Source organism: Amycolatopsis sp. NPDC004169, assembly GCF_040610315.1.
Lineage (GTDB): Bacteria > Actinomycetota > Actinomycetes > Mycobacteriales > Pseudonocardiaceae > Amycolatopsis.
Genome location: NZ_JBEXMD010000011.1, coordinates 168,249 through 261,841, shown reverse-complemented (window position 1 = coordinate 261,841; position 93,593 = coordinate 168,249). Strand labels below are relative to the sequence as shown.

The window sequence follows — 93,593 nt, the reverse complement described above, 5'->3', positions numbered from 1 at the left end:
CTACTCGCTACGACAAGCTCGCCATCGTCTACCGATCAGCGGTCGTCCTCCATGCCGTGATCACCTGGACCAAGGCATTGTCAGACACGCCCTAGGCCCGCGGTTCGCGGTCCCGGGGGTGCAGAACCCGCACTGCAGCGCGTGGTGCGCGGCGCTGCGGAGATGGTCATCCAGTATCGCGGTTGCGGCCTAGGCCGCGGTGCGCGGGGCGGCGGACCGGCCGAGCCGGGGCCGCGGAGGATCGGTGCTGTCGAGGTGAGCCTCCGGCGCCGGGGTTGTGGGCGGCCCATGATCGGCGGTGTGGCGGACCGGCCGCTGGCCGGCGAGCTGCTCGGACCGGCGGCGGTCGCGAAGCCCGGGGCGGGTGTTCCCGCCCTCAGGCCCGCAGCCGCAGGCCGGAGGGGGTGGCCCGGAAGCCTGCCTCCTGGAGCACCTGGGCCAGCTCCGAGGTCAGTGCCTGCTCGCCGTCCGCGCGTTGGACCGACAGCTGGCCGAGCCAGCCCTCGCGGACCGCTGCCGACAGGGCCTGGGCCGCCTCCGACAACGCCTCGCGCTCCTCGGTGAAACTCAGCAGTGATCGTCCTCCTCTTTCCACGTACAGGGCCGGGACCCCGTCGACCAGCACCGCCAGCGCGCCCGCCTTGCGGGCCGGGCGGTGCTTCGTGTCTCCCGTGGCCGCCGGCCAGGGGAGGGCTGCGCCGTACGGCTGGGCCGGGTCCGCCGCGGCCAGGACCACCGGGCGGCCCGGTGCCGGGCGTCCCGGACCCGACAGCGCCCGCAGGCGGTCCACCGCGCCCTTCGCCGCGAACTGGGCCGCGCCGAGGCCCTCCACCACGTACCCGCGGATCACCTGGCCCGTGTCCTCCATGCCGCGGAGGACCTTGTAGATCCCGGAGAAGCCGCCCGTCACGCGCTCGGTGTCCAGCGCGCCGCGAGTCAGCACCCCGTGGCGCTCCAGGAACGCCTCCGTCCTTGCGTGGGCTCGGCGGGTTGCGTCGGTCTCCCGGGGCGGGGTCAGCGCCCAGCGGCCCGCGACCGTCGGCGGCCCGGACCGCGACGGCATCTGCGGCCTCCCCGCCCGCAGCCGGGCGTAGCGGCCGCGAGGGGCCTGGCGCCGGGGCTTGTGCGCTCCGTGCCCGGCGACCTGAGCCCGGAGCGGGCCCAACGTGTCGCCGGTGACCAGGCCCGCCCAGACCAGGTCCCACAGCGCGGCCACCACCTCCGCGTCGTTCGGGGCCTTGTCCACCAGCACCGTGGCGCGGTCCACCAGCTGGCGGAAGAACAGCGCGCCACCCTCCAAAGTGGACACGATCGCGTCGTGCAGCGGGCCGGTCGGGATGTCCTCGACGACCTCCGGCAGCAACAGGTCCGCGACGTCGGTCGGGGCCAGCGCGATCCAGCCGTCGCCGCCCGACAGCGCGCCGCAGCCCGCCCAGGTGACTTCGCCCGCCGTGGTCAGTTCGTCCAGCAGGGCGGGGGAGTAGCCCGGCAGCCGCCCGGGCAGGATCAGCGACTCCACCGCGCTCGCCGGCAACGGCGCCCCGGCCAGCTGCTCGACCACCGACAGCACGTCGTCCGCCGTCGGGGCGGCCCGGACGCGGCCGCCGAAACCGTGCCACGCCGGCAGGAACCGGCCCAGCGCCGCCGGTTCGACCGGCTCGACCTCGGCGCGCAGCTTCGCCAGCGACGCCCGCCGCAGCCGGCGCAGCACCGCCGCGTCGCAGTACTCGACGCCGACGCCGTGCGTCTCCGGATGGCCGACCGGGCTCAGCTCGCCGCGCACCAGGCGGCCTTCGCCGGTCATCCGGTCGAGCACGCCGGTGACGACCGCCGTGCCGAGGCCGAACCGCGCGGCCGCGTCCGCCGCCGCGAACGGCCCCCGGCCCCTGGCGTACCGCGACAGCAGGTCGCCGAGCGGGTCCGCCACCGGTTCGGTGAACGCCTCGGGCACGCCCACCGGCAGGGCGGTGCCCAGCGCGTCCCGGACGCGGCCGGCGTCTTCGATCGCCAGGAACCGTTCCTCGCCGCCGATCCGCACCCGGATCGCCCGCCGGGCCGCTTCCAGCTCGGTGAGCCACTCCGCCCGGATCCCGCGCTCCGCGGCCTCCTCGACGGTCAGGTCCCCGAGGAACCGCAGCAGGTCGGCCGCGTCCTCGGCCGACCGCGCGTGCCTGTCCGGGTCGAGCCGCTGCAGCGACCGCTCCACCTCGGCGACGGCTTCGGGATCCAGCAGCTCCCGGATCGCCTCGGTGCCCAGCAGCTCGGCCAGCAGCCCGGAATCCAGGGACAGCGCCGCCGCCCGCCGCTCGGCCAGCGGTGCGTCGGTCTCGTACAGGAACATCCCGATGTAGCCGAAGAGCAGGCTGCGCGCGAACGGCGACGCGGCCGGCGTTTCGACCTCGACCAGCCGGACCTTGCGGGCCCGGACGTCGGCCATCAGTTCGCGCAGGCCGCCGACGTCGTAGACGTCCTGCAGGACCTCCCGCATCGCCTCCAGCACGACCGGGAACCGCTCGTACTTCGCCGCCACCGACAGCAGCTGCGACGCGCGTTGCCGTTGCTGCCACAGCGGAGTCCGGCGCCGCGGGTCCCGGCGGGGCAGCAGCAGCGACCGGGCCGCGCACTCCCGGAACCGGGCCGCGAACACGGCCGAACCGCCGACCTCGGCGACGATCAGCTGCTCGACCTCCTCGGGGTCCAGCAGCACGTCGTCCGCGCCGATGGTGACCTCGCCGCCCTCGGAGTCCAGTGCGTCCGGCAGGCGCAGGACGATGCCGTCGTCGGAGTGGGCCACCTGCGCGTCCACCCCGCGGTTTTCCCGCAGCCGCGCGGCGATCGCGAGCGCCCACGGCGCGTTCACCTGCGCGCCGAACGGCGAGTGCACGACGATCCGCCAGTCGCCGAGCTCGTCGCGGTAGCGCTCCAGCAGGATCGTCCGGTCGTTCGGGACGTGCCGGGTGGCGGCCTTCTGCTCGGCCAGGTAGGCGAGCAGGTTGTCGCACGCCCGCTCGTCCAGTCCCGCCGCCTCGGCTCGTTCGCGGGCCTTCACCTCGTCCGAAGTGGACAGTTCGCGGACGAACTTTCCCAGCGCCCGCCCCAGTTCCAGCGGACGGCCCGGAGCGTCGCCCTTCCAGAACGGCATCCGCGCCGGCTCACCCGGCGCCGGCACCACGATCACGCGGTCGTGCGTGATGTCGGTGATCCGCCACGACGACGTGCCCAGCAGGATGGTGTCGCCGACGCGCGACTCGTACACCATCTCCTCGTCGAACTCGCCGACGCGCGAACCGGGCTTGTCGTCCGCACCCGGCGTCATGACGGTGAACAGGCCGCGGTCCGGGATGGTGCCGCCCGAAGTGACGGCCAGCCGCTGCGCGCCGGGCCGCCCGCGCAGCTCGCCGGCGATCCGGTCCCAGGTGATCCGCGCCCGCAGCTCGCCGAACTCCTCGCTCGGGTAGCGGCCGGCCAGCATGTCGAGCACCGCGTGCAGAGCGTCGTCCGGCAACGCGGCGAACGGGGCCGCTCGCCGGACCAGCGACGCCAGGTCCGGCACGGTCCACGGCTCCAGCGCCACCATGGCGACGACGTGCTGGGCCAGGACGTCCAGCGGGTTGCGCGGGTAGCGGACCGCCTCGATCGCGCCGCTCGCCATCCGCTCCGCGACGACCGCGCAGGAGACGAGGTCCCCGCGGAACTTCGGGAACATCACCCCGGACGACACCGCGCCGACCTGGTGCCCGGCCCGGCCGACGCGCTGCAGCCCGGACGCCACCGTCGGCGGCGCCTCGATCTGCACGACCAGGTCGACCGCGCCCATGTCGATGCCCAGCTCCAGCGACGACGTGGCCACCACGCACGGCAGCTGCCCGGACTTGAGCGACTCTTCGACGTGCGTGCGCTGCTCCCGCGACATCGACCCGTGGTGGGCCCTGGCGATCACGGGTGCGGCGCCGGTGCTCACGCCGGACTGCCCGACGGCCTCCGCCGGGAACGCGTCGGCCGGGGTGAGCTCGGTCTGCTCGGCGGCCAGCTCGTTCAGCCGGGCGGTGAGCCGCTCGGTGAGCCGGCGCGAGTTGGCGAAGACGATGGTCGAGCGGTGCGCGCGGATCAGGCTCAGCACCCGCTCCTCGACCGCCGGCCAGATCGACGGCCGCTGCACGGGATTGCCGGCCATCTCCTCCAGCGTGCCCAGGCCGCCCGGCGCGATGTCCCCCGGCGGGAAGGCCTCGGTCAGCGACTCCAGCGACTCCAGCGAACCCAGGGACTCCAGCGCGTCGAGCGGGCTCGGCGCCGGCCCGCGGCGCGGCTCGTCGAGGTTGCTCATGTCCTCGACCGGGACCTCGACGCGGACCTCGATGGTCTTCGCCAGCTTCGGCTGGACCACGCGCACCGGACGGCCGCCGGCCAGGAACGCGCTCACCTCGTCGATCGGGCGGACCGTCGCCGACAGGCCGATCCGCTGCGCGGGCTTCGGGAGCAGCGCGTCCAGCCGCTCCAGCGAGAGCGCGAGGTGGGCGCCGCGCTTGCCGCCGGCGACCGCGTGCACCTCGTCGACGATCACGGTCTCCACGCCGCGCAGCGACTCCCGCGCCGACGACGTGAGGATGAGGAACAGCGACTCCGGCGTGGTGACCAGCACGTCCGGCGGGGTCTTGGCGAAGGTGCGCCGCTCGGCCGCGGTGGTGTCGCCGGTGCGCATGCCCACTTCGATGCCGGGCACCGGCAGCCCGAGGCGGCGGCTGGCCTGAGAGATACCGGCGAGCGGGGCTCGCAGGTTCCGCTGGACGTCGACCGCCAGCGCCTTCAGCGGGGAGACGTAGAGGATCCGGCAGCGTTTCGTCGCTTCCGCCGGCGGCGGCTCCACGGAGAGCCGGTCCAACGCCCAGAGGAACGCGGACAGCGTCTTGCCGGACCCGGTCGGGGCGACGACGAGGGCGTGTTCACCCGCGTGCGCGGCCCGCCAGGCCCCCTCCTGCGCCGCGGTGGGCGCGGCGAAGGCCCCCGCGAACCAGTCCCGGGTCGCGGGCGAGAAGAGGTCGAGCACATCGGTTGCCACGTCATCCATGATGCGCGGCACCACCGACAGTTTCGGACGGTCCGGCCAGGATCACGCTCTGGGCGAACTGCGGGAACGTCACATCGACCCGCGGCTCGTCGGTGATCAGCCGGTACTCGCGGTCGAGCGGCGTCCAGTAGGAAAAAGGGGCCTGGTCCAGCTTGGTGTGGTCGGCCAGCACGTACGCCTCGGCGCCCGCGTGGAGCATTGCGTGCTTGACCACCGACTGTTCCAGTGACGGGCAGCACAGCCCTCGGTCGGCGACCACGCCGTCCGCTCCCAGAAACACCCGGTCGGGTGAGATGTGCCGCAGCTGCGCGAGCACGCTCTCCCCGAGGACCGCTTCGTCGGTGTGCTGCAGCCGGCCGCCGAGGACGATGAGGTCGATCCCGGCGAAGCCCGCGAGCTCGCGGATCGCGGCGACGCCGTTGGTCACCACGGTCAGCCCCTCGCGGTGGGCGAGGTGCCGGGCGAGCCTGCCGGTGGTCGTGCCGGCGTCGAGCAGCACCACCTCGCCGTCCTTGACCAGCGCGGCGGCCTCCCGGGCGATGGCCTCCTTGGCCGCCGCGTTCTCCCGGTCCTTCTCGCGGGGGCTGCGTTCGGTGTCGAGCGCGCCGCCGTAGGTGCGGACGACGTGGCCCGCCCCGGCGAGCGAGGCGAGGTCGCGGCGGATCGTCGACTCGGAGACGCCGAACTCCTCGGCCAGCTCCGCGATGCCGCCGGCGCCCTCGCGGACGGCTTCCAGCAGCATCGCGCGCCGGTCACGGGTGCCTGGTCGCGGCTGGGACATGCGCCGACCCTTCCACAGTCGCGGGTTTCAACCCGAAGAACGCCAGCCCGGCGGCCACGGCGAGGAACGCGGCCAGTACGACGAACCCGGTGGTCGCGGTGCCGGTGACGTCGGTGAGCCAGCCGACCAGGTACGGGCCGGCGAACCCGCCGAGGTTGCCCAGCGCGTTGATCAGGCCCATCGCCACGGCGACGACCTCGATGCCGAGGACCCGGCTGGGGATGGCCCAGAACGGCCCGTACGGCATGTAGACGCCGGTCGCCACGACGCAGAGCAGCAGCAGCTGCACGGCCGCCGGCCAGTGCCCGAGGTTGCCCAGCAGCAGCCCGGCGATCGCGACGAGCAGCGGCACGGTGACCGCGAGCCGCCGGTTGCCGGTGCGGTCGGACCAGTGCGCGCACGCGACCATCCCGGCCAGCGCCAGCACGTACGGCACGGCCGACAGGAAGCCGACGGCGGTGGCCGAGCCGCCGGTCATCGTCTTCACCACCGACGGCAGCCACAGCGAGAAGCCGTAGAAGCCGGTGATCCAGAAGAAGTAGACGCCGACCAGCAGCAGCACTTGGCGGTTCGCCAGCGCTTGCCGGTAGCCCTGCTTCGCGAACGCCGGTTTGGCGTCCTCTTCGGCCTTCAAGGTGGTTTCGAGGTACTCGCGTTCCGCCGCGGAAATCCACCGGGCCCGGGCCGGCCGGTCGGCCACCGCGAACCACCAGACGACCGCCCACACCAGTGGTGGCAGCCCCTGCAGGACGAACACCCAGCGCCAGGACATGTGGTCGAGCATGAACCCGGACAGCGGTGACATGAGGATCGCCGAGATCGGCAGGCACGTCATCCACAGCGCGTTCGCCCGCGCCCGCTCGGCCTGCGGGAACCAGGACGCCAGCAGGATCAGCACGGCCGGCCACACCCCGCCCTCGAACAACCCGAGCAGCAGCCGGGCCAGGTACAGCTGCGTTTCGTTCCGCACCAGCCCGCACAACACCGCCGCGACCGCCCAGGCGACCATCAGGATCAGCACCGTCTTGCGGGCGCTCCACCTGGCGGCCAGCACCGCCGCCGGGATCTGCAGCACGAGGTAGCCGACGAAGAAGATGCCGCTCGCGAGCCCTTTGGCACTGGCGGACAACGGGAAGTCGTCGCCGATGTAGGGCAGGATCACCGCGACGTTCGTGCGGTCGAGGTAGGCCAGCATGTACATGACCACCGCGACCGGGATGACGTACGCCCAGCGCTTGCGGGGGATCACCGGAGGCTCGGCGGGTAGATGACGGGCAGCTTCCGCGCGTACGGCGCCAGGGTGGCCGCCGCCTTGAACGCCGCCCGCATGGTGCCGTGCGACGCCCGGCCGGTGCCGGCGATGTCGAACGCCGTGCCGTGGTCGACCGAGGTGCGCAGGATCGGCAGGCCGACCGTCACCGACACGGTGCCGTCGAAGTCGTACGTCTTCGCCGCGATGTGCCCCTGGTCGTGGTAGAGCGAGAGCACGCCGTCGAACCGGCCCTGTATCCCTTGGTGGAACACGGAATCCGCGGGGATCGGGCCGACCACGTCGAGCCCGGCGACCCGCGCGGCGGCGACCGCCGGGGCGATCGCGATGATCTCCTCGTCGCCGAACTTGCCGTTCTCCCCGCCGTGCGGGTTCAACGCCGCCACCGCCAGCCTCGGTTTCTCGGTGCCGAAGACCTCCAGCGCCGTGTACGCCTCACGGATCGCGTGCTCGATGTTCTCCCGGGTGATCCGGCCGATCGCTTCGCGCAGGGAAAGGTGCCGCGTGGCGAAGAAGATCTTCAGCCCGGAGACCCAGAACATCGTGTTGAACCGGGTCGAACCGGTCAGCTCGCCGAGCATCTCGGTGTGCCCGAGGTGCCGCGAACCCGCCGCCCAGATGGCCTCCTTGTTGATCGGCGCGGTCACGACCGCGCCGACCTCGCCCTTCAGCGCGAGCCCGGTCGCGACCTCGATCGCCCCGACCGCCGCCGCGCCCGCCGTGGCGTTCACCTCGCCCCACGGCAGGTCTTCGGTGACGACGCCGAGGTTGAGCACGTCGATCACGCCGGTGGTGAAGCGCGCGTCGGCGACCGTGGCGATCGGGTTGATCTCCAGGTGCAGGCCCAGGTGCCGGACCAGGCGCTCCAGCACGATCGCGTCACCCACCGCCACGCCGTGCGCCAGCTGGAGGGCCTCGGGCTCGGCGAGGGTCTTCAGCGCGATTTCCGGGCCGATGCCGACGGGGTCGCCGAGGGTGACGGCGAGAACGGGGAGGTCGCTCACGGGTTTTTCCTTCCGGTGGCCAGGACGGGGTCGCGGAGTTCCAGGGGTGTTCGCCTGCCCGGAACACGGTGCTCGACCGCCGGAAGTTCGCCTTCGGCAGCAGTGTGTGACGGCGAGCCGTGCCGGGTACCCGTGATCACCTTGGACCTCCGATCCTGCGCATTCCGGTCAACTCCGATGACCGAACCGTGCAACTATCGTGCACCTTGATCGACGTCCACGTCAAGGAGCAGTGACTTTCCCGGGTCCGCACGCACGGTGACCGCGCGCATGGCAGCATCACGCGGGCGCCGTCGTGGCGTGTTTTCGCGAAGGGGAGTGCTGTGCGGATCCTGTCGGTGGACCTCGGGACGTCCAACACCGTCGCCGTGCTTTCGGCGCACGGCATGCCGCCCCGGGTCGTCGAAGTGGACGGCTCGGCCAACATGCCGTCGGCGGTGTTCGCCACCGAAGAGGGCACGATCATGGTCGGCCGCGACGCCGAGCGGCGCGCCCGGCTCGACCCGACGCGCTTCGAACCGAACCCCAAGCGCCGCATCGACGAGCAGACCCTGCTGCTCGGCACCGACGTCGTCCCGGTGACCGACGCGCTGGCCGCCATCCTGCGCCGGGTGCTCGAAGAGACCTCCCGCCAGCTCGGCGGCGAGCAGCCCGACGAGGTCCGGCTGACCCACCCCGCGCAGTGGGGGCAGACGCGCCGGAACGTGCTGATGTCCGCCGCCCGGCTCGCCGGGATGGGCCCGAACATCCTGCTGGTGCCCGAGCCGGTCGCCGCCGCGGCGCACTTCGCGTCCTTCCCCGGCAAGTCGCTCGCGCCCGGCCAGGCGCTCGCCGTCTACGACCTCGGCGCGGGCACCTTCGACGTCGCGGTCGTCGGCGCCACCCAGAACGGGTTCACCGTGCTCGCCGAGGACGGCCTGCCCGACCTCGGCGGCCTCGACGTCGACCAGGCGCTGATGGTGCACGTCGGGCGCGAGGTCTCGCACTCGGACCCGCAGCGCTGGCAGCGGCTGCTGCGCCCGGAGTCCACCGGCGACCGGCGCACCCGGCGCGCGCTGCAGGAGGACGTCAAGGCGGCCAAGGAGGCGCTGTCGCGGCACCCGCAGACCGAGGTGCCGATGCCCGAGCCGTTCAAGGACGTCCTGGTCACCCGCGGCGAGCTGGAAGGCCTGGTCCGGCCGGCGATGCTGCGCAGCGTCGAGCTGCTTTCGCGGACACTGCGGTCGTCCGGGCTGACCCCGGACCGGCTGGCCGGCATCTACCTCGTCGGCGGGTCGAGCCGGCTGCCGCTGGTCGGCACGATGATCGCGGAGAAGCTCGGCGTCGTGCCGGGCAGTCTCGACCAGCCCGAGACCGCCGTCGCGCTCGGCGCGCAGCACGTGGCCCGCGACGGGCTGTCGGTGCGCACCCAGAACGTCGAAGGGGCGGTGGCCGCGGGTGCACCGCCGCAGTACCCGCAGTACGCGCCGCCGCCTCCGCCGCCGCAGTACCCGGGGTACGCGCCCTCGAACTTCCCGCCGAGCGGCCCGCAGCCGGTGCCGTCGAACTTCCCGGCGTACTCGTCCGCGCCGGAGAAGGCCGCGCCCCGCGGGAAGAAGAAGCTGCTGATCGGGATCGCGGCCGCGGTCGTCGTGGCGCTCGCGGTGGGGCTGACGCTGTTCCTCACGTCGTCGTCCTCGGTGGCGACCTACACCGCGGACCAGTGCCGGACGCCGGGACAGGCCGACGACAAGGGCTTCACGGGGTGCCTGCGCCAGCTCGCCGGCAAGATCGCCGACACCGGCGACTGCAAGCCGGGCATGGGCAACGGCCCGGCAGCGCCGTCGCAGAGCCTCGGGGCCGCTTCGACCTGCTCGGCGCCGGGCCGGGCGGGCACGCAGGTGACCTACGTCCACGGCGACAGCGCCGACGCGCTCAAGCAGTACACCGACGGCCTGCTCACCTCGGCGGGCGGCGACCGCACCGAGGCCGACTGGGGCGGCAACGGGCTCAAGGGCCACTACTCGTCGGCCGCGGGAAAGACGTCGGCGGTGCTCGTGTTCACCGTGTCGGACCGGCCGCTGGCCGGGTTCATCTACCAGCTGAACACGAGCGACCAGGCGGCGGCGACCACGCCCGGTACGCTGGCCGACTACTTCGAGGCCAGCGTCCAGCCGGGTCAGTAGGCGGCCGGTGCGCGCCCGCCGGTTAAAGTGGGTCCGATGCGGATCACGGTTTTCCGGCGGCTGATGGCCGAGGAGTTCGGCCCAGGGCGGGCCCAGGTGCTGGCCAGGGACCACGTCCTGAGCGGGCTCGGCGGGCGCACCGTCGACCAGGCGCTGACCGCCGGGATCCCGGCGAAGGAGATCTGGCGTGAGGTCTGCGACGCCTTCGACGTCCCGGCGGAACGGCGCTGACCTGGGGTTGTCTCAGGAGTGGCGACCCGGGCGGGCGAAAATCCTAGCGCAAGGGTGTGTCGCTGCCGACCTCGAACAGGTGTTCGTCTAAGGTGTTGTCCACATCGGGTCCAGCGATCCACAGATTGGGCGCCGCGCCTGGAATTGTCGGTCCCCGCCGCTAGCGTCGGACCGGACAGCTGAAGAACCGACACAGAGCCCCCGGAAAGCCGGGGCTTCGACCAGCGAGGTGGACTTCCATGCCTGCAGCACCCGACAAGGACAAGGCGCTCGAGCTCGCGCTCGCGCAGATCGACAAGCAGTACGGCAAGGGCTCGGTGATGCGCCTGGGCGAGGACACCCGGCCGCCCATCGCCGTGATCCCCACCGGCTCGATCGCCCTCGACGTCGCCCTCGGCATCGGCGGGCTGCCCCGCGGCCGCGTCGTCGAGATCTACGGCCCGGAATCCTCCGGTAAGACGACGGTCGCCCTGCACGCGGTGGCGAACGCGCAGCGCGCCGGCGGCATCGCGGCGTTCATCGACGCGGAGCACGCGCTCGACCCGGAGTACGCGAAGAACCTCGGCGTCGACACCGACGCGCTGCTCGTCTCCCAGCCGGACACCGGTGAGCAGGCCCTCGAGATCGCGGACATGCTGATCCGCTCCGGCGCGCTCGACATCCTCGTCATCGACTCCGTGGCCGCGCTCGTGCCGCGCGCCGAAATCGAGGGCGAGATGGGTGACTCGCACGTCGGTCTCCAGGCGCGGCTGATGAGCCAGGCGCTGCGGAAGATCACCGGTGCGCTGTCCAACTCCGGCACCACCGCGATCTTCATCAACCAGCTCCGCGAGAAGGTCGGCGTCATGTTCGGCTCCCCGGAGACCACCACCGGTGGTAAGGCGCTGAAGTTCTACGCGTCGGTCCGCCTGGACGTGCGCCGCATCGAGACGATGAAGGACGGCGGCGAGGCGGTCGGCAACCGGACCCGCGTCAAGATCGTCAAGAACAAGGTGGCCCCGCCCTTCAAGCAGGCCGAGTTCGACATCCTGTACGGCCAGGGCATCTCCCGCGAGGGCTCGCTCATCGACATGGGCGTCGACCAGGCCATCCTGCGCAAGTCCGGTGCCTGGTACACCTACGAGGGCGACCAGCTCGGCCAGGGCAAGGAGAACGCGCGCCGGTTCCTGCGCGACAACCCGGACATCGCCAACGAGATCGAGAAGCGGATCAAGGAGAAGCTCGGCATCGGGCCGCAGCTCGACGCGGAAGCCGTCGAGGCGGTTCCGGCGCCGGTCGACTTCTGATCGCCCGGTGCGGGAAGCCCGCCGCGGTCGTGGTCCGCGGTGGGCGTGAAGACGAGGAGTGACTCAGGTGGCCAGGGCGCCCAAGGTGCCGCCGGCCGAGCTTCCTCCTGAGGAGCGGTACAAGAAGGCCAAGGAGATCTGCTTCGATCTCCTGGCCGCTCGGCCGCGGACCCAGGAGGAGCTGCGGCAGGCGTTGCACCGCAAGGGGTTCGACGAACAGACCTGCGAAACCCTGCTCGGCAAGCTCGACCGGGCGGGGCTGGTCAACGACGCGGAGTTCGCGGAGCTGTGGGTGAAATCCCGGCACGCGAACCAGGGCCTGTCCCGCACCGCGCTGGTGGCCGAGCTGCGGCGCAAAGGTGTCGATGGCGAGGTCGCGGCGCAGGCGGCCGGTGAGGTCGACCGCGAGTCCGAGGAGCAGATGGCCAGGGAACTGGTCCGCAAGCGCCTCGGCTCGCTCGGCAACGTCGACGAACAGACCGCCCTGCGGCGGCTGCTCGGCTTCCTCGCACGGAAGGGCTACCCGCAGGGGCTCGCCTACACCGTGATCAGGGAGGAGCTCCGCGCGTACGGCGCGGAGTCCACCCTGCTCGACGACGCCGTCATCGACTGACCGGTGCCCGGCGCCGGCTGAGGGGCCGGAGCCTGCCGCCGACCTGGTACCGCCGGAGGCGGGCCGGGCCCGCGGGTGAGCGGAGGCTTTTCCGACCTGGTGCCGGGGTGGCTGTGCGCATCGGTGGGTCAGGAGCGGGCCTCGCCCACCTGGCTCCCGGGGCGGAGCTCCGGGCCGGCGGCCAGGATGCTCGGGCCGGCTTGGCCGGGGCGGGCGATCGGCATGCGGCGGTCCGGAGGGAGTCGGGCCGAGGCCTTACCGAACTGGTGCTGGGATGGCTGTGCGCATCGGTGGGTCAGGAGCGGGCCTCGCCCATCTGGCTCGGGGCGCGGAGTTCCGGGCCGGCAGCCGGGGTGCTCGGACTGGCGGCCTGGGTGCTCGGGCCGGCCTGGCCGGGTCGCCGCGCGATTGGCACTCGACGGTCCGAGCGGTGCTTGCGGACCGCCAGCAGCAACACCGCCAGCAAGCCCATGGCGACGCACGTCACCACGGCCGTCAGGACCAAGAACTCGTTCAGCTGCCCGGCCGCCAGGTACGCGCCCAGGGCCACCGCCACCAGGGCGCACACCGCCCTGTCCACAATGGACTCCATGGACAGGAGCGTCGCCCGGTAGCGGGAGTCCGGGATCGAGTCGTTCAGCAGCTGCTTCTGGACCGGGAACGCGATGCCCGTCGCCACCGCGAACACGCACAGCAGCACCACCGCCGGGAAGGAGCCCACGAACACGATCACCCCGAGGCACAGGGCCATCACGATCGTCAGGGTGAACACCGAACCCACCGGGCCGATCGCGCGGCGGAGCCGGTGGGGGCGGGTCGCGCCGAGGGCCTCGAAGACCGTCATCGCGGCCAGGACCGCGCCGTACCAGTTCACCGACAGCGACTTCGACTCCAGGATCGGCTGGAACAGGTTCACCTGGCAGATCCGCACCAGCGTGAACATCGCGACGCCCTGCACCATCAGCAGCACCAGCCAGCGGGACGACCGCAGCGCCGACAGTGCGCCGCCGACGCCCGCGAGGAGCGAGGCCGTCTTGCCGGTCACGCGGCGGCCGCCGGGGATCGGCGGGAGCTTGGCCGCGAAGACCAGCGCGATGGCCGCGTTGATCGCCGTCAGCCAGTACGGAGAAGGGAGGCTCCAGGACATCAGCAAGCCGATCACCGGCCAGAACAGGATCTTGCCGACCAGGCTGTACGCGCGGCCGACCCCCTCCACGCGGAGGTAGTGTTCCCCCGCGCCGGAGGCGTGCAGGTACTCGTACAGGTACGCGCTCTGCGCGCCGGACACCAGCGAGCGGGCCATGGCGATCAGGACGAAGTGCACCAGGAACCCGGTGTACGAGCCCAGGAACACCGGCACCAGGTTCGCCGCCACCAGCACGCCGGCGCCCGCCGTCAGCGAGGTGCGGTAGTCGAAGCGGTCGGCGATCATCCCGGTCGGGATCTCGAGCAGGCAGAACACGATGTAGTAGATGCTCTGGATGCCGAAGATCTCGCCGTCGGAGAGCCCGATGAGCTTCTGGTACGAGTAGAAGATCGGCACCCACAGCAGCAGGCCGAAGAAGAACTGGAAGCCGTAGGTCAGCCGGACGGCGCGCTGAACGGCGGGTGGCGCGGGCAGGCGAAGGCCCAGCATGGTCGTTTCTCCCGGGAAGGTCAGGCCGAATAGGGGCGCAGCTGCACGAGGTGGAGGTGCTCGCCGTCGGCGAGCCACTCGACGTCCACCGGTGTGTCGAACGTGTAGTCGGGCGAGAAGTGGCCCTGCAGCAGGCGACCGGCGATCGCCAGCCGCTGCAGCTGGTCGTGGGCCCGCGCGTCGAGGTCCGCGGGTGCGTCGCCCAGTGACAGCGTGCGGCCGCCGCCCTCGACCGTCGAATACAGGTACTGCATCGGCAGGGCCGTGCCGTCGACGACGTCCGTCACGCGCGGCGACACGTTGACGTACACCGTGCGGAAGTCCGCGCGGTTCATCGGGTTCGTCGTCACCAGCACCCCGCCGAAGTCCGCCGCGACCTGCTCCTGGATCACCACGCCCATGTAGCACTCGTCGAGGGAGATCCCGGCCTGCTGCCGCAGCCGGACGCTGCGCACGGACACCAGCGACGCCCAGACCTCCTTGACACTGGCGAAGATCCGCTCGGCCGTCGTGACGTGGTTGTGCGACTCGTAGATCCCGGCGGCCGAGAACCCGGCGAGGTCCTCGGCGTTCGACGAGCTGCGCACCACGAACGCCCGCACCCCCGCCAGCTGAGACACCAGCGCCGAGTCGATCTCGCCGGCGAGCGCGCCCGGCAGGCGCGCCGACCGGATCAGGCCCTGCAGCTCGACGCACAGCGGCTCGATCTCACGCGCATCCAGCTCCAGCGCCATCTTCAGCTTGCCGATGGCCTGCTGGATCCGCGGCGACGACTCCAGGAACCGCCGTTGCAGCGAGAACGGCAGCGCGATGCCGCGCGGGACGCGGACGTGCTCGTCGAGCAGGCGGCGGCCGCCGCACCGAGGTCGGCGCCGGGCGGGACGTCCAGCAGCCGGGCCAGGTACGGCAGCAGGCTGTCCCGCGGCGGCCGCGGCACCTGGTAGAAGCCCAGCAGCCGCTGCGACCCGTGCGCCAGCACGTGGTGCAGTTCGCCGAGGTTGGCCGCCTTGGTGCCGTAGCGGTGGCGGTCGGCCGCGCGCAGCCGGGCGAGGTTCACGATCGGGCTGTGGTCGGCCTCCGGCTGCTCCAGGGTGACGCGCTGGGCGTACCACGACGGCGGCGCCGCGTCGGCCGGCTCGTCGACCTCACGCAGGGACAGCGCCTGGGCGTCCACTGTGTACTCGACCCACTTGCCGTCGAGCCCGCGGCGCTCGATCTCGGCCGGCGCACCGAGCTGGACGGCGTTGGGGATCTGCCAGCCGGTGGCGAGGACGTTGGTGTGCGACAACGGTGTCGTGTGCCGGGCGTTGATGATCCCGGCCAGCCGCGGGATGTCGTCGGGCACCCGGTCCATCACGATGATGTCGGACCAGTCCAGCTTCGCGGCGCGGTACTCGGCCTCGGTGCGGAACAGGCGCAGCCGTCCGACGGCCGTGCCCGGGTTCAGCGGCACGAACGGCGCCGTGGAGAACAGCTCGTGCGCGAAGACGCGCGGCAGCCCGCTCGCCGGGATCTCCCGGACGATCCGCTCCTGCAGCTGGTTGGCCGGCTTGAACAGCAGCGGCAGGGACGGGTCCACGTACTGGGTGACGAAGGCGTGGAACTCCCGGATCAGCTCGGCCGGCATGGTGTCGACCTCGACCGTCTCCAGTGAAAGCATCTGCGGGTGCAGAGCGAGAATGCCGAGCAGGAACCGGCGGCCGGGCGCGTGATAGAACGCCTCGTTGTACGAGTCGATCTCGGCGCGCACGCGTTCTTCCGCGACGCCGAGGATCTCTTCGCCGATATAGATCGCGTGAAAGGAATGCCGCGCGTTGTTCAGGAAGTGGATCTTCGCCTGCTCGCGGTCGACCACGACCTTGACGAAGGAATAGCCGCCGAGAGTGCCGCCGAGCTGCTGGAGTGCGGACACCGAAAGGCGTTCGCCGACGAGAGCGGCGACGGTCTCGGGGGCAGGACTGGGCGCGACCACGCTGGTCAGTGACACGGATTCTCCTCGCTGGAAATAGCGAGGGGAAACGATAACAGGCCGGTAAATCACCCACCTGCTCGGTGAATGCGCCATTCAGCGGGATGGATGACCGGCGCCACACCCGCTCGGAGCACCGTTCCAGCGCGCTGGAACGGTGCTCCCGGGATGCGGACGCTCATTCGGCCGTCCGGGTGCTGCGACGACGCGGGGTGATCTCCGCTACAGCGCGGCCGCTTCCGCGGCCAGCTTCTCGATCGTGGCGGGGTCGAGCGAGGCCGTCAGCCACGAACCGCCGATGCAGCCGACGTTCGGCAGCGCCAGGTAGGACGGCGCCGAGGCCACCGTGATCCCGCCGGTGGGGCAGAAGCGCAGGGACGGCAACGGACCCGCGATCGCCTTCAGGTACGCGACGCCGCCGGACGCCTCCGCCGGGAAGAACTTCAACGCCGTCAGCCCGCGCTCGGCCAGCCGCATCGCCTCCGACACCGTGCTCGCGCCGGGCAGGAACGGCAGCCCGGACTCGAAGCACGCGTCGACGACCGAGTCCGTGCACCCGGGCGTCACGAGGAACTTCGCGCCCGCGTCGGCCGCCTGCTTCGCGTGTTCGGGCGCGGTGACGGTGCCGGCGCCGATGACGATCTCCGGCACCTCCGCGGCGACGCGCTCGATCGCGGACAACGCGGCCGGGGTGCGCAGGGTCAGCTCGATGACCCCGATCCCGCCGGCGAGCAGGGCCCGGGCCGTGGGCACCGCGTCGGCGGCGTCTTCGATCACCACCACGGGCATCACGGGGGACAGCTCGAGCAGGTCCTGACCGGTGGTCACTGACCGACCTCCTGTGTTGTGAAAGCGGGCGTTCCGAAGTGCTCCGGGGTCAAGCCGCCGAACACCGAAGCGCCCTGGTCAGCGGGGCCGACCGCCCGGCGCAACGCGGCGAACAGCTCTCGGCCGGTGCCGGTCCAGGATGCTTCGGACGGCGGCGAGTCCACAAGCTCGCGGCGGGCGAGTTCTTCGTCACCGACGAGCACGTCGAGCGAGCCCGAAGTGGCGTCGAGGCGGATGACGTCGCCGTCGGCGATGCGGGCGATCGGGCCGCCCGCGGCCGCTTCCGGCGTCACCTGGATCGCCGCCGGGATCTTGCCCGACGCGCCCGACATCCGGCCGTCGGTGAGCAACGCCACCGCGTACCCGCGGTCCATCAGCACGCCGAGAGCCGGCGTCAGGCCGTGCAGCTCCGGCATGCCGTTGGCCCGCGGGCCCTGCTGCCGGAGCACCACGACGACATCCCGGTTCAGCTCGCCCGCGTCGAACGCCGCCTTGAAGCCCTCCTGCGTGGTGAACACCCGGGCCGGCGCCTGGACGACGCGGTGCTCGGGCGCCACCGCGGACACCTTGACCACCCCGCGGCCGAGGTTGCCCTCGACCATCCGCAACCCGCCGTCCGCGGCGAACGGCCGCCAGACCGGGCGCAGCACCTCTTCGTCGAGGCTGCGCGTGGGCACGTCCCGCCAGACCAGCTCGCCGTCGGACAGGATCGGCTCGGCGCGGTAGCGGTGCAGCCCGAACCCGGCCACCGTGTGCACGTCCTCGTGCAGCAGCCCGGCGTCGAGCAGCGTGCCGACCAGGAACTGGATGCCGCCGGCGGCGTGGAAGTGGTTGATGTCGGCGCTGCCGTTCGGGTAGACCCGGGCCAGCAGCGGCACGACGGCCGACAGGTCCGAAAAGTCGTCCCAGGTCAGCTGGATGCCCGCGGCCGCGGCGATGGCGACCAGGTGCATCGTGTGGTTGGTCGACCCGCCGGTGGCGAGCAGCGCGATGACGCCGTTGACGAACGCCTTCTCGTCGAGGATCCGCGAGACCGGCGTGTACTCCTCGCCGCGCGAGATCGCCACGACCCGCCGCCCGGCCTCCTCGGTCAGCGCCTGACGCAAGGACGAGCCCGGCTGGACGAAGCTGGCGCCCGGCAGGTGCAGGCCCATCACCTCGACGACCATCTGGTTGGAGTTGGCCGTGCCGTAGAAGGTGCACGTGCCGGCCGAGTGGTACGACGCGGCTTCGGCGTCGAGGAGGTCTTCGCGGGTCGCGAGTCCTTCGGCGTACAGCTGCCGGACGCGCGCCTTCTCCTTGTTCGGCAGCCCGGAGTTCATCGGGCCCGCCGGAACGAGCAGGGCAGGCAGGTGACCGAAGGACAGCGCCCCGATCAGCAGGCCGGGCACGATCTTGTCGCAGACGCCCAGCAGCAGGCATGCGTCGAACATGTCGTGGGAGAGCGCGATCGCCGTCGACATCGCGATGACCTCGCGGCTGAACAGCGACAGCTCCATGCCCGCGCGGCCCTGCGTGATCCCGTCGCACATCGCGGGCACGCCGCCGGCGAACTGGGCGACCCCGCCGGCCGAGCGCACCGACTTCTTCAGCCACGCCGGGTACTCCTGCATCGGCTGGTGCGCCGACAGCAGGTCGTTGTAGGAGGACACGATCGCGACGCCGGGAGCGCGCGCGGCCCGCAGCGCCTCCTTGTCGACGCCGTCCATCGCGGCGAAACCGTGGGCGAGGTTGCTGCACGCGAGGCCGCGGCGAACGGGGCCGTCGGCGTACGCGGCGGCCGTGCGGTCGAGGTAGGCGGTGCGGGTCGCGGCACTCCGCGCGGCGATCCGCGCGGTGACTTCGGCGACGATGTCGTTCACGGGACGCAGCGGGGTGGGGGTGGGGCTCATGTCCGGCTCCGGATCACTGGTGTGGGGTGGTCCGCGGGACGGCAGCGCTGACGCCTCTGGGTCGTGACCCTGGCCACACTACCTCGCCGAAACGCCGAATCAAAATCGATTCAGAAGATCGATTTGCGTGACCCCGATCACCTTCGGAACCGTTAGTGTGCTAGTTGTCACACTGCACGACGCGAGGCAGAGCCTTAGCCGGTTCCCTGCCAGCCCCACCACCACGGGAGGCATGATGTCCACCTCCGAGATCGCCGAGCTGCGGCGAACCATCGGCCAGCTCCGGCAGTGCGTCGGCGCACTGCGCTCTCGCTACGGCGACGCGTCGGCGGTGCGCCGGCTCGCCAACGACGTCGAGCGCCTCGACATCGACATCGCGGACCTCGACGGCGTGCCCCTCGCGGTGCCCGCGCAGGCGAAGGCGGCGGAACGCGTCCCCGTCCCCGACACCCCTTACGACCCGGCGCTGTGGCACGGCGCCGATGACGAAGGCGTCGGCGGCTACAAGCGCGACCAGCGGTGAGCGCACCCGCTGACAACGGCGTCGGCACCGGCGTCCGGGCTCCCAAGCGGGCCCGGATCGCCGAGCGCACCCTCCGCACGGACCGGTGGTGGCTGCAGCCGCTGCTGACCGTGCTCGGACTGTCGGCGTTCATCATCTACGCGACGGTCCGGTCGTTCGTGCGCACCGCGTACTGGGTGCCCGAGTACCACTACCTGACCCCGTTCTACTCGCCCTGCCTGTCCACCTCCTGCGTCGAGGGTTCGAGCCACTTCGGCCACTGGTTCGGCGACCTGCCCGGCTGGATCCCGCTCGGGTTCGTCGTGCTGCCGTTCCTGCTCGGCTTCCGGCTGACCTGCTACTACTACCGCAAGGCCTACTACCGGTCGGTGTGGTTCTCCCCGCCCGCCTGCGCCGTCGCCGAGCCGCACGCCAAGTACACCGGCGAGACGCGGCTGCCGCTGATCATCCAGAACGTCCACCGCTACTTCTTCTACGTGGCGCTGCTCGTCTCGCTGGTCAACACCTACGACGCGATCACGGCGTTCCACGGGAAGACCGGCGGCTTCGGCTTCGGGCTGGGCAACGTCATCCTGCTCGCCAACGTGGTGCTGCTCTGGGCGTACACGCTGTCCTGCCACTCCTGCCGGCACGTGACCGGCGGCCGGCTGAAGCACTTCTCCAAGCACCCGGTGCGCTACTGGATCTGGACGCAGGTCACGAAGCTCAACACCCGCCACATGACGCTGGCCTGGACGACGCTCGGCACGCTGGTGCTGACCGACCTCTACGTCATGCTCGTGGCCAGCAACGCGATCTCGGACCTGAGATTCGTCAACTAACGCACTCCTCTCCCAGCAACGAAGTCCCCCAGTTCCGAGGTGGAATCCCTACATGACCGAGGTCGAACGGCACAGCTACGACGTGGTGGTGATCGGTGCCGGTGGCGCCGGTCTGCGCGCCGTGATCGAAGCCCGTGAACGCGGCTTCCGCGTCGCCGTCGTGTGCAAGTCCCTGTTCGGCAAGGCGCACACGGTGATGGCCGAGGGCGGGTGCGCGGCCTCGATGGGCAACGCGAACTCGAACGACAACTGGCAGGTCCACTTCCGCGACACCATGCGCGGCGGCAAGTTCCTCAACAACTGGCGGATGGCCGAGCTGCACGCCAAGGAGGCGCCGGACCGCGTCTGGGAGCTCGAGACCTACGGCGCGCTCTTCGACCGCACCGCCGACGGCCGGATCAGCCAGCGCAACTTCGGCGGGCACACGTACCCGCGGCTCGCGCACGTCGGCGACCGCACCGGGCTCGAGCTGATCCGCACGATGCAGCAGAAGATCGTTTCGCTGCAGCAGGAGGACTTCGCCGAGACCGGGGACTACGAGGCGAAGATCAAGGTCTTCGCCGAGTGCACGGTCACCGAGCTGCTCACCACCGACGGCCGGATCGCCGGCGCGTTCGGCTACTGGCGCGAGAGCGGGCGGTTCATCCTCTTCGAGGCGCCCGCGGTCGTGCTCGCCACCGGCGGCATCGGCAAGTCGTTCAAGGTGACGTCGAACTCGTGGGAGTACACCGGCGACGGCCACGCGCTGGCCCTGCGGGCGGGCGCGAAGCTGATCAACATGGAGTTCGTCCAGTTCCACCCGACCGGGATGGTCTGGCCGCCGAGCGTCAAGGGCATCCTCGTCACCGAGGGCGTGCGCGGTGACGGCGGGGTGCTCAAGAACTCCGACGACAAGCGGTTCATGTTCGAGTACGTGCCCGAGGTGTTCAAGGGCCAGTACGCGGAAAGCGAAGAGGAAGCCGACCGCTGGTACACCGACGCGGACAACAACCGGCGCACGCCGGACCTGCTGCCCCGCGACGAAGTGGCCCGCGCGATCAACTCCGAGGTCAAGGAGGGCCGTGGCTCCCCGCACGGCGGCGTCTTCCTCGACATCGCCAGCCGGCTGCCGGCCGAGGAGATCCGCAAGCGGCTGCCGTCGATGTACCACCAGTTCAAGGAACTGGCGGACGTCGACATCACCGCGGAGCCGATGGAGGTCGGCCCGACCTGCCACTACGTGATGGGCGGCATCGAGGTCGACCCGGACACGGCGGCGGCGAGCGTGCCCGGCCTGTTCGCGGCCGGCGAGTGCTCGGGCGGCATGCACGGCTCCAACCGGCTCGGCGGCAACTCGCTGTCCGACCTGCTGGTGTTCGGCCGCCGCGCGGGTCTGGGCGCGGCCGAGTACGTGTCCGGTCTCGAGGGCAGGCCCGCGCTCAGCGAGTCCGATGTGGACGCCGCGGCGAAGATGGCGCTCGCGCCGTTCGACCCGCCCGCCGGTGCCTCGGCCGAGAACCCGTACACGCTGCACACCGAGCTGCAGCAGTCGATGAACGACCTGGTCGGCATCATCCGCAAGGCCGGCGAGATCGAGCAGGCGCTGGTGAAGCTGGCCGAGCTGCGGGAGCGCATCCTCCACGTGACCGTGGAGGGCCACCGGCAGTTCAACCCCGGCTGGCACCTGGCGATCGACCTGCGCAACATGCTGATGGTCAGCGAGTGCGTCGCCAAGGCGGCGCTGACGCGCACCGAAAGCCGCGGCGGGCACACGCGCGACGACTTCCCGGGCATGGAACCGGACTGGCGCAACAAGCTCCTCGTGTGTTCGGCGGCTCCGGGCGACAACCCGGTGGTGCCGGACATCGCCGTCGAGGTGAAGGAGCAGGTGCCGCTGCGGCAGGACCTGCTGGAGCTGTTCGAGTTCGGTGAACTCGGGAAGTACTACACCGATGCGGAGCTCGAAACGCACCCCGGGAGCAAAGCATGAGCTATAAGGCGAGTTTCCGGGTCTGGCGCGGCGACGCCGACGGCGGCGGGCTGCAGGACTTCACGGTGGAGGTGAACGAGGGCGAGGTCGTCCTCGACATCATCCACCGGCTGCAGGCCACGCAGGCCGCGGACCTCGCCGTCCGCTGGAACTGCAAGGCGGGCAAGTGCGGCTCGTGCTCGGCGGAGATCAACGGCCGCCCGCGCCTGCTGTGCATGACGCGGATGTCGACGTTCACCGAGGACGAGGTGATCACGGTGACGCCGATGCGGACGTTCCCGGTGATCCGCGATCTCGTCACCGACGTGTCGTTCAACTACACGAAGGCGCGCGAGATCCCGTCGTTCACCCCGCCGGCGGACCTGAAGCCGGGCGAGTACCGGATGCAGCAGGTCGACGTCGAGCGGTCGCAGGAGTTCCGCAAGTGCATCGAGTGCTTCCTGTGCCAGAACACCTGCCACGTGGTGCGTGACCACGAGGAGAACAAGGAAGCCTTCGCCGGGCCGCGGTACCTGATGCGCATTGCGGAGCTGGAGATGCACCCGCTGGACGTCGCCGACCGCCGCGACGCGGCGCAGGACGAGCACGGGCTCGGGTACTGCAACATCACGAAGTGCTGTTCGGAGGTGTGCCCGGAGGGGATCCACATCACGGACAACGCGCTGATCCCGATGAAGGAGCGCGTCGCGGACCGGAAGTACGACCCGATCGTGTGGCTGGGCAACAAGCTCTTCCGCCGGGACAAGTAGGGCTTTCTCCCTCGACGCTCGCGAACCGTGCCTCGGGCCGGTTCGCGAGCGTCTTTTTACTATGCCTCGGGCGGCACGATCTTTGCTTCCATGCCTGCGTGCTCGGTCAAGAGGTAAAGCAGGTTCGAGCCGTCGATGAGCTCGAGCGGCTTGCCGGCGGCGAAGTCGTAGCTCGCCGGGCCGTAACCGGATGTGGTCACCAGGATGCCCTTGGACGCACCCTCGTTCTGCATCGTTCCGAAAAGGTCGCGGACAGCCGACACGTCGACGGTATTGCGGTACCGCTTGGCCTGGATGACCACCTTCCCGCCGAAGATGGGACGCGGATCGAACGCGACGCAGTCGACGCCGCCGTCACGCGATGGGCGGGTTTGCTTGGTGTCGAGGCCCATTTTGCTGAACAAGTTCTGGATGAGGGCTTCGAACTCGCTGGGAGTCAGCTCCATGAGGTTCGGTCGCTGGTCGAGGCCCGAGAGGACATCTGTTTCTTCGATGAACCGCTTGTCCACCATGTCGAACTCCAGCACCGGACGGACCGGGGCGAGGTCGCTCGGTCGCTTGGACACCGACGCGTTCAACCGTTCCAGACAGGCGAGGGGCTCGACTAGGGCCAGATCGAGGTCGGCGAAAACCTCACGGGTGGTGCGGACGGTGACGAGGCAGGGGCGCACCTCCTTCCCGGTCCCGGGGTCGGTCGTGGTGACCATGCCGTTGAAGACGACGGTATCGACGAGCCCGGTCCGGTCTGCCTCGAAGATCTCGTGAAGGGTCCGGAGGGCGATCTGGGCGACGACGGAGCCGTACAGAGCCTTGATGTCCCGTGCCGGTCTAGTGGTGGAACTCACCTCGTCCTTCGACTTGACGTACTTGTATTCGCGCACAGCCGGAACACAGGTGAGGTCCGGTAGTTCGTACTCCACGACGAGCTGGGTGGATTCGGGGATATAGGCCAGCCGGTACTGCTGGGGGAACTTGTCCGGGTAATCGGAGTTGGCGAGGACCAGGGTGAAGTACTCGAGAACTGCCTGAGGCTCACGGCGGGCGAAGGCAGCCGCCAGGGCGGCCACGTCGGCGTTGTGCGCTGAGACTTCGCGTTCCCGCTCCGCGCATTGCTCGTCGTAAGCCGCCTTGGCCTTCTTCAATGCCTCACCACGCATTAGCTCGGCCTGGTGGTGTTTACGCGCTGCAGCTGCATTGCGCTGCTGCAGTGCGCCGAGCTCCTGTTGCCAGGCAGCGTGAGCCTGAGAGAACCTTTGCTGGGCCGCGAGGACGTCCCGCTCGTACTTGCCCTTGCCGAAGACCTTGGCCATTCCGGTCGGCGGAGGCGGGGTGAATTGGCCGAACGACGGTTCTGGAGGCGCGTTCTCGAGCCGTGGTGGTGGGGTGGGGCGCCCGATGGCTCCCGGTTCGAACGGTGGGTGCTCAACGGTGCGCTTCAGCGATTCAAGGTCGATGAAGTCGTCGACTTCGAGTGTCGCGGAGAGGAGCTGTTCCAGCTCTGCCACCTCGGCTTCGAGGTCGGCGTTCTGACTGGCCACCCGCGCCTGCTGGAGTTCGAGGTGGGCTTGCTTCTGCTGCTTGATGGCGTCGGCCCGCGCTCGGGCGTCGGCCTTCGCATGCTGTTCTGCCAATCGCAAAGCCACTGCTTGGGTGCGGAGAGCTTCCCGTTCCGCCCGTTGTGCGTCCCGCTGCGCCTGCGCTTGCTGGCGTGCATAGGTTGCCGCCGCTCGCTGCCTCTCCCGCTGGCGACGAGCTGCGTCCCGCTGCATCTGAACGAGAATCCCGGTACGCCGTGCCATCGGTGCTTCGCCCCCTCCAGGTCGCTGATCAATCGGCATGAACCGGCTTCGGACATGGCTGAATGCACAGTGCGCCGACGTGGTTGTTGATCGCTGACCGAAGAACAACTGATACGCCTTGTGATCGTTCCGTTATGGCGGTCGCCTGTTTTGCCTTGGTGCCGTGGACGGCAGTATGGCGGTATGGAGATCGCAATACTGCCGCCGTCGGCGGACCGGGCCGTGATCGAACGGGTCACGGCGTTGGTCAACCACGTCTACGCCGAGTCCGAGAAGGGGCTCTGGCGGGAGAACACCGACCGGACCTCCGCCGAGGAGGTCGCGGGGTTCGTGGCGGCCGGGGAGATCGCCGCCGCCTTCGTGGACGGGGAGCTTGCCGGGTCGGTGCGGGTGCAGCGGCTCGATGAGGCGACCGGTGAGTTCGGCATGCTCGCCGCCGATCCGGCTCGGCGCGGACTCGGTGTCGGGCGGGAGCTGGTGCGGTTCGCCGAGCAGGCGAGCCGGGCCGCCGGGTGCCGGGAGATGCAGCTCGAACTGCTCGTGCCGCGGGACTGGACGCACCCGTCGAAGCAGTTCCTCGCCGAGTGGTACGGCCGGCTCGGGTACCGCGTGACCCACCGCGCCGGCCTCGCCGAGGACTACCCGCACCTTGCGCCTTCGCTGGCCACGCCGTGCGATTTCCTCGTCTACCGCAAGGATCTTGCGTGACGGTGCTCGCCGGTGCGCTGGTGTTCGACCCCGACACCGGGGAGCGCACCCGTGCGGATGTGCGGCTGGACGGCTCGCGCATCGCCGAGGTGGGTCTGGGGCTCGACGGCCAGCGCGTCGACTGCTCCGGGGGCCTGCTGATCCCCGGGCTCATCGACTGCCACGTGCACGTGGCTTTCCCGCGGCCCGAGCCGTTGCCGCGCTGTGCGCGGATCCTCGAAGCCGTGCCGGTGCTGCGGGGTCTGCTGGCGCGGGGGATCACCACCGTCCGGGACGCCTGGGGTGCCGACGCCGGGCTCAAGCACGCCCTGCGCGAAGGCTGGATCGCCGGGCCCGACCTGCTGGTCAGCCTGCGTCAGCTGGGCCCGACGGGCGGCCTCGGCGACAGCTGGGAACCGCCCGCCGGGGCCGTCGACCGCTTCGGGGACCCCTCGCTGCCCGACCCGCTCTTCGACGGGCCGGACGCGGCGCGCGCGGCCGTCCGGCGGATGGTGCGGGCGGGCGCCGACTGGATCAAAGTCGGCGCGAGCGGTGCCATGCGAGCGGTCCGCGACGGTACCGACGTCCGGCCGACCGACGATGAGCTCGCCGCGCTGGTCGACGAAGCCCGCCGCTGCGGCCGGGACGTGCTGGCCCACGCGCACACGTCCGCCGCCGTCGTCTCGGCCGCCCGAGCCGGGGCGCGCAGCATCGAGCACGGCACCTTCCTCGACGACGACGCCGTAGCCGCACTCGGGAACGGGTGGTACGTGCCGACGCTTTCGCCGATCAGCGACAGCGAGTTCGCCGAGACGCACCGCCGCTCGCTTCGGCTCGCGGTGGAAGCAGGTGTGCGCGTTGCCGCCGGTTCGGACCTCGCGCCGCGTCCCCATGTCGACTTGACGACCGAGCTGCGGCTGCTGGCCGCGGTGCTCGGCGAGGCGGCTGCCCTGAAGGCGGCCACCTCCGAGGCCGCGCGCCTGCTCCGCCTCGACGACGACCGCGGCCGCGTCGAACCGGGGCTACGGGCCGACCTGGTGCTGCTGGACGGCACGGACCTCGACGTGACCGACCTGCCCGGGCGGACCCGCGCGGTCTGGCACGACGGGGAACGCCTCAGCGCAGGGAGCTGAGCAGGGCGTTCCACGCGGGGTGGGGGACCGCCAGGTGCCCGGCGGCGGGCGCCTTCGAGTCGCGGACCGCGGTGATCCGGGTATCGAGGGCGACTTCCACGCAGGTGCTGTGCTCGGTGTCCGCATCGCTGTGACTGCTCTTGAACCACATCAGTTCGCGGCCCGCCATCGGTCACTCCTTCATGCGCTCGAACTCGTCCGCCAGCCGGATGAGCAACTCCCTCGATTGTCCCTCGGACAGCGCCGCTTGTTCCAGCCTTGTCGCCAGGATGTAGAACGCCTCGACCGCGACCCGGTCGTCGATGAACAGGCCCGCCGCGAAGGTTTCCTCGTAGACCACCGGCGGGTGTTCGGGGAATTCCATGATGGTGAAGCGGCTGCCGACCAGGTGGTAGGGGAGTGCGGATTCCGGCAGCACCCGGATGGTGCAGTGCGGCAGGTTGGTCGACAGCACCAGGTACTGCAGCTGCTCGTGCATCAGCGCCGGGTCGCGGACGATGGTCCGGAGGGTGCGTTCGTAGACGAAGTACAGGCAACGCGGCGGATTCCGGCGCTGCAGGAGCTGCTGCCGGTCGATCCGGGCCTGCACGAGGAGCTTGAGGCGGTCCGCGGTGTAGCGCCCGGTCAGTTCGTGGAGTTCCTTGACGTAGTCCTCGGTCTGCAGCATGCCCGGGATGGCGGTGGGGCTGTGCGAGATGATCCTGTCGGCGAGGTTCTCCTGGATGATGAGGGACTTCATCGGGTCGACGAGCTTGTCGAAGTACGGCCGCACCCAGTAGAGGTCGCTGGGCGGCTTCGCCAGCTCGAGCAGGCGCGCGCGTTCGGCGGCCTTGGTCCCGCAGTGGGCGAGGTAGATGGCGGCGTCGATCGGCGAGATGCGGCGGCCGTTTTCCCAGGCCGACACCTTCGACGCCGACCAGTCCGCGCGGCGGGCCAGCTCACGCAGGGTCATCCGGTTCAGCTCGCGCTGGCCCTTGAGTTCGCAAGCCATTTCCCGGGTGCGCACTGTGCTCTTTTCGGTCATGCCACGGACGGTAGAGGGGGCCTCCGACAAAACGGCACGCGCCGCGCGCGGATTCACCGCAAGGAGATCGGTGTTTCGCCTGTGTGACACTGGAATCCGCTCGCGAAGCGCCGCGAAGCTGCTTCGCGCGCGAAGCAGCTTCGCGCTTTCTTAAACGGTATCCGGTAACGGATTGAATGGGTATCCGGCCGTAGGGAAAGGGGCTCGGGTTAGCGAATTCTTCGCGGAACGGCCGGTCCCGGCGGTCCTCCGGGGAGCGCGTGACCGGCCGGGGAGTGGTTGACTTCCCCCATGGCTGAACCGAAACCGCGGGACCTGGCCGCTCTGCTGCTGGCGCTGACCGTCGTCACCGGGGTCGTCGACGCGGTCAGCTTCCTCGGGCTGGGCCGGGTCTTCGTCGCCAACATGACCGGGAACGTCGTCTTCTTCGGGTTCGCCGCGGCCGGGGAGACGACGCTGTCGGTGCTCGCCTCGCTGACCGCCGTGCTCGCCTTCCTGGCCGGCGCGCTCGCCGGCGGACGGCTGGCCCGGCGCGACGACGACCACGACGCCCTGCGCCAGGCGACCGCCGTGCAGGCGGGGCTGATCGCGGTGGCCGTCGTGCTGTCCGCCACCCTCGGTGCCGGGACGCGGCTGGGTGCCGAACTGCTGATCATCGTGCTCGGGCTGGCGATGGGGCTGCAGAACGCGGCGGTGCGCCGGATCGGGGCGCCCGACCTGACGACCACGGTGCTGACGATGACCCTCACCGGCTTCGCCGCCGACTCGAAGGCCGCCGGCGGGCCGGGGGCGCACCCGCTGCGGAAGGTCGCCGCCGTCGGGGCGATGCTCGCCGGGGCCTTCGCCGGCGGGCTGCTGCAGCTGCACGTCGCGATGTGGGTTGCGCTGGCGCTGGCTCTCGTGCTGGTCGTGGGGGTGCTCGGCGTGCTGCAGCGGGCCACGCGGAAAGCCGCGCGGTGAACGGAACGGTCCACCGCGCAGCATCATCCACAGAGGACGGTCAGGAGCCGGTGACCTTGAGCTCGACCAGCGTGGCCGGGTCCTGGCCCGCGCCTTCGCCGAAGCCGGTCCAGCCGTGCGTGTCCACGTTGACCGTGGTCGGCGCGCCCTTGATGGTGACCGTCGCCTTGACGTTGTGGGCGTCCTGGTCGTCGCCCTTGGCCTGGAACGCGTACGGGATGCTGAGCTTGAGGTAGCCGGACGGCCCGGTCACCTGGAAGCAGTAGTGGCCGGGGTCGGTGCCGTGGTCGGCCGGGTTGTTCGTCGAGTAGACCTCGATCACGCCGGTGTGGCCGGCGCAGTCCACCAGCACGATGTGCCCGTCGCCGCTGACCAGCGTGATGCCGCGGTCGCGCAGGATCTTGTCCGCGCCGGGGTAGCTGTAGTCCTCGACCAGGCCGGGCGGGTTGTCGTCCGAGGCCGTGCCGGCGGACGCGGCGCCGGCGATCGCCGCCGTGCCGGTGACCACCGCGGCGCCGGCAAGGGCGGTCGCGGCGATCAGCTTGGTGCGGATACGCATGTCGGGTTGCACTCCTTGTGGTCGGCGGGGCTGGGCGCGCGTCGCCGGACAGAGTGCTGCGTCCTCGACCCGACATGGCCCCCCATGCGAGAACAGACCGGACCGTATCCTCCGCCCGGCCGTTCGGTCAACGGCGATCCGCGTTACTTGGTTGGAGGCTTTCCCCCGGACCGGATCTGCGCTTAAGGTACCTCTCGGCTGACACCGGGGGGACCGCGTGCGCGGGGCAGCCGACGGCTGCCTGCCGTCATCCCCTGCGGATCTCACGAGGGGGCAGCGGGGCACATGGGCATCCGACACCTACGGGCCGCACTGACGGCGACGACGGCGTTCGCGCTGTTCGCCGGCATCGTGGCGACACCGGCCGCGGCCGCGGACACGCCGCAGCCGACGGAACGCCAGCAGGTGCTGGCACTGATGCGCGACGGCAGCCAGGTCATCTCCCGTGCGGCCGAGGCCGCGCTGTGCGGCACCGACGACGACGTGCACACCTTCCTGGCGTCCGGGCTGGCCCGGGTCCAGGAAATTTCCGACCGCGTCGCGGTGCAGCAGATGATCACCACCGGCGGCCCCGCGACCCAGCACGCCGCCAACGCCGCGCTCGGCGGCGGTATCGCCGACGTGCGCGCGTTCCTCGCGAACGGGTGGCGGCAGCCATGGCAGACCGACCTGCGCGTGCAGGTCTCGCGGTTGCAGTCGGCCGCCACCGGGCCCGCCGTGAAGAGCGCGGCCAACACTGCTCTCAACGGCACCTCCGACGACCAGCTGGCCTTCCTCGGCCAGGGCTACCAGCGCGCCCAGGTCACCGACGACCGGATCGCCGTGCAGCGGCTGATCAACACCGCCGGGCCCGAGGTCAAGAAGGTCGGCAACTGGGCGTTGTCGTCCAGCGCGGACGACGTGCGCTGGTTCCTCCAGAGCGGCTACCTGGTCGCGCTGCAGCGTGACCAGGAGACCGCGACGGTCGCGCAGCTCGCCGACCTCGCGAAGAGCTCGCAGGCCCGCGCGACGGAGCAGACGCAGGCGGCGAAGGACGCGGCCGACCAGGCCGCCACCGCCGCCGCGGCCGCGAAGGCCGACGCGCAGATCGCCGCCGACGAGACGCGCAAGGCGCAGGGCTCGGCGGAGCAGGCCGCGCAGGCCGCGGCGCGGGCGGCCGACGCCGCCAACCGCGCGGCGCGCGCCGCGCAGACGGCGATCAACGCGGCCAACGCGGCGAACAACGCGGCCCGCGAGGCCGCGGCCGCCGCCAGCCAGGCCGCCTGGGCCGCCTCCATGGCCGGCCGGGCCGCCTCGAACGCCCGCAACGCGGCCGCCGCCGCGGCGACCGACCGGGGCCAGGCCGACCGGGCGACGCAAGCCGCGAAGGACGCCCGGGACGCCGCCAACGGCGCGCAGAGCGCCGCCGACGCGCTGACCCACGCCATCGACGCCGTGCACGCCGTCGCCGTGACCGTCCAGGCGGCCGCGGCCGCCGCGAACGACGCCGCCGCGGCCGCCGCGGCCTCGTCGGAAGCCGGTGGCTACGCGCAGCAGGCCGGGGCCAGCGCCGCCGAGGCGAAGAACGCCGCCGCCCGGGCGCAGCGCAACGCCAACGAAGCCAGCCGGGCGGCCGCCGCCGCGTTGTCGCTGGCCAACGACGCCGCCGCGTGGGCCGGCCAGGCGCGGCAGGCCGCGCTGGACGCCGTCGCGCACGCCAACGCCGCGGCCGCCGCGGCCGACGACGCTGCCCTGCACGCCGGGGAGGCGGCCGGGGCCGCGCAGCGCGCGAAGGACGCCTCGATCGAGGCGAAGAACGCCGCCGATGCCGCGCAGGCGGCCGCCGACCAGGCCGAGAACACCGCGAGCCTGGCCCGCCGCGCGGACGCGGAGCGGCTGGCCGAGCAGCAGTCCCAGGCGACCCGCGACGCGCAGGACGCCAAGCAGGCCGAGGACTCCCGGACGGTGGCCGCGCACTGGACCGCCGGCCAGCCGGAGCAGCTGAGCCAGCAGGCGGCGACCCTGCTGGTCGCGGCCAAGGACCCGGCGGCCACACCGGCGGCGGCGATCGCCAGCGGCCGCAAGCTGGCCGCCGAACTGATGCACACCGGCGGCCCGAAGCTGTTCGCCGCGGCCGGTGCCGCGCTCGCCGGCACGGACGCCGAGCTGACCGCGTTCGTCCAGAGTGGACTGAACGCGGCGCTGGAGCAGGACGACCGGCTCAGCCTGGGCATCGTGGGCGGTGCCTCCCTGGTGCCGGCCCAGCGCGCCGCGGCGGGCACCGCCGCCGCGGGCGGCCACGACCAGGTCAAGCAGTTCCTGACCACCCGCGATTACCAGGGCAAGGTCACCAACGACCGGCTCGAGGCGCAGCGCATCTCCTCACTCGGCGGGCCGGCCACCAAGGACGCGGCCAACCGCGCGCTCTCCGGGACCCCGGAAGACGTCGCCGCGTTCCTGAAGACCGGGCAGTTCACCGCGGCCAAGAACGACGACCGGATCGCCGTCCAGAAGATCCTCGACAAGGGCGGCCCGGAAGTGAAGGCCGCGGCCAACGCCGCGCTGTCGGGTCCGTGGACCTACGTCCGCCAGTTCCTGCAGACCGGGCAGTACAGCGCCGCGTGGCGGGACGCCGACGCCGCGCAGCACGTCGCCCAGGTCAACGGCTACGTCGCCAACGCGAAGGAAGCCGCGGCCCTGGCCCACCAGCAGGCCGCACTGGCCGCCGAATACGCGGCCAACGCCGCCGGTTCGGCCGCCGAAGCCGCTGCGGCGGCCCAGGCGGCGAAGGACTCCGCGGCCGAGGCGCAGCAGCACGCCGAAGCCGCGAAGGCCTCCGCCGACCAGGCCGAGAAGTCCGCCGCCCAGGCGGCGCAGTCGGCCGAAACCGCCCGCTGGGCGGCGTCGAACGCCCAGGCGGCGGCGCAGGCCGCGCAGCGCTCGGCGGCTCAGGCGGCGCAGTCGGCCGCACTGGCCAACGAGTACGCCGCGGAGGCCCGCGAGGCGGCGGCCCGGGCACAGGCCGACGCGGACGCGGCGGGCAAGGACGTCGTCGAAGCCAGCAAGGCGGCCGCCGACGCGTACAACGCGGTCAGCGTCAAGCAGTCCGAGGAGAACGCCAAGCAGCAGGTCATGGACATGCGGGGCACCGTCCAGCAGGTCCGGGACGCGGTGGCGCAGGTCATCCAGGACCACCCGGAGCTGCAGGGGCTCCTGGACACGGCGAACCAGCTGCTGTCCATGATCGACACGATGGCCGGCGCCACCCTCGACTACGTGCGCGACCACGCGGGCGAGCTGCTCGCGCTGATCCAGCACCTGGCCGAGGTGGCGGGCGGCGTCGGCGCCGCACTCGGTGGCGCGTCGGTCGCGGGTGGCGCGATCGCGGCGTGTGCCGAAGAAGTCGGTGCGGGTGCGGCGATCGGTGCCGGTGGCGGTGCCGCGTTCGCCGGCATCGGTGCGGTGCCCGGCGGCATCGGCGGCGCGCTCGTCGGGGCCATCGCGTGCGTGTTCACCTCGGGGCCGGCGGTCTACGCCGGTGTGGCCGAGATGATCGGCGGCCTGGCCATGGCCATGCACGGCATGGAGGGCATGGCCGACGACATCAAGAACCTCGCCGAGAACCCGGGCAACAAGATCGGCGACGCGCGCGAGGTGAAGGTCTCGGAGATCGTCGGCGGCCGTCGCACCAAGGAGCTCACCAACGACGGCCAGGACTTCACGATCGTGCAGCCGGGCGTCGGCAAGACCGGCGTGGACGTGTTCGGGCCGAACGGCGAGTACATCGCGGTCGGCGGGCCGGGCAAGGCGCTGGACACCACCAAGCTGGGCAGCCAGATGAAGGTCCTCAAGTGGGGCGCCGACCAAGCGGGGGTGCGAGCCCTCGCGTACTTTGAGGAGGGCACGCCGCAAGCGGCGCTGGACCTCGCCAAGAAGTGGCTCGGCGACGGCAACGTCATCCTTTTCCCGAAGTAGGCACCGAATGTCCGACGGATTCGTCCGGCTGTACCGGCGCGACTGGTCACCCGAGCAGGCGCGCCGGCGGGTCGATTCGCTGGCGGCGGCGGGGATGGTGCTGAGCCATCCCCGCACCGGCCGGATCACCGCGATCAGCGGCGAGTGGGAGACCATCGGCGAGCAGGTCGAGATGGACCGCGAGGGCCTGCTCGCCGCCATGGCCGCGCTGCCGGAGGGAGAGCAGTTCACCTTCCAGTACTGGATGGCCGACGACGAAGACGCCGACGTCGTCTGCACGCTGACGCGGCTCTCCGCCGACGTGGTCGTCGAGGACTACGACCTCGACGGATTCGGCGGGGGGATCGCGCGGACCGGGCAGGACACGGTGATCCGCCCGTTGCTGGCCGAGTTCCGGGCGACCGGGCCGGCCGCGGTCGGCCTGGTCGTCGACCGCTGGGGTCCGTCGCTGGACACCGACCTCGACGACATCGTGACCGGCGGCCCGACTCCGGTGACCGTGACGCCGGAGCTGCTGGTGCTGCGGCCCGAGGTCGCCGCCCGGCACCCGGAGCTGCGGTACCTGGTCCCGTTCGACGGCTTCCTCGCGCGTGACACGGACGGGATCCTGGCCCTGGCCGGGAGTTAGCCGAGCGAGCGGCCGCCGTCGACCAGGAGGCGTTGCCCGGTGATGAAGCCGGCTTCGTCCGAGGCGAAGAAGCTGACGGCGGCCGCCACCTCCTCCGGCGTGCCCAGCCGCCCCGCGGGGACCGAGGCCCGGTACTCCTCGCGCTCGCCTTCCGGGACCTCCGCGTGCCGCTCCACCGGGATGAACCCGGGCGCCACCGTGTTGACCGTGATGCCGTCCGGGGCCAGCTCACGCGCCCACGCCCGGGCCAGGCCGATCTGGGCGCTCTTGGCCGTCGCGTACGCCGAGCGGCCGGGTGGCGGGCGGTCCGCCACCTCCGAGTCGACGTGCACGATGCGGCCGTGGCCGCGGGCGCGCATGCCCGGCAGCACGGCGTGGCCCAGCAGCACCGGCGACCGCACGAAGAAATCCAGCTGGGCCAGGTGGTCCGGCCAGTCGACGCCCGCCACCGGCGCCTCCGGCTGCGGGCCGGTGGCGTTGAGCACCAGCACCCCGATCGGGCCCAGCAGGGCCGTGACGGCGTCGACCAGCTCGCCGACCTGGCGCCGGTCCGTCACGTCCGCGGCGAACGCCCCCGCCCGGCCGCCTTCGGCGAGGATGCTCTCCGCGGCCGTCTTGAGGTCCGCGTTGTCGTGACGGCCGTTGAGCGCGACGGCGAACCCGTCTCTGGCCAGCCGGCGAGCGATCACGCGGCCGAGACCCCGGGAACTGCCGGTCACCAGTGCGACACCCATGCGCCCGACGCTAGGCGACACACCGGGGGCACGACAAGGCCCCCGGGACGTGTCCCGGGGGCCTCGAACGGGTGACTCGGACGAGCCGGCTCAGACCGACGAGCCCACCAGATTTTCGGTGACGGGCGGCGGTGCCGCCACGACCTTCTTGTTGCGGCGGTTGCGCCGCTCCAGGTACGTCGCCAGCGCCGTCAGCAGCAGGCACATCACGACGTAGATGGCGGTCGCCACGATCGTCGACGGCACGATCGGCCGCCCGAACGTGCCCTGCGAGCCGATGTAGCGCGCGTAGTACAGCAGCTCCTGGTAGGTGATGATGAAGCCGAGCGCGGTGTCCTTCAGCAGCACGACCAGCTGGCTGATGATCGTCGGCAGCATCGCCCGGATCGCCTGCGGCAGCAGGACCAGGAACATCACCTGCGTCTTGCGCATGCCCAGCGCGTACGCGGCTTCGCTCTGGCCCTTCGGCAGCGACTGGATGCCGGCGCGGAAGACCTCCGCGAGCACCGAGCCGTTGTACAGCGTCAGGCCGAACACCACGCCGAGGAACGGCGTCATCGGCACGCCCAGCGTCGGCAGGCCGAAGTAGAACAGGAACATCAGGATCAGCGCCGGGATGGCGCGGAAGAACTCGACGACGAACCCGGAGATCCGGCGGATCCACCCGTGGTCGGACAGCCGGCCCGCCGCGAAGATCGCGCCGAAGATCACCGCGAGCACCGCGGCGGCGGCGAACGCCTCGACCGTCGCGAGCACCGCGTCGGCCAGGTCGCGCTGCACCTGCGCGTACTGCAGCCACTCCCACTTGCGGGCGGTGAACTGGCCGCTGTCGTAGAACCGCCAGCCGATGTACCCGACGAAGGCGAGGACCACGAGCGTGCCGATCACCGCGTACGTGCGGTACCGGAGCCGGGCCTTCGGCCCCGGGACGTCGAACAGGACGTTGCTCATGCGCACACCTCGCTGACGCTCGGTGCGGCCTGAGCCGCAAGCGCAGTGTTGAATGATTCGGTCGCAAGCTCCCTCATCGGGCGACGCTCCAGCGCTTCTCCAGGCTGCGTTGGACGAACGACAGCACGGCGACCAGGATGATAAAGCCGAGCGCGACCCACAGCAGGCCGACCAGCTGGTTCTCCCCGCGTTCGGACAGGTACTGGCGGATCGCGCCGGCCTCGGCGACGGAGAAACCGGCCGCGATGGTGGTGTTCTTCAGCAGCGCGATCAAGGTGCTGATCAGCGGCGGCACGACCGAGCGCAGCGCCTGCGGCAGCACGACCTGGCCGAGGATCTGGCCGAAGGTCAGTCCCAGCGCCCGGCCCGCCTCGGCCTGGCCGACCGGCACGGTGTTGATGCCCGAGCGCACGACCTCGCAGATGAACGCCGAGGTGTACACGGTCAGCGCCGTCACCGCGGCCGGGAAGTAGTCGAGCTTGACGATGTCGAGCAGCGGGTAGGCGAACACGAAGAACGCGAACACCAGGGTGAGCGGCGTGTTCCGGGCGATCGTCACGTACGCCGCGCCGACGGCGCGGAAGACGGGGACCGGGCTCACCCGCAGCATCGCCAGGATCGTGCCCCAGATCAGGCTGCCGACAGCGGAGAGCACGAACAGTTCGATCGTGCGCAGGAAGAACGGACCGAACAGGTCCAGGTTGTTGAGCAGGACGTCCATGGAGCCTTCCCCGCGTCCGTGGTCAAGGAGTGGATGTGAGAGGGCCGGTGAACCGGGAAACCCGATCCACCGGCCCCGGTGTCACGTCAGTACTTCTCGAGGGTCGGCTTGGTCGCGGTCGAGCCCGACTTGCCGAGGGTGGCGTCGTAGATCTTCTGCCAGGTGCCGTCGTCCAGCGCCTTCTGCAGGATCTCGTTGACCTTGTCGCGCAGCACCTTGTCGTCCTTGTTGAGGCCGATGCCGTACTTCTCGGTCGAGAACGTCTTGCCGACGACCTTCAGGGTGTCCGGCTCCTGAGCCGCGTAGCCCTTGAGGATCGCGTCGTCGGTCGTGACCGCGTCGACGTCCTTCGACTGCAGCTTCTCGACGCACTGCGAGTACTTCTGGAACTCGACGATGTTGCCCGGTTCGGTCAGGTTCTGCTGCCGGACCTTCTGGATCGGGGTCGAGCCGGTGACCGAGCAGACCTTCTTGCCCTTGAGGGTCTCCGGGCCGGTGATCGAGGTGTCGTCCTTGCGGACGAGCAGGTCCTGGCCGGCGACGAAGTACGGGCCGGCGAAGGAGACCAGCGCCTTGCGCTTGTCGGTGATCGAGTAGGTGCCGACGTAGTAGTTCACGTCGCCGTTCGCGATCGTCTGCTCACGCGCACCGGAGTCGACCGTGCGGAAGGTGATCTTCTCCGGGTCGAAGCCGAGGCCGGCCGAGACCAGCTTCGCGATCTCGATGTCGAAGCCGCCGAACTTGCCCGTCGTCGGGTCCTTGAGGCCGAGGCCCGGCTGGTCGTCCTTGGCGCCCACGGTCAGCGCACCCGCCGACTTCATCTTGGCGAACACCGGGGAGCCGGCCAGGTCGACGCCCTGCGCGACCGGGTAGCTCAGCGCCGCGGGGGCGTTCGTGCCGCTCTGGTCACCGGAACCCGGCGTGGCCGGCGTGCCTTCCTTGCCACAGGCGGTCAGCGTGGTCAGCGCCAAGCCGCCGGCGAGCAGTCCCACCGCGAGGGTGCGGATCCTCATGTGAATCTCTCCTGTGTGTCGTCACCCGGACGCCGACGCGCCGCGGAACGTTTGTTCTCAGTGGGTCAGGATCTTGCCGAGGAAGTCCTTCGCGCGCTCGCTCTTCGGCGCGGTGAAGAACTCTTCGGGTGTCGTGTCCTCGACGATCTCGCCGTCGGCCATGAAGATCACCCGATCGGCTGCCCGGCGGGCGAAGCCCATCTCGTGGGTGACGACGAGCATCGTCATGCCGTCCTTGGCCAGGCCCGTCATCACGTCGAGGACCTCCTGGACCATCTCCGGGTCCAGCGCCGAGGTCGGCTCGTCGAACAGCATCACCTTGGGCCGCATCGCCAGCGCCCGCGCGATGGCCACGCGCTGCTGCTGGCCGCCCGACAGCTGGGCCGGGTACTTGTCGGCCTGGTTGGCGATGCCGACGCGCTCCAGCAGCTCCATCGCCGTCTTGCGGGCTTCGGCCTGCGAGGTCTTGCGGACCTTCACCGGCGCGAGCATCACGTTCTCGACGATGGTCTTGTGCGCGAACAGGTTGAACGACTGGAACACCATGCCGACGTCGGCCCGCAGCGCGGCCAGCGCCTTGCCCTCGGCGGGCAGCGGAACGCCGTCGACGGCGATCTCGCCCGAGTTGATCGGCTCCAGCCGGTTGATCGCCCGGCACAGGGTCGACTTGCCCGAGCCCGACGGGCCGAGCACCACGACGACCTGGCCGCGAGGCACCTCGAGCGTGATCTCCCTGAGCACGTGCAGGTCGCCGAAGTACTTGTTCACGGCGGACGCCTTGATCATCGGCGCCGCCACCTCCGCGGTCATCTGGCCTCCCGGGTCGTTCGTGCAATTCGGGCATGGGTCACCACGCGATGGCGAGAACCTACCGTTGCTCTACCGCCTGGCAAGGCCCCTTGAGCAATACTTAGGGTTTCAACTGAGTATCGATGTCCATTTTGGGGGGTGTCCACCTGGGGTCACGGAGTGTGACCGTCCGGGTGGCCGGTGCGGGGCCCGCCCCGACGTCCTAGAGTTCGCCGTACCGGCCGGTGAAGCAGGTCACCATGGGAGGCGGACGGGTGCGGGTGCTGCTGGTGGAGGACGACGACCGGGTCGCGGGTGCGCTCATCCCGGCGCTGACCCGCCGCGGCCTGGCGATCGCCCGGCTGGCCACCGGCGCCGGCGTGCTCGACCGGGTGCACGAGGTCGACGTCGTCCTGCTGGACCTGGGCCTGCCCGACATCGACGGCGTGACGCTGTGCCGCCAGATCCGCGCGGTCAGCGACGTCGCGATCATCGTCGTCTCGGCCCGGGGCGAGGTCGACGACCGGATCCAGGGCCTGCGCGCGGGCGCCGACGACTACCTGGTCAAGCCTTACGACGTCGAGGAGCTGATGGCCAGGGTCGAGGCCGTGCGCCGCCGCCGCGGGGAGCACCCGGCCGCCGAGCCGGTGATCATCCGGGTCGGGGACGTCACGGTCGACGTCTCCCGGCACGAGGTGCTGGTCGACGGCAAGGCGGTCGCCCTGTCCCGCAAGGAGTTCCAGGTGCTGGCGCTGGTGGCGGGCGCGCGCGGGGCGGTCTGCTCGCGGGAGCACGTGCTCACGGAGGTGTGGGGGCACCGCGGCCCGGCGGAAAGCCGGTCGCTGGACGTGCACGTCGCGACGCTGCGGACGAAGCTGGGCCGCCCGGCGCTGATCGAGACCGTCCGCGGGGTCGGGTACCGGCTCGGCGGCCAGGTCGCCCGGAGCTGAGCGTGCGGGTCCGGCTGCAGGGCATCGTGCTGACGCTGGTGGCGTTGCTGGTGTTCGGCCTGGGCATCCCGCTGGCCAGGAGCATCGCGGCCGGCGCGCAGCAGGACCTGTTCCTCGACCGGCTGACCGACACCGCGCGGTTCGCGTCGCTGGCGCAGCGCCCGCTGCTGGACAACAAGCCGGGCCTGATCAACCCCGACCTGATCCGCTACAACGAGGTGTACGGCGTCCAGGTGGCGGTCGTCGACCAGGACGGCAAGCTCTTCGCCTCGTCGCTGGGCCCGGACGCGGCGCGGATCGACCTCAAGGCCGAACGGCTCAGCGGGCCGATCGGCGAGGCGCTCGCCGGCCGCCGCTCGCAGCCGGCGGGCGTGCTGATGCCGTGGGATTCGACGCCGCTGGTGCTCGCCGAACCGGTGCTGGCCGACGGCGAGGTGCACGGCGCGGTGCTGACGGTGTCCGACACCGGCTCCGAGCGGGCGGACGTGCTGTGGTGGTGGCTGCTGCTGGCCGCGGGCGGGATCCTCGCCTTCACGCTCGCGCTGGCCGTGGCGATCCCGGTGGTCCGCTGGATCCTGCGGCCGGTGCACCGGCTCGACGACGCGACGGGCGCGCTGGTGGCCTCGGTGGTCAGCGGCCGCGAGGCCGAGCCGGTGGGGGAGAGCGGCGGGCCGCCGGAGCTGCGCCAGCTCGGCCGGTCGTTCGACCGGATGGCGTCGAGCGTGTCGGGTGCGCTGGCGGCGCAGCGGGCGTTCGTCGCCGACGCGTCCCACCAGCTGCGCAACCCCCTGACGGCGTTGAAGATCCGCCTGGGCAACCTCGAAGGCCACGTGAACGACGAGCCGGCGGCCGCGGACCTCGAGGCGGCGCGGGTCGACGCGGGCCGGCTGCACCAGATCCTGGACGGGCTGCTGTCGATGGCGCGGGCCGAGGCTTCGGGCGATGAGCTGGACCCGGTGGTGCTGGACGAGGCCGTGGCGGATCGGGTCGCCGACTGGTCGGTGGTCGGCGAGGCCCGTGACGTCCGGCTGGTGGTGGAGACGCCGGGTGACGGTGCGCGCGTGTGCATGCCACCGCGGGGCGCGGAGACGATCTTGGACGCGTTGCTGGACAACGCCTTGAAGTTCACCGCATCGGGGACGGAAATCCTGGTCGCGGTCTCCCGGGAAGAGGACCGGGTGCGGTTGTCGGTGCGGGACCACGGGCCGGGGCTGCGGCCGGACGAGCTCGACCGGGCGCTGGACCGGTTCTGGCGGAGCCCGGCGCACCAGAACGTGCCCGGGTCGGGGCTGGGGCTCGCGATCGTCAGCGAGATCGTCGCCCATTCGGACGGGAAACTGGAGCTGGACCTGCCCGAGGGCGGCGGGCTGCGGATCTCGATGCTGTTCCCGGTCGCCTGACACCCGGCCGGAGTTTCGCCGGTAGAGTTGACCGGTGAACGGCAATTTCGAGACGTTCCAACGCGAGCTGGCCGCCAGCGGGTTCCCGCCGCTGGTCAACAAGCTGGCCGGGGCCGGCTTCCGGGCCCGGATCGCCACCCGCGACCTCGGACCGCTGCGGCTGGTCTCCCTCGACACGCCCGAAAGCGCCTGCTTCGGGCGGGAGCGTGACGCCGTCGACGGCGAGAACCTGGCGATCAAGGTGATGGCCCGGGGCCGGACGCGGATCGAGCAGGGGCGCGGCGAGGCCGAACTCGGGCCGTCCGACCTGGTGCTGCTCGATCCCACGCGGGCGGTCCGGTTCGAGAGCACCGCCGGGGCGCACGTCACCGTCGTCGTTCCGCGCCGGGAGCTGCGGATCCGGCCCGCGCAGCTCGACCGGCTCGTCGGCGTCCGCATCGACGGCAGTCGTGGGCCGGGCGCGCTGGTCTCGGTGCTGGCCCGGGAGTCGGCGCGGTCGGCGACCGAGTTCCGCGAGGCGGAGGCACGGCGCTCGGCGGCGGCCGTCGTCGAGCTGATCGCGGTCGCGCTGGAGGCCCGGCTCGGCGACGGGCAACCGGCCCCGGACGAGCGGCTGCGGGACCGGATCACCGGCTACATCGAGGCCCGGCTGGCCGATCCCGGCCTGTCCCCGCCCGGGATCGCCGCCGCCCACCACATCTCGGTACGCCGGCTGCACAAGCTGTTCGAGGACCAGCCGCTCACCGTCGCGGCGCTGATCCGCCGTCGCCGCCTGGAGCGTTGCCGAGCCGAGCTGACCGGAGGCGGCCGTACTGTCACCGCCGTCGCGGCCCGGTGGGGATTCCCCGATCCCACCCACTTCAGCAAGCTGTTCAAGGCGACGTACGGCTACAACGCCCGCGCACTGGTCACCAGCAACCGTGCACCGGCGACCAAGACGCGCGCCGCCGGCCCGGGAAAGGATGGTGGTGACGAAGTCAGGTAATAGAAGGAGAAATCGTGGCGAAGGTGAACATCGTCCGTCCCGGTGAGGGCGAGATCCTGGGCAGCGGGGCACAGCAGATCCGGATACTGGAGAACGGCGAGCACACCGAGCACCGGCTCGGGTTCGCCGAAGTCACCATCCCGCCGGGCACCCCGAGCCCGTTGCAGCACCGCCACGCCCAGCACGACGAGGGTTTCTACGTGCTGAAGGGAACGTTCCGGTTCACCGTCGGCGAGGACCACTACGACGCCGGGCCGGGCACCTGGGTCATCGTGCCGACCGGGGCGCCGCACACGTTCGCCAACATCGGCGACGAGAACGCGGTCATGCTGAACACCTTCACGCCGGACCTGTACGTGCAGTACTTCCGCGACTTCAAGGCCATGATCGATTCCGGGCAGCCGGTGAACGCGGAAACCATGAAACCGCTCTGGAAGAACTACGCCACCGAGATCTCGAACGAATACGCGTCGTGAAGCGCCTCCAATACGACCGCTACGGCGGCCCCGAGGTGATGCGGCTCGCCGAGTTCGAGCCGGCCACGCCCCGGTCGGGTGAGGTGCTCGTCCGCGTCCGGGCGGCGGCATCCAACGCGCTGGACTGGAAGATGCGCAACGGCGAGCTGAAGCTGATGACCGGCCGCTCGTTCCCCCGGGCGATGGGGCACGACTTCGCCGGAGTCGTCGAGGCGGTCGGCGACGGCGTCACCCGGCTGAAGGCCGGCGACGCGGTCCTCGGCGCGGCTCGGTTCCGGCAGGCGGGAGCGTTCGCCGAGATGGTCACGGCCCCGGAGAAGGCGGTCGTCCGCAAACCGGTGGAGCTCTCCTACGAGGAGGCCGCCGCCCTGCCGACCGTGGGCGTGACCGCCTACCAGGCCATCGCGGACGTCCGGCCCGGACAGGCGGTCTTCGTCAACGGGTGCCTGGGCGGGGTGGGCCGAGCCGCCGTCCAGCTCGCCCGGGCGCGGGGAGCCTCGGTGGCCGGCAGCTGCCGTGACACCGCGGCGGACGAGGCCCGCGAGCTCGGCGTCGAACCGGTCGTGGGTTTCGGCTTCGACCCGGCCGCGCTCGCGGGACGGTTCGACCTCGTCCTCGACACGCCCGGTCTGCTTCCGTTCGCCGCGGCCCGGACGCTGCTGAAGCCCGGCGGGAGCATCGTCGACATCGTCCCGACCCCGGCAAAGATGCTCCGGAGCGCACTGCCCGGGCCGTTCCGGGCGATGATGGGCCGGATGGCGCCCGCCGACCTGGAGGAGGTGGCCCGGACCTTGCGTCTGCCCGTCGCCCGCACGGTCCCGTTGGCCGAGGCGATTCCCGCCCTGACGGAGCTGGAGCGCGAGCAGCGCCCGAAAGGCGGCAAACTGGTCATCGCCATGCCCTGAAGCTCGGCCGCCTAGGTCTTCTGGGCCCGGTAGTACCGCAGCGCCCCCGGGTGCAGGGGAATCGGCTGGGTCTCGATGCCCGGGTGGACGTCGATCGACAGGGCCGCCGAGTTGGCCTTCGCCAGCTCGCTGCGGGCGTCGAACAGGCCGCGGACCAGTGCCTCCGCCACGTCGTCCGGCATGGTCTTCGGGACCACCAGGAAGTTCGGCACCACCAGCGTCGTCACGGGCAGGGTCTGGCTGTACGTGCTCGCCGGGATCGTCGCGGTGCTGTAGACCTGGTTGAGCGTCTGGATCTTCGGCAGCACGTCGGCGAGGTCGAGCAGGCGCAGCCGGCCGCGGTTCTCCGGTTCCAGCAGCTTCGGCGTGGGCAGCCCGCCGGACCAGAAGAACGCGTCGATTTCGTGGTTCCGCAGCGCGGCCACAGATTCGTCGAGGCCGCGGGTGGTCGCGCTGACCGAGTCGCGCAGCCCGAGCGCGGTGAGCAGCGACTGGGCGATGAACTCGACGCCGGACTGCGGGGAGCCGATCGCGACCCGGTGACCGCTCAGCTGGGACACCGACCGGATGTCGGAGTCGGCGCGGACGACGATGTGCAGGTAGTCGTCGTGGATCCGGGCGAGGGCGGCCAGCTTGGGGTGCGCCTGGTACCGGTCCGCGGCGACGTCGGCCGCGACGAAGGCGACGTCGGCCGTGCCGGCCAGCACCTTGGCGACGTTGTCCGGCGAGCCCTGCGTCTGCAGCACCTGCGGCCGGTCGATGCCCAGGCCGCCCTGCCAGGCGGTGGCGAGGGTCTGGGCGAGCTTGTAGTAGACGCCGCCCGAGTTGCCGGCGGCGATCCGCAGCTTGAGGTCGCCGAAGCCGCTGGTGCAGGCGGCGAGCACCAGCAGGAGGGCAGCCGCGATCGCGAGCCCGCGCGTCCGCCTGCTGGTCACGGCCTGATCGTGCCAGACTCCGCACCGGATGGGCAGCCGGGCAGGCCTGCGTTACCTCTTCAAGGAGTAACGCGAGTACCCTGCAGGACGTGGGAGACAAGCACGGATTCCGCTTCCACGGCGGACGGCCGTCGGTGAACTTCACGGCCACGGTCGGCGAGCGCTGGCGGGACGGCGGCTTCGAGCGCCTGCCGGACCCGGCGGCGCTGGGCCGGTGGTTCACCGAAGCCGGCCTGACCTCGGCCGACCCGCGTTGCACGGAGGCGGACCTGACGGCGGCGCGCGAGCTGCGCGAGGCCGTCTACCGGCTGATGGTGGGGCAGGTGTCCGAAGAGGACCTGGCCACGGTGAACCGGTGGGCGGGGCAGCCGCCGCCGGTGACCGCCCTGGTGGACACCGCGGAGGGCCTGCGGAGCCGGGTGGTGTCGGCGACGGTGCCGTCGTTGCTGGGGTCGATCGCCGCGGACGCGGTCGCGGTCCTCGGGGGCGAGGACGCCGGCCGGTTGCGGGAGTGCGCGAATCCCGAGTGCTCGCTGCTGTTTCTCGACACTTCGCGCGCAGGGGTGCGGCGGTGGTGCTCGATGAGTTCGTGCGGGAGCCGCGAGAAGATGCAGCGGTACCGAGCCGCCGACCGCTGACGCGGCTACCGGAAACTGGACATTTCCAGGTCACTCCACGACGAACGCTTGTGTTCTGAAAGTTCAGCGTATTCCGCGATTGAAGTGATCGAAAGTGGGCTAGAATCACCTGGTGAGCAGAAACTGAAGCGGAGGGCCGCTTGGGTGATTCGAACGGACCGCGGCGGCTGGCGGAACGCCTCAGTGCCCTGCGTCGGGAGCGTGGGCTGACACAGGAAAAACTGGCGGAACGGGCCAGCATGCTCGATCCGGGCGTAACGGTGTCGGTTGACACGGTGCGCGTGCTGGAGTCCGTGCGCAAAGCACGGCCGCTGCCGGTCCGGCCGCCGGCCAGGGGGAAGTTCGCCCTCGAGCTCATCGCCGCCGCGCTGGGGGTGGAGCTTGCCGAACTGCTCTGGGAGTGCTTCGACGACGAGGAACTGGCCCGGTCTTGTTTCTCGCGGATAGTCGAGCTGAGGAAGAAGCGAGTGGGCAGCTTGCGCGGCGTGCTCGGCAGCGAGTCCCTGGCCGATTTCATCACCTCGCTTCCCGGTGACACTGAAGATCTCCTGCGGCTACCCGGTATCCTGCAGCTCAAGAACGAAAAAGCGTTCGCATACATCTTCGCGCTGGAGAAGAACCTTTCGCGCCTTGAAATGTCGATACTCGCCGAACCTCCGGTGATATTCCTGGATCGTGAAGAAGACCACCGATGGGCTGTCGGAATGGGGCTCAGTGAAGACGACTACGTCACGTTCGTCGAGCATGTCCGATTGTATCGCGAGTATTTTCGGAATCTCGTTTTGACCGGTCGCAAGCGATGTAAAATAGTGTTGATAAAGCGAACTTTCCGGGAATTCCTGGCGAGCAAGTCCGCGGATGCGGCACGAGCCATCGTCGGCAACATGATCGATACTCTGCGTGAGGCGCCGAAGTACGAGCTCGTGATTCTCGACCTTCCGGGAGACGTCGACGAACTGGAGATCATCTCCGCCCATGACGAGATCCCGAGTTCACTCGGGGACACCGTGAGCCTGCTGATCCGCCAGACTTCGATGTCCGCGCGCCAGGTGGAGTACTCGCTCGTGCCGATGCCGCCGACGTTGTCCGGTCTTCAACGGGACATATCCCGAGTGAACCAATACTGGTCGCTCGCACTCGATCAATACCGCACCTTGACGGCAACGCAGCTTCGGACTAGGACGAATAGCGTGACAGTCAGGCTGTTGCAGAATTTGCTCGAACGGCTGGGGTGACCGCTGTTCGCGCGCTGCCCATCGTCGGGTGAATACCGGTTCACTACCGGTTCGCTACCGCTTCCGGCCGGTTCGCCCGTTACTCGCTCCGTGGTCTTCGGGGTCGGCGTGCTGTCTCATGATGGGGGCCGGCCGACCCGCCGGCGCGGTTCCCGGATCGGAGGTGGGGGCATGTCTCCCCTCGTCTTGCTCGCCCTCAGCGGAGCTTTGCCGGTGGCGGTTGCCGGCCCGGTCGTCTACGCGGCCGTGTGGTCGCGACCGGATCGCGCTCGTCGAGCCGTGAAGGTTCTCAAGCTGTTGCTTCGTCATCGACGAGAGCAGCCGAGGCAGCGTTTGCGCAAGAAGATCAAGTGATGGTCAATCCGGCGTCTCGATCACCGGCCCTCCGTCGACTCCCGCGCCTCGACCGCGAACGGGACGTCCCTGTGCGGGCCGTGCCGGATCGCGAACACCGATGATCCGGCTGGGGACGACCGCAGCGGCCCCCACCGGGACGTGGTTCGTGTCCGTCACCCGGCGCCGGCCCTCGTCAGGATTGCCGCACCAGAGCGAGGTCCGAGGCGGGCTCGCTGCACCTGGGGTACCGAGGTGACGATCGGCCCGCGGGCGCAGCCCTTCCGGCTCGCCGCCGGCGAAAAAGCGACGGTGCCGGTCGCCGGCCGGGTGCGCACTGGTGGGTGCTCGTCCCGCGTGGCCGCCCACGGCCGGCTCGCCTACAGCCCCGCCGTCGAAGTCAGGATCGAGTGAATTCGTCGAATTCGCGGTACTGACGCAAAAGATCAGGTTACTGACCGGCGAATTACTCCGGACGCTCCTTGACCCCGATCGGCCCGGCGCTGATCATTCCCGCAGCGATTCCCCGCGCGCTTTCCCGCGCCTTCACAGGAGAACCCCTTGAGCCTCGCGCCCTTGGACCGGCGGACCTTCCTGCGCTGGTCCGCGCTCGTGCCCGCCGTCGCTGCCGTGCCCACCGTGCCCGCCTGGGCGGAGGAGACGGCGGCGTTCGTCGACTCCTACCGCACCAACACCCCGGCCAACCGCACCCCGGAGACCAACGCGGCCGTGCGGATCCTGAGCGGGATGCAGCGGGTCTGGCGCACCGGGTCCACATGGGACAGTGGGGTCGTGCTCGACGCGGCCCTGCTGCGCGCGAACGTCCGGCACTGCGTCGCCGTCACCCGCGCCCGGAGCGACGTCGAAGCCAAGCGGGCGTTCGTCTACGACCGCCAGCACCAGTCCTACGCCGCCATCGGCGGCCTCGGCCCCCTCGCGGACCTCTACCGCAGCGGCGCCAAGGCCGTCACCAGCATCACTTCCGCCCCCGACGGCACGCCGCCGGCGAAGATCGACGACGCCGTCCCGGCGGACGCGCCCGCGGGCTCGGCGCTCGGCGCCGGCTCGCACGACTCGGAGCTCGGCCTGGTGGCCACGCTCGTGGACACCGTCCGCGGCACCTGGGCTTCGGGCAACCCGAGCAAGAACGCCTACCAGTACCCGCGGCCGTGGCGGCTGACCGCGGACAGCCGGGTCGAGGACACCGGCCGGGTCGACGAGCTCGGCTTCCCGGTCTACCGGTCGGACGTGGTCGTCGCGCCGCAGCTGCTGCGGCAGCGCAGCACGACCCCGGCCGAAGACGGCGGCTTCCCCAGCGGCCACACCAACGCGTTCCACCTGGCCTGCCTCGCGCTGGCCTACGCGGTCCCGGAGCGGTTCCAGGAGCTGGTGGCGCGGGCCTACGACCTGGCCGACACGCGGATCGTCGCCGGGATGCACTCGCCGGTCGACGTGATCGGCGGCCGGACGCTGGCCACCGCGCTCGCCGCGGCCGCGCTCGCCGACCCGGAGAACGCCACGCTCAAGGCGGCGGCCCGTGCGCAGGCACTGGAGTACTTCACCGCGAGGACCGGCACGACCCCCGACACGTTGTTCGCCCGCGCGCACACCGGCGCCGACGAATACGGCGACCGCCGGGCGAACGCCGCAATGGTCGCCCGCCGGGCCACCTACGGCCTGCCGGACCGCGCCGCGCGCACCGCGATGCGCGTCCCCAAGGGCGCCGAAGTGCTCCTCGAAACCCGCCTGCCGTACCTCGACGCGACCCAGCGGCGGGAAGTCCTGCGCACGACGGCGTTCCCGGGTGGCAACCCGCTGCTCGACGGCCCCGAACTGTGGGGACGGCCGAACCTCTTCGCCGCGGCCGACGGCTACGGCGCGTTCGACGCGAACGTCCGCGTCACGATGGACGCCGCCCTCGGCGGGTTCAGCGCGAACGACAGCTGGCGCAACGACATCGGCGGCGACGGCGGGCTCGTCAAGGCGGGCACCGGGACGCTGACGCTCGCCGGGACCAACCGCTACCGCGGCGGCACCCGCGTCGAGGCGGGCACCCTGATCGCCGCGACGCCGGGCGCACTGGGCACCGGAGACGTCGAACTCGCCGGGGGCACCCTGCGCGCGTCCGGCCTCCGGATCGGTGGCCACCACCAGACCGGCGGCACGCTGTCGGTCACCGCCGGGCCGGCGCTGGTCGTGCGCGGCGAGGCCACCCTCGAGCGCGGCAGCGTCCTGGAGCTGCGGATCGACGGCTCGTGCCCGTGGCACGAGGTCGACGTGCTGCGCGCGCGGCGGCTGCGCGGCCGGTTCGCCGCCATCCGAGCCGACCGTCCGGGCCACCGGGTGGTGCCGCGGTACACCCCCACCGGTTTGTCCGTCCGAATCCTCCGGGAGTTCTCGTGAGAAAACGCATCGCCGCGTTGGCCCTCGCCGTCACGGTGTCCACTGTGGTCAGTCCGGCCGCCGCCCAGGCGGCCGCCGACGGCGGCAGCTTTTCGGTGCTGGCCTACAACGTCGCCGGCCTGCCCGAGAGCATCTCCAGCGCGCCGACGCCGCGGGACCCCGCGACCACGGCGATCGGGCAGCGGCTCGGCCCGTACGACGTCGTGCACGTCGAGGAGGACTTCAACTACCACGCCAAGCTCTACGCCGCCGACACCCACCCGTACCGCACGCCCACCAGCGGCGGCGCGGGCATCGGCAGCGGGCTGAACACGCTGTCCTCGCTGCCCTACGACGCCGACGACTTCGAGCGCGTCCGCTGGACGTCCTGCCAGCTCGACTCCGGCGACTGCCTGACCCCGAAGGGCTTCACCTTCATGCGGGTACGGCTGGCCGAAGGCGTGTACGTCGACTTCTACAACGCGCACACCAACGCCGGCACGAACGACGGCGACGAGGCTTCGCGCGCGTCGAACCTGGCGCAGCTGACCGCGTTCATCCAGGCGCACTCGGCGGGCAACGCGGTGGTCGTCATGGGCGACACCAACACGCGCTACACCCGCGCGGCCGACACGATCGCCAAGTTCGGCGCGGACAACGGCCTCACCGACGCGTGGGTCAAGCTGGTGCGAGGTGGCGTCGCGCCGGCCCCGGGCAGCCCCGACCTCGTGTGCAACCAGCAGGCACCCACCAACGACTGCGAAGTCGTCGACAAGGTGCTCTACCGCGGCAGCAAGCTCGTGAACCTCGACGCGACCTTCTACAACAACGAGCACGCGAAGTTCCTCTACACCGACGGCAACATGCTGTCCGACCACGACCCGATCACCGTCCGGTTCAGCTGGACCCGCAACCCCGCGCTGCAGCTTTCGGAGCAGTTCGGCGGCCCGCACGGCGACTACTTCACCGACGTCCCCGCGGTGCCCGCGGGCGCCCGGGTGAAGACGTGGTCGCTGCGCGGCGGCAGCCGCCTCGACCAGGTCGGGGTGACCCTGGAGAACGGCACCACGCTGACCCACGGCGGCACCGGCGGCACGGCCGCGTCGCTCACCCTCGGCACCGGCGAGTACGTCACGACGGCGACCCTGTGCCAGGGCAAGTACAACGGCACGACCCGGATCTTCTCGGCCCGGTTCACCACCAGCCTCGGCCGCGTCCTGTCCGGCGGCACGACCACCGGCGACTGCGTGACCCGCACGGCGCCGTCCGGCTGGCAGCTCGCCGGCTTCCACGGGCGGACCGGCGACGAGGTCGACAAGCTCGGGTTCGTCTACACGCAGCGGTAGTCGCCGGCCAGGCCGCGAGGCGCCCCGCGGTCCGGACCCGGTTCCGGGCGGCGGGGCGTCACGCTGTTCAGCAGCTCTTCGGCGACGGCCATGGTGGGCCGGGCGCTGGGATCGGGGTGCAGCAGCGGCAGCACGGCCTCGGTGAGCGGGTGCCGCTGCCCGGTGCCCACTTCACTGCCCACGGCGGCGTAGAGGGTGGCGCCCAGGGAGTACACCTCGGCCGGGAAGTCGGGGAAGCCGCCGTCGAGCACCTCGGGGGCGAGGAAAGCGGGCAGGGGACGCCCGCCGCCGGCGAGCCCGGCCCGGCCCTCGGGCAGGAGGACGACGTGGTCCGGGTCGACGGCGGCGTGCAGGACGCCTTCGTCGTGCGCGGCGGCCAGGTCGGCGGCCAGCTGCGCGCCGAACCGGGCGACGAAATCGGGGGCGAGCGTGCCGTGCTCGCCGAGCAGCTCGGCCAGCGTCCGCGCCCCCGGGTACTCGAGCACCAGGTAGGTGGTGCTGTCTTCGTCGACGACGTCACAGATGGCCGCCCGCGGCGCGGGGATGGCTGGCACCGCGGGCGGCTCGTCGAACAGCGGCTTGACGGCGACGATCCGGCCGAGCCGTTCGTCCTGGGCGTGCCAGAGCACCGCGCCCGGCCCGGCCGGGCCGAGCAGGCGGTACCGGTCGCCGATCAGTGTCCCTTCGCGCGCCACGGCATCGTCCCTCCGTCTGGTCCACCGTCCTCCAGGGAGATACGGCCACCACGCGGATCCGGTTCGCTTGATCGACTCGATTTCCCGTTCGTGACAAAACGACCGCCGGTGGGCGCCGGTTTTTCGCAGGATTGTTCACCCCGCCGGGGTAGCCCGGCCGGGCTCGGTGCCCGGTGCCCGGGATCCGGATCGGAACCCTTGACACCGCGTGGCGCGGGTCACCTACACTACGACGGCTTGTTAGCGCTAACAATCCGTGCCCGCTGCTCGACGACGAGATGGGTGGACGATGATCAGTCGACGTGGACTGATGGCCGGCGCGGCCGGAGCCGCGGTCGCCGGGGTGCTGGGCGGCCATGCCTCGGCGCGGGCCCAGGCCGCCATCGGCGGGTACGTCATGGCGTACTTCACCGAGTCACCGTCCATGACCGGCGCCGACTACGGGCTGCACCTGGCGGTCAGCGCGGACGGCCTCGACTGGGTTCCGCTCAACCAGAACAACCCCGTGGTGACGCCGACCGCGGGCACCGGCGGGCTGCGCGATCCCTTCGTGCTGCGCAAGCAGGACGGCCGGTTCGTGGTGCTGGCCACCGATCTCAAGGGCACCGACTGGTCGCTGCAGAACCAGTACGTGCACGTCTGGGATTCCGCCGACCTGCGCGGGTTCACCGGCTACCGCCGGATCAAGCTGCATTCCATGGCCACGCACAGCTGGGCGCCCGAGGCGTTCAGGGACCCCTCGCGCAGCCAGTACGCCATCATCTACTCCGCGGCTTTCGGCGGCCACGACGTCATCATGGTCAACTACACCACCGACTTCACGACGGTCAGTGCGCCGCAGGTGTTCTTCGACCCCGGGCACGCGACGATCGACGGGACGATGGCCACCATCGGCGGCGTCAACTACCTGTACGTCAAGGACAACACGAACAGCACCCTGGTCGCCCAGCGGTCCGCTTCCCTCGCGCCCGGCAGTTTCACCACCTACCGGACCGGAATCTCACCCGGGCGGGGGGTGGAGGCGCCGCAGATCGTGCCGGCCGCGTCCGGCAACCGCTGGTACCTCTGGGGCGACACGTGGAGCCCCAACGGCCGGTTCTTCTGCTGGGAGACCACGGACGTGGCCACTGGGAACTGGACGCTGCTGAACGACCGCGCCTACACGCAGCCGTTGAACTCCAAGCACCCCGGGATCACGCCGATCACGGCCGCGGAGCGGTCGGCGCTCGTCGAGAAGTGGGGCAGCCCGGTCTGGCGGCGGTTGAAGTCGTACAACTACCCGGACCGGTACGTCCGGCACGCGAACTCCGTGGGCCGCATCGACGCCTACCCGTTCGACCCGTACCAGGACCAGCTCTGGAAGCTCGTCCCCGGCTTGGCCGACCCGGCCGGTGTGTCGTTCGAATCCGTCAACTACCCCGGCCGGTACCTGCGGCACTACAACTACGAACTGCAGCTCGCGGCCGACGACGGCACGGCGGCGTTCAAGGCCGACGCCACCTTCCACCAGACCGCGGGACTCGCCGACGCGAGCTGGTCGTCCTTCCGCTCGCACAACTACCCCGACCGCTACCTCCGGCACCACGACTACGTGCTGCGGATCGATCCGCTGGGCAGCACGTCCTCCACTGTGGACAAGCAGGACGCGACCTTCCGCGTCGGCTACTGACCCCGCTCGCGAAGGAGCCGTCATGCTACGACGACGTGGCACGGTGTTGTCCTTGCTCGTGTTCGCCTCGCTGCTGCTCGGTACGCCGGGCGCGCACGCCGCGCCGGTGACCGTGACCAACGGCAGCCAGTTCACCGACACCGCCGGCGCCCTGGTGCACGCCCACGGCGGCGGGCTGCTCAAGGTGGGCGCTTACTACTACTGGTTCGGCGAGAACCGCAACGCCGACGACACCTTCCGGGCCGTCTCGGCCTACCGCTCGACCGACCTGAAGACGTGGGAATTCCGGGGTGACGTGCTCACGCAGTCGTCGGCTTCGGAGCTGGGCCGGGCGAAGATCGAGCGGCCGAAGGTGATCTACAACCGCGCCACCGGGCAGTACGTGATGTGGATGCACAAGGAGAACGGCGACGACTACGCCGAAGCCCGCGCCGCCGTGGCCACCTCCCCGACGGTCGACGGCGGCTACACCTACCGCGGCAGTTTCCGCCCGCTCGGGGTCCACATGTCGCGGGACATCACGCTGTTCCAGGACGACGACGGCACCGCGTACATGGCTTCCGCGGCCCGCGAGAACGCCGACCTGAACGTGTACCGGCTCTCCACTGACTACACCGGTGTCTCGGCGCTGGTGCAGACGCTGTGGCCCGGCTCGTACCGCGAGGCGCCGGCGCTGTTCAAGCGCAACGGCGTCTACTTCATGGTCACCTCGGCCGCGACCGGCTGGCAGCCGAACCAGCAGAAGTACGCGACGGCCACCAGCATCACGGGCACGTGGAGCGGGTTGGCGAACGTCGGGGACGCCACCGGCTACGGCAGCCAGACCGCGTACGTGCTGCCGGTGCAGGGTTCGCAGGCGACCTCCTACCTGTACCTGGGTGACCGCTGGGCCGGTGCCTGGAGCCGTCCGGTCACCGAGTCGCGGTACGTCTGGCTGCCGCTGGCTTTCCCGAGTGCCACCACGCTGTCGATGAGCTGGTACCCGAAGGTGAGCGTCGACGTGGCGACCGGCGTGGTCGCCGGCGTCGGCTCCGGAAGCGCGTACGAATCCCTGGTGGCGCGGCACAGCGGCAAGTGCGCCGACATCCCGGGGTCGTCCCGCGCCGACGGGACGCAGCTGACGCAGTACAGCTGCAACAACGGCGGCAACCAGCAGTGGAGCGTGCTCGACCTCGGCAACGGCTACGTCAACCTGATCGCCCGGCACAGCGGCCAGTGCCTCGACGTCTCGGGGGCGTCCACCGCGGACGGCGCCGCGGTGGTCCAGTGGCCCTGCGGCGGCGGCGCGAACCAGCAGTGGCAGCTCCAGGCCGCGGACGGCGGGTACGTCCGGATTTCGGCCCGACACAGCGGAAAGTGCCTGGACGTCGTGTCCGCGTCGACCGCCGACGGCGCCGCCGTCAAGCAGTACCCGTGCACCGGCGTGACCAACCAGCAGTGGCAGCAGCGGGCCGCCTGAAGGGCTCCGTTCGGCCCTTGACGACCGGAGGAGGGCTCGCTAGTTTTTTGTGAAACTCCTTCACGTTTGGGGCTGCCTCATGCGCCTGCTCGTGGCTTTGCTCACCGCCGTGGCGATGACGTCCGGCGTCGTCGCGTCCGCCGTCGCCGAAGACGTTCCGGCGCACCGGCTTTCGGTGCGTGGTCCGGCTTTCGTCGACGAGTACGGCCGCGAAGTGGTGTTGCGCGGCTTCAACGTCTCGGGGGAGACGAAGCTCGCGGAAAACGGTTTCCTGCCGTTCGCCTCCGCGGCCGACGCGCGTCGCTCGGCTCAGGCGATACGGGCGCTCACCGGCGCGAACGCCGTGCGGATCCCGATCGCGTGGGCCGGGACGCAGCCGGTGCGCGGGCCGGTCGACACGCGGTACCTGGCCGCGCTGACCGAGCAGCTGAAGGCGTTCCTGGACGAGGGGTTCACCGTCCTGCCGGACTTCCACCAGGACCTGTTCTCCCGCTACCTGTTCAACCGCGGCAGCTGGTACACCGGCGACGGCGCGCCGAAGTGGGTCGTCGACCTCGGCGGCTACCCGGCGGAAAGCTGCGGCATCTGCGCGCACTGGGGCCAGAACATCACGCAGAACGGCGCGGTCCAGGACGCCACGAAGGACTTCTGGCACAACGCCCGCGGTGTGCAGGACGAGTTCGTCGGCATGGCCGTCCAGACGATGTCGTACCTGAAGGGGAACCTGAGCGCCACCCAGTTCGCCGGCATCGCGGGGATGGACCCGTACAACGAGCCGTTCGCCGGGCGGTACGACCAGGGCCAGGACAGCAAGGCGTGGGAGCAGAACGTGTTGTGGCCGTTCTTCCGGCGGTTCCGCGACGCGATGGACGCCGCGGGCTGGCAGGACAAGCCGGCGTTCGTCGAGCCGAACATGTTCTGGAACGCCAACATCTCCTTCCAGCTGCACCCCGGTGGCTTCCAGGACACCGGAGTGCTGGGCCCGCGGTACGTGTTCAACACGCACTTCTACGACCAGCTGGCCCAGTCCGGCGTGTTCATGCCGGGCAAGGCGGGCGACGGCCAGTACAGCGCCGCCTTCGGCACGGTCCGGGACCGGGCGGCCGCGCTCGGGACGACGGCGATCGTCACCGAATTCGGCCACCCGATGACCGGGTACACCTCGGACAAGACCCCGACCGTGGACAAGGCGATGTACCAGGCCCTGGATTCGCGGGTGCCCGGCGCGGACTGGTGGCGCAAGCCGGCGCAGTCGGGCCCGGTGCTGTCGGCGACGCAGTGGCAGTGGGACGTCTACAGCGGCCGCCACCACGAGCTGATGAACGACAACCCGGACAAGGTCAAGACCGACGGCGACGCCTGGAACGGCGAGGACTTCTCGTCGGCCCGGACGGCGGACGACGGGACGGTCCAGCTCCGCCAGGACGCCCGCCTGCTCGACCGCCTCTACCCGGCCGCGGTGGCGGGGCACACGCTGGCGTTCACCTACGAGGACCGCTCGCGTGACGGCAGCCAGGCGCTGACGTGGAACCGGATCCCGTCGACGATGCCGGCCACCGCCGCCCTCGCCGGGGCCGGGCGCTACGGCGTCCTCGTGTGGCAGGGAACGGAAGCGGCCGCGCCGACCGAGCTGCACGTCCCGGCCGGGATGACGCCGACGGTGGTGACGGACCTGGCCTCGGTCACCCGGGTGGGCGACCGCCTGCAGCTGCCGGCCACCCCGGGCCTGCACTACGCGCTGATCACGGAACCGGCGGCGGCCCCGACGGCGGCCCAGCTGGCGGCCGTCCGGGCGGAACTCGCGGCGTGGGCGCCGACGGCGGTCCGCTGACCGAGCACGACCAGCGTCGCCGCTCACGCCGCAACCGGCCCGGCTGCCGGAGTCAGCCCGCCAGCAGGGCGACCATGCTGTGCGGGGCGTCCGCGCCGAACATGATTGCGTAGATGTCCTCGTCGGCCGCTTCCGCCGCGGCGCGCGCGAACATGGCCTGCTCGTACTCGGCCAGCGCGGTCTCCACCTCGCCCGGGTGGGCGGCGAGGGCCTGGCCGAGCTCGGCGCCGTCCAGCATGGCGAGGTTGGCGCCTTCGCCGTTCGGCGGCATCAGGTGGGCGGCGTCGCCGAGCAGGGTCACCCCCGGCACGCGGTCCCAGCGGTGCCCGGCAGGCAGCGTGGCGAGGCGGCGCAGCACCGGCGGCAGGTCGCTTTCGGTGATCAGCGCGGTCAGCTCGGGCGCCCAGCCGGCGAACTCCTCGACGGTCCGGGCCGTCACGGTCGCGGCGTCGGCTCCGGCGAGCCAGTCCTGTGGCCGGTACAGCTGCGCGTAGGTGTGCAGGGTCCCGCCGCTTTCGCGGTGCGCGATGATCCCCTTGCCCGGCGCCAGCGCGTAGAGCGCGCCCGCGCCGACCACCTTCGCGGCGGCCGGGTGCCGGGTGTCGCCGTCGAAGAGGAACGTCTCGACGACCGTCACGCCGACGTACTCCGGGGTGGCGGCCGAGAGTAGCGGGCGGACCTTCGACCAGGCGCCGTCCGCGCCGACCAGCAGGCTCGTGACGAAGGTGCCGCCGCCGGCCAGGCGCACTTCGTGGGTGCCGTCGCCGAGGGCCCGCACCCCGCCGACCTTCTGTCCCCAGTGGACGGTGCCGGGTGGCAGGGAGTCCAGCAGCAGCTGCCGCAGCTCGCCGCGCTGCACTTCGGGGCGTTGGCCGGTGCCGTCGTCGGGCTCGTCGAGCAGCACCGTGCCGTGGCGGTCGACCACGCGGGACGACTCGCGGCCCGGCAGGACGAGCGCCCGGAACTCCTCGGCGAGGCCGGCGGTTTCCAGCGCGAGCCGGCCGTTCCACGGGTGGATGTCGAGCATCCCGCCCTGGCGGCGCGCGGCCGGGGACGCTTCGGCCTCGTACACCTCGGCCCGGATGCCGTGCCGGTGCAGGACGCGGGCCAGGACGAGACCGCCGAGCCCGGCTCCGATGATCGTGACAGTCATGGTTCCCTCCGATTGGATCGTCGTTCCAATCACCACGCTAACACGAGTTTGGATCGCCGTTCCAACCGTGCGATGATCGGCACATGGCGAAACGGGCCCAGCGGCGCACGGACGGGCTGTCGAAGGACGTGATCGTGCAGGCGGCGGCCGCGATCCTGGACGAAGGCGGCGAGGCGGCGCTGACGTTCCGCGCGCTCACCACCCGCCTGTCGACCGGCTACGGCGCGATCTACCACCACGTCGCGAACAAGAGCGACCTCCTCGCGGCGGCGACCGAGGCCGTCATCACCCGCGTGCTGGGCGACGCCGTCGCCGGGGACGACCCGCGGGAAGCGCTGCGGACGGTGTCGCTGGGCCTGTTCGACGCGATCGACGCCCACCCCTGGGTCGGCGCCCAGCTGTCCCGCGAACCGTGGCGGCCCGCGCTCCTGGAGATCTACGAACGGATCGGCGGGCTGCTGGCCGTCCTCGACGTGCCCGAGCGGGAGCTGTTCGACGCGGCCGCCGCGTTGGTCAGCTACGTGCTCGGCGTGGCGGGGCAGAACGCCGCCAACGCCCGCCTCCTCGCCGCAGGCCAGGGGGACCGGTCGGCTTTCCTGGGCGCTGTCGCCGCCCAGTGGGCCGCGCTCGACCCGGAGCGGTACCCGTTCGTCCACCGGGCGGCGGCGCAGCTGCGGGAGCACGACGACCGCGAGCAGTTCCTCGCGGGCGTCGACATCCTCCTGGCCGGGATCGGGGCCCTGCGCTAGCGGCTACGGACGGGCGATGCCCGCGCCGATGCCGTCGAGCAGGAAGCCGAGGCCGATCCGGAACGTCTCGTCGGCGTCGTGGTGGGCGGCGTCGTGGACGACCTTCTCGAGTGCGGGGAAGCGGCCGGTGGCGAACATCCGCACCAGGTAGGGGCCCAGTTCGGCCTGCCACTGCCGCTGGTCCAGCCCGCTGGCGCGTTCGGCGCGCCGTTCGGCGATCTCGCGGCGGACCGCGCCGATCACGTAGGCGTCGACGGCGGTGACCATCGGCATGACGACGTCCACGTCGACGCCGTCCAGCGCGGCCAGCACCGCCTCGCCCCTGGCCAGTGCGTTCGGCCCGAGCTGGGGGCGGCCGCCGATCAGGTCGGCGAACCACTCGTGCCGGTGCACGGCCCGCCGGGTGGCCTCGGCGACCGAGGTGAGCACCTCCCGCCAGCCGTCGCCGGTGGGCCGGATCTCCGCGTGGACGGCGTCGACCATCAGGTCGAGCAGCTCGTCCTTGGTGTCGATGTAGCCGTAGAGCCGCATCGGCCCGACGTCCAGCGCGGCGGCGATCTTGCGCAGCGACACGGCGTCCAGGCCGGCTTGATCGGCCAGCTCGACCGCGGTCCGGACGATCAGGTCGCGGCTCAGCGGCGCCGGCGCCGGTCGGTTCGCCGGCTCCGGCCGTTCCCACACCAACATGGGGGTGACAGTACAACGCCTCCCGCGATACAGTGTATCGAGACGTACGGCGTATCGGAGGGGGAGTTATGAGCATCGCGATCGTGGGAGCCGGCATGGGCGGCCTGGCGCTCGCCCGTGTTCTGCACGTCAACGGCATCGAGTCCGTCGTGTACGAGCGCGACGCGGCGCGGGACGCCCGCAGGCAGGGCGGCATGCTGGACATCCATTCCGGGCAGCGGGCGCTGCGCGAGGCCGGGCTGCTGGAGAAGTTCCTGACGATCGCCCGCGGCGAGGGGCAGGACATGCGCCTCCTGGAACCGGACGGCACCCTGCTGCTGCGGGAGGACACACCGGACGACGCGCCACTCTTGCGGCCGGAGATCGACCGCACGGACCTGCGCGCGTTGTTTCTCGACGCACTGCCCCCGGAAACGGTCCGCTGGGGCCACGCGTTCGACCACGCGGAAGACGGCGTCGTGCACTTCGCGGGCGAGGGCAGCGCCCGGTACGACCTGCTGGTCGGCGCGGACGGCGCGAACTCCCGCGTCCGTGGCCTCCTCACCGACGCCCGCCCGGCGCACCTCGGCCAGAACGCGGTCGAGCTGGCGATTTCCGACATCGACGCCAGGTACCCGGACCTGGCGGCCATGGTGGGCCGCGGAAACTACTGGGTCTTCGGCGAAGGAAAGTCCCTGTCAGCCCAGCGAAACGGCGACGGCTGCGTCCGGATCGGCATCAGTTTCTACAACACCGGAGAGGATTGGTTCGAGGCCACCGGAATCCCGTTCGACAACCCGCCGGCGGCCCGAGCTCGCTTGATGGAGCTCTTGACCGGCTGGGACCCGGGGATCACCCGCCTGATCGAGGTGAGCGACGACACGATCGTCCCCCGGACTTTGACGGCACTCCCGGTCGGCTTGAGGTGGCCATCGAACCCGAAGGTGACCCTGGTCGGCGACGCGGCGCACTTGATGCCCCCGGTGGGCGAGGGGGCGAACATGGCCATGCTGGACGGCGCGGTCCTGGGAGCGGCCTTGGCGGCCCACCCGGACGACTTCGCGACGGCGGTGGCGGAGTACGAGAAGGAGATGTTCGAGCGAACGGAAGCGGCGGCCCGAATGTCGGCGGACATGCAGCAGTTGCTGATGTCCCCGGACGCAAGCCGCCGCCTGCTCGAGTTCTTCCAACCACGATGATCCACCCGCCGGCGGCGTTCTCAGCCACGGCTCGGTGGGAGGAATGAGTTCGAACATGCCGGAACCGTGACCTGTGCCGAGATCGGCTCGCCCCGGCCAGGCCGACCGGATCGGCGTGGCCGAAGCCGTCGACGGCGCGGACCCAGGGCACCGGCCGACCGCAGGCAGCAGCCGGTCTACCCTGGAAGCCGATGACCGAGAAGCAGGCACCCAGGGCGTACCAGATCCGCACCTAGGTCTGTACGAGTTTGCAACTCGCTGGCACCGGACGGTTTCTGCTGATCTGATGGCCAGTGGACGTTGCAAACTCACGTAGTCGGTCTCTGTGCACGAGGTATGCCTCATTGGGGAAGGGCGTCGCCTGTTCCAGGGCAGAGCGGCGGCCCATGCTTGTGGAGCACTGCCTGGGGCGAGCGGCGCGAAGAGAAGAATGATCTTCGCTTGCCCAGGAAGAGCAGAGGCTAACGCGTCGGCTATGGGGCGCAGCACGTGGTGGTCTGACCGTTGACGCCGCTTGATCATGTAACACCGACACCGGGACTTACGAGCTATATGCCGAAGGTCCCTGGGATGAACTGACTCAGGGCTGCGACGTTGTTTGGCCTTGGGTTGGCGGGATCTCAGGAGGAGTCGGCATGGATCCGCTCTACATAGTGGACTTTCACGTCAGCGGGGTGGACAAGGACGTTGTGATGTCCCCCAGCGCAGTCTTCGAGCGCCTCCTCGGCCATGTCGCTGCTTGGCTGAACTGGGATGCTCTCGACACAGTGGACTCTGATTCCTTGGCGGGGCCCGGGCGCATTGAGCAGCGGATACACCGATCCGGGCAAGAGTTAACTCGGCAGATTCTTTGGAGGAGTCGCGGAACAGACGAGATTCAGGTGTTCCAATGCCTGATCAACCAGGATCTGGCAGTGCCAGGGATGGGCAGCTTCATCTGCGAGGTCACGGTGTTTCGAGATCAGAGTTGCGCGGCACTTCGCGTCGAGATGGGGCGCGAGACGGTGCATGGGCTACTCACGCCCACCCCTGTGTCGAGCGTGCGCCGTCCGCGGCTTCTCCCGAGTGTCTTACGTGATGAGGCGCTCACTTGCCGGAGTCAGGGCCAAGTGGTCGACGGCCGGTTTCAGTGGATCAATCCAGGCCAGGTAACACCTCTCGAAGAAGCATTGGCCCACGTGCCTCGTCTCCCTCTCCTACTCATCGACGGTCGGCGCGAGCAAACTCAAAATTTCGCCAAGTACGCCGCCTCTCAGTTGGCAGGCCTCGCACAGGCAACGGTCCTTGACGGTCGCGCGCTGACCATGATCAAGAATCGTTTGGAGGAAATTGATGCGGCGGTCCCGGATCATGGAGCCCGTCTGGTCTGGCCGGCAACCGGATGGCGGAACCCGGTATTCGACGAGCGGCAGCTGCGTGATCGGGATCGTGCAGTCGCAATCCTGCTCAAAATGGTTGCTGCAGCATCGGTCGCCGCGCGGGGTAGAAACCGGTACTTCAGGCGTGCTGTTGACGCCACGCGACAGCGTCGCGAGGAGAAGTTCCAAAAAGACTTGGCTGAGGCTCGGGTAGCGGATGATGCTGTCTCGACAGTTCAGACTCTGAAAGTCCGCGTCGAGGAACTCAAAGGGGAGGCGGAGTTCTGGGAGGGTGAGGCTGAGCGTTTGGAGAGCGAAAATGGACAACTTCGCGCCGCGAAGTCCGAGGTTCAGTACTGGAAAGAACTTGCGCTCACGGCTCAGCAGTCGATGGCCGGTCCCAGCGGTGCCAGTTGGCAGGATGCGCCTACGCTCGAAGCCGGTAGTCTCGACGAACTGGCCAGCTTCCTTACTGCGGTCTCAAGCGGTGCTATCGTCTTCACGGCGGCAGCGGGGCGTAGTTGGAAACAGAGCAGGTATCCGCATGGTGAGCGCATGCGGGAGAGCCTTGTGCTCTTGGCGCAAGCCGCAGTTGAGTGGCGGACGTCGGGTTGTCAGACTGGTGGCATGGTCATTGACGACTGGTTCAAGACCCGCTGGGGTTTGAATATGGCTGGCACCGACAAAGGTTTACGGCAGGTGAAGGGTGAGAAGTTCACCTTTGACGGGCAAGACCTCATACGGGAACCGCATCTTAAGTTAGATGATCATGTAGCGCGAAATGAAGTTGGGCGAGTCTACTTTGGGTTGGACGTCGCGAATCGACGCTTTATTGTTGACCATGTTGGCATAAAGCTCTACTGAAGGCGATAGTGTGAAGTCCGTGTAGTCTCTGACGCAATTCTACTCTTCGGCAGTTTGAAACTTCTTTGGTGAATTCTGAGAGAAAACATTTCCGTTTATTTCGCTTGTCGGGCCGCGACTGCCGTCGTCTGAGGCGAAAAGCGGGAAATCTCGTCTGCCTGTTTCCTCTTTGTTTGGTCTAAGGGTGTTCGTCGGAGCGGAGAAGGCGCCGGGTGGTGCACTGCTCCACGGGGCGGTGCCGCGCGCTCGCTTGGCGGTGTTCTGTTGAGACTTCGCCTGACGTGTCCGGGGCAGCTCTTCGACCGTTCCGGGCCTGGCCGACAGGTAGAGCCGACGAAGTAGGTCGCGATAAATCGCCACCTTCGGCGACCTCGATCTCGACGGTGTGGACGACGGCGACAATGACTACTCCGACCGGCGGGATCGGACAGGTCGGAAGGCGATCTCGCGATCGCGACGATCGCAGCGGCGAGGGGGTTCGTCGCAATCACGATCCGGCTGTGGGCCCTCGCAGCGCTGGAGACGACCGGACCTGGGAGGGGACGCCAAGGCTCAGGTCAGGTGGGGCGGGTTTACCCTGGAAGCCGATGACCGAGAAGCAGGCACCCAGGGCGTACCAGATCCGCACCTTCGGCTGCCAGATGAACGTGCACGACTCCGAGCGCCTCGCCGGGCAGCTCGAGGACGCCGGTTACGTCCCCGCCACCGCCGGGGCCAAGCCGGACCTCATCGTGTTCAACACCTGCGCCGTGCGGGAGAACGCGGACAACAAGCTCTACGGCACCCTCGGGCACCTGCGCCCGGACAAGGTCGCCAATCCCGATCTGCAGATCGCCGTGGGTGGGTGTCTGGCGCAGAAGGACCGCGGCGAGATCGTCAAGCGGGCGCCGTGGGTGGACGTCGTGTTCGGGACCCACAACATCGGGTCGCTGCCCACGCTGCTGGAGCGGGCGCGGCACAACGCCGAGGCCGAGGTCGAGATCCTCGAATCGCTCGAGACCTTCCCCTCCACGCTGCCCGCGCGCCGCGAATCGTCCTACGCGAGCTGGGTGTCCGTTTCGGTCGGCTGCAACAACACCTGCACCTTCTGCATCGTCCCCGCCCTGCGCGGGAAGGAACGCGACCGGCGGCCGGGGGAGATCCTCGCCGAGGTCGAGGCGCTCGTCGCCGAGGGCGTGCTCGAGGTCACCCTGCTCGGGCAGAACGTCAACTCCTACGGCGTCGAATTCGGTGACCGGCAGGCGTTCGGCAAGCTGCTGCGCGCGTGCGGGACCGTCGACGGCCTCGAGCGCGTCCGGTTCACCTCGCCGCACCCGGCCGCGTTCACCTCCGACGTCATCGACGCCATGGCCGCCACCCCGAACGTCTGCCACCAGCTGCACATGCCGCTGCAGTCGGGGTCCGACCGGGTGCTGCGCGAGATGAAGCGGTCCTACCGCTCGGCGCGCTTCCTGAACATCCTCGACGAGGTCCGCGCGGCCATGCCGGACGCGGCGATCACCACCGACATCATCGTCGGCTTCCCCGGCGAGACCGAGGAGGACTTCCAGGCGACCCTGGACGTCGTCGCCCAGGCCCGCTTCTCCAGCGCGTTCACCTTCCAGTACTCGAAGCGCCCCGGCACGCCGGCCGCGACGATGGACGGCCAGCTGCCCAAGGAGGTCGTGCAGGAGCGCTACGACCGCCTGGTCGAGCTGCAGAACGCCATCTCCTGGGACGAGAACAAGAAGATCGTCGGCCGCCGCGTCGAGCTGCTGGTCGCCGCGGGCGAGGGCCGCAAGGACGCCGAAACGCACCGCATGAGCGGCCGTGCCCGTGACGGGCGGCTGGTGCACTTCACGCCGACCGGCGCCCACGTCGACCGCGCGGTCCGCCCCGGTGACGTCGTCGAGACGGTCGTCACCTACGGCGCCCCGCACCACCTGGTCGCCGACGGCGACCTGCTGTCCCACCGGCGCACGCGCGCCGGCGACAACGCCGAGGCCGGGCTGCGGCCGAAGACGAGCGGTGTCACGCTGGGCCTGCCGGGCTTCGGTGCCCCGGCCGCCCGGCCCGAACCGGTGAGTGGGTGTGCGCTGTGACCGAGCCGCGAGGCAACGGCGAGCTGGCCGAACTGGCGGCCGAGATCGACGAAGCGGGCGCGCGGGCGTCCCGCACGGTGGAGCTGGGCCGCCGCGGGTTCACCATCGCGGTGTTCACCTTCGTGCTGCTGATCTGCCTGATCCTGCCCTGGGTCGGCGACCACGCGGGCTGGCGGGTGCTGGCCGGCGAGGGCGGCGGCATCCCGCAGCTGTTCGCGGCGACGTCGACCGGCGTCGGCATCCTGGCCTCGGCGCTGGCCCTGGTGACGCGCCGCTGGTGGCTGGCCTGGGTGTGCGCGGCGGGCGGCTGGTTCGCCTCGGTGGACGGGCTGCTGGCGATCTGGTCCCAGCAGTCGTCCCACGCCCCGGGCGCCGCCGGCGGCGGCCCCGGGATCGGCATGATCATCGCCTGGATCGCGATGATCTGCCTGGCCGTGCAGTGGATGCGGACGGCGTTCTCGCGTTCGTGAGGCCGGTGGGGACCGGGGGTCAGCCGACGCGCAGGGTGAGGGTTCCCGCCGAGTAGGCGGCGGCGTAGAGCGACGTCTCGGGGTGGAAGAGCCGCAGCGAGACGGTGGCGCTCAGGCTGAAGCTGAGGCTCAGGGAGAACCCGCCGTTGGGACGGCAGGTCGTGTCGGCGATGTTCACCCAGGCCCCGGCCTGCAGCTGCTGCACGATGACGGTCTCGACGCTCGCCTCGGAGCGGGCGGTCTCGAGCACCTGGAGGTTGCCCTTGAGGTCGACCTTCTCGCCGACCTTGACGTGGTCCTTGGCGAGCTTCCCGTCGACCTTCACCTTCTTCTTCCCGGCCTCGGTGGCCGAGGAGAGGGGAGCGGCACCCGCCGGGGCGGCGAGCGCCGGGGCGAGCCCGGCGAGAGCGACGGTGACGGCGAGAGCGGCGATGAGCCTGCGGGGTGTCCTGGTCATGAACGGAGTGGAGCACCGGGAACGGCCCGGAGCACGCGGTGACCCCCGGTCGGGGCGTGGGCCGAACCCCTTCGGGTGCTTCCGCTTGCCGATCGCGCCCAAACGCGGCGAAGGCCGCACCCGGGGTGTTCCCGGATGCGGCCTTCTCGCCGCGTCGAAGTGCCCAGATGGGACCAGGGCGCTCAGCGGTCCGCGACCGCCGCCTCCGCGGCCTGCAGCCACTCACGCCACTGCGCCGCCTGCTCGTCGGCCTTCTTGGCCCGCCGCTCGTCCCCGGCCGCGCGCGCCTTCGCCGCCTGCGACTCGAACTGCTCCACCCGCTCCCGGAACTGCGCCGCGCGGGCCTGGGCCTCCGGGTCGGTCCGGCGCCAGCGGCTGTCCTCGGCCGCCTTGACCGCGTCCTGGACCGCCTTCAGCCTGCCGTCCAGCTCGCGGATGCGCTCGCGGGGGACCTTGCCGATCTCGTCCCACTGCTCCTGGATGCGCCGCAGCGCGCTCTTCGCCGCCTCCAGGTTGGCCGACGCGTCGATCTTCTCGGCCTCGACCAGCAGCTCCTCCTTGCGGGCCGCGTTCGCGCCGAACTCGGCGTCGCGCTCGGAGAACACCGCCGACCGGCGGGCGAAGAACTTGTCCTGCGCCGCGCGGAAGCGCTGCCACAGCGCCTCGTCGCTGTCCTTCGGCGCGCGGCCGGCCGCCTTCCACTCGGTCATCAGGTCCTTGTAGCGGCCCGCCGTCTCGCCCCAGTCGTCGGACTCGCTGATGGCCTCGGCCTCGGCGATGAGCTCTTCCTTGCGCTGCTTGGCCGACGCGCGCTGCTTGTCCAGCTCGGCGAAGTGCGAGCCCCGGCGGCGGTTGAACGCCTCGCGGGCCTTCGAGAACCGCTTCCACAGCTCGTCGTCGGTCTTGCGGTCGACGCCCTTGACCGTCTTCCACTCGTCCAGGATCGCCCGCAGCCGGTCGCCCGCCGCCTTCCACTGGGTGGAGTCGGCCGCGATCTTCTCGGCCTCCTCGGCCAGCGCCTGCTTGCGGGCCACCGCCGCGGCCCTGGCCTCCTCGCGCTCCGCCTTCGCACTGGCCAGCGCCTTCTCGGCGTGCGCGATGACGTACTCCAGCCGCGCGGCGAGCGCGGCCAGGTCGCCGACCACGGCCGCCTCGGCGAGGCCGTCCCGGATCTGGGTGGCGCTCGACAGCGCGTGCTTCGGGTCGCCCGCCCCGGAGATCAGCCGGGTTTCCAGCAGCTCGACCTCGGTGCGCACGTCGTCGAAACGGCGCGCGTAGTGCACCAGGCCCTCGTCGGGGCTGCCGGCCTGCCAGACACCGACGGCGCGCTCGCCTTCGGGGGTGACGACGTAGACGGTGCCCTCGTCGTCGATCCGGCCCCAGGACGACGGGGTGGGTTCGGCGGGCGGCACGGGCGGGGCGGCGTGCCCGGCGTGCAGCGCGTGCGGCACCGGGTGCGGGGCCGGGGTACCGGTGGAAGTGTTCTCCTGGGCCATCGCAGGCTCCTTATCGCCTGTACGCCCGCTTGCGCGGGCGCCCCGCCGTTCGGGCGGGGCCGGGTAATGCGGTCGTCACGGGCCGTGCTCGGATGCTACGGCCCCACGCGGCATTCAAGCAGCTCAGCGCGCACCGTGGTACTGGATGGGCCACTCGAAGCTCGTGATCCTACTTCCGGTGGACGCTCTGTGTCGGCCCGCAGGTATCGTCAGCCGCCGTGAACAGCCCCGTCGTCCCGCTCGCGGTGGTCGGGCCGACGGCCACCGGCAAGACCGCGCTCGCCGTGGACCTGGCCCGCGAACTCGGCGGCGAAGTCGTCAACGCGGACGCGATGCAGCTCTACCGGGGCATGGACATCGGCACCGCCAAGGCCACCGAGGCCGAGCGCCGCGGCGTCCCGCACCACCTGCTCGACGTGCTGGACGTGACCGAGACGGCGTCCGTCGCGGCCTACCAGCGGCACGCGCGGGCCGAGATCGAGCGGCTGCTGGCCGCCGGCCGGGTCCCGGTGCTGGCCGGCGGGTCGGGCCTCTACGTCCAGGCCGTGCTCGACGACCTGCGGTTCCCCGGCACCGACCCGGCCGTCCGGGCCCGGCTCGACGCGGAGGCCGAGGAGCTCGGCACACCCGCGTTGTACACCCGGCTGGGTGAATGCGACCCGGCGGCCGCGGCCAAGATCCTGCCGACCAACACCCGCCGGATCGTGCGCGCTCTCGAGGTCATCGAGATCACCGGCGAGCCGTTCTCGGCGAATCTGCCCGAGCCGGGGCCCGCTCGCTACGGCACGGTGGTGATCGGCGTCGACCGCGCGGCCGAGGAGCTCGACGAGCGCGTGAACGAGCGCGTGGAGCGGATGTTCGCGGCCGGGCTGGTCGACGAAGTGCGCGAGCTGGAGAAGCGGGGCCTGCGCGAGGGGAAGACGGCGTCGCGGGCGCTCGGCTACCAGCAGGTGCTCGCCGAACTGGACGGCGAAGGCGACTTCGCGGCGGCCGCCGCGGCAACCGCGCAGGCCACCCGGCGCTTCGTCCGCAAGCAACGGTCCTGGTTCCGGCGCGACCAGCGGATCCGCTGGTTCGACGGCGCCGATCCCGGGCTGGCCGCGCGCGTCCTGGATACCCTGGGCCGGTAATCTGCCCCCATGGGCGGAATCGAGTTCCTCAAGGGGCACGGCACGCAGAACGACTTCGTGCTGCTCCCCGACCCGGCGGGCCGCCTCGAGCTGACCGAAGCCAGGGTGGCGGCGCTGTGCGACCGCAGGCGCGGCCTCGGGGCCGACGGCGTGCTGCGGGTCGTCCGGGCCGCCGCGCTCGGCGTGTCGTCCGCGGGCGAGTGGTTCATGGACTACCGCAACGCCGACGGCTCGATCGCCGAGATGTGCGGCAACGGCGTGCGCGTGTTCGCCCGGTACCTGGTCGACGCGGGCTTGGCCGCGGAAGGCGAGTTCGTCGTCGGCACCCGCGCGGGCGACCGCCCGGTGGTGGTGCACCCGGACCGCTCGGTGACGGTGCAGATGGGCCCGGCGACGATCACCGGGACGTCGGTGACGGTGGTGGCGGGCCGCCCGTTCTCCGGCGTGGCGGTGGACGTCGGCAACCCGCACCTGGTGTCGCTCCTCGACGACGACGTGGCCGGCCTCGACCTGCGCGACCAGCCCGACTTCGACCACGACGTGTTCCCGAACGGCGTGAACCTCGAGTTCATCAACTACGTCAGCGCCGGCGCGCTCCGGATGCGCGTCCACGAGCGCGGCGTGGGCGAAACGCGGGCGTGCGGCACCGGCACGGTCGCCGCGGTGGCGGCCGCGTTCCACCTGGCGGGCACCGACACCGGAGCCTCCACAGTGGACGTCCCGGGCGGCCGCGTCGAGGTGACGGTCTCCCGCGGCGCGTCGACGCTGTCCGGCCCCGCCGAGATCGTGGCCCGCGGCGAGATCGACGAAGCCTGGTGGGCCGCCGCCGGTTCGTGACCGGGGCGGCCCACCGGTGTCAGACCTTCGCTTCGACGGCGAAGTCGCCTTCGCGGGTCGTCACCTCCGCGATCGCGCCCGCGGTGCGGATGTCCGACTCGATCTCCGCGAAGCGCGCCAGCACCTCCGCCGGTCCGGTCACCGTCAGGCTCTCCACCGCCGTGCGCATCGACACCTTCGCGTCGGTCTTCGCCCGCCGGACCGCGGCGATCACCTGGCTTGCCAAAACCAGCGCCTGCGGGTCGCCGTCGGACTCCGTCACCGAAGGCCAGGCGGCCCGGTGCACCGAACCCTCCTGCCACCACGACCAGACCTCCTCGGTCGCGAACGGCAGGAACGGCGCGAACAACCGCAGCAGCGCCGAGAGCGCCGTCACGAGGGCCGCCTGCGCCGACTCCGCTCCCGAAGGGCCGCTGTCGCCGTACGCACGGCCCTTCACCAGCTCGACGTAGTCGTCGCAGAACGTCCAGAAGAACGTCTCGGTCACCTGCAGCGCCCGCGCGTAGTCCAACGCCTCCAGCGCCGCCGTCGCCTGCTCGGTGACGACGGCCAGCGACGCGAGCAGCGCCCGGTCCAGCGGCTCGACGGCTACGGCGGACGACGAAGGCACGCCCAGCCCGAGCACGAACCGGCTCGCGTTGAGCAGCTTCGTCGCCAGCCGGCGGCCGACCTTCATCTGGCCCTCGTCCACCGCCGTGTCGACGCCCGGCCGCGCGCTTCCTGCCCAGTAGCGCACAGCGTCCGAGCCGAAGCGCTCCAGCAGGTCCACCGGGGTGATCACGTTCCCGACCGACTTCGACATCTTCTTGCGGTCCGGGTCCAGCACCCAGCCCGCGATCGCCGCCGCCCGCCACGGCAGCACGCCGTGCTCCAGCTCCGCGCGCACCGCCGTCGAGAACAGCCAGGTGCGGATGATCTCGTGCGCCTGCGGCCGCAGGGCAAAGGGGAACACGCGCTCGAACAGGTCGTCGTCGACGCTCCACCGGCCGACGATCTGCGGCGTCAGCGACGACGTCGCCCAGGTGTCCATCACGTCGGGATCGGCCACGAAGCCACCCGGTACCCCGCGCCGGTCCTCGGTGAACCCCGGCGGGACGTCGCTGCTCGGGTCCACCGGCAGGGTGTCCGGCAGCAGGGGCGCCGTGTAGTCCGGTTCGCCGTCGGAACCGAGCCGGTACCACAGCGGGATCGGCACGCCGAAGAACCGCTGCCTGCTGATCAGCCAGTCGCCGGCCAGGTTCTCCACCCACGACGAGTACCGGACGCGCATGTGCTTCGGCACCCAGTTCAGCTCTTCGCCACGGGCGAGCATCTTCTCCCGGAACGCGGCGTCGTTCCCGCCGTTGCGCAGGTACCACTGCCGGCTGGCGACGATTTCCAGGGGCTTGTCGCCCTTTTCGTAGAACTTCACCGAGTGCGTGATCGGCCGCGGTTCCCCGTGCAGAGCACCGGCTTCGCGCAGCAGCCGCACCATGATCTCGCGTCCGGTGTGGACGGTCTTGCCCACCAGCGGCGCGTAGGCGTCCGGCGACACCCCGGCCGGCGCGTCGGGCAGGAACCGGCCGTCGCGGCCCAGCACCACCCGCGTCGCCAGCCGCAGCTCCCGCCACCACGTGACGTCGGTGGTGTCGCCGAAGGTGCACACCATCGCGATCCCGCGGCCCTTCTCCGGATCCGCGAGGTGGTGCGCCACCACGGGCACCTCGACGCCGAACACCGGCGACCGCACGGACTTCCCGAACAGCGGCTTGAAGCGCTCGTCGTCGGGGTGCGCCACCAGGGCGACGCACGCGGGCAGCAGCTCCGGCCGGGTCGTCGCGATCACCACGTCGCCGTCCGGCCCGGTGAACGCGAGGTCGTGGAAGGCACCGCGGCGTTCGCGGTCCTCCAGCTCGGCCTGGGCGACGGCGGTGCGGAACGACACGTCCCACAGCGTCGGCGCTTCGGCCTGGTAGGCCTCACCGCGTTCGAGGTTGCGCAGGAACGCGCGCTGGGAGATCAGCCGCGCGTCGTGCCCGATCGTCTGGTAGGTCATCGTCCAGTCGACCGAGAGCCCGAGCTGCCGCCACAGCTGCTCGAAGACCTGCTCGTCGGTCACGGTCAGCGCTTCGCACAGCTCGACGAAGTTGCGCCGCGAGATCGCCACCACGTCCTTGCCCGGCTTCTCCGGCGGCCGGAACTGCGGGTCGTAGGGCAGCGACGGTTCGCAGCGGACGCCGAAGTGGTTCTGCACCCGGCGTTCGGTCGGCAGGCCGTTGTCGTCCCACCCCATCGGGTAGAAGACTTCGCGCCCGCGCATCCGCTGGAACCGGGCCAGGATGTCGGTGTGGGTGTAGGAGAAGACGTGCCCGATGTGCAGTGACCCGCTGACCGTCGGCGGGGGAGTGTCGATCGAGTAGATCTCGTCCCGGGTCTTCGTGCGGTCGAAGCGGTAGGCGCCGGTGGTTTCCCATACGGGTACCCACTTGGCCTCCAGACCGTCGACACCGACCTTGTCCGGGACTCGCGGGCGCTCGTAAGGGTTGCTCATGCAGCAACTCTAGGCGGCCGGAGAACCGGTTTTCGCCGCGGTCGGCAGGTCGCGCATCTTCCGCAGCGGGGAGCAGACCACCCACAGCGCGGCCGCCGCCTCCCCGGCCGCCGCGACCCAGATCGCGCCGCGCAGCCCGAGGCCTTCCCCGAGCGCGCCGCCCAGCAGGCCGCCGAGCGGCAGCGTGCCCCAGACGAGGAACCGGACGCTCGCGTTCATCCGGCCCATCAGCCGGTCGGGACAGATCGCCTGCCGGTAGGAGACCTGCGCGACGTTGTAGACGATCACCCCGAACCCGTAGACGACCTCGCCGAACGCGGCGAGCACCAGCCGCCAGTCCGCGCCGGTCCAGGGGAGCAGCAGGTGCGCGGGCCAGGACAGCAGCGGCACCAGCCAGATCGTGCGCGCGTGCCCGATCCGGCGGGTCAGCGCGCCGGAGAAGACCGCGCCGAGGACGCCGCCCGCCCCGCCGACGGCGAGCATCACGCCGACGAGCGAGGGGGACAGCCCGACGGTGCGCGTGAAGAACAGCACCTGGACGGCCACGAACGCGCCGCCGAAGAGGTTCGCCGTCGCGGTGCAGGCGACGCTCGAGCGCAACGGCCGGTCGGAGAAGACGAACCGCAGCCCTTCCGCGATCTGCGGCAGCAGGCGGGTGTGCTCGCCGCGTTCCGGTGCCGGCTCGACCGCGCGGATCCGCAGCAGGCACAGCGCCGACGTCAGGTACCCGACGGCGGTGACGAGCACGGTGGTGGCCGCGCTGAACACCTGGACCAGCACGCCCGCGCCGCTCGGCCCGGCGACCTGGGCGACCGACTGGACCGCCTGCAGCTTGGCGTTGCCCTCCAGGAGGTGCTCCCGGCCGACGAGCGAAGGCAGGTACGACTGGTAGGCGACGTCGAAGAACACCGTCGCGATGCCGACGAACAGCATGGCGATGACCAGCTGCGCGAGCGTCAGCACCCCCGCCCACCAGGCGAGCGGCACGCTCAGCAGCAGCGCGAAGCGGGTGAAGTCGGCGACGAGCATGACCGGGCGGCGCCGCAGCCGGTCCACCCACACCCCGGCGGGCAGGCCGAAGAACAGGAACGCGACCGTCTGGGCCGCGGTCAGCAGGCCCATCTCGAACGGCGTCGCGGCCAGCGTCACCGCCGCGAGCAGCGGGATCGCGGTGTACCCGACCATCGTGCCGAACTGGCTGGCCGTGTCGCCGGCCCAGAGCCGCCGGAAGTCGGCGTGGAAGAACAGGGACCCGCTGCGCATGGCGACGAGTGTGCCGCGAGTGATTGGAAAGTGTCAATCACTGGACGCCCTAGGCTGGGCCCGTGCCCACTGAGCAACGCCGAGCCGCGACCGAAGCCGAGGCCGCCGCGCTGGCTTCCGGAATACGGCTGCGCATCATCCGGTTGACCTTTTCGGAGGCGCTGACGAACAAGGAGCTCGCGCAGCGGCTGGGCCGCGATCCGGCGACGACCCTGCACCACGTGCGGAAGCTCGTCGAGACCGGCTTCCTCGCCGCGCAGCCGCCACGCCGCGGAGCACGGGGCGCCAAGGAAATTCCGTATCTTTCGACGGGGCTTTCGTGGACACTCGACTCATGCGGTGACAAGGGCGTGGAAGAGGCGGTTCTCGAGGCCTATCTGGCCGAGATCGCCGAGACCGGATTCGCGGGCGTGCACCAGTCGCGCCTGGTCGTCCAGGTGGCCCCCGAGGAGCGGGCGGAGCTGGAAACGCGGCTCAACGCCCTGCTCGAGGAGTTCCGCATGCGTCCCCGCCGTCCCGGCGCGGAGCGCACCGCGATCTACCTCGCCACCTATCCCAGCACGTAAAAGTTCGGTTCCCGCGGCGAATCGTGGGAACATGGAGGCACGATGACAGAACTGACACACACCGAAGACCACGACGACGACCTGTACGACCCGTCGACAGGCGAGATGGAGCTCGAAGACCGCGCATCACTGCGGCGCGTCGCGGGGCTGTCCACGGAGCTGGACGACGTCACCGAGGTCGAATACCGGCAACTGCGGCTGGAACGCGTCGTGCTGGTCGGCGTGTGGACCGAGGGCACGGCCCTGCAGTCCGAGGCGTCGCTGGCCGAGCTGGCGCGCCTGGCCGAGACGGCGGGCTCGGAGGTCCTCGAAGGCCTCATCCAGCGGCGGACCAAGCCGGACCCGGCCACCTACATCGGCTCGGGCAAGGTGCGCGAGCTGCGGGACATCGTCGGGTCCACCGGCGCCGACACCGTGATCTGCGACGGCGAGCTCTCGCCGGGCCAGCTGCGGCAGCTCGAGGAGAAGGTCAAGGTCAAGGTGATCGACCGGACCGCCCTGATCCTCGACATCTTCGCCCAGCACGCCCGGTCCAAGGAGGGCAAGGCGCAGGTCGAGCTGGCCCAGCTGCAGTACCTGATCCCGCGGCTGCGCGGGTGGGGTGCCTCGCTGTCCCGGCAGGCCGGTGGCCGGGCCGGCGGCGCGAACGGCGGCGTGGGCCTGCGCGGTCCGGGTGAGACCAAGCTCGAGACCGACCGGCGGCGGATCAACAAGCGCGTGGCGAAGCTGCGCCGCGAGATCGCGGCCATGGACACCATCCGCGAGACCAAGCGCGGGCGGCGGCTGGCCAACGAGGTGCCCAGCGTGGCGATCGTCGGCTACACCAACGCCGGCAAGTCGAGCCTGCTCAACGCGCTGACCGGGGCCGGGGTGCTGGTGGAGGACGCGCTGTTCGCCACCCTCGACCCGACCACGCGGCGCGCGCAGACGCCGGACGGCCGCGGCTACACGCTGACCGACACCGTCGGGTTCGTGCGGCACCTGCCGCACCAGCTGGTGGACGCGTTCCGCTCGACGCTGGAGGAGGCCGCCGACGCGGACCTGCTCGTGCACGTGGTGGACGGGTCCGACCCGGCGCCCGAAGAGCAGGTCAGCGCGGTGCGCGAGGTGCTCGGCGAGATCACGCGCAAGCGCAAGGAGCCGCTCCCGCCGGAGCTGCTGGTGATCAACAAGACCGACTCGTCCGACGAGGTCAGCCTGGCCCGCCTGCGCCACGCGCTGGCCGGGTCGGTCCAGGTCTCGGCCCGGACCGGGGCGGGCATCCCGGAGCTCGTCGAGGTGATCGCCGACCGCCTGCCGCGGCCGGAGGTCACGGTCGAGGTCCTCGTGCCCTACTCGCGCGGCGAGCTGGTCGCGCGGGCGCACGCGGACGGCGAGGTCCTCGAAGAGGAGCACGCCGAGGAGGGCACGCGCCTGCTGGTGCGGGTCCGCCCGGACCTGGCGGCAACCCTGCGCGAGTACGAGACCAACTCGACCAGGGCCTGACACGTCTCCGTAGTGTGCGACTCGAAGGGGTCGCACACTACGGAGGTGGCTGGGTGCGCTGGGTTGTCGCGGTCGCGGCGGTGTTCGTGGGGGTGCTCGGCAGTCCCGTGCCGGCTTCGGCGGCTCCCGCCCCGGAGAAGTTGTGCACGGTGAAGGACTCGCGCATCGGCGAGCTGTCCGGCCTGGTCTCCGACGGCGAGCGGCTGTACGCGATCAACGACGGCGGCAGCAAGGTCCAGGTGTTCGTGCTGGGCCGGGACTGCAAGGTGCAGAAGGTCCTCACGGACAAGACCGACCCGTTCGACGTCGAGGACCTGGCCCGCACGCCCGACGGGACGCTGTGGCTGTCCGACACCGGTGACAACAAGAAGGGCAGGCTGACGGTCGCCCTGCTCGAGCTGAGCCCGCAGGGCAAGCTGACGCTGCACCGGCTCACCTACCCGGACGGCCAGCACGACACCGAAGCGCTGATCGTGGACAAGGCGGGCACGCCGTACCTGATCACCAAGGACATCCTCGGCGAGGCCCGCGTGTACCGGCCTTCGGGGCCGCTGGCCAGCCCGGGACCGACCCCGCTGGAGAAGGTCGGCACGGTCAAGATCGCGACGACGGACACCCAGGGCGGCCCGGTGGGCTCGATCGGCTCGGTCCTGGTGACGGGCGGTGCCTCGATGGCCGACGGCAGCGCGGTTGCGCTGCGGACGTACACGGACGCCTACGTGTACGCGGCTCCGGACGGCGATGTACTGGCGGCGCTGCAGCGCACCCCGGTGCGGATCCCGCTGCCGGGGGAGAAGCAGGGTGAAGCGATCGCGTTCGACCCGGACGGGACGCTGGTCTCGGGCAGCGAAGGCGTCGGCGAGCCCCTCCGCACGGTGCGGGGCGCGGCGGCACTGGCCGCGCAGTCCGGCGCACCGGCGGAGGGAACGACCTCGACCGGGACGAGCACGTCCGCCGGCTCGGCGGGGGACGGGGCCGGGCTCCCCATCCTCCCCGCCGCCGGGATCACGCTCGCGGTGGTCGGCCTCGGCTGGTTCGGCTTCAGCAAGCTGCGCCGCCGAGCCCGCCGCTGACCCCCGGCTCCCCACGGCCGAAGATCATCCGATCCGGTGAATCTCATGCACCTACCTCAGCTGTGCGAAACCTCCGGGCGGCTACGCCCGAGGTGACCGAGGCGGGGGTCCGGGGCTTGCCCCGGGCGGGGTCTGGGGGTTGCACCCACGGAAGACACGGCGGGAGACGCAGGGCGAGCGCTCTCCTCGAGCAGACTCCACCCGCGTCTCACACCCTCACAACCGCCTGAGCACGGCGACGACCTTGCCGAGCACCGTGGCGTCGTCACCGGGGATCGGCTCGTACGCCTCGTTGTGCGGCATCAGCCAGATGTGGCCGCCCTTGCGCTTGAACGTCTTGACCGTGGCCTCGCCGTCGATCATCGCCGCGACGATCTCGCCGTTGTCCGCGTCCGGCTGCTGCCGGACCACGACCCAGTCGCCGTCGGTGATGGCCGCGTCGACCATCGAGTCACCGGTGACCTTCAGCAGGAACAGCTCGCCCTCGCCGACGATCTCCCGCGGCAGCGGGAAGACGTCCTCGATGGCCTGCTCGGCCAGCACCGGGCCACCGGCGGCGATCCGGCCGACCAGCGGCACGTACGCCGCCTTCGGCATCACCGGCTGCTGGTCCATCTCGATGCCCATGGGGTTGTCGTCGGTCGCCGCGAGCACGCCGACCGCGCGCGGCCGGTTCGCGTCCCGGCGCAGGTAGCCCTTGCGCTGCAGCGCGCGCAGCTGGTGCGAGACCGACGACGTCGACGTCAGCCCGACCGCTTCGCCGATTTCGCGGACGCTCGGCGGGTAGCCGAACCGGCTCACCCACGTGCGGATCACGTCGAGCACCTGCTGCTGGCGGACGGTGAGCGTCTCGTCAACGTCGTACACCTCGGGCATGGCGTGCACCTTGCCCGAGTCGCCGGGGGACCCACTGGTCCTGCCCGCCTTGTTCTCCTTCGCCACTGCGTCGCCTCCCAGACGTTCGCTGCACGTATCTGCGCGCCGGCCGCCGCCCGCGGGGTTGCGGGCACGCTCGCCGGCGGCATCTGCCCGGCAGATGCCCTGGTCACCGACGTTAGCCCCCGGGCACGACGATTTCAAACATCTGTTCGATCGACACGCCGTGTCCGCTCGATTTTGTCGGTGGCAGGTGGTAGACCTTCGCACGGGCGTTCGATAGAACGCCTGTTCGACCTTGATCCACGGGCCGCGTCCGGTCCGCGAATCGGGCGGACACCAGGGTTTCGAGGAGGTTCGGATGTCCATTCTGGCCGAACGCGGACACGCGCGCCCGGCGACCCCGGTCCCGGCGCCCCTCCGGCCGGTCCGCGTCCTGCGCGGGCGCCGCGGCGAGGTGCACCGCCCGCCGACCCGCGCGCGGGTCGTGGCGGGCCGCCGCCCGGCGGGCTCGCCGTGCGCGGCGCCCCGGCGGGTGGGGGTGCGGTGGCCGTGGCTGGTCGCGCTCGCGGTGGGCAGCTGCCTCGTGGTCACCGCACTGGGGTTGTCCGGCGGCGGGGCGGCGGAAGCCCCGGTCCCGGTGCGGACGGCGACGGTGTCCGTGGGCCAGGGCGACACGCTCTCGTCGATCGCGGCGCGGTTCGCGCCGGACAGCGACCCGGGTGCGGTCGTCGCCCGGATCGAGGAGCTGAACCGGCTGGACGGCGCGGTGCTGGTGCCGGGGTTGCCGCTGACGGTCCCGGTCGCCGGCGACGTTCCGGCGCCCTGACGGCCGCGGATCGACCGGCTGAAGATCACCCGCTTCGGCGAACTTCGCGTTAGGCCGGACCGGTGAACGCCAGGTCGTCGCGGACAGGCTCGTCCGCAGCTCACCCACGCGAGGTGGAGCAGGGCGGTCCGGCTTGCGCACACCCCCTCCGAGTTCTACGCTCGCCCGCTATATGTAGTAGTTACACCGCTGTAGTTGGTCCACAGGTTGGGGTAGACTGGGCAGCAGTTGTCCACAGCTGGTCGGCTTTTACCCACCGGATGTCCACAAAACGATCACCAGGTGCAGGGGTGCGTGGTGGCCGTCGGATGTCGACCGAGGGCGGCCGGCGCGGAGGGGAAGGTGACTGGCGGATGAGGTGCCCGTTCTGCCGGCATGCGGACTCTCGGGTCGTCGACTCCCGAGAGGTGGATGAAGGCCAGGCGATCCGCAGGCGGCGCTCGTGCGCGTCGTGCGGACGGCGGTTCACGACGTCGGAGACGATGGTGCTCGCCGTCGTCAAGCGGTCCGGGGTCACCGAACAGTTCAGCCGGGACAAGGTGGTGAGCGGCGTCCGCCGCGCCTGCCAGGGCAGGCCGGTCGACGACGACGCGCTGCAGCAGCTCGCGCAGCGCGTGGAGGAGTCGATCCGCTCCGCCGGGCTGGCGGAGATCCCGAGTCACGAGGTCGGCCTGGCCATCCTGGGCCCGCTGCGTGAGCTCGACGGGGTCGCCTACCTCCGGTTCGCCAGTGTCTACCGCTCCTTCTCGTCGGTCGAGGACTTCGAGAAGGAGATCGCCGACCTCCGTGAGGCCATGGCGGGTGCTGCTGCCCAGGAGGACAGCGATCAGCGCGAAGACGGCGACTGAGCCGTCCCGCTGCGGGAGAGGGTTCAACCGATGACGGAAACCGTGGGAACGGGGGCCCGCGCGGCCACCGGCAAGAAGAGCAAGGCCGCCGGCGGGCTGAGCGTGCAGCGCGTCTTCACGACCGAAGGGCAGCACCCGTACGACCAGGTCACCTGGGAGCAGCGGGACGTCGTCATGACCAACTGGCGTGACGGCTCGGTCAACTTCGAACAGCGCGGCGTCGAGTTCCCCGATTTCTGGTCGGTCAACGCCACGAACATCGTCACCAGCAAGTACTTCCGCGGCGCCGTGGGCAGCCCGCAGCGCGAGCGCAGCCTCAAGCAGCTGATCGACCGGGTCGTGCACACCTACGTCAAGGCCGCCCGCGACTTCGGCTACTTCGCCACGCCGCAGGACCTCGAGATCTTCGAGCACGAACTCACCTGGATGCTGCTGCACCAGGTCTTCAGCTTCAACTCGCCGGTCTGGTTCAACGTCGGCACCTCGTCGAAGCAGCAGGTCAGCGCCTGCTTCATCCTCGCCGTCGACGACACCATGGAGTCGATCCTCAACTGGTACCGCGAAGAGGGCCTGATCTTCAAGGGCGGCTCCGGCGCCGGCCTCAACCTCTCCCGCATCCGCTCCTCGAAGGAGCTGCTGACCTCCGGCGGCACCGCGTCCGGCCCGGTCTCGTTCATGCGCGGCGCCGACGCGTCCGCGGGCACCATCAAGTCCGGCGGCGCCACCCGGCGCGCGGCGAAGATGGTCGTGCTCGACGTCGACCACCCGGACATCGAGGAGTTCATCCAGACCAAGGCGCGCGAAGAGGAGAAGATCAAGGTTCTCCGCGACGCCGGGTTCGACATGGACCTCTCCGGCGCGGACATCTCCTCGGTGCAGTACCAGAACGCGAACAACTCGGTCCGCGTGTCCGACGAGTTCATGCACGCGGTCGAGAACGGCACCGACTTCGGCCTGCGCGCCCGGCTCACCGGCGAGGTCATCGACCGCACCGACGCCAAGAAGCTCTTCCGCACGATGGCCCAGGCCGCGTGGGAGTGCGCCGACCCCGGCATCCAGTACGACGGCACGATCAACGACTGGCACACCTGCCCGGAGTCGGGCCGGATCACCGCGTCCAACCCGTGCAGCGAGTACATGCACCTGGACAACTCGAGCTGCAACCTCGCGTCGCTGAACCTGCTGAAGTTCGTCACCCCCGAGGGCACCTTCGACGCGCCGCTGTTCGCCCGCGCCGTCGAGTTCGTCATCACGGCGATGGACGTCTCGATCTGCTTCGCGGACTTCCCGACCGAGCCGATCGCCGACACCACGCGGAAGTTCCGCCAGCTCGGCATCGGCTACGCCAACCTGGGCGCGCTGCTGATGGCGCTCGGCCACGCGTACGACTCCGAAGGCGGCCGCGCGCTCGCGGCGGCGATCACCTCGCTGATGACCGGCGTGTCGTACCGGCGTTCCGCGGAGATGGCCCAGGTCGTCGGCGCGTACGAGGGTTACGCGCGCAACGCCGAAGCGCACCAGCGCGTGATGCGCAAGCACGCGGCGGCGAACGAGCTCGTCCGCACCTACCACTCGAACGACGCCGCGGTCCGCGCGCTGGCGACGGAGGAGTGGCAGAAGGGCATCGAGATCGGCGTGAAGCACGGCTGGCGCAACGCGCAGGCGTCGGTGCTCGCGCCGACCGGCACCATCGGCTTCATGATGGACTGCGACACGACCGGCATCGAGCCGGACTTCTCGCTGGTCAAGTTCAAGAAGCTGGTCGGCGGCGGCTCGATGCAGATCGTCAACCAGACGGTGCCGCGCGCGCTGGAGGCGCTGGGCTACCCGGCCGAGCAGGTCGAGGCGATCGTGGAGTACGTGGCGCAGCACGGCCACGTCGTCGACGCGCCGGGGCTGCGTCCCGAGCACTACGAGGTGTTCGACTGCGCGGTCGGCGAGCGCTCGATCGCGCCGATGGGGCACGTCCGGATGATGGCCGCGGTGCAGCCGTTCCTGTCGGGTGCGATCTCCAAGACGGTCAACATGCCGGAGTCGGCGACGGTCGAAGAGGTCGAGGAGATCTACTTCCAGGGCTGGAAGCTCGGCCTCAAGGCCCTCGCGATCTACCGCGACAACTGCAAGGTCGGCCAGCCGCTGTCCACGGCGAAGAAGACTTCGGAGACCGCCGCCGCCGAGCCGGAGAAGGTCGTCGAGTACCGCCCGGTCCGCAAGCGCCTGCCGAAGAAGCGCCCGAGCCAGACGGTGTCGTTCACGGTCGGCGGCGCGGAGGGCTACCTGACGGCGGGCTCGTACCCGGACGACGGCCTCGGCGAGATCTTCGTCAAGCTCGGCAAGCAGGGCTCGACCCTGGCGGGCGTGATGGACGCGTTCTCGATGTCCATTTCGGTCGGCCTCCAGCACGGCATCCCGCTCGAGTTCTACGTCTCGAAGTTCTCCAACCTCCGCTTCGAGCCGGCGGGCATGACGGACGACCCGGACATCCGGATCGCGACGAGCGTGATGGACTACCTGTTCCGCAGGCTGGCCCTGGACTACCTGCCGTACGAAAAGCGTTCCCAGCTGGGCATCCTCTCGGCAGACGAGCGCTCGGCCGAAGTCGAGGCGGCGTACGGCAACCCGGGTGTGGACCTGGAGGCCCTGCAGTCCACAGTGGACGCCTCACCGGAGCCCCACGCGGAGGAACCGCAGCACCCGCACCGCGAAGCCCAGACGACAACGGAGCTGATGGAGCTCCGCCTCGGCAAGGCCGCGGACGCCCCGCTGTGCATGACATGCGGAACGAAGATGCGCCCGGCAGGCTCGTGCTACGCCTGCGAAGGCTGCGGCGCGACTTCGGGTTGTAGCTGACGTTTCGGCCGGACCGGGCGGAGATCCGCCCGGTCCGGCCGCGGCAATTCGGTGGCCACCCGCGGCCCCCGGCGCCTATCGTGCTCCGGGCGGACACGAAGGGGGACAGCGGATGCAGCTCGGCGGCCGGGAGTGGCGGACGCTGGTCAGCACGGCCCGGCTGGACGGCCGCGACTACCGGGTGATCCGGCCCGCGCGGCCGATCACCCACGCGGCGCTGTACGAACGGCGTGGGGGAGCCCAGCTGTCGGCCGGCAAGGCGGCGACGCTGGATCTGGCGTGCGCGTGGTGGCTGGCGGCCCGATCACCGCACAGCATCGTCCACCTGCCGCTGCGGTCGAGGGAGTCGAGTTGCGGCGGCGAACACGAAGAGCGCCCGCTCGACCTGGTGCTGCTGCACCACAGCCTCGGCTTCCCGGCATCCCGCTGGAAGCGCCTGCGCGCCCGGCTGTCCGCGCCGGCACCGCACAAGGTGACGCTGCCCCCGCGCACTTTCCCGCCCGTGGACTACGCCCGGCGTTGGCACCAGGGGTTTCGCGACCACCTCAACTGGAAGATCACCACGGACACCCTGTTCATCACCGGCAGCCGCCCGGCGTACGAATTCGAGGGCGAAGCAGTGCGGGCCCTCGCCGAAGACTGCCCGGCCCACCTGGCCGAGGAGCCGGGCACCCACTGCTGCGCGGAGATCTCCCTCGGGTCGTGGAGCCCGTACCCCCGCCGCAATCCCATGGCGCAGCTGCACGTCGAGTGCTGCACCCGGCACTGGTGAGCCCCGGCCGGGCATCATCGAATCTTTCAATCCTTTTCGCTCTCGACAGCGAGTGAGCGCTCGGCATTGTCCAGCAGTTCCTTGTACGTGATCACGGTGATCCGGGCGTGCTCGGCGTTGTAGGTACGAAGCGTCTCCATGATCTCCTGCTCGTCGAACTGCGGTTGGAACGCGGGATGCCCGATCACGACGGTGCCGGTCACCCGCCGGGACTCGACGCCGTGCTCGCGGCGTATCGCATGGCGATCCTCGTCGAAAGCGGTGAGGTAGTTCGACACCTGGCTCATGGCTTCGTGCACGCGTCGGTCGACGATCAGGCCGAAGCTGCGGTAGGTGCGGGCCAGCGGCACGTTCGCCCGTTTGAGCTCCACGACGTGGAGGGAGCCGTCGGGGCGCAACAGCGGGATGTCGACCTCGGTTCCGGCGGTGAACCGGCGCCGGTGTGCTTCCCCGACGTAGCTTCCCCCGAAGAGCCAGTAGGAGCCGCGGAGCGCCTGCTGAAGGTGGGCTTCGGTGCTGTTCGGATTTTCGACGACGTCCCGGATCACGGCCAGCCGCTCCCGGCGGAGCTGTAACTGGGCTGCCTCGACCAGGCTCGTCAGTTCGACCTCCGACAGGTCGAGTACTCCGGCTTCATGGTCGAGGTCCGGACGCAACCTTCGGGTCAGGACCTCCGCCAGCCAGACCTGTCTCTCGGTGTCGAGGCGGAGGATCCGGTAGTGGCCCCGTTCGCGGTCTTCGACCACCCTGGTCGACAGCTCACTGAGTTTCTCGAGGTGGTCCACGAGCTCGGCGGCCGTGGCGTCCGGGTGGTCGGCCAGGTACTTCTTGGCTTGGTAGGCGCCCAGCGCATGCGCGTTGGACGTCATGAGGCCCACTGCGTGGAGATTGGTCTCCCGCGCGTCGTAGAGCTGGTACTTGCGGGTCACGTCTTCGGTGAGAAGCCGGCCGGTCGCGTGCCCGATCAGATCGTCCAGGCGACCGGCTGTCGCCGTGTCGCCGGCGGCCAGTGCCTCGCGGTGGGCGAACCCGGCCAGCTCGAGCATCTTCTTCCCGCCGCGGTTCCGGGACCTGGCCAGGTGCTCGCGCAGTTCGGCGACCCCGGCGCGGACGTCCGGGTCCGTCACGTGCTCCTCGATGCAATCGAGAAGCAGCGTCGTGACCTGGTCCGAACGGACCTTCCTGCGCGATCCGTCAGTGTGGGGCATCGAATCTCCCATGAGAGCGCTCGTCAGGGAAGCGACCGAAAAGCCAGCTCGCGCAGCGTCCCGACCAGCCGCTCGGAAGACACCCCACGCGACATCTCGTGCAAAAACAACTCCGGAGCCAGCGGAGCCAGCAGCACATCAGCCAGCACATCCGGATCCGCCGCCCCCGCCGCCTCGGCCAGCACGCGGACGTGCGTCCGCCAAAACCCATACGCCCCCGTCGTGAACCGCGAGTGGCCGACCTCCGCACCCAGCACCAGCGGTGCGTGCCGCGTGAGCAGCTCCACCATCGCCTCGTAAAACGCCGCCAGCCGCGCCGACGGGGGCGCCCCCGGGCCCAGCGGGGGCTCGCCGCGCAGCAGGGACTCCTGCAGACGGCGCTCGTGCTCGTCCAGCAACGCCACCGCGATCGACGCCCGGTCCGGGTACCGGCGGTACAGCGTTCCCCGGCCCACACCCGCCGCCCGGGCGATGTCCTCCATCGTCACCTCCGCCGCGCCGCGGGCGGTGAACAGCTCCTCTGCCGCCGCGAGGATCTTTGCTCGGTTGCGGGCCGCGTCCGCGCGTTCGGGCATGTCCCGCAGCCTAGGGAATATCCGGACGGGACGTCCAGTTAGCGTCAAGTGGACACCGCGTCCACTTGAGGAGGAATCGTGCCCCACCTGCTGCACCTCGACTCCAGCGCCCGCCGCTCGTCGTTCTCGCGGGAGCTCACCGCCCGGTTCGCCGCCGGCTGGACCGGCACCCGGACTTACCGCGACCTCGCCGCCGAGCCCGTCCCCGTCATCGGCGAGGCCTGGACCGAAATCTGCGACGCCCTGCTCGCGAACGAAATCACCGACCCCGCGCACTACGCCGACGTCGTCGAGACGCCGGAGCAGAAGAAGGCATGGGCGATCGTCGAGCCGCTTCTGGCCGAGCTGCTCGAAGCCGACGTCGTCCTGATCGGCGCGCCGATGTACAACTTCTCCATCCCCGCCGCCCTCAAGGCGTGGATCGACCAGGTGACGTTCCCGAAGATGTCCTTGCGGACCAAGAAGTTCGTCATCGCCGGCGCCCGCGGCGGCACCTACGCCGAGGGCACGCCGCGGGCGCGGTTCGACCACCACGAGCGCTACCTGCGGGACTTCATCGCCGGGCACTACGACGTCACCGACGTCCGGTTCGTGCACGCCGAGCTGACCAACGCCCTGGTCGACCCGCGGCTGGCCGAGCGCGACGGCGAACGGAAAGCGTCGCGCGAAGCCGCGCTGAAGGCGCTCTGATGGGCTGGGTGACGCTCGTCTGCGCCGGGCTCGTCGAGATCGCCTGGTCACAGAGCATCAAGCCGACGGAGAACTTCACCCGGCCATGGCCGACGCTCCTGTGCTTCGCGCTCGGCGCCGCCGCGGTCTACCTGCTGTCGCGGGCGATGGACACCGTCCCGGTGGGTACCGCCTACGCGGTGTTCACCGGGATCGGCGCCGTCGGCGCGATCGTGCTCGGCGTCGTCGTGACCAAGGACCCGCTGAGCGTCGGCCGGGTGGCCGCGCTGGCCCTGATCGTCGGCGGCGTCGTGCTCGCGCGGGTCACTTCGTGAGCTGCTCCCACAGGAACTCGAACACCAGCGCCCACTTGAACGCCAGCTGCTCGTTGTCCGCCGCGGCGCCGTGGCCGCCTTCGATGTTCTCGTGATACCGGACGTCGTGCCCCTGCTCACGCATCCGCGCCACCATCTTGCGGGCGTGGGCGGGGTGCACGCGGTCGTCGCGGGTCGAGGTCACGAACAGCGACGGCGGATACGTACGTCCACTGTGGACGTTCTGGTACGGGGAATAGCGGGAGATGTACTCCCACTCCGCGGCCTCGTCCGGGTCGCCGTACTCGGCCATCCAGGACGCGCCGGCCAGCAGCAGGTGGTAGCGGCGCATGTCCAGCAGCGGCACCTGGCTGACGATCGCGCCGAACCGGTCCGGGTAGCGCGTCAGCATCACGCCCATCAGCAGCCCGCCGTTGCTGCCGCCCTGGATCCCCAGCCGCGACGGCGTCGTGATCCCCCGCGACACCAGGTCCGCGGCCACCGCGGCGAAGTCCTCGTACACGCGGTGCCGCTCGGCCTTGATGGCCTGGGTGTGCCAGCCGGGCCCGTACTCGCCGCCGCCGCGGATGTTCGCCACGACGTACGTGCCGCCGCGGGCGAGCCAGCCGCGGCCGACCATCCCGCTGTAGGACGGCGTCAGCGAGACCTCGAAGCCGCCGTAGCCGGTCAGCAGCGTCGGGCCGCCTTCGGCGCCGGACGGCCGCACGACGAAGTACGGGATCTTCGTGCCGTCCTCCGACGTCGCGAAGTACTGCGCCACGCTCATCCCCGAAGCGTCGAAGAACGCCGGAGCCTGCTTCAGCACTTCGACCTCTTCGCCGACGTGCCCGTAGCTGAGCGTCGACGGCTGGAGGAAGCCGCTGGAGTCGATCAGGTACTCGTCGCTGACGTCGGGGTCGGTGTCGAAGATGTCCGCGCTGCCGAACTCCGGGCCGCCGGCCAGCGGCTCGTCGGTCCAGGCGCCGGGGCCGGGTGTCAGCGTGCGCAGTTCGGTGCGGACGTCCCGCAGCGTGCCGAGCAGCAGGTGGTGGCGCGTCCAGGCCCAATAGCTCAGCGAGGTGTGCTCGTCCGGCGTGAACAGCGTGGTGAAGTCCCGGTCGCCGGCCAGGAAGGCGTCGAAGCCGATGGCGATCAGGGAACCGGCCGGGTGTTCGGTGCCGCCGGTGGTCCACGCCGTCCGCGGCCGCACCAGCAGCCATTCGCGGTGCACGGACGCGCTCGCGTCGTCCGGGACGTCGATCTTGACCAGCCCGCCGGGCGTCTTCAGGTGCAGTTCCGAGCGGTAGAAATCGATCGCGCGGCTGACGAAGTCGCGCTCGAAGCCTTCGGTCGGGTCGTGGAACGCACCGATCGAGACGTCGTCGGGCTTGCCCTCGAAGACCGTGACGGCTTCTTCGATCGGAGTGCCGCGGCGCCACTCCTTGGCCAGCCGCGGGTACCCGGAGCTGGTCAGCGACCCCGGGCCGAAGTCCGTGCCGACGTAGACGCGGTCTTCGTCGATCCAGCCGATCCGGGTCTTCGCCTCCGGGAGGGTGAAGCCGTCTTCGACGAATTCGTGCGCGTCGAGGTCGAACTCGCGCACGACCGTGGCGTCGGCGCCGCCGCGGGACAGCTCGACCAGGCCGCGCCGGTAGGCCGGCCGCAGCACGGTCGCGCCCTGCCAGACCCAGTTCTCGCCCTCGGCCTCGGCCAGCGCGTCGACGTCGAGCAGCAGTTCCCACTCGGGCTCGGCCTGCCGGTAGGACTCCAGCGTCGTGCGCCGCCACAGGCCGCGCGGGTGGCTCGCGTCCTGCCAGAAGTTGTAGAGGAACTCGCCGCGGCGGCGCACGTACGGGATCCGGTCGTCGGCGTCGAGCACCTCGCGCAGCTCGTCACGCAGTTCGGCGAACCGGGCGCCGGTGGTCAGCTCGGCCAGCGTCTCGTCGTTGCGCGTGCGCACCCAGCCGAGCGCGTCTTCGCCGGTCACGTCTTCCAGCCACAGATAAGGATCCTCGACACTCATGGGGTTCAGTCTCGCCTGGTCCGGGCCCCGGCGGCTACCGGGTGGCGTTTTCGTTTCGTGATCCCTGCCTCCCGGGGTGTCCGTATGCTGGTGCCACAGAGCAGGGGGAGATCGTGAACGACGCCGAACCGCCGTGGCCGGCTCCGGCCCGGCCGCCGGAACCCGCGTGGGCGCCGGAGCCGAACCCGTGGGCCCCGAGCTGGGCCGCGGCCCCGCCCGTCCCGATCGCGCCGCCGCGCAGCCGGTTCTGGGGCGCGGTCACCGGCGTCCTGATCGTCGTCGTCTCCATCTCCCTGATCGCGGCCACCATCCCGCGCCGGGTGGACGGCCGCGCGTTCGCTGCGGAGGGCGCCGACACCGGCCGGGCGTACGGCGGCACGGGCAAGACGCCGAAGGCGGTGCCCGAGCTGGCCCGCAACCCGCTGCTCGGCGAAGGCATCAGTCCCGGGCCGGCCACCTGCAACCTGCCCGACCTCGGCCGGGCGGCCGAGCAGCTCAAGGCCTACTACGGAGCCCTCGTCGCCTGCCTGGAGCAGTCGTGGCGCCCGGCGCTGGAGAAGGCGAACGAGCCGACGCTGGCCGTCACCGTGTCGGTGACGCTCCCGGAGCACAGCTCGTGCGGTGCGGCGCCGACGGAGAACGAGGCCGTCGCCTACTACTGCGGCGGCGACAAGACGATCTACGCCCCGACCGACTGGATGCTCACCGACGCCGGCCTCAACAAGGCCCGGCACATCGCGACGCTCGCCCACGAGTACGGCCACCACGTGCAGCGCGAGAGCGGCATCCTCTCCGCGGCGGCGGACAAGATGACCTCGCCGAACGAGGACAGCGCGGCCGACAAGGAGGTCGTGCGCCGGATCGAGCTGCAGGCCAACTGCTTCGGCGCGCTGTTCCTGACCGCCGTGGCCGGCAGCGGCTCGATCACCCGGTCGTTGGCGAACGCCGCGGTCGCCGACTACGGCCGGGCCAACGACAGCGACACCCACGGCTCGCGCGAGCACCAGCTGTCCTGGGCGAAGGCGGGCTACGAGGGCAAGGCCACGAAGGCGTGCGACACGTGGAGCGCGCCGGTCGCCGAGGTCAGCTGAGGGACCAGGCGGGGTCGCGGCCGAGGAGGGCGAGGAACCGGTCGAGCTCGCTCGCGCCCGGCGGCACCTCGACGCTGCGGGCGAACGAACCGTTCCGCTCGCGGCCTTCGTCCGGGATCCGCTCGGCCAGCTTCGTGGCGACGTACACGGCTTCGGCGTCCGGCTCGTAGGGCAGGTCGAGCGTGCGGGCCAGGTCCCAGCCGTGCGCGAGGGTGTCGACCAGGTGCATGTGCGCAGCGATCGCGCCGGGGAACGTGCCGAAGTGGTTGATGGTGAGCTGCCGCTCGAGCACGGCGTCGCCGGCGAAGGTGTCGAGGAAGTCGTCGACGGACGCCCGGTACGCGGCGTAGGGGTCGTCGCCGAGGACGCCGGCGTCCCAGTCCGGCGCCGAGCCCTCGCGGGCCGCGGTCGCGAAGGCGCGGTTCTCGCTGACCTGGTGGCGGAGCAGGTCGGCCAGCGTCCAGCCGGCACACGGGGTGGGGCGCGCGAGGTCGGCCGGGGTCACGCCGGCGACGAGCTTGTCGAGGAGGAGCAGGGTGCGGCGGTCGAGTTCGCGAAGATCCATGCCCGGCACGTTAGGAGGCCCAGCGGACCACGGACAGTGCCAAATCCGTCCTAACCTTCGTGGGCCAATCTAGACTCGGGCCGGTGGAGATCCACATCGACCTGACCGGCACGCGCGGCCACCGCGACGCGATCTACCGGCAGCTGCGCGCGGCGATCCTGGCCGGGGAGATCCGGCCCGGCGAGGCCTTGCCGCCGACCCGCGAGCTCGCGCAGCGGCTGGCGGTCTCCCGCACCACGGTCAGCGCGGCCTACGACCGGCTCACCGCCGAAGGGTTTCTCGCCGGGCGCGTCGGCGCAGGCACGTTCGTGACCGCTTCGCCCGCGGAGCGCCCTTCGCCGGCTCCGGACGGCCCGGGCGTGCGGCCGCTGCCCGAGTGGGACGCCGTCCCGCCGCCGCCCGCGCCCTTCGCCCCGGCGCCGGAGTTCGATTTCCGGCCGGGCGTCCCCGACCTTTCGCTGTTCCCGTTCGACACCTGGCGGCGGTTGATCACGCAGCGGCTGCGGGCCGGCCGGGCCGATCTGATGACCTACGGCGACCCGCAGGGGCACCCCGCGCTGCGAGCCGAGATCGCCCGGCACGCCGGTGTTTCGCGCGACGTCCGGGCGAGCGCGGCGCAGGTCGTCGTCACCGCAGGCGCCCAGCAGACGACCGACCTCGTCGCCCGGGTGCTGTTGCGCGACGGCGACCTCGCCGCCGTCGAGGACCCCGGCTACCCGCCGCCGCGGCTGGTGCTCGGCGCCCGCGGCGTCCGCGTCGCGCCCGTACCGGTGGACGCTTCGGGGATCGTCGTCGACGCCATCCCGGAGGGGACGCGGCTGGTGTACGTGACGCCGTCGCACCAGTACCCGCTGGGGCTGTCGATGTCGCTGGACCGGCGGCTCGAGCTGCTGGACTGGGCCGAGCGCACCGACGCGGTGCTCGTCGAGGACGACTACGACACCGAGTTCCGCTACACCGGGCGGCCGCTGGAACCGTTGCACAGCCTGGATTCCAGTGGCCGGGTCGTGTACGTCGGCTCGTTCTCGAAGGTGCTTTCGCCGTCCCTGCGGCTGGGTTTCCTCATCGCGCCGCCGTCGCTGGTGCCCGCACTGGTCAAGGCCCGCTACCTCACCGACTGGCACGCGCCGAACGTCGAGCAGGCGGCGCTGGCGGCGTTCCTGGCCGAAGGCGGCTTCGCCCGGCACGTCCGGCGGATGCGGAAGGTCTATCGGGCCCGGCACGAACTCCTCACCGCGGCGCTCGCCCGGGACTTCGCGGACTTCCTGACGCCGTTGCCGTCGACGGCCGGCCTGCACCTCAGCGCGGTCGCGGAGGCGGACTGCGGCGGGCTGGTCCGCGCCGCCCGCCGCCGTGGCGTACGGCTGTACTCCTTGGGGGACTTCGGGGTGGGGGAGCGGCGGCACGGGCTCGTCTTCGGTTACGGTGCGGTCGCGGCCGAGCGGATCGAGCCGGGGCTGGCCCGGCTGCGGGCACTGGTGGACGAAGGAGCGGGATGACCGACGACGTGATGGTGGCGATCGACGCGGGTCTGCGACAGCACGTCGGCGGCGACCGCGCGGGCGCGTACGCGACCTTCGCCGAGTTGTGGTCTTCGATCGGCGAAGACGGCGACCCGCTGCACCGCGCCGCGCTGGCGCACCACATGGCCGACGTCTGCGACGACCCGGCCGAGGAACTCGAATGGGACCTGCGCGCCCTGGCCGCGGCCGACTCGCTGACCGACGCGCGGGCGCAGGAGTACCACTCGTCCCTGGCCGTGCGCGGCTTCTACCCTTCGCTGCACCTGAACCTCGGCGAGGACTACCGCAAGCTTGGCGACCTGACCGCGGCCCGCGCGCAGCTCGAGCTGGCCCGGGCGCGCCTGGACGCGCTCGCCGACGACGACTACGCGGCCGGGATCCGGCTGGCCCTCGACGGACTGGCCGAACGGCTCGGCTGAATCGGTTCCTATACCACGAAGACGCCCCGTTTGCCGGACTTTCGCGGGGCGCGTGCGGGCCCTAACCTGTGGTGATCCAGCTCACCGACGGGAAGGATCGCCATGCGGATTGCGGATCTGCTGCGCAAGAAGGGGTCGGCGGTCGCGACGGTCACCCCGGAGACGACGGTGACCACGCTGCTGGCCGGACTGGCCGACCACAACGTCGGCGCGATGGTGGTCGTCGCACCGGACGGTTCCATCGCCGGGATCGTCTCGGAACGCGACGTCGTCCGGCGCCTCAACGAACACGGCCCTGGCCTGCTCGACGGCCCGGTGTCGGAGATCATGACGAAACTGGTGGCGAGCTGCACCCCGGACGACTCGGTGGACCAGCTCTCGGTGCTGATGACCGAACGCCGCATCCGCCACGTCCCCGTGCTCGCCGACGGGCGGCTGGCCGGCATCGTGTCCATCGGGGACGTCGTGAAGAACCGGATGGAACAGCTGGAGCAGAGCCAGGAACAGCTGCAGGCCTACATCGCCCAGGGTTAGCGGGCGGGCCAGCTGTATTCGTAGCTCAGGGAAAACGTGCGGTCGACCCAGTCGCCGGCCGGCTCGCCCGTGGCCGGGCGGGCCGGTGCGACCGCGCGGACCGCGTCCAGTTCGGAGGAAAGGTCCTCGGCCGACACCAGCGCGCCGTCGCGAAAGGTCAGTTCGCGGACGTCGGTGCACGCCCAGGCGGGCAGGAAACCCGTATTCGGGTACGGGCGCTCGGCCCACCGGCCACGCCCGAGCAGCAGCCGCCCGGTGAACGCCGTGGCGACGGCCAGTTTCCGGTACTGCCAGGCCTGGTCCCGGTCGCTCCACCGCGGGGCGACCCCGTCGAGCGGAGGCGGGGTGTCGGCCGAGCCGGCCCGCAGCTGACGCAGGACCAGCCGCTTCGCGGTCACTTCGTACCGCTCGACGTGACCGCGCCGGCAGCCCGTGTGGATGGACCGCGGTTCGATCCCGTGCGCCGCCGGGTCGAACAGCCCGGCTCCGGCCACCGCGGTGATCCCGAACCACCGGCCGCCGAACCGGACTTCGTCGGACTCCTGGGCTGTCACCGGGTTTCCTACTCCCGCCAGCCCGAGAGCTCCACGCCCTTCGCGACGTCGACGCGGTAGGACAGCCGCACGTCCTTGGTCTCCCCGGGGGCCAGCGTCAGCCGCCAGGTGAACTCGCCGAGCTCCGACGTCTCCACCGGGTCCGGTGCGGTCTTCACGTCCCGGACCGTGATCGCGTCGTCGCGGGAGACCGGCGCCTGGTCCAGCACGGTGACCGTGGCGGGCCGCGGCCCGTGGTTGCCGACCGAGATCCGGTACTCCGCTTCGCGCCGCTTCTGCCCGGACAGCGTCGCCTTGGACGCCGTGCGGCGCACCAGTTCCCGCTCGACCCGGATCCGGTCGTCGACGCCCAGCGCCAGTTCCAGCTCCTCCCCGGGCGCCCACGGTTCGAGCACCGTCGTTCCGACGAACTCCGCGTCGTGGAACACCGAGGCGCGGCCCGGGCGCAGCGCGTACTCCGACGTGTTCGCCACCGTGGCGCGCAGGTACGCCTCCTCCGCGAGCGCCGGCGCCGTCACGTACCCGAGGTCGGCCGTGAGCTCCAGCTGCGCCAGCGTCGTCCGGTGGCCCTGCGCGCCGGACGGCACCGCGACCGGCCGCGACGGGCGGTAGGTGACGGCCGTCGTCCCCTGCTCGACCGAAGCCAGTTTCGGCGCCATGGAAGCCGCCGAGGCCATGTACTGCCGTCGCGCGCCTTCCGGGATCCCGCCGCCGGATCCGCCGTACGCCGCGGGGGGTGCGCCCGGCGCCGGCAGGAAGCGGTCGAGGTACCACGGCTGCAGTTCCGGGACGACCACCGCCACGGCGGGCCGGGCCGTCGACAGCGCCAGCTCGCACTCCGGCCAGTCCTCGCCGGTGTGCTGGCTGACCAGCCCGTAGGACACCACGGTGACGTCGGTGCCGCGCACCCGGATGTCGTAGCCCGGCTCCCAGCTGGCGCCGGGGACCACATAGGACAGTTCCAGCTCGGCTTGCGCGGTGGTGTCGGAGATCTCCAGCTCGACGACCACCGAGGTGCTGTCCCGGCCGGGCCCGGCGCCGTGGGCTTCGATCCGGCGGTCGAGCGCGGCGAGGTCTTCGCGCAGCCGCTCGATCCGTTCGCTCAGCGCGCGTCGCGCCTTCAACGCCGAAGCGAGCCGCTCGCCCAGCGCGTCGGTGACTTCGGCGACGCGCGAAGGCTCGGCGGTGCCCGCGGCGAGGGCCTTCGCGAAGCTGCCGCCGCTGCGCTTCGCGAGCGAAGTCAGCAGATCCACCTTCATCGTTTCGGCTGCTTCGTCGTCGAGGACGCCGTCGAGCGTGGCTTGATCGGCCCGCCGCTGCTCGACGAGTGCCTGCAGCTCCGCGCCGGCCGGCTCGGCGTGCCATTCGGTGCGCACGTCGACGCCGGTGATCAGCGCGGGCCCGGTGCCGGTGACGCGCACCGAAGCGGGGTCGAGGGCCGGGGGCAGCCCGGCGAACGTCAAGCGCGGCCCGTCGTCGAGCGGAGCCTTGCCGCGGCGGGTGATCCGCGCCTGCTGCGGGTAGACGGTGACGGCGGTGATCGGCGCTTCGACGGTCGGCATGCCTCCGACGTTAGTCTCTTGACACCCCTGAGGGCGGACCGGAAGTGTCTTCAGTCGTCCGCTTCGCCCGGCTTGGGGGTTTGAGTGAAAGCCGCAGTCCTGCTCGCCGCCGTCCTCGCACTGCCGCTGACCGCGGGCATCGCCGAAGCCGCGCCTCCGGCCCCGGTGTTCACAGGCGGCCAGGCGCAACCGGTGTTCGACCCGGCCGACGTCGTCCGCGAAGACGTCTGGGTCACCGCGCCCGTCGACAGCGACCACGACGGCGCCGACGACCTCGTGCACGCCCAGGTCGTGCGCCCGCGCGCGACGCAGCAGGGCCTGAAGGTGCCCGTCGTCTACCAGGCCAGCCCGTACTACGCCGGCGGCAACGACGTGGCGAACCACGACGTCGACGTCGAGCTGTCGGTGCCCGGGTACGCCCGCGGCCCGGAAGGCCCGCGCGTCGCCGCGCACGGCGTCGGCCCGGCCACCCCGATCACCTGGCGCTACCAGGACTACTTCACCGCACGCGGGTTCGCCGTCGTCTACGGCGAGTCGCTCGGCACCGGCCTCTCGACCGGCTGCCCGACCACCGGCGACGTCAACGAGACGATCGGCGCGCGCTCGGTCGTCGACTGGCTCAACGGCCGCACCTCCGCCAAGGACGCGAACGGCGCCGCCGCGAAGGCGGACTGGACGACGGGCAAGACCGGCATGATGGGCGTGTCCTACAACGGAACACTGCCCAACGCCGTCGCGAGCACCGGCGTCGAAGGGCTCGAGACGATCGTGCCGATCGCGGCCATCTCCAGCTGGTACGAGTACTACCGCCACGACGGTGCGGTCGTCGCGGCCGGCGGGTACCAGGGTGAGGACGCCGACGTGCTCGCCGAGTACGTCCACACCCGCGCCGACCGGCAGGTCTGCCGCCCGGTGATCGACGGGCTGACCCGCGACCAGGACCGCGTCACCGGCGACTACACGCCGTTCTGGGACGTCCGGAACTACCGCAACGACGTCGGCAAGGTGCGTGCGTCGGTGCTGGCGGTGCACGGCCTCAACGACTGGAACGTCAAGACCGAGCAGGTCGCGACCTGGTACGAAGCGCTCAAGGCGCGCGGCGTCGAGCACAAGATCTGGCTGCACCAGTCCGGGCACGCGGACCCGTACTCCCTGCGCCGCGACGTCTGGCTCGCGACGCTGAACAAGTGGATGTCGCACTCCCTCTACGGCATCGACAACGGCATCCAGAACGAGCCGAAGGCGACCATCCAGCGCGAGGACAAGTCGTGGGTCGACGAGGCCGACTGGCCGGCGCCGGGCACCGCCGACGTCCGCGTGTACCCGTGGCCGGGCGGCCGGTCGAAGGGCACGATCGACACGCGCAACCCGGTGCCGGGCACGGCGGCCGCCGAGACCCTCGCCGACGACTCGTCGAAGACGATCGAGCAGCTGGCCGGGCTCGCCTCGTCCGGCAACCGCCTGCTGTACGCGACTCCGGCGGCGAAGCAGGCCGTGCGCTTCTCCGGCACGGCGCACGCGGACCTGGCGCTGGCGTTCGACCGGCCGGCGGCGAACGTCACGGCGATCCTGCTCGACCGCGCGCCCGACGGCACGTCCCACGTGATCACCCGCGGCTGGACCGACCCGCAGAACCGCACGTCCCCGGCCCGCACCGAGCCGATCACGCCCGGGCAGACCTACCGGATCGGCGTCGACCTGATGCCGAAGGACTACATCCTGGCGGCCGGGCACCGGCTGGAGGTCCTGGTCGCCTCCAGCGACCACGACTACACGCTGCGGCCGAAGCCGGGCGCGGGCCTGGCCCTCGACCTCACCAGGACGTCGGTCACGCTGCCGGTCACGGGCGGCAAGCCGGCGCTGCGGGCCGCGTTCGGCTGATGCTGCCGGAGGGCCTCCGGGCCGACGTGCGCACGTTGTGGGACTACCACGACCTGCGGCACCAGCCGCGCCGGTCGGACGTCGGGATCGGGCTCGGCAGCCGCGATCCCGGCGTGGCCGTCCACGCGGC

At 71.0% G+C, this 93,593-nt stretch carries 82 protein-coding genes (1 of these 82 only partly in view); 49 read left to right on the top strand and 33 right to left on the bottom strand.

Annotated elements, in window-relative coordinates:
- Positions 1-376 precede the first annotated feature (376 nt).
- The 4 genes from ABZX11_RS18090 to pdxA are packed head-to-tail and all read right to left on the bottom strand — an operon-like array spanning position 377 to position 8,120.
- Positions 377-5,065 carry a DEAD/DEAH box helicase gene (locus tag ABZX11_RS18090; protein WP_354914132.1) on the bottom strand — a complete coding sequence of 1,563 codons (4,689 nt, stop codon included), beginning with the start codon at positions 5,063-5,065 and terminating at the stop codon, positions 377-379.
- Complete coding sequence (locus tag ABZX11_RS18085) at positions 5,058-5,846, bottom strand: DeoR/GlpR family DNA-binding transcription regulator (protein WP_354914130.1); 789 nt, start codon at positions 5,844-5,846, stop codon at positions 5,058-5,060. The genes ABZX11_RS18090 and ABZX11_RS18085 overlap by 8 nt, the downstream gene beginning before the upstream one ends.
- Positions 5,818-7,095, bottom strand: coding sequence for an MFS transporter (locus tag ABZX11_RS18080; RefSeq protein WP_354914128.1), 1,278 nt, complete (start codon positions 7,093-7,095; stop codon positions 5,818-5,820). Before ABZX11_RS18080 ends, ABZX11_RS18085 begins: the two co-directional genes overlap by 29 nt.
- A complete protein-coding gene (gene pdxA / locus ABZX11_RS18075; RefSeq protein WP_354914126.1) occupies positions 7,092-8,120 on the bottom strand; it encodes a 4-hydroxythreonine-4-phosphate dehydrogenase PdxA in 1,029 nt (342 codons plus the stop codon). Before pdxA ends, ABZX11_RS18080 begins: the two co-directional genes overlap by 4 nt.
- A 323-nt stretch (positions 8,121-8,443) precedes the next feature.
- Between pdxA and ABZX11_RS18070 the strand changes: the two genes are divergently transcribed.
- From ABZX11_RS18070 to ABZX11_RS18055, 4 genes are all read left to right on the top strand, one after another.
- Positions 8,444-10,285, top strand: a complete 1,842-nt coding sequence (locus tag ABZX11_RS18070) for an Hsp70 family protein (RefSeq protein WP_354914124.1) — start codon at positions 8,444-8,446, stop codon at positions 10,283-10,285.
- A gap of 36 nt (positions 10,286-10,321) precedes the next feature.
- Positions 10,322-10,516, top strand: coding sequence for a DUF3046 domain-containing protein (locus tag ABZX11_RS18065; RefSeq protein ID WP_176175862.1), 195 nt, complete (start codon positions 10,322-10,324; stop codon positions 10,514-10,516).
- Positions 10,517-10,755: 239 nt separating this feature from the next.
- On the top strand, positions 10,756-11,802 hold the full coding sequence (gene recA, locus ABZX11_RS18060; RefSeq protein ID WP_176175863.1) for a recombinase RecA: 1,047 nt from the start codon (positions 10,756-10,758) through the stop codon (positions 11,800-11,802).
- A gap of 85 nt (positions 11,803-11,887) precedes the next feature.
- Positions 11,888-12,415 carry a regulatory protein RecX gene (locus ABZX11_RS18055; protein ID WP_354914145.1) on the top strand — a complete coding sequence of 176 codons (528 nt, stop codon included), beginning with the start codon at positions 11,888-11,890 and terminating at the stop codon, positions 12,413-12,415.
- Between the two features lie 295 nt (positions 12,416-12,710).
- Here the strand turns inward: ABZX11_RS18055 and ABZX11_RS18050 are convergent, their stop codons facing one another.
- From ABZX11_RS18050 to edd, 5 genes are all read right to left on the bottom strand, one after another.
- The gene (locus tag ABZX11_RS18050; protein ID WP_354914121.1) at positions 12,711-14,051 is read right to left on the bottom strand and encodes an MFS transporter; all 1,341 of its coding nucleotides are present in this window, start codon (positions 14,049-14,051) and stop codon (positions 12,711-12,713) included.
- 20 nt (positions 14,052-14,071) lie between these two features.
- Entirely contained in the window at positions 14,072-14,830 is a 759-nt protein-coding gene (locus ABZX11_RS18045; RefSeq protein ID WP_354914143.1) for a PEP/pyruvate-binding domain-containing protein, read from the bottom strand.
- A complete protein-coding gene (locus ABZX11_RS18040) occupies positions 14,788-16,038 on the bottom strand; it encodes a hypothetical protein (RefSeq protein WP_354914119.1) in 1,251 nt (416 codons plus the stop codon). The genes ABZX11_RS18045 and ABZX11_RS18040 overlap by 43 nt, the downstream gene beginning before the upstream one ends.
- A 204-nt stretch (positions 16,039-16,242) precedes the next feature.
- Positions 16,243-16,848, bottom strand: a complete 606-nt coding sequence (gene eda / locus ABZX11_RS18035) for a bifunctional 4-hydroxy-2-oxoglutarate aldolase/2-dehydro-3-deoxy-phosphogluconate aldolase (protein ID WP_354914117.1) — start codon at positions 16,846-16,848, stop codon at positions 16,243-16,245.
- Positions 16,845-18,740: a phosphogluconate dehydratase gene (edd, locus tag ABZX11_RS18030; RefSeq protein ID WP_354914115.1), complete on the bottom strand. Its 1,896-nt coding sequence runs from the start codon at positions 18,738-18,740 to the stop codon at positions 16,845-16,847. Before edd ends, eda begins: the two co-directional genes overlap by 4 nt.
- 235 nt (positions 18,741-18,975) lie before the next feature.
- On the opposite strand from edd, the gene ABZX11_RS18025 reads away from it, so the two are divergent.
- Genes ABZX11_RS18025 through ABZX11_RS18010 form a run of 4 tightly spaced genes read left to right on the top strand, consistent with a single transcriptional unit; the run spans position 18,976 to position 22,802 of the window.
- Positions 18,976-19,263 carry a hypothetical protein gene (locus tag ABZX11_RS18025; protein ID WP_043783673.1) on the top strand — a complete coding sequence of 96 codons (288 nt, stop codon included), beginning with the start codon at positions 18,976-18,978 and terminating at the stop codon, positions 19,261-19,263.
- A complete protein-coding gene (locus ABZX11_RS18020) occupies positions 19,260-20,084 on the top strand; it encodes a hypothetical protein (protein ID WP_354914113.1) in 825 nt (274 codons plus the stop codon). The genes ABZX11_RS18025 and ABZX11_RS18020 overlap by 4 nt, the downstream gene beginning before the upstream one ends.
- Before the next feature lie 52 nt (positions 20,085-20,136).
- Positions 20,137-22,053 carry a fumarate reductase/succinate dehydrogenase flavoprotein subunit gene (locus ABZX11_RS18015; protein ID WP_176175868.1) on the top strand — a complete coding sequence of 639 codons (1,917 nt, stop codon included), beginning with the start codon at positions 20,137-20,139 and terminating at the stop codon, positions 22,051-22,053.
- Positions 22,050-22,802 carry a succinate dehydrogenase/fumarate reductase iron-sulfur subunit gene (locus ABZX11_RS18010; RefSeq protein WP_043783250.1) on the top strand — a complete coding sequence of 251 codons (753 nt, stop codon included), beginning with the start codon at positions 22,050-22,052 and terminating at the stop codon, positions 22,800-22,802. Before ABZX11_RS18015 ends, ABZX11_RS18010 begins: the two co-directional genes overlap by 4 nt.
- A 59-nt stretch (positions 22,803-22,861) precedes the next feature.
- Here ABZX11_RS18010 and ABZX11_RS18005 read toward each other — a convergent pair whose 3' ends face one another.
- Positions 22,862-24,571 (bottom strand): restriction endonuclease, encoded by a 1,710-nt coding sequence (locus ABZX11_RS18005; RefSeq protein WP_354914110.1) that lies wholly within the window; start codon positions 24,569-24,571, stop codon positions 22,862-22,864.
- A gap of 213 nt (positions 24,572-24,784) precedes the next feature.
- Between ABZX11_RS18005 and ABZX11_RS18000 the strand changes: the two genes are divergently transcribed.
- On the top strand, positions 24,785-25,309 hold the full coding sequence (locus ABZX11_RS18000; RefSeq protein WP_354914108.1) for a GNAT family N-acetyltransferase: 525 nt from the start codon (positions 24,785-24,787) through the stop codon (positions 25,307-25,309).
- Complete coding sequence (locus tag ABZX11_RS17995; RefSeq protein ID WP_354914106.1) at positions 25,306-26,421, top strand: amidohydrolase family protein; 1,116 nt, start codon at positions 25,306-25,308, stop codon at positions 26,419-26,421. The genes ABZX11_RS18000 and ABZX11_RS17995 overlap by 4 nt, the downstream gene beginning before the upstream one ends.
- Here ABZX11_RS17995 and ABZX11_RS17990 read toward each other — a convergent pair.
- Both ABZX11_RS17990 and ABZX11_RS17985 read right to left on the bottom strand, forming a co-directional pair.
- A complete protein-coding gene (locus ABZX11_RS17990) occupies positions 26,405-26,590 on the bottom strand; it encodes a DUF397 domain-containing protein (protein WP_176175872.1) in 186 nt (61 codons plus the stop codon). The two genes, ABZX11_RS17995 and ABZX11_RS17990, sit on opposite strands and share 17 nt — an antisense overlap.
- 3 nt (positions 26,591-26,593) lie before the next feature.
- Complete coding sequence (locus ABZX11_RS17985) at positions 26,594-27,445, bottom strand: helix-turn-helix transcriptional regulator (protein WP_176175873.1); 852 nt, start codon at positions 27,443-27,445, stop codon at positions 26,594-26,596.
- A gap of 291 nt (positions 27,446-27,736) precedes the next feature.
- Between ABZX11_RS17985 and ABZX11_RS17980 the strand changes: the two genes are divergently transcribed.
- On the top strand, positions 27,737-28,405 hold the full coding sequence (locus ABZX11_RS17980) for a YoaK family protein (protein WP_176175874.1): 669 nt from the start codon (positions 27,737-27,739) through the stop codon (positions 28,403-28,405).
- 40 nt (positions 28,406-28,445) lie between these two features.
- Here ABZX11_RS17980 and ABZX11_RS17975 read toward each other — a convergent pair whose 3' ends face one another.
- Entirely contained in the window at positions 28,446-28,964 is a 519-nt protein-coding gene (locus ABZX11_RS17975) for a hypothetical protein (RefSeq protein ID WP_176175875.1), read from the bottom strand.
- A gap of 285 nt (positions 28,965-29,249) precedes the next feature.
- Here ABZX11_RS17975 and ABZX11_RS17970 point away from each other — a divergent pair, with 285 nt between their 5' ends.
- Together ABZX11_RS17970 and ABZX11_RS17965 are read left to right on the top strand one after the other, a co-directional pair.
- Positions 29,250-32,918 carry an ALF repeat-containing protein gene (locus ABZX11_RS17970; protein ID WP_354914103.1) on the top strand — a complete coding sequence of 1,223 codons (3,669 nt, stop codon included), beginning with the start codon at positions 29,250-29,252 and terminating at the stop codon, positions 32,916-32,918.
- Positions 32,919-32,925: 7 nt separating this feature from the next.
- Positions 32,926-33,546 (top strand): hypothetical protein, encoded by a 621-nt coding sequence (locus ABZX11_RS17965; protein WP_176175877.1) that lies wholly within the window; start codon positions 32,926-32,928, stop codon positions 33,544-33,546.
- Here the strand turns inward: ABZX11_RS17965 and ABZX11_RS17960 are convergent.
- The 5 genes from ABZX11_RS17960 to ABZX11_RS17940 form a co-directional block, all read right to left on the bottom strand.
- Positions 33,543-34,280, bottom strand: a complete 738-nt coding sequence (locus tag ABZX11_RS17960; RefSeq protein ID WP_354914100.1) for an SDR family oxidoreductase — start codon at positions 34,278-34,280, stop codon at positions 33,543-33,545. The two genes, ABZX11_RS17965 and ABZX11_RS17960, sit on opposite strands and share 4 nt — an antisense overlap.
- A 90-nt stretch (positions 34,281-34,370) precedes the next feature.
- Positions 34,371-35,231: an amino acid ABC transporter permease gene (locus ABZX11_RS17955; RefSeq protein ID WP_176175879.1), complete on the bottom strand. Its 861-nt coding sequence runs from the start codon at positions 35,229-35,231 to the stop codon at positions 34,371-34,373.
- Positions 35,232-35,304: 73 nt separating this feature from the next.
- Positions 35,305-35,952 (bottom strand): amino acid ABC transporter permease, encoded by a 648-nt coding sequence (locus ABZX11_RS17950; RefSeq protein ID WP_176175880.1) that lies wholly within the window; start codon positions 35,950-35,952, stop codon positions 35,305-35,307.
- An 86-nt stretch (positions 35,953-36,038) separates the two neighbouring features.
- Positions 36,039-36,965: a glutamate ABC transporter substrate-binding protein gene (locus ABZX11_RS17945; RefSeq protein ID WP_176175881.1), complete on the bottom strand. Its 927-nt coding sequence runs from the start codon at positions 36,963-36,965 to the stop codon at positions 36,039-36,041.
- Positions 36,966-37,022: 57 nt separating this feature from the next.
- Positions 37,023-37,751 (bottom strand): amino acid ABC transporter ATP-binding protein, encoded by a 729-nt coding sequence (locus ABZX11_RS17940; RefSeq protein WP_003054447.1) that lies wholly within the window; start codon positions 37,749-37,751, stop codon positions 37,023-37,025.
- Positions 37,752-38,029: 278 nt separating this feature from the next.
- On the opposite strand from ABZX11_RS17940, the gene ABZX11_RS17935 reads away from it, so the two are divergent.
- Genes ABZX11_RS17935 through ABZX11_RS17915 form a run of 5 tightly spaced genes read left to right on the top strand, consistent with a single transcriptional unit; the run spans position 38,030 to position 42,470 of the window.
- Positions 38,030-38,704, top strand: coding sequence for a response regulator transcription factor (locus ABZX11_RS17935; RefSeq protein WP_354914141.1), 675 nt, complete (start codon positions 38,030-38,032; stop codon positions 38,702-38,704).
- A 2-nt stretch (positions 38,705-38,706) separates the two neighbouring features.
- Positions 38,707-40,104 carry a HAMP domain-containing sensor histidine kinase gene (locus ABZX11_RS17930; RefSeq protein ID WP_176175882.1) on the top strand — a complete coding sequence of 466 codons (1,398 nt, stop codon included), beginning with the start codon at positions 38,707-38,709 and terminating at the stop codon, positions 40,102-40,104.
- A gap of 34 nt (positions 40,105-40,138) precedes the next feature.
- Complete coding sequence (locus ABZX11_RS17925) at positions 40,139-41,089, top strand: helix-turn-helix domain-containing protein (protein ID WP_354914097.1); 951 nt, start codon at positions 40,139-40,141, stop codon at positions 41,087-41,089.
- Between the two features lie 14 nt (positions 41,090-41,103).
- Complete coding sequence (locus tag ABZX11_RS17920) at positions 41,104-41,565, top strand: cupin domain-containing protein (RefSeq protein ID WP_354914095.1); 462 nt, start codon at positions 41,104-41,106, stop codon at positions 41,563-41,565.
- Positions 41,562-42,470, top strand: a complete 909-nt coding sequence (locus tag ABZX11_RS17915) for an NADP-dependent oxidoreductase (RefSeq protein ID WP_354914093.1) — start codon at positions 41,562-41,564, stop codon at positions 42,468-42,470. Before ABZX11_RS17920 ends, ABZX11_RS17915 begins: the two co-directional genes overlap by 4 nt.
- Before the next feature lie 11 nt (positions 42,471-42,481).
- Here ABZX11_RS17915 and ABZX11_RS17910 read toward each other — a convergent pair whose 3' ends face one another.
- Positions 42,482-43,405, bottom strand: coding sequence for a TAXI family TRAP transporter solute-binding subunit (locus ABZX11_RS17910; RefSeq protein WP_254897229.1), 924 nt, complete (start codon positions 43,403-43,405; stop codon positions 42,482-42,484).
- An 89-nt stretch (positions 43,406-43,494) separates the two neighbouring features.
- On the opposite strand from ABZX11_RS17910, the gene ABZX11_RS17905 reads away from it, so the two are divergent.
- The 6 genes from ABZX11_RS17905 to ABZX11_RS17880 all read left to right on the top strand — a co-directional run bounded on the left by ABZX11_RS17905 (position 43,495) and on the right by ABZX11_RS17880 (position 49,339).
- Positions 43,495-44,043, top strand: coding sequence for an ABATE domain-containing protein (locus ABZX11_RS17905; protein WP_354914090.1), 549 nt, complete (start codon positions 43,495-43,497; stop codon positions 44,041-44,043).
- Between the two features lie 140 nt (positions 44,044-44,183).
- A complete protein-coding gene (locus tag ABZX11_RS17900; protein WP_354914088.1) occupies positions 44,184-45,278 on the top strand; it encodes a helix-turn-helix transcriptional regulator in 1,095 nt (364 codons plus the stop codon).
- Positions 45,279-45,449: 171 nt separating this feature from the next.
- Entirely contained in the window at positions 45,450-45,632 is a 183-nt protein-coding gene (locus ABZX11_RS17895) for a hypothetical protein (RefSeq protein ID WP_354914086.1), read from the top strand.
- Positions 45,633-45,866: 234 nt separating this feature from the next.
- Positions 45,867-46,025: a hypothetical protein gene (locus ABZX11_RS17890; protein ID WP_354914084.1), complete on the top strand. Its 159-nt coding sequence runs from the start codon at positions 45,867-45,869 to the stop codon at positions 46,023-46,025.
- Between the two features lie 147 nt (positions 46,026-46,172).
- Positions 46,173-48,014 (top strand): phosphatase PAP2 family protein, encoded by a 1,842-nt coding sequence (locus ABZX11_RS17885; protein ID WP_354914082.1) that lies wholly within the window; start codon positions 46,173-46,175, stop codon positions 48,012-48,014.
- A complete protein-coding gene (locus ABZX11_RS17880; RefSeq protein ID WP_354914080.1) occupies positions 48,011-49,339 on the top strand; it encodes a jacalin-like lectin in 1,329 nt (442 codons plus the stop codon). Before ABZX11_RS17885 ends, ABZX11_RS17880 begins: the two co-directional genes overlap by 4 nt.
- On the opposite strand, the gene ABZX11_RS17875 is transcribed toward ABZX11_RS17880, so the two are convergent.
- Positions 49,324-50,034: a serine/threonine protein kinase gene (locus ABZX11_RS17875; RefSeq protein WP_354914078.1), complete on the bottom strand. Its 711-nt coding sequence runs from the start codon at positions 50,032-50,034 to the stop codon at positions 49,324-49,326. The two genes, ABZX11_RS17880 and ABZX11_RS17875, sit on opposite strands and share 16 nt — an antisense overlap.
- A gap of 289 nt (positions 50,035-50,323) precedes the next feature.
- Here ABZX11_RS17875 and ABZX11_RS17870 point away from each other — a divergent pair, with 289 nt between their 5' ends.
- The 3 genes from ABZX11_RS17870 (at position 50,324) to ABZX11_RS17860 (ending at position 54,993) form a co-directional block, all read left to right on the top strand.
- Positions 50,324-51,703, top strand: a complete 1,380-nt coding sequence (locus tag ABZX11_RS17870) for a glycoside hydrolase family 43 protein (RefSeq protein WP_354914076.1) — start codon at positions 50,324-50,326, stop codon at positions 51,701-51,703.
- Between the two features lie 22 nt (positions 51,704-51,725).
- Positions 51,726-53,162, top strand: a complete 1,437-nt coding sequence (locus ABZX11_RS17865; protein ID WP_354914074.1) for an RICIN domain-containing protein — start codon at positions 51,726-51,728, stop codon at positions 53,160-53,162.
- Positions 53,163-53,241: 79 nt separating this feature from the next.
- Positions 53,242-54,993, top strand: coding sequence for a cellulase family glycosylhydrolase (locus ABZX11_RS17860; RefSeq protein WP_354914072.1), 1,752 nt, complete (start codon positions 53,242-53,244; stop codon positions 54,991-54,993).
- A 52-nt stretch (positions 54,994-55,045) separates the two neighbouring features.
- On the opposite strand, the gene ABZX11_RS17855 is transcribed toward ABZX11_RS17860, so the two are convergent.
- Entirely contained in the window at positions 55,046-56,146 is a 1,101-nt protein-coding gene (locus tag ABZX11_RS17855; RefSeq protein WP_354914070.1) for an NAD(P)/FAD-dependent oxidoreductase, read from the bottom strand.
- Between the two features lie 83 nt (positions 56,147-56,229).
- On the opposite strand from ABZX11_RS17855, the gene ABZX11_RS17850 reads away from it, so the two are divergent.
- Positions 56,230-56,895 (top strand): TetR family transcriptional regulator, encoded by a 666-nt coding sequence (locus ABZX11_RS17850; RefSeq protein ID WP_176175891.1) that lies wholly within the window; start codon positions 56,230-56,232, stop codon positions 56,893-56,895.
- 3 nt (positions 56,896-56,898) lie between these two features.
- On the opposite strand, the gene ABZX11_RS17845 is transcribed toward ABZX11_RS17850, so the two are convergent.
- Positions 56,899-57,582, bottom strand: coding sequence for a TetR/AcrR family transcriptional regulator C-terminal domain-containing protein (locus tag ABZX11_RS17845; protein ID WP_354914068.1), 684 nt, complete (start codon positions 57,580-57,582; stop codon positions 56,899-56,901).
- A 68-nt stretch (positions 57,583-57,650) separates the two neighbouring features.
- On the opposite strand from ABZX11_RS17845, the gene ABZX11_RS17840 reads away from it, so the two are divergent.
- The 4 genes from ABZX11_RS17840 to ABZX11_RS17825 all read left to right on the top strand — a co-directional run bounded on the left by ABZX11_RS17840 (position 57,651) and on the right by ABZX11_RS17825 (position 63,533).
- Positions 57,651-58,760, top strand: coding sequence for an NAD(P)/FAD-dependent oxidoreductase (locus ABZX11_RS17840; RefSeq protein WP_354914066.1), 1,110 nt, complete (start codon positions 57,651-57,653; stop codon positions 58,758-58,760).
- 635 nt (positions 58,761-59,395) lie between these two features.
- Entirely contained in the window at positions 59,396-60,982 is a 1,587-nt protein-coding gene (locus ABZX11_RS17835; protein WP_354914064.1) for a cell division protein ZapB, read from the top strand.
- A gap of 587 nt (positions 60,983-61,569) precedes the next feature.
- Positions 61,570-63,063, top strand: coding sequence for a tRNA (N6-isopentenyl adenosine(37)-C2)-methylthiotransferase MiaB (gene miaB / locus ABZX11_RS17830; RefSeq protein ID WP_176175894.1), 1,494 nt, complete (start codon positions 61,570-61,572; stop codon positions 63,061-63,063).
- Positions 63,060-63,533, top strand: coding sequence for a hypothetical protein (locus tag ABZX11_RS17825; protein WP_176175895.1), 474 nt, complete (start codon positions 63,060-63,062; stop codon positions 63,531-63,533). The genes miaB and ABZX11_RS17825 overlap by 4 nt, the downstream gene beginning before the upstream one ends.
- A gap of 19 nt (positions 63,534-63,552) precedes the next feature.
- On the opposite strand, the gene ABZX11_RS17820 is transcribed toward ABZX11_RS17825, so the two are convergent.
- Both ABZX11_RS17820 and ABZX11_RS17815 read right to left on the bottom strand, forming a co-directional pair.
- On the bottom strand, positions 63,553-63,990 hold the full coding sequence (locus tag ABZX11_RS17820; RefSeq protein WP_354914061.1) for a hypothetical protein: 438 nt from the start codon (positions 63,988-63,990) through the stop codon (positions 63,553-63,555).
- 182 nt (positions 63,991-64,172) lie between these two features.
- Complete coding sequence (locus ABZX11_RS17815; RefSeq protein ID WP_176175897.1) at positions 64,173-65,486, bottom strand: DUF349 domain-containing protein; 1,314 nt, start codon at positions 65,484-65,486, stop codon at positions 64,173-64,175.
- Positions 65,487-65,704: 218 nt separating this feature from the next.
- On the opposite strand from ABZX11_RS17815, the gene miaA reads away from it, so the two are divergent.
- Positions 65,705-66,616 carry a tRNA (adenosine(37)-N6)-dimethylallyltransferase MiaA gene (gene miaA, locus ABZX11_RS17810; protein WP_354914059.1) on the top strand — a complete coding sequence of 304 codons (912 nt, stop codon included), beginning with the start codon at positions 65,705-65,707 and terminating at the stop codon, positions 66,614-66,616.
- Positions 66,617-66,625: 9 nt separating this feature from the next.
- Complete coding sequence (dapF, locus tag ABZX11_RS17805; protein ID WP_354914057.1) at positions 66,626-67,453, top strand: diaminopimelate epimerase; 828 nt, start codon at positions 66,626-66,628, stop codon at positions 67,451-67,453.
- Positions 67,454-67,472: 19 nt separating this feature from the next.
- Here dapF and valS read toward each other — a convergent pair whose 3' ends face one another.
- Both valS and ABZX11_RS17795 read right to left on the bottom strand, forming a co-directional pair.
- Positions 67,473-69,983 (bottom strand): valine--tRNA ligase, encoded by a 2,511-nt coding sequence (gene valS / locus ABZX11_RS17800; RefSeq protein ID WP_354914055.1) that lies wholly within the window; start codon positions 69,981-69,983, stop codon positions 67,473-67,475.
- A gap of 9 nt (positions 69,984-69,992) precedes the next feature.
- Positions 69,993-71,246 (bottom strand): MFS transporter, encoded by a 1,254-nt coding sequence (locus tag ABZX11_RS17795; protein ID WP_176175901.1) that lies wholly within the window; start codon positions 71,244-71,246, stop codon positions 69,993-69,995.
- A gap of 62 nt (positions 71,247-71,308) precedes the next feature.
- Here ABZX11_RS17795 and ABZX11_RS17790 point away from each other — a divergent pair, with 62 nt between their 5' ends.
- Genes ABZX11_RS17790 through ABZX11_RS17780 form a run of 3 tightly spaced genes read left to right on the top strand, consistent with a single transcriptional unit; the run spans position 71,309 to position 74,370 of the window.
- Positions 71,309-71,812, top strand: coding sequence for a winged helix-turn-helix domain-containing protein (locus ABZX11_RS17790; protein ID WP_176175902.1), 504 nt, complete (start codon positions 71,309-71,311; stop codon positions 71,810-71,812).
- Positions 71,813-71,854: 42 nt separating this feature from the next.
- Positions 71,855-73,297 carry a GTPase HflX gene (gene hflX / locus ABZX11_RS17785; protein WP_354914052.1) on the top strand — a complete coding sequence of 481 codons (1,443 nt, stop codon included), beginning with the start codon at positions 71,855-71,857 and terminating at the stop codon, positions 73,295-73,297.
- Positions 73,298-73,350: 53 nt separating this feature from the next.
- Positions 73,351-74,370: an esterase-like activity of phytase family protein gene (locus ABZX11_RS17780; protein ID WP_354914050.1), complete on the top strand. Its 1,020-nt coding sequence runs from the start codon at positions 73,351-73,353 to the stop codon at positions 74,368-74,370.
- 216 nt (positions 74,371-74,586) lie between these two features.
- Here the strand turns inward: ABZX11_RS17780 and lexA are convergent, their stop codons facing one another.
- On the bottom strand, positions 74,587-75,246 hold the full coding sequence (gene lexA / locus ABZX11_RS17775; RefSeq protein WP_167384977.1) for a transcriptional repressor LexA: 660 nt from the start codon (positions 75,244-75,246) through the stop codon (positions 74,587-74,589).
- 361 nt (positions 75,247-75,607) lie between these two features.
- On the opposite strand from lexA, the gene ABZX11_RS17770 reads away from it, so the two are divergent.
- From ABZX11_RS17770 to ABZX11_RS17755, 4 genes are all read left to right on the top strand, one after another.
- The gene (locus tag ABZX11_RS17770; RefSeq protein WP_176175905.1) at positions 75,608-76,075 is read left to right on the top strand and encodes a LysM peptidoglycan-binding domain-containing protein; all 468 of its coding nucleotides are present in this window, start codon (positions 75,608-75,610) and stop codon (positions 76,073-76,075) included.
- 353 nt (positions 76,076-76,428) lie between these two features.
- Positions 76,429-76,923 (top strand): transcriptional regulator NrdR, encoded by a 495-nt coding sequence (nrdR, locus tag ABZX11_RS17765; protein ID WP_176175906.1) that lies wholly within the window; start codon positions 76,429-76,431, stop codon positions 76,921-76,923.
- A 30-nt stretch (positions 76,924-76,953) separates the two neighbouring features.
- Positions 76,954-79,773: a vitamin B12-dependent ribonucleotide reductase gene (locus ABZX11_RS17760; protein ID WP_176175907.1), complete on the top strand. Its 2,820-nt coding sequence runs from the start codon at positions 76,954-76,956 to the stop codon at positions 79,771-79,773.
- Positions 79,774-79,885: 112 nt separating this feature from the next.
- Complete coding sequence (locus ABZX11_RS17755; protein ID WP_354914047.1) at positions 79,886-80,545, top strand: hypothetical protein; 660 nt, start codon at positions 79,886-79,888, stop codon at positions 80,543-80,545.
- A 26-nt stretch (positions 80,546-80,571) separates the two neighbouring features.
- Here the strand turns inward: ABZX11_RS17755 and ABZX11_RS17750 are convergent, their stop codons facing one another.
- Together ABZX11_RS17750 and ABZX11_RS17745 are read right to left on the bottom strand one after the other, a co-directional pair.
- Positions 80,572-81,753, bottom strand: coding sequence for a Shedu anti-phage system protein SduA domain-containing protein (locus ABZX11_RS17750; RefSeq protein WP_354914045.1), 1,182 nt, complete (start codon positions 81,751-81,753; stop codon positions 80,572-80,574).
- A 23-nt stretch (positions 81,754-81,776) separates the two neighbouring features.
- Complete coding sequence (locus ABZX11_RS17745) at positions 81,777-82,328, bottom strand: helix-turn-helix domain-containing protein (protein WP_354914043.1); 552 nt, start codon at positions 82,326-82,328, stop codon at positions 81,777-81,779.
- A 78-nt stretch (positions 82,329-82,406) separates the two neighbouring features.
- Between ABZX11_RS17745 and ABZX11_RS17740 the strand changes: the two genes are divergently transcribed.
- Positions 82,407-83,018 carry an NAD(P)H-dependent oxidoreductase gene (locus ABZX11_RS17740; protein ID WP_354914041.1) on the top strand — a complete coding sequence of 204 codons (612 nt, stop codon included), beginning with the start codon at positions 82,407-82,409 and terminating at the stop codon, positions 83,016-83,018.
- Positions 83,018-83,332, top strand: a complete 315-nt coding sequence (locus tag ABZX11_RS17735) for a multidrug efflux SMR transporter (RefSeq protein WP_354914039.1) — start codon at positions 83,018-83,020, stop codon at positions 83,330-83,332. Before ABZX11_RS17740 ends, ABZX11_RS17735 begins: the two co-directional genes overlap by 1 nt.
- On the opposite strand, the gene ABZX11_RS17730 is transcribed toward ABZX11_RS17735, so the two are convergent.
- Positions 83,322-85,334 (bottom strand): prolyl oligopeptidase family serine peptidase, encoded by a 2,013-nt coding sequence (locus ABZX11_RS17730; protein WP_354914037.1) that lies wholly within the window; start codon positions 85,332-85,334, stop codon positions 83,322-83,324. The genes ABZX11_RS17735 and ABZX11_RS17730 overlap by 11 nt on opposite strands.
- Positions 85,335-85,447: 113 nt before the next feature.
- On the opposite strand from ABZX11_RS17730, the gene ABZX11_RS17725 reads away from it, so the two are divergent.
- Entirely contained in the window at positions 85,448-86,425 is a 978-nt protein-coding gene (locus ABZX11_RS17725) for a neutral zinc metallopeptidase (RefSeq protein ID WP_354914035.1), read from the top strand.
- On the opposite strand, the gene ABZX11_RS17720 is transcribed toward ABZX11_RS17725, so the two are convergent.
- On the bottom strand, positions 86,418-86,990 hold the full coding sequence (locus tag ABZX11_RS17720) for a TIGR03086 family metal-binding protein (RefSeq protein WP_354914033.1): 573 nt from the start codon (positions 86,988-86,990) through the stop codon (positions 86,418-86,420). The genes ABZX11_RS17725 and ABZX11_RS17720 overlap by 8 nt on opposite strands.
- Positions 86,991-87,073: 83 nt before the next feature.
- On the opposite strand from ABZX11_RS17720, the gene ABZX11_RS17715 reads away from it, so the two are divergent.
- The 3 genes from ABZX11_RS17715 to ABZX11_RS17705 all read left to right on the top strand — a co-directional run bounded on the left by ABZX11_RS17715 (position 87,074) and on the right by ABZX11_RS17705 (position 89,466).
- Positions 87,074-88,489, top strand: a complete 1,416-nt coding sequence (locus ABZX11_RS17715; RefSeq protein WP_354914031.1) for a PLP-dependent aminotransferase family protein — start codon at positions 87,074-87,076, stop codon at positions 88,487-88,489.
- Entirely contained in the window at positions 88,486-88,932 is a 447-nt protein-coding gene (locus ABZX11_RS17710) for a hypothetical protein (RefSeq protein ID WP_354914029.1), read from the top strand. The genes ABZX11_RS17715 and ABZX11_RS17710 overlap by 4 nt, the downstream gene beginning before the upstream one ends.
- Positions 88,933-89,034: 102 nt before the next feature.
- The gene (locus tag ABZX11_RS17705; protein WP_176175916.1) at positions 89,035-89,466 is read left to right on the top strand and encodes a CBS domain-containing protein; all 432 of its coding nucleotides are present in this window, start codon (positions 89,035-89,037) and stop codon (positions 89,464-89,466) included.
- Here ABZX11_RS17705 and ABZX11_RS17700 read toward each other — a convergent pair.
- Positions 89,463-90,020 (bottom strand): hypothetical protein, encoded by a 558-nt coding sequence (locus ABZX11_RS17700; protein WP_354914027.1) that lies wholly within the window; start codon positions 90,018-90,020, stop codon positions 89,463-89,465. The two genes, ABZX11_RS17705 and ABZX11_RS17700, sit on opposite strands and share 4 nt — an antisense overlap.
- Before the next feature lie 8 nt (positions 90,021-90,028).
- On the bottom strand, positions 90,029-91,582 hold the full coding sequence (locus tag ABZX11_RS17695; protein WP_354914025.1) for a DUF4139 domain-containing protein: 1,554 nt from the start codon (positions 91,580-91,582) through the stop codon (positions 90,029-90,031).
- An 84-nt stretch (positions 91,583-91,666) separates the two neighbouring features.
- Here ABZX11_RS17695 and ABZX11_RS17690 point away from each other — a divergent pair, with 84 nt between their 5' ends.
- A complete protein-coding gene (locus ABZX11_RS17690; protein WP_354914023.1) occupies positions 91,667-93,463 on the top strand; it encodes a Xaa-Pro dipeptidyl-peptidase in 1,797 nt (598 codons plus the stop codon).
- Positions 93,463-93,593: the 5' portion of a YdcF family protein gene (locus ABZX11_RS17685; protein ID WP_176175920.1), read on the top strand. Its footprint extends 535 nt past the window's final position; 131 of the gene's 666 nt are visible here — the first part of the coding sequence; it begins with the start codon at positions 93,463-93,465; the stop codon falls past the right edge of the window. Before ABZX11_RS17690 ends, ABZX11_RS17685 begins: the two co-directional genes overlap by 1 nt.

Coding starts and splice junctions, on each gene's coding strand:
- ABZX11_RS17965 (WP_176175877.1), top strand. CDS start 32,926: ATGTCCGACGGATTCGTCCGGCTGTACCGGCGCGACTGGTCACCCGAG.
- ABZX11_RS18085 (WP_354914130.1), bottom strand. CDS start 5,846: ATGTCCCAGCCGCGACCAGGCACCCGTGACCGGCGCGCGATGCTGCTG.
- ABZX11_RS17850 (WP_176175891.1), top strand. CDS start 56,230: ATGGCGAAACGGGCCCAGCGGCGCACGGACGGGCTGTCGAAGGACGTG.
- ABZX11_RS17960 (WP_354914100.1), bottom strand. CDS start 34,280: ATGGGTGTCGCACTGGTGACCGGCAGTTCCCGGGGTCTCGGCCGCGTG.
- ABZX11_RS17795 (WP_176175901.1), bottom strand. CDS start 71,246: ATGCGCAGCGGGTCCCTGTTCTTCCACGCCGACTTCCGGCGGCTCTGG.
- ABZX11_RS17730 (WP_354914037.1), bottom strand. CDS start 85,334: ATGAGTGTCGAGGATCCTTATCTGTGGCTGGAAGACGTGACCGGCGAA.
- ABZX11_RS17860 (WP_354914072.1), top strand. CDS start 53,242: ATGCGCCTGCTCGTGGCTTTGCTCACCGCCGTGGCGATGACGTCCGGC.
- ABZX11_RS17845 (WP_354914068.1), bottom strand. CDS start 57,582: ATGTTGGTGTGGGAACGGCCGGAGCCGGCGAACCGACCGGCGCCGGCG.
- ABZX11_RS18015 (WP_176175868.1), top strand. CDS start 20,137: ATGACCGAGGTCGAACGGCACAGCTACGACGTGGTGGTGATCGGTGCC.
- ABZX11_RS17975 (WP_176175875.1), bottom strand. CDS start 28,964: ATGCGTATCCGCACCAAGCTGATCGCCGCGACCGCCCTTGCCGGCGCC.
- ABZX11_RS18050 (WP_354914121.1), bottom strand. CDS start 14,051: ATGCTGGGCCTTCGCCTGCCCGCGCCACCCGCCGTTCAGCGCGCCGTC.
- ABZX11_RS17770 (WP_176175905.1), top strand. CDS start 75,608: ATGTCCATTCTGGCCGAACGCGGACACGCGCGCCCGGCGACCCCGGTC.
- ABZX11_RS17720 (WP_354914033.1), bottom strand. CDS start 86,990: ATGGATCTTCGCGAACTCGACCGCCGCACCCTGCTCCTCCTCGACAAG.
- ABZX11_RS18010 (WP_043783250.1), top strand. CDS start 22,050: ATGAGCTATAAGGCGAGTTTCCGGGTCTGGCGCGGCGACGCCGACGGC.
- ABZX11_RS18065 (WP_176175862.1), top strand. CDS start 10,322: ATGCGGATCACGGTTTTCCGGCGGCTGATGGCCGAGGAGTTCGGCCCA.
- ABZX11_RS17970 (WP_354914103.1), top strand. CDS start 29,250: ATGGGCATCCGACACCTACGGGCCGCACTGACGGCGACGACGGCGTTC.
- miaB (WP_176175894.1), top strand. CDS start 61,570: ATGACCGAGAAGCAGGCACCCAGGGCGTACCAGATCCGCACCTTCGGC.
- ABZX11_RS17695 (WP_354914025.1), bottom strand. CDS start 91,582: ATGCCGACCGTCGAAGCGCCGATCACCGCCGTCACCGTCTACCCGCAG.
- ABZX11_RS17750 (WP_354914045.1), bottom strand. CDS start 81,753: ATGCCCCACACTGACGGATCGCGCAGGAAGGTCCGTTCGGACCAGGTC.
- ABZX11_RS17940 (WP_003054447.1), bottom strand. CDS start 37,751: ATGATCAAGGCGTCCGCCGTGAACAAGTACTTCGGCGACCTGCACGTG.
- ABZX11_RS17755 (WP_354914047.1), top strand. CDS start 79,886: ATGCAGCTCGGCGGCCGGGAGTGGCGGACGCTGGTCAGCACGGCCCGG.
- ABZX11_RS17980 (WP_176175874.1), top strand. CDS start 27,737: ATGGCTGAACCGAAACCGCGGGACCTGGCCGCTCTGCTGCTGGCGCTG.
- dapF (WP_354914057.1), top strand. CDS start 66,626: ATGGGCGGAATCGAGTTCCTCAAGGGGCACGGCACGCAGAACGACTTC.
- ABZX11_RS17840 (WP_354914066.1), top strand. CDS start 57,651: ATGAGCATCGCGATCGTGGGAGCCGGCATGGGCGGCCTGGCGCTCGCC.
- valS (WP_354914055.1), bottom strand. CDS start 69,983: ATGAGCAACCCTTACGAGCGCCCGCGAGTCCCGGACAAGGTCGGTGTC.
- edd (WP_354914115.1), bottom strand. CDS start 18,740: ATGAGCCCCACCCCCACCCCGCTGCGTCCCGTGAACGACATCGTCGCC.
- nrdR (WP_176175906.1), top strand. CDS start 76,429: ATGAGGTGCCCGTTCTGCCGGCATGCGGACTCTCGGGTCGTCGACTCC.
- ABZX11_RS17985 (WP_176175873.1), bottom strand. CDS start 27,445: ATGACCGAAAAGAGCACAGTGCGCACCCGGGAAATGGCTTGCGAACTC.
- ABZX11_RS18090 (WP_354914132.1), bottom strand. CDS start 5,065: ATGGATGACGTGGCAACCGATGTGCTCGACCTCTTCTCGCCCGCGACC.
- ABZX11_RS17815 (WP_176175897.1), bottom strand. CDS start 65,486: ATGGCCCAGGAGAACACTTCCACCGGTACCCCGGCCCCGCACCCGGTG.
- ABZX11_RS17745 (WP_354914043.1), bottom strand. CDS start 82,328: ATGCCCGAACGCGCGGACGCGGCCCGCAACCGAGCAAAGATCCTCGCG.
- ABZX11_RS17735 (WP_354914039.1), top strand. CDS start 83,018: ATGGGCTGGGTGACGCTCGTCTGCGCCGGGCTCGTCGAGATCGCCTGG.
- ABZX11_RS17865 (WP_354914074.1), top strand. CDS start 51,726: ATGCTACGACGACGTGGCACGGTGTTGTCCTTGCTCGTGTTCGCCTCG.
- recA (WP_176175863.1), top strand. CDS start 10,756: ATGCCTGCAGCACCCGACAAGGACAAGGCGCTCGAGCTCGCGCTCGCG.
- ABZX11_RS17955 (WP_176175879.1), bottom strand. CDS start 35,231: ATGAGCAACGTCCTGTTCGACGTCCCGGGGCCGAAGGCCCGGCTCCGG.
- ABZX11_RS17990 (WP_176175872.1), bottom strand. CDS start 26,590: ATGGCGGGCCGCGAACTGATGTGGTTCAAGAGCAGTCACAGCGATGCG.
- ABZX11_RS18000 (WP_354914108.1), top strand. CDS start 24,785: ATGGAGATCGCAATACTGCCGCCGTCGGCGGACCGGGCCGTGATCGAA.
- ABZX11_RS17710 (WP_354914029.1), top strand. CDS start 88,486: ATGACCGACGACGTGATGGTGGCGATCGACGCGGGTCTGCGACAGCAC.
- ABZX11_RS17820 (WP_354914061.1), bottom strand. CDS start 63,990: ATGACCAGGACACCCCGCAGGCTCATCGCCGCTCTCGCCGTCACCGTC.
- lexA (WP_167384977.1), bottom strand. CDS start 75,246: ATGCCCGAGGTGTACGACGTTGACGAGACGCTCACCGTCCGCCAGCAG.
- hflX (WP_354914052.1), top strand. CDS start 71,855: ATGACAGAACTGACACACACCGAAGACCACGACGACGACCTGTACGAC.
- ABZX11_RS17760 (WP_176175907.1), top strand. CDS start 76,954: ATGACGGAAACCGTGGGAACGGGGGCCCGCGCGGCCACCGGCAAGAAG.
- ABZX11_RS17835 (WP_354914064.1), top strand. CDS start 59,396: ATGGATCCGCTCTACATAGTGGACTTTCACGTCAGCGGGGTGGACAAG.
- ABZX11_RS18005 (WP_354914110.1), bottom strand. CDS start 24,571: ATGCAGCGGGACGCAGCTCGTCGCCAGCGGGAGAGGCAGCGAGCGGCG.
- ABZX11_RS17870 (WP_354914076.1), top strand. CDS start 50,324: ATGATCAGTCGACGTGGACTGATGGCCGGCGCGGCCGGAGCCGCGGTC.
- ABZX11_RS17895 (WP_354914086.1), top strand. CDS start 45,450: ATGTCTCCCCTCGTCTTGCTCGCCCTCAGCGGAGCTTTGCCGGTGGCG.
- ABZX11_RS17705 (WP_176175916.1), top strand. CDS start 89,035: ATGCGGATTGCGGATCTGCTGCGCAAGAAGGGGTCGGCGGTCGCGACG.
- ABZX11_RS17950 (WP_176175880.1), bottom strand. CDS start 35,952: ATGGACGTCCTGCTCAACAACCTGGACCTGTTCGGTCCGTTCTTCCTG.
- ABZX11_RS17855 (WP_354914070.1), bottom strand. CDS start 56,146: ATGACTGTCACGATCATCGGAGCCGGGCTCGGCGGTCTCGTCCTGGCC.
- ABZX11_RS18025 (WP_043783673.1), top strand. CDS start 18,976: ATGTCCACCTCCGAGATCGCCGAGCTGCGGCGAACCATCGGCCAGCTC.
- ABZX11_RS17945 (WP_176175881.1), bottom strand. CDS start 36,965: ATGAGGATCCGCACCCTCGCGGTGGGACTGCTCGCCGGCGGCTTGGCG.